Annotated in this window: 87 protein-coding genes (2 of these 87 running past the window's edge); 42 read left to right on the plus strand and 45 right to left on the minus strand. The window is 69.7% G+C overall.

Annotated elements, in window-relative coordinates; translation table 11 throughout:
• Both WME97_RS36945 and WME97_RS36950 read left to right on the plus strand, forming a co-directional pair.
• Positions 1–1,065 carry the 3' portion of an acyl-CoA dehydrogenase family protein gene (locus WME97_RS36945; RefSeq protein ID WP_437544777.1) on the plus strand. The gene continues 75 nt to the left of window position 1, outside the view, so only the last 1,065 of its 1,140 coding nucleotides appear in the window; its start codon lies beyond the left edge, outside the window; it ends in the stop codon at positions 1,063–1,065.
• Between the two features lie 225 nt (positions 1,066–1,290).
• The gene (locus WME97_RS36950; RefSeq protein ID WP_437544778.1) at positions 1,291–3,345 is read left to right on the plus strand and encodes a M3 family metallopeptidase; all 2,055 of its coding nucleotides are present in this window, start codon (positions 1,291–1,293) and stop codon (positions 3,343–3,345) included.
• 300 nt (positions 3,346–3,645) lie between these two features.
• Here the strand turns inward: WME97_RS36950 and WME97_RS36955 are convergent, their stop codons facing one another.
• Positions 3,646–5,556, minus strand: a complete 1,911-nt coding sequence (locus WME97_RS36955; RefSeq protein ID WP_437544779.1) for a hypothetical protein — start codon at positions 5,554–5,556, stop codon at positions 3,646–3,648.
• 574 nt (positions 5,557–6,130) lie between these two features.
• On the opposite strand from WME97_RS36955, the gene WME97_RS36960 reads away from it, so the two are divergent.
• A complete protein-coding gene (locus WME97_RS36960; protein WP_437544780.1) occupies positions 6,131–6,319 on the plus strand; it encodes a hypothetical protein in 189 nt (62 codons plus the stop codon).
• On the opposite strand, the gene WME97_RS36965 is transcribed toward WME97_RS36960, so the two are convergent.
• A complete protein-coding gene (locus WME97_RS36965; protein ID WP_157907138.1) occupies positions 6,303–6,479 on the minus strand; it encodes a hypothetical protein in 177 nt (58 codons plus the stop codon). The two genes, WME97_RS36960 and WME97_RS36965, sit on opposite strands and share 17 nt — an antisense overlap.
• Before the next feature lie 202 nt (positions 6,480–6,681).
• Here WME97_RS36965 and WME97_RS36970 point away from each other — a divergent pair, with 202 nt between their 5' ends.
• Complete coding sequence (locus WME97_RS36970; RefSeq protein WP_437544781.1) at positions 6,682–7,011, plus strand: PilZ domain-containing protein; 330 nt, start codon at positions 6,682–6,684, stop codon at positions 7,009–7,011.
• 437 nt (positions 7,012–7,448) lie between these two features.
• On the opposite strand, the gene WME97_RS36975 is transcribed toward WME97_RS36970, so the two are convergent.
• A complete protein-coding gene (locus WME97_RS36975) occupies positions 7,449–9,953 on the minus strand; it encodes a hypothetical protein (protein ID WP_437544782.1) in 2,505 nt (834 codons plus the stop codon).
• A gap of 16 nt (positions 9,954–9,969) precedes the next feature.
• On the minus strand, positions 9,970–10,575 hold the full coding sequence (locus tag WME97_RS36980; RefSeq protein WP_437544784.1) for a 5-formyltetrahydrofolate cyclo-ligase: 606 nt from the start codon (positions 10,573–10,575) through the stop codon (positions 9,970–9,972).
• A gap of 382 nt (positions 10,576–10,957) precedes the next feature.
• Here WME97_RS36980 and mscL point away from each other — a divergent pair, with 382 nt between their 5' ends.
• Positions 10,958–11,407: a large conductance mechanosensitive channel protein MscL gene (gene mscL / locus WME97_RS36985; RefSeq protein ID WP_437544785.1), complete on the plus strand. Its 450-nt coding sequence runs from the start codon at positions 10,958–10,960 to the stop codon at positions 11,405–11,407.
• A 136-nt stretch (positions 11,408–11,543) separates the two neighbouring features.
• Here mscL and WME97_RS36990 read toward each other — a convergent pair whose 3' ends face one another.
• A complete protein-coding gene (locus WME97_RS36990; RefSeq protein ID WP_437544786.1) occupies positions 11,544–12,773 on the minus strand; it encodes a phospholipase C in 1,230 nt (409 codons plus the stop codon).
• A 346-nt stretch (positions 12,774–13,119) separates the two neighbouring features.
• Between WME97_RS36990 and WME97_RS36995 the strand changes: the two genes are divergently transcribed.
• From WME97_RS36995 to WME97_RS37005, 3 genes are all read left to right on the plus strand, one after another.
• Positions 13,120–15,024: a DUF885 domain-containing protein gene (locus WME97_RS36995; protein ID WP_437544788.1), complete on the plus strand. Its 1,905-nt coding sequence runs from the start codon at positions 13,120–13,122 to the stop codon at positions 15,022–15,024.
• Between the two features lie 244 nt (positions 15,025–15,268).
• Positions 15,269–15,478, plus strand: coding sequence for a hypothetical protein (locus tag WME97_RS37000; RefSeq protein WP_437544789.1), 210 nt, complete (start codon positions 15,269–15,271; stop codon positions 15,476–15,478).
• Positions 15,479–15,700: 222 nt separating this feature from the next.
• Entirely contained in the window at positions 15,701–16,039 is a 339-nt protein-coding gene (locus tag WME97_RS37005; protein WP_437544790.1) for an IS66 family insertion sequence element accessory protein TnpA, read from the plus strand.
• 144 nt (positions 16,040–16,183) lie between these two features.
• Here the strand turns inward: WME97_RS37005 and WME97_RS37010 are convergent, their stop codons facing one another.
• A complete protein-coding gene (locus WME97_RS37010) occupies positions 16,184–16,570 on the minus strand; it encodes a hypothetical protein (protein WP_437544791.1) in 387 nt (128 codons plus the stop codon).
• A gap of 13 nt (positions 16,571–16,583) precedes the next feature.
• Positions 16,584–17,825: an RHS repeat domain-containing protein gene (locus WME97_RS37015; protein ID WP_437544792.1), complete on the minus strand. Its 1,242-nt coding sequence runs from the start codon at positions 17,823–17,825 to the stop codon at positions 16,584–16,586.
• Positions 17,826–17,919: 94 nt separating this feature from the next.
• Here WME97_RS37015 and tnpA point away from each other — a divergent pair, with 94 nt between their 5' ends.
• From tnpA to tnpC, 3 genes are read left to right on the plus strand one after another with little or no spacing between them, the layout of a single operon-like run.
• Entirely contained in the window at positions 17,920–18,258 is a 339-nt protein-coding gene (tnpA, locus tag WME97_RS37020) for an IS66 family insertion sequence element accessory protein TnpA (protein ID WP_437544793.1), read from the plus strand.
• Positions 18,252–18,674 (plus strand): IS66 family insertion sequence element accessory protein TnpB, encoded by a 423-nt coding sequence (tnpB, locus tag WME97_RS37025; protein ID WP_437544794.1) that lies wholly within the window; start codon positions 18,252–18,254, stop codon positions 18,672–18,674. The genes tnpA and tnpB overlap by 7 nt, the downstream gene beginning before the upstream one ends.
• Positions 18,671–20,296: an IS66 family transposase gene (tnpC, locus tag WME97_RS37030; RefSeq protein WP_437544796.1), complete on the plus strand. Its 1,626-nt coding sequence runs from the start codon at positions 18,671–18,673 to the stop codon at positions 20,294–20,296. Before tnpB ends, tnpC begins: the two co-directional genes overlap by 4 nt.
• 24 nt (positions 20,297–20,320) lie before the next feature.
• On the opposite strand, the gene WME97_RS37035 is transcribed toward tnpC, so the two are convergent.
• The 5 genes from WME97_RS37035 to WME97_RS37055 all read right to left on the minus strand — a co-directional run bounded on the left by WME97_RS37035 (position 20,321) and on the right by WME97_RS37055 (position 34,720).
• A complete protein-coding gene (locus WME97_RS37035) occupies positions 20,321–21,508 on the minus strand; it encodes a hypothetical protein (RefSeq protein ID WP_437544797.1) in 1,188 nt (395 codons plus the stop codon).
• Between the two features lie 296 nt (positions 21,509–21,804).
• Positions 21,805–22,284: a hypothetical protein gene (locus tag WME97_RS37040; RefSeq protein ID WP_437544798.1), complete on the minus strand. Its 480-nt coding sequence runs from the start codon at positions 22,282–22,284 to the stop codon at positions 21,805–21,807.
• Entirely contained in the window at positions 22,281–23,627 is a 1,347-nt protein-coding gene (locus WME97_RS37045; protein ID WP_437544800.1) for an RHS repeat domain-containing protein, read from the minus strand. Before WME97_RS37045 ends, WME97_RS37040 begins: the two co-directional genes overlap by 4 nt.
• A 146-nt stretch (positions 23,628–23,773) precedes the next feature.
• Positions 23,774–24,130 carry a hypothetical protein gene (locus WME97_RS37050; RefSeq protein ID WP_437544801.1) on the minus strand — a complete coding sequence of 119 codons (357 nt, stop codon included), beginning with the start codon at positions 24,128–24,130 and terminating at the stop codon, positions 23,774–23,776.
• A 12-nt stretch (positions 24,131–24,142) separates the two neighbouring features.
• The gene (locus tag WME97_RS37055; protein ID WP_437544802.1) at positions 24,143–34,720 is read right to left on the minus strand and encodes a SpvB/TcaC N-terminal domain-containing protein; all 10,578 of its coding nucleotides are present in this window, start codon (positions 34,718–34,720) and stop codon (positions 24,143–24,145) included.
• 602 nt (positions 34,721–35,322) lie between these two features.
• On the opposite strand from WME97_RS37055, the gene WME97_RS37060 reads away from it, so the two are divergent.
• The 3 genes from WME97_RS37060 to WME97_RS37070 all read left to right on the plus strand — a co-directional run bounded on the left by WME97_RS37060 (position 35,323) and on the right by WME97_RS37070 (position 37,749).
• Entirely contained in the window at positions 35,323–35,511 is a 189-nt protein-coding gene (locus WME97_RS37060; protein WP_437544803.1) for a hypothetical protein, read from the plus strand.
• Positions 35,508–35,897, plus strand: coding sequence for a hypothetical protein (locus WME97_RS37065; protein WP_437544804.1), 390 nt, complete (start codon positions 35,508–35,510; stop codon positions 35,895–35,897). The genes WME97_RS37060 and WME97_RS37065 overlap by 4 nt, the downstream gene beginning before the upstream one ends.
• Positions 35,898–36,042: 145 nt before the next feature.
• Positions 36,043–37,749 carry an adenylate/guanylate cyclase domain-containing protein gene (locus WME97_RS37070; RefSeq protein ID WP_437544805.1) on the plus strand — a complete coding sequence of 569 codons (1,707 nt, stop codon included), beginning with the start codon at positions 36,043–36,045 and terminating at the stop codon, positions 37,747–37,749.
• Positions 37,750–38,223: 474 nt separating this feature from the next.
• Here WME97_RS37070 and WME97_RS37075 read toward each other — a convergent pair whose 3' ends face one another.
• Positions 38,224–39,207, minus strand: coding sequence for a phosphotransferase enzyme family protein (locus WME97_RS37075; RefSeq protein ID WP_437544806.1), 984 nt, complete (start codon positions 39,205–39,207; stop codon positions 38,224–38,226).
• Positions 39,208–39,219: 12 nt separating this feature from the next.
• Positions 39,220–40,566: an MFS transporter gene (locus tag WME97_RS37080; protein ID WP_437544808.1), complete on the minus strand. Its 1,347-nt coding sequence runs from the start codon at positions 40,564–40,566 to the stop codon at positions 39,220–39,222.
• A 12-nt stretch (positions 40,567–40,578) separates the two neighbouring features.
• Here WME97_RS37080 and WME97_RS37085 point away from each other — a divergent pair, with 12 nt between their 5' ends.
• From WME97_RS37085 to WME97_RS37120, 8 genes are all read left to right on the plus strand, one after another.
• Positions 40,579–41,403, plus strand: a complete 825-nt coding sequence (locus WME97_RS37085) for a glycosyltransferase family 2 protein (RefSeq protein ID WP_437544809.1) — start codon at positions 40,579–40,581, stop codon at positions 41,401–41,403.
• Between the two features lies 1 nt (position 41,404).
• Positions 41,405–42,865: a C45 family autoproteolytic acyltransferase/hydolase gene (locus tag WME97_RS37090; RefSeq protein ID WP_437544810.1), complete on the plus strand. Its 1,461-nt coding sequence runs from the start codon at positions 41,405–41,407 to the stop codon at positions 42,863–42,865.
• 409 nt (positions 42,866–43,274) lie between these two features.
• On the plus strand, positions 43,275–45,803 hold the full coding sequence (locus tag WME97_RS37095) for a cytochrome c peroxidase (RefSeq protein WP_437544811.1): 2,529 nt from the start codon (positions 43,275–43,277) through the stop codon (positions 45,801–45,803).
• A 47-nt stretch (positions 45,804–45,850) separates the two neighbouring features.
• On the plus strand, positions 45,851–46,501 hold the full coding sequence (locus WME97_RS37100; RefSeq protein WP_437544812.1) for a LolA family protein: 651 nt from the start codon (positions 45,851–45,853) through the stop codon (positions 46,499–46,501).
• A gap of 291 nt (positions 46,502–46,792) precedes the next feature.
• A complete protein-coding gene (locus WME97_RS37105) occupies positions 46,793–48,364 on the plus strand; it encodes an FG-GAP-like repeat-containing protein (RefSeq protein ID WP_437544813.1) in 1,572 nt (523 codons plus the stop codon).
• A gap of 544 nt (positions 48,365–48,908) precedes the next feature.
• The gene (locus WME97_RS37110; RefSeq protein ID WP_437544814.1) at positions 48,909–50,480 is read left to right on the plus strand and encodes an FG-GAP-like repeat-containing protein; all 1,572 of its coding nucleotides are present in this window, start codon (positions 48,909–48,911) and stop codon (positions 50,478–50,480) included.
• A 53-nt stretch (positions 50,481–50,533) separates the two neighbouring features.
• On the plus strand, positions 50,534–50,734 hold the full coding sequence (locus WME97_RS37115; protein ID WP_437544815.1) for a hypothetical protein: 201 nt from the start codon (positions 50,534–50,536) through the stop codon (positions 50,732–50,734).
• A gap of 288 nt (positions 50,735–51,022) precedes the next feature.
• Positions 51,023–52,594, plus strand: coding sequence for an FG-GAP-like repeat-containing protein (locus WME97_RS37120; RefSeq protein WP_437544816.1), 1,572 nt, complete (start codon positions 51,023–51,025; stop codon positions 52,592–52,594).
• 323 nt (positions 52,595–52,917) lie between these two features.
• Here the strand turns inward: WME97_RS37120 and WME97_RS37125 are convergent, their stop codons facing one another.
• The gene (locus tag WME97_RS37125) at positions 52,918–53,787 is read right to left on the minus strand and encodes a LysR family transcriptional regulator (protein ID WP_437544817.1); all 870 of its coding nucleotides are present in this window, start codon (positions 53,785–53,787) and stop codon (positions 52,918–52,920) included.
• Positions 53,788–53,870: 83 nt separating this feature from the next.
• Here WME97_RS37125 and WME97_RS37130 point away from each other — a divergent pair, with 83 nt between their 5' ends.
• Positions 53,871–54,896: an FAD-dependent oxidoreductase gene (locus tag WME97_RS37130; RefSeq protein WP_437544818.1), complete on the plus strand. Its 1,026-nt coding sequence runs from the start codon at positions 53,871–53,873 to the stop codon at positions 54,894–54,896.
• Between the two features lie 58 nt (positions 54,897–54,954).
• Complete coding sequence (locus tag WME97_RS37135; RefSeq protein ID WP_437544820.1) at positions 54,955–55,941, plus strand: hypothetical protein; 987 nt, start codon at positions 54,955–54,957, stop codon at positions 55,939–55,941.
• 165 nt (positions 55,942–56,106) lie between these two features.
• Here the strand turns inward: WME97_RS37135 and WME97_RS37140 are convergent, their stop codons facing one another.
• The gene (locus WME97_RS37140) at positions 56,107–56,637 is read right to left on the minus strand and encodes a hypothetical protein (protein ID WP_437544821.1); all 531 of its coding nucleotides are present in this window, start codon (positions 56,635–56,637) and stop codon (positions 56,107–56,109) included.
• Positions 56,638–57,130: 493 nt separating this feature from the next.
• On the opposite strand from WME97_RS37140, the gene WME97_RS37145 reads away from it, so the two are divergent.
• Positions 57,131–58,126, plus strand: a complete 996-nt coding sequence (locus WME97_RS37145) for an amidohydrolase family protein (protein ID WP_437544822.1) — start codon at positions 57,131–57,133, stop codon at positions 58,124–58,126.
• Between the two features lie 30 nt (positions 58,127–58,156).
• On the opposite strand, the gene WME97_RS37150 is transcribed toward WME97_RS37145, so the two are convergent.
• From WME97_RS37150 to WME97_RS37165, 4 genes are all read right to left on the minus strand, one after another.
• Positions 58,157–59,749, minus strand: coding sequence for a hypothetical protein (locus tag WME97_RS37150; RefSeq protein WP_437544823.1), 1,593 nt, complete (start codon positions 59,747–59,749; stop codon positions 58,157–58,159).
• A gap of 75 nt (positions 59,750–59,824) precedes the next feature.
• Positions 59,825–60,877, minus strand: coding sequence for a hypothetical protein (locus tag WME97_RS37155; RefSeq protein WP_437544824.1), 1,053 nt, complete (start codon positions 60,875–60,877; stop codon positions 59,825–59,827).
• Between the two features lie 98 nt (positions 60,878–60,975).
• Positions 60,976–62,277, minus strand: coding sequence for a FecR domain-containing protein (locus WME97_RS37160; protein WP_437544825.1), 1,302 nt, complete (start codon positions 62,275–62,277; stop codon positions 60,976–60,978).
• Positions 62,268–62,900 (minus strand): RNA polymerase sigma factor, encoded by a 633-nt coding sequence (locus WME97_RS37165; RefSeq protein WP_437544827.1) that lies wholly within the window; start codon positions 62,898–62,900, stop codon positions 62,268–62,270. The genes WME97_RS37160 and WME97_RS37165 overlap by 10 nt, the downstream gene beginning before the upstream one ends.
• 239 nt (positions 62,901–63,139) lie before the next feature.
• Here WME97_RS37165 and WME97_RS37170 point away from each other — a divergent pair, with 239 nt between their 5' ends.
• Positions 63,140–64,132, plus strand: coding sequence for an alpha/beta hydrolase family esterase (locus WME97_RS37170; protein ID WP_437544828.1), 993 nt, complete (start codon positions 63,140–63,142; stop codon positions 64,130–64,132).
• Positions 64,133–64,196: 64 nt separating this feature from the next.
• On the opposite strand, the gene WME97_RS37175 is transcribed toward WME97_RS37170, so the two are convergent.
• Positions 64,197–65,996 carry an ABC transporter ATP-binding protein gene (locus tag WME97_RS37175; RefSeq protein ID WP_437544829.1) on the minus strand — a complete coding sequence of 600 codons (1,800 nt, stop codon included), beginning with the start codon at positions 65,994–65,996 and terminating at the stop codon, positions 64,197–64,199.
• Positions 65,997–66,253: 257 nt separating this feature from the next.
• Positions 66,254–68,752, minus strand: a complete 2,499-nt coding sequence (locus WME97_RS37180) for a penicillin acylase family protein (protein ID WP_437544830.1) — start codon at positions 68,750–68,752, stop codon at positions 66,254–66,256.
• Positions 68,753–69,218: 466 nt separating this feature from the next.
• On the opposite strand from WME97_RS37180, the gene WME97_RS37185 reads away from it, so the two are divergent.
• Entirely contained in the window at positions 69,219–70,394 is a 1,176-nt protein-coding gene (locus WME97_RS37185; protein ID WP_437544831.1) for an SUMF1/EgtB/PvdO family nonheme iron enzyme, read from the plus strand.
• Between the two features lie 73 nt (positions 70,395–70,467).
• Here WME97_RS37185 and WME97_RS37190 read toward each other — a convergent pair whose 3' ends face one another.
• The 6 genes from WME97_RS37190 to WME97_RS37215 all read right to left on the minus strand — a co-directional run bounded on the left by WME97_RS37190 (position 70,468) and on the right by WME97_RS37215 (position 77,170).
• Positions 70,468–71,466, minus strand: coding sequence for a HupE/UreJ family protein (locus WME97_RS37190; RefSeq protein WP_437544833.1), 999 nt, complete (start codon positions 71,464–71,466; stop codon positions 70,468–70,470).
• Positions 71,463–72,257 (minus strand): hypothetical protein, encoded by a 795-nt coding sequence (locus WME97_RS37195; RefSeq protein WP_437544834.1) that lies wholly within the window; start codon positions 72,255–72,257, stop codon positions 71,463–71,465. Before WME97_RS37195 ends, WME97_RS37190 begins: the two co-directional genes overlap by 4 nt.
• A 161-nt stretch (positions 72,258–72,418) precedes the next feature.
• The gene (locus tag WME97_RS37200; protein ID WP_437544835.1) at positions 72,419–73,720 is read right to left on the minus strand and encodes a polysaccharide deacetylase family protein; all 1,302 of its coding nucleotides are present in this window, start codon (positions 73,718–73,720) and stop codon (positions 72,419–72,421) included.
• A gap of 369 nt (positions 73,721–74,089) precedes the next feature.
• Positions 74,090–74,977, minus strand: a complete 888-nt coding sequence (locus WME97_RS37205) for a phosphotransferase family protein (RefSeq protein WP_437544836.1) — start codon at positions 74,975–74,977, stop codon at positions 74,090–74,092.
• Positions 74,978–75,039: 62 nt separating this feature from the next.
• Complete coding sequence (locus tag WME97_RS37210; protein WP_437544837.1) at positions 75,040–76,083, minus strand: NAD-dependent epimerase/dehydratase family protein; 1,044 nt, start codon at positions 76,081–76,083, stop codon at positions 75,040–75,042.
• A 49-nt stretch (positions 76,084–76,132) separates the two neighbouring features.
• Positions 76,133–77,170 (minus strand): deoxyhypusine synthase family protein, encoded by a 1,038-nt coding sequence (locus tag WME97_RS37215; RefSeq protein ID WP_437544838.1) that lies wholly within the window; start codon positions 77,168–77,170, stop codon positions 76,133–76,135.
• 421 nt (positions 77,171–77,591) lie between these two features.
• Between WME97_RS37215 and WME97_RS37220 the strand changes: the two genes are divergently transcribed.
• The 4 genes from WME97_RS37220 to WME97_RS37235 all read left to right on the plus strand — a co-directional run bounded on the left by WME97_RS37220 (position 77,592) and on the right by WME97_RS37235 (position 79,853).
• On the plus strand, positions 77,592–78,131 hold the full coding sequence (locus tag WME97_RS37220; protein WP_437544839.1) for a hypothetical protein: 540 nt from the start codon (positions 77,592–77,594) through the stop codon (positions 78,129–78,131).
• Positions 78,128–78,898 (plus strand): hypothetical protein, encoded by a 771-nt coding sequence (locus WME97_RS37225; RefSeq protein WP_437544840.1) that lies wholly within the window; start codon positions 78,128–78,130, stop codon positions 78,896–78,898. The genes WME97_RS37220 and WME97_RS37225 overlap by 4 nt, the downstream gene beginning before the upstream one ends.
• Positions 78,895–79,443, plus strand: coding sequence for a hypothetical protein (locus WME97_RS37230; protein ID WP_437544841.1), 549 nt, complete (start codon positions 78,895–78,897; stop codon positions 79,441–79,443). The genes WME97_RS37225 and WME97_RS37230 overlap by 4 nt, the downstream gene beginning before the upstream one ends.
• Positions 79,444–79,703: 260 nt before the next feature.
• Positions 79,704–79,853, plus strand: coding sequence for a hypothetical protein (locus WME97_RS37235; RefSeq protein WP_437544842.1), 150 nt, complete (start codon positions 79,704–79,706; stop codon positions 79,851–79,853).
• Positions 79,854–80,107: 254 nt separating this feature from the next.
• On the opposite strand, the gene WME97_RS37240 is transcribed toward WME97_RS37235, so the two are convergent.
• Genes WME97_RS37240 through WME97_RS37250 form a run of 3 tightly spaced genes read right to left on the minus strand, consistent with a single transcriptional unit; the run spans position 80,108 to position 84,169 of the window.
• Positions 80,108–81,646, minus strand: coding sequence for a hypothetical protein (locus WME97_RS37240; protein WP_437544844.1), 1,539 nt, complete (start codon positions 81,644–81,646; stop codon positions 80,108–80,110).
• A gap of 36 nt (positions 81,647–81,682) precedes the next feature.
• Complete coding sequence (locus tag WME97_RS37245) at positions 81,683–83,323, minus strand: hypothetical protein (RefSeq protein ID WP_437544845.1); 1,641 nt, start codon at positions 83,321–83,323, stop codon at positions 81,683–81,685.
• Between the two features lie 15 nt (positions 83,324–83,338).
• Positions 83,339–84,169, minus strand: a complete 831-nt coding sequence (locus WME97_RS37250; RefSeq protein WP_437544846.1) for a hypothetical protein — start codon at positions 84,167–84,169, stop codon at positions 83,339–83,341.
• Between the two features lie 512 nt (positions 84,170–84,681).
• Here WME97_RS37250 and WME97_RS37255 point away from each other — a divergent pair.
• Positions 84,682–85,767 carry an RNA polymerase sigma factor gene (locus WME97_RS37255; protein ID WP_437544847.1) on the plus strand — a complete coding sequence of 362 codons (1,086 nt, stop codon included), beginning with the start codon at positions 84,682–84,684 and terminating at the stop codon, positions 85,765–85,767.
• 189 nt (positions 85,768–85,956) lie between these two features.
• Entirely contained in the window at positions 85,957–86,520 is a 564-nt protein-coding gene (locus tag WME97_RS37260) for a sigma-70 family RNA polymerase sigma factor (protein ID WP_437544848.1), read from the plus strand.
• Positions 86,521–86,538: 18 nt separating this feature from the next.
• Here WME97_RS37260 and WME97_RS37265 read toward each other — a convergent pair whose 3' ends face one another.
• On the minus strand, positions 86,539–87,225 hold the full coding sequence (locus tag WME97_RS37265) for a TetR/AcrR family transcriptional regulator (protein ID WP_437544849.1): 687 nt from the start codon (positions 87,223–87,225) through the stop codon (positions 86,539–86,541).
• A gap of 121 nt (positions 87,226–87,346) precedes the next feature.
• Here WME97_RS37265 and WME97_RS37270 point away from each other — a divergent pair, with 121 nt between their 5' ends.
• Positions 87,347–88,117 carry an SDR family NAD(P)-dependent oxidoreductase gene (locus WME97_RS37270; RefSeq protein ID WP_437544850.1) on the plus strand — a complete coding sequence of 257 codons (771 nt, stop codon included), beginning with the start codon at positions 87,347–87,349 and terminating at the stop codon, positions 88,115–88,117.
• Positions 88,118–88,140: 23 nt separating this feature from the next.
• Here WME97_RS37270 and WME97_RS37275 read toward each other — a convergent pair whose 3' ends face one another.
• The 4 genes from WME97_RS37275 to WME97_RS37290 form a co-directional block, all read right to left on the minus strand.
• On the minus strand, positions 88,141–89,280 hold the full coding sequence (locus tag WME97_RS37275) for an MbnH family di-heme enzyme (protein WP_437544851.1): 1,140 nt from the start codon (positions 89,278–89,280) through the stop codon (positions 88,141–88,143).
• The gene (locus WME97_RS37280) at positions 89,277–89,810 is read right to left on the minus strand and encodes a hypothetical protein (RefSeq protein WP_437544852.1); all 534 of its coding nucleotides are present in this window, start codon (positions 89,808–89,810) and stop codon (positions 89,277–89,279) included. Before WME97_RS37280 ends, WME97_RS37275 begins: the two co-directional genes overlap by 4 nt.
• A gap of 1 nt (position 89,811) precedes the next feature.
• Positions 89,812–90,660 carry an MbnP family copper-binding protein gene (locus WME97_RS37285; protein WP_437544853.1) on the minus strand — a complete coding sequence of 283 codons (849 nt, stop codon included), beginning with the start codon at positions 90,658–90,660 and terminating at the stop codon, positions 89,812–89,814.
• 249 nt (positions 90,661–90,909) lie between these two features.
• On the minus strand, positions 90,910–91,440 hold the full coding sequence (locus WME97_RS37290; protein WP_437544854.1) for a cytochrome c-type biogenesis protein: 531 nt from the start codon (positions 91,438–91,440) through the stop codon (positions 90,910–90,912).
• A 473-nt stretch (positions 91,441–91,913) separates the two neighbouring features.
• Here WME97_RS37290 and WME97_RS37295 point away from each other — a divergent pair, with 473 nt between their 5' ends.
• Positions 91,914–92,153 carry an addiction module protein gene (locus tag WME97_RS37295; RefSeq protein ID WP_437544855.1) on the plus strand — a complete coding sequence of 80 codons (240 nt, stop codon included), beginning with the start codon at positions 91,914–91,916 and terminating at the stop codon, positions 92,151–92,153.
• Positions 92,154–92,209: 56 nt separating this feature from the next.
• Here WME97_RS37295 and WME97_RS37300 read toward each other — a convergent pair whose 3' ends face one another.
• The gene (locus tag WME97_RS37300) at positions 92,210–92,863 is read right to left on the minus strand and encodes a peptide chain release factor-like protein (protein WP_437544856.1); all 654 of its coding nucleotides are present in this window, start codon (positions 92,861–92,863) and stop codon (positions 92,210–92,212) included.
• Positions 92,860–94,095, minus strand: a complete 1,236-nt coding sequence (locus WME97_RS37305) for an RtcB family protein (RefSeq protein WP_437544857.1) — start codon at positions 94,093–94,095, stop codon at positions 92,860–92,862. Before WME97_RS37305 ends, WME97_RS37300 begins: the two co-directional genes overlap by 4 nt.
• A gap of 197 nt (positions 94,096–94,292) precedes the next feature.
• On the opposite strand from WME97_RS37305, the gene WME97_RS37310 reads away from it, so the two are divergent.
• The 5 genes from WME97_RS37310 to WME97_RS37330 all read left to right on the plus strand — a co-directional run bounded on the left by WME97_RS37310 (position 94,293) and on the right by WME97_RS37330 (position 100,049).
• Positions 94,293–95,864 carry a sigma-54 interaction domain-containing protein gene (locus tag WME97_RS37310; RefSeq protein ID WP_437544858.1) on the plus strand — a complete coding sequence of 524 codons (1,572 nt, stop codon included), beginning with the start codon at positions 94,293–94,295 and terminating at the stop codon, positions 95,862–95,864.
• A 229-nt stretch (positions 95,865–96,093) separates the two neighbouring features.
• Positions 96,094–97,245, plus strand: a complete 1,152-nt coding sequence (locus tag WME97_RS37315) for a zinc-dependent alcohol dehydrogenase (protein WP_437544859.1) — start codon at positions 96,094–96,096, stop codon at positions 97,243–97,245.
• 26 nt (positions 97,246–97,271) lie between these two features.
• Entirely contained in the window at positions 97,272–97,664 is a 393-nt protein-coding gene (locus tag WME97_RS37320) for a hypothetical protein (RefSeq protein WP_437544860.1), read from the plus strand.
• A 178-nt stretch (positions 97,665–97,842) separates the two neighbouring features.
• Positions 97,843–99,237, plus strand: a complete 1,395-nt coding sequence (zwf, locus tag WME97_RS37325) for a glucose-6-phosphate dehydrogenase (RefSeq protein ID WP_437544861.1) — start codon at positions 97,843–97,845, stop codon at positions 99,235–99,237.
• Complete coding sequence (locus WME97_RS37330; protein WP_437544862.1) at positions 99,234–100,049, plus strand: HAD hydrolase family protein; 816 nt, start codon at positions 99,234–99,236, stop codon at positions 100,047–100,049. Before zwf ends, WME97_RS37330 begins: the two co-directional genes overlap by 4 nt.
• Positions 100,050–100,089: 40 nt before the next feature.
• On the opposite strand, the gene WME97_RS37335 is transcribed toward WME97_RS37330, so the two are convergent.
• Together WME97_RS37335 and WME97_RS37340 are read right to left on the minus strand one after the other, a co-directional pair.
• Positions 100,090–100,689, minus strand: coding sequence for an HdeD family acid-resistance protein (locus tag WME97_RS37335; RefSeq protein WP_437544863.1), 600 nt, complete (start codon positions 100,687–100,689; stop codon positions 100,090–100,092).
• A 350-nt stretch (positions 100,690–101,039) separates the two neighbouring features.
• A complete protein-coding gene (locus WME97_RS37340; RefSeq protein ID WP_437544864.1) occupies positions 101,040–101,468 on the minus strand; it encodes a hypothetical protein in 429 nt (142 codons plus the stop codon).
• A 178-nt stretch (positions 101,469–101,646) separates the two neighbouring features.
• On the opposite strand from WME97_RS37340, the gene WME97_RS37345 reads away from it, so the two are divergent.
• Together WME97_RS37345 and WME97_RS37350 are read left to right on the plus strand one after the other, a co-directional pair.
• The gene (locus tag WME97_RS37345; RefSeq protein ID WP_437544865.1) at positions 101,647–103,323 is read left to right on the plus strand and encodes a right-handed parallel beta-helix repeat-containing protein; all 1,677 of its coding nucleotides are present in this window, start codon (positions 101,647–101,649) and stop codon (positions 103,321–103,323) included.
• A gap of 703 nt (positions 103,324–104,026) precedes the next feature.
• Positions 104,027–105,112 carry a right-handed parallel beta-helix repeat-containing protein gene (locus WME97_RS37350; protein ID WP_437544866.1) on the plus strand — a complete coding sequence of 362 codons (1,086 nt, stop codon included), beginning with the start codon at positions 104,027–104,029 and terminating at the stop codon, positions 105,110–105,112.
• Between the two features lie 49 nt (positions 105,113–105,161).
• Here WME97_RS37350 and WME97_RS37355 read toward each other — a convergent pair whose 3' ends face one another.
• The 5 genes from WME97_RS37355 to ltrA all read right to left on the minus strand — a co-directional run.
• Positions 105,162–105,563 carry a hypothetical protein gene (locus tag WME97_RS37355; RefSeq protein ID WP_437544867.1) on the minus strand — a complete coding sequence of 134 codons (402 nt, stop codon included), beginning with the start codon at positions 105,561–105,563 and terminating at the stop codon, positions 105,162–105,164.
• 473 nt (positions 105,564–106,036) lie between these two features.
• Positions 106,037–107,458, minus strand: a complete 1,422-nt coding sequence (locus tag WME97_RS37360; protein WP_437544868.1) for an IS701 family transposase — start codon at positions 107,456–107,458, stop codon at positions 106,037–106,039.
• A 180-nt stretch (positions 107,459–107,638) separates the two neighbouring features.
• On the minus strand, positions 107,639–108,955 hold the full coding sequence (locus tag WME97_RS37365; RefSeq protein ID WP_437544869.1) for a phosphatidylserine decarboxylase family protein: 1,317 nt from the start codon (positions 108,953–108,955) through the stop codon (positions 107,639–107,641).
• A 726-nt stretch (positions 108,956–109,681) separates the two neighbouring features.
• Positions 109,682–113,680, minus strand: a complete 3,999-nt coding sequence (locus tag WME97_RS37370) for a serine/threonine-protein kinase (protein ID WP_437544870.1) — start codon at positions 113,678–113,680, stop codon at positions 109,682–109,684.
• Positions 113,681–114,492: 812 nt separating this feature from the next.
• Positions 114,493–115,343, minus strand: the 3' portion of a protein-coding gene (gene ltrA, locus WME97_RS37375) for a group II intron reverse transcriptase/maturase (RefSeq protein WP_437544871.1). The gene runs 469 nt beyond the window's last position; only the last 851 of its 1,320 coding nucleotides appear in the window; its start codon lies off the right edge, out of view — the gene reads right to left on this strand; its stop codon occupies positions 114,493–114,495.

Below are 115,343 nucleotides of genomic sequence, written 5' to 3' on the forward strand. Positions count from 1 at the left end.
GCGGCCCCGGACGATCGCATGCGCGTCCTCGCCCGGGGCGGCGCCCTCGGCCTGCCGATCGCCCGCGATCTCGGCGGCGAGGGCCTCGACCTCGTCACGACGGCGCTCGCCTACGAGGGCCTCGGCGCGACGCTGCGCGACGGCGGCGTCCTGCTCGCCGCGGGGGCGCACCTCTTCGGCGTGGCGCTCCTGCTCGCGCGGGTGGGCACGCCCGCGCAGCAGCGCGCGTGGCTGCCGCGGATGGCGAGCGGCGCGAGCATGGCGACGGTCGCCGCGACCGAGGCGGGCGCGGGCTCGGACGTCGCGTCGGTGCAAGCAAGGGCCGACCGCACGGACGCCGGCTACCGGCTCACCGGCGACAAGCGGTACGTGACCTGGGCCGACCGGGCCGACGTGTACCTCGCGATCGCGCGCGACGGCGGCGGCGGCGCCGGAGGGACGCCGGCGCGCGGCCTCACCGCGCTGCTCGTCCCCCGCGCCGCGGGCGAGGGCGCCGCGCGCATCCTCCCCGGCGCGCCGCTCGCGACCGCGGGCCTCCGGGGCGCGCGGCTCGCGCCCGTCTCGTTCGCCGGCTGCGAGGTCGGCCACGACGCGCTCCTCGGCCGCGCCGGCGCCGGCCTCGCCGTCTTCCAGATCGCGATGACCTTCGAGCGCGCGCTCATCCTCGCCTTCCGCCTCGGCGCCATGGAGCGCGCCCTCGGCGAGGCCGTCCGTTTCGCCCGCGAGCGCGAGATCGGCGGCCAGGCGATCGCCCGCCACCAGGCCGTCGCGCACCGCCTCGCGCAGATGAAGCTGCGGCTGGAGACGTCGCGGCTGCTCATCTACCGCGCCGCGTGGGCGCTGGACCAGGGCGAGCGCGGCCAGGCCGAGGCCGCGCTCGCGAAGTGGCACACGGCGGACTCGGCCGTGGCGTCCGCGATCGACGACCTCCGGCTCCGCGGCGGCGCTGGCTACCTCGAGGAGAGCGGCCTCCCCTCCGCCATCGATGACGCCCTGGGCGGCAGCATCCATTCGGGGACGTCCGACGTGCTCGCCACGATCGTCGCGCGGTGGCTGGGCGTCTAGCCGCTCGCCCGCGCTTCACCTCGTCTCACCGAGCTCCTCCCTCGCCGTGACGTCAGGCCGCCGGGGAGGGTGCTCGGCCCCCTCCCATCCAACATGGAAGAACTTGGACGACGAACTACTGGCCAACCCTCGCCGGCGCCTTTACCAAGGTAGGGCTGCGCGGGCCGGCCCAGGGTCGCCGGCCCGCGCCCGTCCGCCGGCCCTTCAAGCCCAACCAGGAACGATATGACCGAAGCGACCGACAATCCCCTGCTCACTCTCGGCTTCGAGATCCCGTTCGATCGCATCCGGAGCGAGCACGTGGAGCCCGCGGTGCGCGCGCTGCTCCAGGACGCCCGCGCCCGGCTCGACGCGCTCGTCGCGGCGCCCGGCCCCCGCACTTACGACAACACCCTCGCCGCGCTCGAGGCCGTCACCGAGCGGCTCGACCGCGCCATGAACGTCGTCTCCCACCTCGAATCGACGTCCACCACCCCCGCGCTGCGCGCCGCGTACAACGCCGTCCAGCCGGAGGTCAGCGAGTTCCTGAGCGGCATCGCCCTCAACGAGGGCGTCTACGGCGCGCTCAAGGCGTACGCGGCCACGCCCGAGGCGGCGGCGCTGACGGGCCCGCGGCACCGCTTCCTGAAGAAGACCCTCGACGATTTCCGGAGGAGCGGCGCCGAGCTCGACCCGGCCGGCAAGAAGCGCCTCTCCGAGATCGACGTCGAGCTCGCCACGCTGACCCTGCGCTTCTCCCAGAACGTGCTCGACGCGACGAACGCCTTCGAGTTCGTGGTCGAGGACGCCGCCCGCCTCGCCGGCCTGCCGCCGAGCGCGGTCGAGGCGGCCCGTCAGGGCGCGAAGGACAGGGGCATCGAGGGGTACCGCTTCACGCTGCAGGCGCCGAGCTACATCCCCGTGCTCACGCACCTCGACGACGGCTCTATCCGCGAGCGCTTCTACCGCGCCTTCAACACGCGGGCGACCGAGGGCGACCACGACAACCGGCCGCTCATCCGCCGCATCCTCGAGCTCCGCGGCGAGAAGGCGAGGCTGCTCGGCTACGCGAGCTTCGCCGATCTCGTGCTCGAGGACCGGATGGCGAAGACGGGCGCCGCGGCGCGGCGCTTCGTCGACACGCTGCGGGCGCGCACCGAGCCGGTCTTCGCCCGCGAGAAGGAGGAGCTCGCCGCCTTCCGCCGCGAGATCGAGGGCCCGGACGCGCCGCCGCTCGCGCCGTGGGACGTCGCCTACTACGCCGAGAAGCTCCGCCGCGCCCGCTACGATTTCGACGACGAGGCGCTCCGCCCGTATTTCCCGCTGGATCGCGTCGTCTCCGGCCTGTTCGAGATCGCCCACCGCCTTTACGGCGTGCGCATCGCGCCCTGGCAGTCCGCCCCCACGTGGCACCCGAGCGTCCGCGCCTACCAGCTCGTCGAGCCGGACGGCGCCCAGAGCGCCGCTTTCTACCTCGATTTCGTGCCGCGCGAGCAGAAGCGCGACGGCGCCTGGATGCACGGGCTCGTCACGGGCGCGCCGAGCGAGAATGGGCGCGCGGCCGGGGAGGACGCGCGCCACCTCGAGGTCCTCGCGGGCAGCTTCACCCCGCCGGTCGGCGGCCGCCCCGCGCTGCTCAACCACCGCGAGGTCGAGACGCTGTTCCACGAGTTCGGCCACATGATGCACCACGCCTCGAGCCGGGTGCCGATCCGGAGCCTCGCCGGCACCAACGTCGCCTGGGACTTCGTCGAGCTCCCCTCGCAGATCATGGAGAACTGGTGCTGGGAGCGGGACGCGCTCGACCTCTTCGCGCGCCACCACGAGACGGGCGTGCCGGTCCCGGACGACCTGCTCCAGCGCATGCGCGCGGCCCGCACGTTCCGCGCGGGCGCTGCGACGATGCGGCAGCTCGGCTTCGCCGAGATCGACCTCGCGCTCCACATGGACTGGACCGGAGAGCAGGGCGATGTCGTCGAGTTCGCGCGCGAGGTCCTCGGGCGTTACTCGCCTGTCCCGCTGCCCGAGGGCTACGCCATGATTGCCGGCTTCTCGCACCTCTTCTCGAGCCCGGTTGGCTACGCAGCGGGCTATTACTCGTACAAATGGGCCGAGGTGCTGGACGCCGACGCCTTCTCCCGCTTCCAGGAAGAGGGCCTGTTCAGCCGGAAGGTGGGCGACGCGTTCCGGAGCCAGATCCTCGCGCTCGGCGACACGCAGGACCCGATGGATCTCTACAGGAGCTTCCGCGGCCGCGAGCCCACCCTCGACGCCCTGCTCCAGCGCAGCGGACTCGCCTGAGCCTCCGGGGCGGCCCGGCGCCGCATCCATCACGGCGACACCCCAGACTCCCTCTCTGGCCATGTGACAGTGCGGCGCTTTCGTGAGGCGTTGAGCAGGCTCGTTCGGTCACGCTCAGGGCGCGAAGCTTGGTTAGGGCCTACTCCCCATCGACCTCCGTGGGCGCGGGGAGGGCCGATATCTGAGCCCAAATGACAAAGCTCCTCCGGCGAAGCCGGAGGAGCTTTGTCTCAGGTGAGTCCGGCGGGTTCCCCGCGCCGCGCGAAGAACACGGTCTGCTCGCGCCGGGCCCCCGTGGGATCACTGTATCTTGAAGTTGCAGGCCGACAGCGTGGCCGTTCCGATCGTCTGCGTCATCGCCCAGTTCGCGAGCGAAGCGACGCTGGCCTGCTCGGACCTGAACGCGTAGTTGCTCGCGAGCTGCACCTCGGTGCCGTTCTTCGGCCGGATGTACACCGAGTACCGCTTCGCCGCCACGTCGACCACCATCCGGACGGTATAGGTCGTCCCGCCGGTGTACGGGAACACCCGGAGCGCCTGGTACCTCGAGGCGTTCCGGACGCGGACATTGCCTTCCTCGTCGAAGATGACGATCGCGGCGAGCTGGGTCCACTGGCTCGCGGAGCCGCTCGAGAGGCCGACCACAGCGTCGATCTTCGACGCGCTCGGCGTCACGTCCCAGGTCGCCGTGAAGGTGCCCCGCTGGGTCGAAGGCAGCTGCGAATTGAACCACTTGCCAGCGTTGACGACCGAGCACACCGGCGCCGTCGGCGTGGGCGTGGTCGGCGTGGGCGTCGGCGTGGTCGGCGTGGGCGTCGGTGTCGTCGGCGTGGGCGTCGGCGTCGTGGTCGTCGTCCCGAACTCGAACGCGCCGATGTCGACCGCGCCCACGGCCGTCCGCCGCTGCGCGGAGCCGACGGCCGCGACCGCCGCCTTCGGCGGGTGGTACAGCGGCATCGCGAGCGGCGACGGGAACGTGCGCCCCGAGATCCCCGTCGTCGAGCTGACGCCCGCGTTCCGCAGCGCGCTCGTCGAGAGCAGCGTCACGTCGCGGTTGCCGATGCTCGTGAAGCCGGGATCACTCACGATCAGCGTCCCCGTGAAGCCGGAAGGCACCGTCGTGCCCGTGGGCACGGCGTTGTTGACACCCTTGATGAGCGGGCTGCCGGTCGTCCAGCTCGCGTCGTCACGGAAGACCTGAACGCTCCCGCCCCCGACGCGATGGAAGATGTTGTTGTGCAGCTCGATGCTCTCGATGCCATCGAACAGGTGAATCGCCGCGCTCGACCCCGCCATCAGCAGGAACGTGTTGTTCACGAACCGATACCGCCCGTTGGTGTCGCCCGTGCCGTCGCCGCCGACGCGGATCACGTACTGCGTGTGCGTCTTGCGGAAGACGTTGCCGACCACATCGGAGTCCTCCCGCGCGAGCCCCGGATCCTGCCCGTCGGGGCCGATGAGCTCGAGGTCCTTGTAGAGCCCGCCCTCGATCCAGTTGTAATAGATCTCGTTCCGCTCCGCGCGGGTCTTCACCGCGTTGCCGCCGGTTGCATCGTGGACATAGCTGTGCTGCATCCGGAACACGGAGCCCGGGTAGGCGGACTCATCCGTCGCGATGTAGATCGGGTGCTTCTGCGTACCGTTACCGCAGTTATAGACCTCCACGTATTCCACCAACAGCGAACCCGAATCGCTGTCGGCGCCCAGGATCCCGTGCGCTGGGCAATCGTGGATCACGGAGTCACGGATCGTGACATCGTGCCCGTGCTGGAAGATGCACCTCGAGGTGCCGCCCGTCACATCGAACCCCTCGAAGACGATGTGGTTCGCGTTGATCTCGATCGTGTTGGTGCCGCCCTTCAGGACGGGGCGCTTCCCGCCGACGCGCACGCCGCGGATCGTGATCTTCGAGGTGGGCGTGCCCCATTTCGTGAGCCTGATGTTGCCCGAATACGTGGCGTTGCCGTCGACCTCCACCACGTCGCCCGCCTGCAGTCTGCTGGCTACCTCACCGATGGTCTTGTAGGTGCGCGTGGGACCGACTTGATAGGTCGTGCCGGCCGCCTGCTCCTCCGCGTCCAGCTCCTCTGCAGTCACGTCCTCGTCGAGCGGCGCGCAGCCGAAGCCGACGATCGACATCGCCACGAGCGAGGCGATGAACTTACCGGCGGCAAACGACCGCGACCCAAAGCCTTGAGAAATCGAATGCATGGCTTTTTCTCCCCCGGCGTCGTCGAACCCCTGTGGTGAACAGGACCGTAACGGGCGAAAGCATCAGGGGGCAGAAGAGGAGCCTCCCGCTGCGTGCCTTCGCGCCGCGAACCATCGGTGCAGACCATTCAGCACCAGAGGGGCGGATACCGGCGCTCTCGTGAAACAACTTATTCCCGGATTAACACGACGGGTCAAGACGAAATGCTTTCGAAAACGAAACGAACACCCAATTAGGTCGCACACCTCGGCCGCTTTTCACATCACTGTTGCAAATTTTCGATGCAAAACTGCAATGCGCAGTCCGTCCGCTGATGTAAGGAAGGTATAGAGAAGTGGTCGCTCGCTCGCTTGAATGCAGACGAAATCCCCCGAAAATGTGGGTAAACCTCCAATGCGACAGGGTTCTCCATGTCGGTCAACGACCTTCACCTACCTTACCCCCGCATTCGCTATCTCAGCCGCGGCGCCTGTGACCCGAGGGAGGTCGCGTTCTTCCTCGGCGACACCGCTGCACCGCAAGCAAGAAAACAGCTCGCGGCCCTGTTCGATCGCTTGGCGGGGAGGATCCGCTATGCGCGTCGCGGCTGGCCTGCCCGCGGTCGACGCGCGCGACACGGGCTCGCGGGAGATCGTGGAGAAGGGCGACGGGCCGGCGTTCGACGGGGAGATCGGCGGCGTCCGCGCGGCGTCGCGCTGCTCGCCGCGCGGGGGAGATCGGCGGGAATCGGCAGGTGCGCGAGCTGTCAGCGCCTCCCCTTGAAGCCCATCATCTGCTGCACCACCGCCTCGCTCTCCTCGGCGATCGCGCCCTCCTGCGCCGCGCGGTCGGCGCAGTCCTCACAGACCTTCTTCTTCTTGCTTCCGACCTTGATCGTCTTGAGCTCGTCAACCTCGTTATCGCATTCCCGGCACGTGGGCATCGCCACACCTTCCTTTCGCCGGGCCAGCATATCGCACCGATCCCGCGCGCGCCGAGATCGCGCCCCGGCGCCGCGAGCGGACTGCGCGGAGAGCGCGCCCCGGCGCCGCGAGCGGACCGCGCGGCTCGCCCGCCCGATGTTTGGCCCGGACGAGCCCCGCGACCTAGGCTCGCCGCGTCACGAGGACACCAAGGAGGCTCGCATGGATCGGAGGCAGGGCGCGCGCGCGCAGGTCGACTTCCCCGTCTCGGCGCTCGTCGATGGCCACCGGCACCGGTGTCGCGCGATCGATCTCTCCCCCACGGGGATGGTCGTCGAGCGCGCGCCCGCGCTGGCAGGCCGGGCGCTGCCCGCCGTGACCCCGTTCGAGCTCGACCTCGGGGTCGGGCGCCCCATCCGGCTGCGCGCCCGCCCGGTCTGGGACCGCGACAACCTGCTCGCCGTCCGCTTCGTGGTCATGAGCGACGCCGACCGGCTCACCATCGCCGAGCACCTCGACCAGCGCGTCCACCACCGCTCTCCCCTCCATTAGAGCGACGGTCACCCGCTTCGGATACGGGCCCACCTCGACGTTTTCGGTGCTCAGCGCACCGGAGTGCGCTTGCGCGCCGAAAACGCCGATCTGGGCCCGTCTCCTGTGCGGGAGACCGCCGCTCTGCCGGGGCTGCGCAGAGGGGGGCGGAAACCGGTGGAGATGGGGCAGACGGGCGGGGGGAACGGCTTGAGACGGATGGGTGGGGGACGTCCTCGACATGATGCTCGCCTGCAAGGATGAAATCGCAGGATTGCAACGCGGGGAGGATGTGACCGGGACATCTATGCGAATTTTAAATCTATTTCCGTCTTCTCGCGGTGGCATGTGAGCTGCTAATTCACGGACGAGCGTTGCTGGTGCGGCCTCTCCCCCCCTAGGCCCCGGCGACGCTTTTTTTTTGTCGCTCGCTGGAGCGACGAGCGGTGGGCCACGCGCTACGTGCGGGGCTCTCGTCGCCGGCGCGCAGCGGAGATCGACGCCCGCGGAATGCTGGCGGCAGAGCGGCGAAGCTCGTCGAGCGCGTGCTCGGGCAGGCGCGGCGCGCGCGGCTCGGCGGCGCTTGGCTCGGGAGGGGCGGGCGCGCGGGCGCCCAGGTACGGCCAGAGGCTCTCGCGGATGGGCGCCGGCAGGACGTTCTCCAGGTACTCGAGCGCAGTCCCGCGGAGGTGGGCGTCGTCGGCGTGGAGCGCCCTGTAGGCGATCTCGAGCGGCTCGCGCTCCAGGCAGAGCGAGAGGACGCGGAACACGTGCTCCAGGCTGCGGCTCGTCCGCTCGACGAGCAATCGCTCGGCCAGCGGCGCCTCGACCGGGGGCGCGACGTTGGGGGGCTGGGCGTCCCACACCCGGCGACCGATCGCGATCTCCCGCATCGCCGCCTCGATCACGTCGTCGTGCCGGAGGTGGATCGGCGCGCGCTGCTGGAGGAGCCGCGCGAGCGCGACGCCACACTGAAAACGCACCTCGAAGCGCTCGTCGGCAAGGCCCAGGATCAGGCCGTCGGCGGCGCGCTGGGTGGGACAGGCCTGGAGCACCCGCGGAATGCGGCGCCGGAGGGCGACGCTCACGGACGGATCGAGGAGCGCGTCGGTGAGCTGGCCGGTCGCGCGGGGGGCGACGGCGCGGAGCGCCCGGATCGCCTCGGAGGTGAGCCCCTCGCGCTCGAGGAGCGGGAGGAGGTGCGGCACGAGCGCAGGGTCCGGCTCCCGGACGAGCGCCCGGCGGATCCGCTCGGGATCGCCGGAGCGCAGGTCGGCCGTGGCGGCAAGCACCGGATCGGACGCCAGCGCGGCCGACGCGGCGCGCGCGGACAGCGGCCCGTCGACGCCCCTGCGATCACCCGCCGGAGGCCGCGGCGAGTCCCCAGGGGCGGGGGCGGAGAGCGGTGAACGGCCGGAGAGCGGCGGGCCGGGGTGCGACGTGCGCTCGCCGTCGGCGGAGGCGCGCCCGGCGTGGTGCCGCGCCGCCGCGGCGTTCCGGAGCGCGGCGAGCTCGGCGAGGACCCTGTCGCGGCTGAGCGCATCGACGGTGCCGCTCAGGGTGCGGCGGGTGGTCGCGTCGACGACGTTCGTCGGGTCGAGCGAGACGGCGCCGGAGCGCAGGCTGCCCTCGAGCGCGGCGACATAGCCCCGGTGCAGCCGAGGCGTGAAGAGCAACGTGACGCCCGCGGCCGCCGCGCCGAGGCCGAGCAGCAGCGGGAGCGACCCGCCCGGGGCGAGCACGAGCAGGGCCATCGCGAGGCCGCTGCCCGCCGCGGTGCCGATGCGGTCGAAGCCGACGTCGATGAGCGTCTTGATCGACCGCTTCTGGTCCGGGGGCAGGGGCGTGTAGAGCAGCTCGTAGCCCGACCGGAACAGCGAGTTCCGGAGCACCGCCTCGGTCGCGCGGACGATGGAGGCGGCCCAGAGCCGCGGCGCGACCACGAGGGAGAGGGTGCTCGCGACGACCGCGGCCGGGAGGATGCCAATGGTGGCGGCGAGCCCGAGCCGGTCGAGCGAGAAGGTGGCGGCGAGCGACTGCACGAGGAACGAGAGCACGCTCACCGAGAGATGGAAGAGCGCGAAGAACGAGAGCAGCGCGTTGCGGTCGGTCATCGCGGCGGCCGCCTCGGCGCTGAGAGCCACGTCGAACAACGCGCCGCTCACGGCGCCGAGCCCGACGAGCAGTCCGAGGTCGCGCAGGTGGCTGTTGTCGCGCAACGCGGCGAGCCCCGACCCGCCGGCGCCAACCTCGGTGCGTGCCGCCTCAACCTCGGTGCGTGCCGCCTCAACCTCGGTGCGTGCCGCCTCAACCTCGGTGCGTGCCGCCTCAACCTCGGTGCCCCCCGCCTCAACCTCGGTGCGCCCCGCCCCGCCGGCGGCGCCGGCCGCGCGCGCGAGGCCGGCGCCCAGGTGGTGGGTGGCCCAGGCGGTGAGCGCGCTCACCGCGGAGAGGGCGAGGAGCATCGTCGGGGCGTCGATGAGGCGGCTGGCGCGCCAGGCGAACAGGCCGCCGATCACGCCGCCGACGGTCCCGCCGCCCGCGATGCGCCCGATGGAGTGGCGGGCGGTGTGGGGGTCGAAGCGCTCGTTGACGAGCGACCAGAAGGCGGAGATGAGCGTCGCGCCGAAGACGGCGATGTGCAGGTAGAAGACGAGGGCGGCGGCGCCGGGCGCGCGCCGGGCGAGGTCCCACTCCAGGGCGAGCAGCACGGAGCTCGCAGCGAACGTGGCCGGGACGACGCGCGCGGGGGAGAGCTGGAGGAGCGCGCGCGAGAGCAGGACGACGGCGGCGAACGACAGGACCGCGCCGGCGGCCATGACCTTGGGGACGTCGGCCGCGCCGAAGCTGGCGAGGAAGAGGGCGTCCCGGGTCGCCCGGCCGGCGACCTGCTGGGCGATCATCGCGCCCGAGGCGATGGCCGCGAGGAGGACGGGCCTGTCGCTCGCGCTGTCCTCTCCCACCTGCGCCCTGGGCATCCTAGGCGGGTTCGGCGGCGAGCACGCGGGCGTCGGTGACGATGGTCCCGAGCGGGACGTCGCCCGGCGTTGCCGGCACCTCGGCGACGAGCTGGAAGTCGAACACGACGCCCACCGCATGCGCCGGGGGGCAGAAGCGCGGCAGGGTGCTGTCGTAGTAGCCGGCGCCATAGCCGATCCGGTGCCCTCGGGCGTCGATCTGCAGCGCGGGCACGACGATGACGTCGAGCGCGGCGGCCTCCTCGTCGGTCGCGTCGGGCTCGCGGAAGCCGAGGCCGCGCTCCTCCATGGCCTCGGGGTCCTCGACGAAGCGGAAGGTCATGGCGCGCGACTCGGGGTCGATGGAGGGGTACGCGACCCGGGCGCCGCGGGCGCGCAGCAGCGGATCGAGCTCCCGGAGGTCGACCTCGTTGCGCCCCTCGATCGGGTAGAAGAGCGCGACCCGCCGGGCCGCGGCGAGGGCCGGTAGCTCCGCGAGCGCGCGCTGGATCCGGCGCGATCGCTCGAGGATGGCGTCGTGGGGGATGGAGCTGCGGACGGCCCGAGCGCGCTTCCGCAGCTCGGCTTTGGCGCGGTAGCGCAGGGCGGCCTCGGCGTCGGGGTCCATGGCTCGGTGGTTCCTCCGGCGCGCATCCTAGAGAGCCGCCCCGGGCCGGGGAACCGCCATGTGCGAAATCGGTGTGAGGTGGCGCAGTTGGCCCCAGGTGTGGCGCCCTTGCACGGAGGGCGGGGCAGCGGCCGCGCTGCGAGCGCGGGGGAGCGGGACGGGCGGGAGCGACCGCGCCGAGGCCGCAGCTGCGAGCGACTGGCCACGATGAGCCCACGGACGAGCCCGGTGGCACCGTTCGTGCTGCTGCCGGCGGCCGCGCGGATGGCGGCGCCGCCGCCGCGCGGTCCCGCGCAGGCAGCTGGTAGCATCCTGATCGCGGAGAGACGATACCGGAGCGGTGCGATCGCGGGGGCAGGAGCCCCCGACGCCGGAGGAAGCGATGTTCTGGGAGGATTTCAAGAAGTTCGCGGTTCGTGGCAATGTCGTCGACATGGCCGTGGGCGTCGTGATCGGCGCGGCGTTCGGCAACATCGTCAAGACACTGGTAGATCACCTGATCATGCCGCCGATAGGCCTCCTGACGGGCGGCATCGATTTCAGCCGGCACTACATCGTCCTGAAGTCGCCGAGCGGGCCCGGTCCGTACGCGACCCCCGAGGAGATGGTGAAGGCCGGCGCGGTGCTCCTCCAGTACGGGGTCGTCATCAACAGCCTGGTGAGCTTCTTCATCGTCGCGCTCAGCGTCTTCCTCCTGGTGCGGCTCATGGGGAAGCTTCAGAGGCAACACGCGGAGGAGGTGACGACGAAGGAGTGCCCCGAGTGCGCGATGAGCATCCCCATCAAGGCGGTGCGCTGCGGGCACTGCACGGCGGCGCTGAAGGGCGCGTAACGCGAAACGGAGAGGTCACCGCGCGGGAGGCGCAGCTGGCGCCGCTCACCGGCGAGCGGGCGCCCCATCGAGGCAGGGCGCGTCGACGCCGGCTTCGCTCGAAGGGGCGCGCGGCCGCGGATCGCCGCGCTCCGGCTCAATGGTTCTCGACGGGCACGCCGGCCTCGAGCACGGCCTTCTTCAGCGTCAGAATTTCCTGCTGGGCGTCGGTGAGCTCCATCGAGTGAAAGCCGGACGGCGCGGTCGAGCCCATGTGGATCGGGGCGACCGCGGTCTCCAGGATCGGGATACCATCGAGCCTGCGCTGGTCGGTGCGTGGCCTCGGCTCGCTGAGCAAGGAGAGCAGGCTCGGAGACGCGGTGACCCGAGGGCTCAGCGCGTTCACGCGATCGGGCGCGAACAGCTCGAGCGCGGTGCGCGCGATGCACGTATGGTCGAGTGTTCCGTGGAACGGCACGCCGCGCGGAGCCCACGGCGAGACGACGAGGGCCGGCACGCGAACGCCGAGCGTATCGAACGGCGCCGCCTCGCTCGCGGGCGACGGCGGCGGGCGCACGTGGTCGTAGAACCCGCCATGCTCGTCGTAGGTCACGACCAGCGCCACGTGCGGCCAGGACGGGCTCGCGATCAGGTGGTTGTAGATGCGCGCGATCAGGTTCTGACCGCGCGCCACGTCGGCCGGGGGATGGTCGTCGTTCGCCCAGTTCAGGAGCGCGTCCACGTCGACCAGCGTGAAGTTCGGGTCGATCCACGAGACGCTGGGCAGCGTGCCTTCACGGCAGGCCCTGTAGAACGAGGAGATCTTCGCGATCGGCAGCCCCCGGTGGCCCTTGTATTTCTCGACGGTCCGCAAGAACGCGATGTCGTGCGAGTAGTAGCGCCACGAGTCGACCGGCAACAAGTCGAAGAACGTCGCGTGGTCGATCCATTGCAAGTTCCCCGTGCGCCCGCCGCTGGTCCCGCAGAGCGCGAAGAACCGGTTCGGCCACGTCGGGCCCGCGACCGAAGCGAACCACCGGTCGCAAACGACGTACTGTCGCGCCAGGCTATCGTACGTCAGCAGATCACGCTGGTCGTACCAGCCCATGATCTCGGCGACGTGGCTGTTCGTGCTGTAGCCTTTCACGAAGCCGTCCATCGCGCCGCCGTTGATCTGCCTCACGACCTCCTTCCGGTGGTGATGCGGGCGGATCCGGACTCTCGTGCTCTCGAGATGATATCCAGTGATCGGCGTGCCGTTATCGTCCGAGTTCGTCGCGCCGATCACCCCATCGACGTCCATGCCCGTGCCGCGCAGGTAACCCAGCATGTGATCGAAGGAGCGGTTCTCGAGCATCACGATGACCAGATGACGAATGTCTGCCATGTTCCACCGCTCGCTTTCCCATGCGGCTCAGCGCTGTGCCGGTCGACGCGGCCGCGCAGGGCCAGTTTCACCATCGTGAATTCATCTACCGAAACCTGCCAGCGGAGAAGGAGATCCAAGGTCTCCGAAGACGTCAAGCCCCAGCTGCGGGGACCTGACCCGGCTTGACTGAAACTTTTCCATGCGCTCCGACGTCCCCTGAAAAGCGGTGCCAATTCAACAACTTGTCCATGCGCCGGAGAGGCCGCGTTCACGCCGCGGGCCGCGGGAGGCATCCTCGGTGCGCGGGGACGTTGCTCCTCGGCTTCCGGTTGGCGCTCCAGGGCGCCTGTGCGAGAGGTGCCTCATGACCTTGCGCCCGCTCCGCGCCCTCGCGCCCCTGCTCGTCGCCGCGTGCACCGTCAGGGCGCCGCCGCCCGCCGCGCCGGCTCCCCTTCCCTCGCCCTCCGCCGCGCCGGGCCAGAGCGCGGCCGCCGCGCCGGGCCAGAGCGCGGCCGCCGCGCCGGGCCAGAGCGCGGCCGCCGCGCCGGGCCAGAGCGCGGCCGCCGCGGCGCCGCGACGGCCAGCGTGGGTGGAGCGCAGCAACGAGCATGCGAAGATCCTCCTCGACGTGCTCGCCAGGTTCTCGCCGGAGCGCGCCAGCGCGCTGGGGGTCGAGCGCGCCGACCAGGAGGTCTCCGATCTGTCGCCCGGCGTCGAGGGGCGGCTGCGCGCCGCGTACCGCGAGGCCATCGCGGAGCTGGAGAAGCGCCGAGCGGCCGAGAAGGACCCGGCGGTCGCCGAGGATCTTCAGATCTTGCTGGACGCCGCGGACCGGGCCGTCCGCGGGTCCGAGCTCGAGGAGAGGACCCGGGTCACCTACGTTCACGCCACGGGGCTCGTGTTCGAGGGCATCTCGACCCTGCTCGACGACCGCATCCCGCCGCCGCGCCGAGCCACGGCCCTCGCGCGGCTCCGGCGGTACGCCGGGCTGGAGGCGGGCCACGCGCCCATCGCCGAGCAGGCGAGGAAGAGGCTCGACCAGGAGCTCGGGAAGCCCGGCCTGCTGGCGCCCTCCAGGATGGAGATCGAGCGGCACCTCGCCACCAACGCGCGCGTGCGGGAGGGTATCGGCGAGCTCTTCCGGAAATACGGCATCAGCGGCCACGAAGAGCCGCTGGCAGCGCTGAATCGTCAGCTCGAGGCGTACGACGCGGCGCTGCGCAAGGACGTCCTCCCGAAGGCGCGTACCGACTTCGCGCTGCCGCCGCCGCTCTATGCGTACATGCTCGAGCTGCATGGCGTCGACATCCCGCCCGCCGAGCTCGCCCGGCTGGCCCACGCCGCCTTCGACGATCTGAAGGCGCAGATGCAGAAGCTCTCGCTGCCCATCGCGAAAGCACGCAACTTGCCGAGCGCGGACTACCGGGACGTGATCCGCGCCCTCAAGAAAGAGCAGCTCGTGGGCGAGGCGATCGTGCCGCATTACAAGGAGCGGCTCGCCCAGATCGAAGAGATCATCCGGAAGGAGCGCCTCGTCACGCTGCCGGAGCGGCCGGCGCGCATCCGGCTCGGCACCGCCGCCGAGAGCGCCGAGATGCCTGCGCCGCGCATGCGGCCGCCGCGGCTGCTCGACAACCAGGGAGAAGCGGGGGAGTTCGTGCTTCCGCTCAGCCTGCCTGGGCCCTCTGACCAGCTGCGGAGGATCGACGATTTCACCTATGCCGCGGCGTCATGGACGCTCACCGCCCACGAGGCGCGCCCCGGGCACGAGCTCCAGTTCGCCTCGCTCGTCGAGCGGGGCGTCTCGCTCGCCCGGGCCGTCTTCGCGGAGAACAGCGCCAACATGGAGGGGTGGGCGCTTTACTCGGAGGCCATCCTGCTCCCGTTCATGCCGCCCGAGGGCCAGCTCGTCTCCCTGCAACACCGCCTGGTCCGGGCCGCCCGCGGCTTCCTGGACCCGGAGCTCCAGGCGGGCAAGATCACGCCGGCCGCCGCGCGGACCTTCCTCGAGAAAGAGGTGGTCCTCTCGCCGCCCCTCTCGCAATCGGAGGTCGAGCGTTACACCTTCCGCGCACCGGGGCAGGCGACCTCGTATTTCTACGGGTTCACCCGGCTGATGGAGCTGCGGCGAGAGACCGAGTCCATGATGGGCCCGCGCTTCGACGCGCAGCGATTCCACGACTTCGTGCTCGCCCAGGGCATCCTGCCGCCGAAGCTGCTTCGCAAGGCGGTCATCGAGCGCTTCGTGCCGGCACAGCCGTCGCCCTGAGCGGCGGAGAGCCCGCGGCGCGCCCTCGTCATACCGGAGCTCCCGCAGCCACGGGCGCGACTCCGCCACGAGGTGCTCCTCGATGCGTTTCGGCGCGTGCGGCTGCGGGCCCGCGTACCGGTACTCCGACCGGTACGTCTGCTCCCGGATCACGTGGTTCTCGCGCCATCCGTCGCACCCACCCGGAACCGGCGTGGGACACGCCTGCGGCACGTACCGGTAGCTCGCCTGGTCCTTGGTCAGGATGTTGCCAATCTCGTCGTACGAGAACGACAGCCGGTACCGGTACTGCCAGTCTCTACGGTCCTGGTACGTCCCGCGCGCCGAGAGCAGCTGGTACAGATCGTCGTACCCGTACTCCTGCGTCGTCGGCTCCACCAGCACCGAGCCCGGCATCGACTGGTCGTACGGCACCTCGTTCCGCACGCGCTCCAGGTTGCCCGCCACGTCGTAAGCATACCGCATCCGCTGGAACGCCCTCGCCGGCCGGCCGCGCTCCACGAGGTAGCGGTCGCGGTGGTCCGCGTTGATCTCCTGAAGCCGCCGCGACTTCTCGTAATACCGATACGACGTCGCGATCCCGTTGCCGTGCACCACCCTCACCCGCTGCTCGAGCTCGTCGTACCCGATGTGCTGCAGGTACTGCGTCACCGGCGGCTCGTCCGGGTGCTGCGGGTTGATCTGCGTATTCGTTCCCACCGCCGACCGGACCAGGGCGCGCAGCGGACTGAGCGCTGCGAAGTTCGACCGACGCGAAAGGTACAAGCCGAAGCAGCCATACTGGTGGCGCTGGAGGCTGCGCGCTGACCAGCCATCAGCAGCCCTCGCCGTCGTCTTTGACCGAAGTACCGCGTTTTTTGGCGGTCCACGCGGTGACGGACGCATCGGCCGTCGTGCCGGGGAGCCGATCGAGATCGCGCTGCCCAACGGGCGGGCAGTGCGGGTCCGGCCGGGCTTCGACCCGGCCACGCTCAAGCGGGACCTGGCGTTCGCCACCGAGGAGACGTGGTGCTGACGCTGCTGCCACCCGAGCCATACCCGTCTTCACCTCGGTCCCGCCAGCAAGTGAACTTCGCCCCAAGCCCGATCCACACGAAATGCATAAGATGTCCCGGAACGCCCCCTCTCAACACACATCGTCACGATATCGATCTTCTCCTCATCCCCCTGGGACATAGGTGACCCAGTTTAAAACAGGAGCTCTCAGCGGGATCCCTGCGGACATGAGCGCCTCACTGCTCAGTTCTCGAATGCGCTTCCATTCCTGGCTCTCCTGGAGCGCACTCAGTGAATAGAGCTCAGGTCGACCCATCATAATTTCGAATATTTTCTTGATTTCGTCAACAAGCGTTGCCCCAGCATTTCCAAGCCCACGCTTCAGCTCGTCATCGTCGAGTGCGTCGCACTGCTCACCAAATAGAAGAGTCAACTCATCAGAAGCATCCACGAATGGAGGCAGCGCGGAAATTTGTCCCTCAGGACTCATTGCCAACAGCATGAGCACCTCAATCAGCTGCGACGTTTTCACAGAAACATCGGACTCCACGCATCGCCTCCATTTAAAATTGAGGTCCCACTCGAACCGGACTGTGACCAGCATTAACCTTCCAATATGGCTGTGGCCCATGATGACCACCACCAGGGTGCCACTGAATCATTCGACCGGTCGGTTTCCCGCCTGAGTTGTACTGACGCAACATAAATCCCTGCCCCGCGTGCTTTCCGTGCGCCAACTTCTCTACTCGCCAGTTTCCAGGTGGCTTTCCCCCCAGCCGAAGCATGAGATCCTGGGGTTTCATACCGTCCAACAGGTTAGGGTTGGCCATCACATCATCAACAGTATCAAGCACCTCGCCGACCCGACGCATGGAAGCCGCTGCTCGTTTTGCGGACGACGACGAACCCGCTCCTCCTCCTTTACTACTGGTAGCAGACGGCTGCGCGGGCGGCACCGCCTGTGACGGATTCGCCGCCTCCGCCCCCTGGGGCGGCTTCGCCGCCGGCGCCGGCTGCGCCGCTTTCGCCGGCGGTGCGGCCTGCGGCGGTTGCGCCGGCGCGGCTGCTGGCTGTGCCGGCGGCCGAGCAGCCTGCTGCTGCATGACCGCCCTGAACAGCACCCGGCGCATGGTGTCGCCGATACCGCGCGAGGTACGACCAGCTGCCGCCGCAGCGGATCCAGCGTTCATCCGCTGCAGCATCTGCTCCTGGTGGAACTTGCCGCCCTCCGGCCCGTTGAAGCAGCTCGGGTGCCTGCACCCATTGGCCCCAGGCGGGAAGTTCCGGTGTCCCCCTTGCGCCTGCCGCCCATCCGGGTCGACCAGGTTCACCGGGTTGTTCAGCGTGTAGCTGTACAGCCCGAGGTTCCCCGGGTTGAACACCCCTCCGCTCGTCCCTCCCCCCATGTACTCGTCCAGGATCGGATCCGGGCTCAGCCACACACTGCTCCTCGGGTCGTAGTACCGCGCCCCGAAGTAGTACAGCCCCGTCGCCTGGTCGAGCTCCTTCCCTGTGAACACGTACGCTCGCCTCAGCTCGTACCGCGAGTCCGACGCGTCTATCCACAGCTCCCCGCTCGGGAAGTACTCGTCCCGCTGCGTCAGCGTCTGCTCGTTGTTCGACGCGAAGCTCGTGCTGCCCAGGTGGTCCGGGTGGTAGTACAGCGTCGGCGGGTCACGGAACCAGTCCGGATCCATCTTGCTCGCTATCCGCGTCTGCCCCGCATAGATGTGCTTGGTGACGAACCGCCCGTCCCGCAGCGTCAGGTGCTGGTCGTGGTACGCCGTCTCCTCCTCGCCGCTCACGTGGTGCAGGTGCACCGTAAGCGCCCGGCCAACGCCATCGTGACCACCCCGTCGAGGCCGGTTACCAGTCCCCATCGCGACGAAGGAGGAAGCGATGGCGACGAAGGCGGAGTGGGCCGAGCGGGTGGAGCGATGGGAGCGCAGCGGGCTGAGCGCCGAGAAGTTCGCGCGGCGCGAAGGGTACATGCCGAAGCAGCTGTACTGGTGGCGCTGGAAGCTGCGCGCTGACCGGCCCTCGCAACCCTCGCCGTCGTCGTTGACCGAGGCACCGCGTTTTCTGCCGGTCCACGTGGTGACGGACGCATCGGCCGTCGCGCCAGAGCCGATCGAGATCGCGCTGCCCAACGGGCGGGTCGTGCGGGTCCGGCCGGGCTTCGACCCGGCCACGCTCGAGCGGGTACTGGCGCTCGCGGCCGAGGAGACGCCGTGCTGACGCTGCCGCCGTCGGTGCGCGTGTACGTCGCAGCCGAGCCCACGGATCTGCGCAAGAGCTTCGATGGGCTGTCGGCCTTGGTCTCTCAGCGCTTCGGAGCCGACCCGCTCTGCGGGCATCTGTTCGTGTTCAGGAATCGGCGAGGCGACCAGATGCGCGTCTTGTTCTGGGACCGCACGGGGTACATGATCGTGGCGAAGAAATTGGCTCGCGGGCGATTCCATCTCTCCTGCGACCTGCCCAAGGGGGCCACGCACGTCGAGGTCGAGGCGGCCGAGCTGTCGCTGATGCTCGAAGGGTTCGACCTGTCCCAGGCCGTGCGGCGCAAGCGCTGGAGGCCCGGCGTGAGAAAAATTGCTCCGTCGAAGCAAAGCTTGATGGATGCGCGCGGGATAGCTATCCCGCGCGCCACGTGACCAGTCCTCTTCAGTCCCAGGCACAATTGCCCGCCGATCTGGCGGACGTGCGGCACAAGCTCGAGCAGCTGGCGGCCGCCGGGCAGCTTCCAGAGCTCATCGAGCTGGTGCTCGGGCTGCTGGTCCAGCTGCGCGACAAGAATACGGCGCTCTCGGCGAAGCTCGCGAGCGCGCTGCGGGAGCTGTACGGCCGCAAGAGCCAGCAGATCTCGACCGAGCAGCTGATGCTGATGTTCGCCGAGCTCGGGGCGGAAGCTCCGCCGCAACCGGAGCAGGGGCTGGTGCCGCAACCTCCTGAGCCGCCGAAGCCGCCGCGAGGACGGGGCGGGCGCGCGCCGCTTCCCGAGCACCTGCCGCGTGAGACGCGCGTGGTGCCCGTCCCCGAGGCGGAGCGGACGTGCCCCCAGTGCGGCGCGGACAAGAAGTGCATTGGCCATCGTACGAGCGAAGTGCTCGAGTTCGTTCCGGCGCAGTTCAAGATCATCGAGGAGCGGCGGGAGAAGCTCGCCTGCCCGCGCTGCCCGGAGCAAGGCGTAACGACGGCGGACAGCGAGAAGGTGATGGACCGGGGGCGTCCGGGACCGGGGCTGCTCGCCAGCATCCTTGTCGAGAAGTTCGAGGATTCGATGCCGCTGTACCGGCAGTCGCAGCAGTACGCGCGCTTCGGCGTGTCGCTGTCCCCGTCGACCCTGGGCGACTGGTCGGCCTTCGCGCTCGATGTGCTCGCTCCGGTGGCTGAGAGGATCGAGGAGCGGGTACTGGACTCGTTCTACCTGCGCGCCGACGACACGGGGATGCGGGTCCTGGATCGAGATCATCCGACGGGGGTGAAGCGTGGCCACATCTGGGCCTTCGTCGGGGCAGATCTCGTGGCGTTCCTGTACGCACCGGACTGGAAGGCGAAGCATCCTGCCGCGCTGCTGCAGGGCTTCACCGGCTACTTGCAGGGCGATGGGTACGCGGGTTATGGCGCGATGCTCCGCGGAGGTGAAGGCGGCGAGATGATCGTGCCCGAGGAGCGTCGGCTTGGCTGCGGGATGCACATCCGCGCCAAGCTCGAGAAGGCGGCAAAGGGCGGCGACACGCGGGCCGCGGTGGCGCTCTCGTACTTCAAGGCCATCTACCGGATCGAGGCGGCCTGCAAGGAGGAGGCGCTGCCCACGGAGACGCGCCTGGCGCGCCGGCAGGAGCGGTCGCTCCCCGTTGTGGATGAGCTGTATCAGTGGATTCACGAGCTGCACCTGCGGCTCGTACCAGGCACGCCGCTCTGCATCGCCACCCAGTACGCCATCAATCAGGAGGCGGCATGGCGGCGCTGCTTCACGGATGGACGCTTCGAGATAGACAACGGCGAGGTCGAGCGGCAGCTAAGACGTGTCGCGCTCGGAAGAAAGAACTACCTATTCGCGGGCTCCGACAAGGGCGCTCAGCGCCTGGCCATCGGCTACACGATCTTCGGCTCGTGTCGAATGCACGGAGTCAACCCGCTCGCCTGGGCGACAGACATCATCGGCAAGTTGCAGGCGGGCTGGCCGCGCGACCGGCTGGACGAGTTGCTGCCCGACGCCTGGACGAAGTCGTCGCACGCTGCTCCGAGCACCGGCGACGCCGACGCGACCTGAACAACGCGAGCCTCGGCCGGCGACCTAGGCGGATGCCGCCTTGCCGGGCCCTTTCTCAGGACCGCCTGTGCCCGCGCCGAGTCGTGGGCCGACGCCGCCCCGCGTCCAGCCTCCTCGACCCCGCCGAGAGCTGCAAGGGGCCGTGCCCATGGCGATCGCCGGGTGGTTACGGTGCACCCGCCGCTCCCCGTCGCCGTCGTACAGCATCCGCGACTTCAACTGCTGGTTCTGGCTCACCCGGCTGACGCGGTTCTCCTCGTTCCACTCCGTCGCACGCGTGCCCGAGCCAGGGTAAGTCCAGCCCGTCTGGTTGCCGCTCGCGTCGTAGCTGATCACCCGCGACCACGGGGCCGACTCCGCCACGAGCTGCTCCTCAATGCGTTTCGGCGCGTGCGGCTGCGGGCCCGTGTACTGGTACTCCGACCGGTACGTCTGCTCCCGGATCGGGTGGCCCTCCTTCCATGGGTCGCACTCCTCCTCCTCCGGGGGGCACGTTCGCGGCTCGTACCGGTAGCTCGCCTGGTCCTTCGTCAGGATGTTGCCAATCTCGTCGTACGCGAACGACAGCCGGTACCGGTACTGCCAGTCTCTCCGGTCCTGGTACGTCCCGCGCGCCAAGATCAGCTGGTACAGATCGTCGTACCCGTACTCCTGCGTCGTCGGCCCCACCAGCACCGAGCCCGGCATGTCCTGCTCGTACGGCACCTCGTTCCGCACGCGCTCCAGGTTGCCCGCAGCGTCGTACTCGTACCGCATCCGCTGGAACGCCCTTGCCGGCCGCCCGCGCTCCACGAGGTACCTGTCGCGGTGGTCCGCGTTGATCTCCTGAAGCCGCCGCGACTTCTCGTAATACCGATACGACGTCGCGATCCCGTTGCCGTGCACCACCCTCACCCGCTGCTCGAACTCGTCGTACCCGATGTGCTGCAGATACTGCGTCACCGGCGGCTCGTCCGGGTGCTGCGGGTTGATCTGCGTATTCGTTCCCACCGCCGACCGGACCAGGCCCCCTCGGTCGTAGCCGTACGTCACCACCTCTGCCCCGGAGCCAGGGAACTTCAGCGACAGCAGCCGCCCGAACGCGTCGAAGTCGTACTCCATCGTCGCCTGGTACGGCCCCCGGTGCGGCTCCCGCAGCCGGGGGAACTCCGTCGCCAGCTTCGCCACGTTCCCCTGCCGGTCATAGGAGAACGTCCTCTTATTTCCGTTCAAGAGAAACTTGCGGCAGTCATCGAACAACGCAGGACCGAGCTGCTGCTCGATACTTTCAACGTCGCTTCCGACAATAGACTTAGCCGCTTCATGCAGTACGTGCCATCGTCACTCCTTTTTAGCTGAAACAAACCCACCCGTGCACCCGGTCTTCTGGTGGATTGCGGAAAGCGGCTCGTTTCACTCATAACCGGCGATGAAAGGCTCTCGGTGAGCACGTTATAACCCATGGAATTATTGGGACTATCTGAGGGATGCGTCAGGCGGTTCCTCATCGGCACCCAACCCCTGCCGGGTTAGGGAACGGATTTCGAAAGCGCGTCTACCCGCTCCTCTTCACCGAGCAATCTAAGAACATCTCGAGCGGCCTCTCTCTCACGGTGTATGGCTTCGTCGATGAGAATCCATAGCCCCTCCCGTGCCGCGCGATGGCATCGCTCAACAATGTCACCCGGAGTGAAGCTCGAGGATGATGCGTACCCCCCGAGTATCTGAAACAGAAGATCGAGCACCGCTATCCTCACGAATCGTGGGCGCGGATCTACTAGACAGGCAACCAGCACGGACGTACACGCCTCCGCGATCTCATACAACTCGCCCTGAACGACCACGTGATTCTCTATCCCCCAGTAAGCCTTCGTAGACTCCTCAGGGTCCTTTGCGTTCAGTAGGCCAAGCAACGAATCTCTCACCCTTTCTCCGGTCCCCTCCGCCTCATGAACGCTAGCCCAGTCAATGGACCCAATGAGACGCTCCGCGACGTTCATATTTTTCATTTGGAACCCGACGTACCGCCAGGAGCTCGCAGCGTCCCCGGAACGAATCTCTCAGACGGAAACTTCTGTTGACACGGAATACACACAGGGATCTCGGTCCACTCTAGCTTCCCTGTCGATTGATTCCTTCGCCAGCCATTCACCTCGGTCATTGTTCCCCCTGGGAGCTTCCGGTCGGCATCAACCTCCGCATGAACACGTGGACCTGATCGTCCTACCTCCACTTTCCCGTCACGTGCAATTCCCACGTATGCGGCGCTGCTTCGATCAGGTCTTCCGTCTGGGAGTCGCCCAGCCGCATCGCGCGCGGCACGCGCCTGGTCGATCCCTGCAGCTTCTTTAGATGGTGCTGCCTGCTTCACAGGCGCCTTCGCCGCCTCCGCCCCCTGCGGCGGCTTCGCCGCCGGCGCCGGCTGCGGACCTTTCGCCGGCTGCGCGGCGGGCGGCGGCTGCGCCGGCACGGCTGCTGGCTGCGCCGGCGGCCGAGCAGCCTGTTGCTGCTGCATGACGAACCTGAACAGCAGCCGGCGCATTCCGTCCCCGATACCGCGAGACGTGCGACCCGCCGCCGCAGCGCCAGCGTTCATCCGCTGCAGCATCTGCTCCTGGTGGAACTTTTGCCCCGCCGGCCCGTTGAAGCAGCTCGGGTGCCTGCACCCATTGGCCCCGGGAGGGAAGTTCCGATGCGCCCCCTGCGCGCTCCGCCCATCCGGGTCGACCAGGTTCACCGGGTTGTTCAGCGTGTAGCTGTACAGCCCCAGGTTCCCCGGGTTGAACACCCCTCCGCTCGTCCCTCCGTCCATGTACTCGTCCAGGATCGGGTCCGGGCTCAGCCACACACTGCTCCTCGGGTCGTAGTACCGCGCCCCGAAGTAGTACAGCCCCGTCGCCTGCTCGAGCTCCTTCCCCGTGAACACGTACGCTCGCCTCAGCTCGTACCGCGAGTCCGACGCGTCGATCCACAGCTCCCCGCTCGGGAAGTACTCGTCCCGCTGCGTCAGCGTCTGCTCGTTGTTCGACGCGAAGCTCGTGCTGCCCAGCTGGTCCGGGTGGTAGTACAGCGTCGGCGGGTCACGGAACCAGTCCGGATCCATCTTGCTCGCTATCCGCGTCTGCCCCGCATAGATGTGCTTCGTCACGAACCGCCCGTCCCGCAGCGTCAGGTGCTGGTCGTGGTACGCCGTCTCCTCCTCGCCGCTCACGTGGTGCAGGTGCACCCGCCGCTCCCCGTCGCCGTCGTACAGCATCCGCGACTTCAACTGCTGGTTCTGGCTCACCCGGCTGACGCGGTTCTCCTCGTTCCACTCCGTCACCCAGGTGACCGGCTTCGAGTATGTCTCCAATCCAGGCAGAACGCCTCTCGCTGGTAACTGAGCGAAACAATTCAGCGCCAACCGTCAGAATCTTATTTTCATCCGCAGAACCATCCAATCCTGACACTGCCCTCATCAATCTGCCACTCTACGACGTCACCCATCTGGCCAACACCTCAGTCCGACGGCCCCTGGATAGCCAGTACACCCAGAGCCTTCTGTGCCTCGGCACAAAGCCGCCTCCACGCATCTGTCTGCGTGAATTCTTCCAGCGGAGGAAGCACCTGAGGGGTCTCTTCGGCGATGGCATCGATGATCTTCGAGAACTCTCCGAGCGCACGAATCTCATCAACAGTGAACAGAGCACCAAATTGTGGATTATCTGGCCTGTACCAATCATCCCATTGATTAAACAGCTCTTCTGCCACGTTCACAGCAGGAGCCCGCGTTTGGTATGCACGCTGCAGCTGCAAGCTCGACAGCAGCACCAATACCTCCCGAACACGCTCCCGCACATACTTTCCGTCACTCATTGACACCACCGATCAAGGTGCATTCCAGCTTTTCCACTTCAACCAGTCCGACAGTGGAATATGAGCGTTAGGATGCTCGCTCAAAGGACCAGGAATTGATTTCCCGTCGGGCCCAACAATCCGCCCATTCGAATTAACAACGACATGATCCACCTGCTGCAGCGATTGGCTATTGTTCGGGTTACCGCGATCGATCCGGACTCCGTTCCCCTGGTTCTTCGGATCTTGCCATCTCACGCCTACCCCCTTCTTTGTCGGATTCCCCGCCCCCCACGAGCTTGGGATCTTAGCTGAGGCCTCGGCCGGCGGAGCCCATCCTCCCCCCTTTGGTGCCGCCTGTGGCGGTTTCGCCGCCTCCGCCCCCTGGGGCGGCTTCGCCGCCGGCGCAGGCTGCGCCGCTTTCGCCGGCTGTGCGGCCGGCGGCGGTTGCGCGGGCGCTGCTGCTGGCTGCGCCGGCGGCCGAGCAGCCTGTTGCTGCTGCATGACGAACCTGAACAGCAGCCGGCGCATGCCGTCCCCGAGACCGCGAGACGTGCGACCCGCCGCCGCAGCGCCAGCGTTCATCCGCTGCAGCATCTGCTCCTGGTGGAACTTTTGCCCCGCCGGCCCGTTGAAGCAGCTCGGGTGCCTGCACCCATTGGCTCCTGGCGGGAAGTTCCGGTGCGCCCCTTGCGCGCTCCTCCCATCCGGGTCGACCAGGTTCACCGGGTTGTTCAGCGTGTAGCTGTACAGCCCGAGGTTCCCCGGGTTGAACACCCCTCCGCTCGTCCCTCCCCCCATGTACTCGTCCAGGATCGGATCCGGGCTCAGCCACACACTGCTCCTCGGGTCGTAGTACCGCGCCCCGAAGTAGTACAGCCCCGTCGCCTGGTCGAGCTCCTTCCCTGTGAACACGTACGCTCGCCTCAGCTCGTACCGCGAGTCCGACGCGTCTATCCACAGCTCCCCGCTCGGGAAGTACTCGTCCCGCTGCGTCAGCGTCTGCTCGTTGTTCGACGCGAAGCTCGTGCTGCCCAGGTGGTCCGGGTGGTAGTACAGCGTCGGCGGGTCACGGAACCAGTCAGGATCCATCTTGCTCGCGATCCGCGTCTGCCCCGCATAGATGTGCTTCGTCACGAACCGCCCGTCCCGCAGCGTCAGGTGCTGGTCGTGGTACGCCGTCTCCTCCTCGCCGCTCACGTGGTGCAGGTGCACCCGCCGCTCCCCGTCGCCGTCGTACAGCATCCGCGACTTCAACTGCTGGTTCTGGCTCACCCGGCTGACGCGGTTCTCCTCGTTCCACTCCGTCGCACGCGTGCCCGAGCCAGGGTAAGTCCAGCCGGTCTGGTTGCCGCTCGCGTCGTAGCTGATCACCCGCGACCACGGGGCCGACTCCGCCACGCGCTGCTCCTCGATGCGTTTCGGCGCGTGCGGCTGCGGGCCCGTGTACTGGTACTCCGACCGGTACGTCTGCTCCTGGATCGGGTGGCCCTCCTTCCATGGATCGCACCCAGCCGGAACCGGCGTGGGGCACGCCTGCGGCACGTACCGGTAGCTCGCCTGGTCCTTCGTCAGGATGTTGCCAATCTCGTCGTACGCGAACGACAGCCGGTACCGGTACTGCCAGTCTCTCCGGTCCTGGTACGTCCCGCGCGCCGAGAGCAGCTGGTACAGATCGTCGTACCCGTACTCCTGCGTCGTCGGCCCCACCAGCACCGACCCCGGCATGTCCTGCTCGTACGGCGCCTCGTTCCTCACGCGCTCCAGGTTGCCCGCTGCGTCGTACTCGTACCGCATCCGCTGGAACGCCCTCGCCGGCCGCCCGCGCTCCACGAGGTACCTGTCGCGGTGGTCCGCGTTGATCTCCTGAAGCCGCCGCGACTTCTCGTAATACCGATACGACGTCGCGATCCCGTTGCCATGCACCACCCTCACCCGCTGCTCGAACTCGTCGTACCCGATGTGCTGCAGGTACTGCGTCACCGGCGGCTCGTCCGGGTGCTGCGGGTTGATCTGCGTATTCGTTCCCACCGCCGACCGGACAAGGCCCCCTCGGTCGTAGCCGTACGTCACCACCTCCGCCCCGGAGCCAGGAAACTTCAGCGACAGCAGCCGCCCGAACGCGTCGAAGTCGTACTCCATCGTCGCCTGGTACGGCCCCCGGTGCGGCTCCCTCAGCCGGGGGAACTCCGTCGTCAGCTTCGCCACGTTCCCTAGCCGGTCATAGGAGAACGTCCGCTTCCCCGCCTCGCTCTGCTCCTCCACCAGCCGCCCGGCCCGGTTGCCGTGCTCGTCGCCCGCCTCGCCCGGCTCGCCGTACACATACGTCACGTCCGTCGAGTCCGGGTAGTTCACCCGCCTGAGCCGGTTGAAGTCGTACTCGTACCGGATCAGCTTGCTCGCGCCTTCCGCCAAGAGCTTCGCCGTCTGCCGCGCCCCGACGTTGCCCGACCGGTCGTAACGCCACTCCGTACGCCCCATGTCCGGGCTCGTCAGCGTCACCATCCGCCCCAGCGTGTCGTACGCAGCGGTCGTCATGTTCCCGCGCGTGTCCGTCACCCGCACGAGCTCGTCGACCGCGCTGTACCCGTACCGCGTCATCAGCGCCGTCCACGCATCCGAACCGTGCAGCCGATTGCGCTCCTCGACCGCCACGATCGCGTTGTCCACGTCCTGGTACGCCTTGCGCACCTTCCCCTTCGGGTCGACCTCCGTCGCCACGAACATCGCCACGCCATCGAGCTCGTCGATATCATAGCTCGTCGTCGTCACCGCCTCGCCGGCCTCGGCCTCCTCGTCCGGCTCCCTCCGCTCGACGATGCGCGAGAGCACGTCGTACTCGAACGTCGTCGGGTGCTTCAGCGCCACGTCCACGAACGCCGTCGCCTCGCCCGTCGCGAACACCGGCTGCCCCTGCTGCCAGACCCGCCCCCGCTCGTCCAGCACCACCCGGCCGCTCACGCTCATGCCCACGGTCGGCGCGGCCCCCGTCCCTGGATCCTTCTCCAGGTCCTTCTTCGTCTGGATCACCCGGTCCAGCCCGTCGATGAACGTCACCGTGTCGATCGGATCCCCCGGGTGCTGCACGTCCTTGTGCCGCGTCCGCGCCCACGCCGGCAGGGCGACGCTCTCCCCCGGCTGGAGCGCATACTCGAACGCGATCGTCGCCTCCGCCGCCGTCAGCGGGTCGTCCGGACCGAACACGGCCCGCAGCCGCCCGAACGCGTCGAAGTCGTAGTGGACCTCATGGCCGTTGACGTCCCGCACCGCGCTGACCGCGCCGTAACGGTAGTCCGACGACGTCTCCGAGAAGTAACCGAACGAGTCGTCCACCCGGGAGAGGTACGTCTCCGCCACATCGTCGTACTCGTACGTCAGCGTGAAGGCCCGCGGCTCGATCACCTGCTCCAGGTTTCCGTACGCGTCGTGGGTGAACTCCCATGTTGGATTCGTCGACGCCTCTCCCGTGTACGGCGCGCCCGTCGCCGGATCCTTGCCGCCGATCACCGTGTTCGTGATCCACTCCACCGCTCCGGTCACCTCGTTGTACCCGGCGGTGCGCTCACGCAGCAGCGTCCCCGCGCTATCGCGCACCTCGACGCTGTCCGCCCGCACGATGTGCGGCCCGTCGTACGTCACGTGATGGATCGTGGTCGTGACGTCATCCTCCAGCGTACCTGGCTCGCCGTGCTCGATCACCCCGATGAGGTTGCCGCGGTCGTCCCAGTCCCGCTCCTCGCTCGTCTGCTTGCCAGGCGCGCTCGGGTCCGTCGTCTTGCCCTCGTACCACGACATCGTCCGCAGCTCTTCCCTGGGGAAGAACGAGCCCGTCAGCGTCGGCTGCGCCCCGGGTACGCGATAGGCCGCCTGCTGCCGGCTGAACAGCCGCCCCTCGGCGTCCTGCTCCATCACCTCGGTCACGAGCCCGCGCCGGTAATAGTCCTGGTTGTGGTAACGGGTCACGATCTGCGAGCCGTCCTCGCGCGTCGCCGTGACCTGCGCGAAGCCGTAGTCCTCGCGCTCCGCCCGGTCGTAGAACCCGCTCTGGTGGTAATCGAACGTGTGCACGTAGGCGGGCGTGCCCATGCCGTCGTCCACCTCGACCCGCGACAGCACCCACTTGCTGCCGGGCATGTCCACGCTCAGCTCGTCCGGGCTGCTCGCATACGCCACCTTGTTGCCCTCACGCGCATAGTCCAGCCGGATGCTGCCGCCAAGCGGACGGACAACGCGCGACAGCCGGTTGGTCTTGCCCGTCAGGTTCAGCCGCGCCCGCAGCGCCGGGTCGCTCTCGCGCAGCATCCCCTCGCTCAGCTTCAGCACGTGATCCGCCGTCCCGTCGCCGTCCAGGTCCTCCCATCCGAGCTCGCTCCGTCCGTCGCTCAACCCGAGCTGCGCCGCGATCTCGAGCACGATGCACACGTACGGCGTCGGGATCTTGATCGGCACGCCATACCCCGCGTTGAACGCCGTCGTCTCCGAGAACGACAGCGCGTCGTTGCTGCCGTTGATCTCCTTGGTGAACTCCTTCTCGAGCACGACCCCCCACGGCAGCCCGCCGCTCACCGCCGGCGCGCTCCACCTCTCCTCGGGCCCGAAGCGGTCGCCGAGGTTGAGCCGGACCCGGTAATAGCCCTGTCCAGGCTGCTTGATCACCCGGTCGGGCAGCCTGTCGCCGTTCAGGTCCACGAAGTCGACGAGCGTCCGGCTCACCGTGTGCGCGATGCCGCCGCCGATCCCCGCATAACCCACCTGCAGGCTGTTCGTCGTGTTGTCCTGCACCCGCACCGACGTGAGCTGCACCGGGGACCAGACCCGGCTCAGCGCGGTCAGCGGATCCCCGTCGACCTCCGGCAGCGGCTCGAACGGATCGCCGCTCGGATCGATCGCCGCCCAGGTGCGCTCTTCCCTGAAGCGGTAGCCGAGGTTCAGCGCCACACGGAGCACGCCGCCCGCGCTCCTCACCTTGTCCGGAAGCCCGTCGCCGTTCACGTCGAGCAGGTCGTTCGTCGTCTGCGACGTGCCCCAGCTCTTGCCGAGCGAGGGCAGCACGCTGAGCACCTCCTTGGTCTCGGCGCTCGCCTCGATCTTCTCCGCGATCGCGGACGCCGCGGATCCGAAGCCGAACCCGAACCGCGCGCTCATGGTCTCGATGATCCGGATGTCCCCCAGCCCACCGACGGTCGGGGCGTCATAATGCCCCGGCTGCTGGCCGTCGCACCGGCCCCCGCTGCCGCACGTCTGGATGCGCACGCCGCCCTGCGTGACGGCATCGGGCCGCCCATCGCCGTTGAGGTCGACGAGCTCCAGCTTCGACTCGGTGGTCCCGGTCGTCACCTGGAACGACCCGATGAGCGCGAGGTCCGCCGAGGCCGAGCCGTTGTGGCTCTTCCTCAGCCCGGGGACGTTGGCCACGTCCTCCGGCCGGACGCCGCCGACACGCGACGGCTTGAGCTCCCCGGCCCGGATGTACATGTCCGCGCCCGAGCCCCGGAACACCGGGCCGCTGACGCTGCCCACGAGAGGAAACCCGGCGTCGCCCGGCGACCAGCCCGCGTGGTACCCCTCCCAGTGCGGCTCGACGCGCGTGAAGTAAGGCGGCCTGTTCTCCTCCGGCCTCCGGCGGAGCTGGTTCTCGTCGAACGGGTACTCCGTCGTCCACTCGCCATAGCTGAAGCCGCGGAACCCGCCCACCATGCGGGCTTCCAGCTTCCCATCCGGGATCACTCGAGCGTTCACGGCGGGCACGTCCAGCACCGTCCCCGTCTCGTTGAACACGAGCTGCGGCAGCCACGACACCGACGCTCCTGGATCCGACAGCGATGTGTCCATGTCCGCTGCGCTCTCGAAGAACTTCGTGAAGGCGAGCTCCTCTCCCTCCGTCACCGGGAACACCACCGGATCGCTCGGGCCAGGCACGCTCCTGGCCGGGGAGATCGCCTCCACGCCGAGCAGCTCCCGGAACAGCCGCTCGCTCCCGCGATCCACCCGCAGGGTCACCGGCGCTTGCGTCGCTTGCTTCGAGGCGGAGCCGAGCAGGCTGACCGGCCCGCTCTCGGGCATGGCCAGCCGGGACAGCGAAAGCTCCGTCCCGCCGGTCCTGCTGTCGCTCAGCTGCACGGGCGCGACGATCGACTCCTCGGGCACCGAGATCGGCCCGCCGTCGCCGGGCGACGCTTCGAGCCCGCACACCCTCTTTCCGGACGGAGCACCGGACCTGGGCGCGCACTCCCCCACGGCGCGGCAGCTCCCCGGATCCGCGTCGTGGCCGCACACCTCGGTGTACCGGGCAAACCCCTGGTACTGCACGCGCGACGGGTGGACCACGTTCGCGCCGAGCTCGGCGTACAGGAACAGGAGGTCGCCCTGGAGCACGGACACCGGCCACGCGATCTCGGTGCTGAGCTGCGCGCCCGACACCCTGGTCCGATGGAGCTCGACGCTCTGCCCCGAGTCGACGTCCTGGCGCACGAGCCGCACATCGAACGCATCGAGCACGTCGGTCCGGACGAAGCGCGCCTGCACCGTGACCTGCCCGTCCGCCCCCGCGGCCCAGCCCGGCACGCTCCGGTCGAGCACGGAGAAGTCGTCCGCGAAGGTATAGGTATACATCGGACGCCCGAGCGCGTCGGGGCGCCTCATTTCGCGCGGCAGCATCGGCACGCAGGAGTCCGACAGGCAGAGCTCCGTATAGCGAATGCGCGGGTTCCAGCGCGTGATGTCGCCCTCGATGTCCTCCTTCGGGTCCACGCGGAAAAAGAGCGCATCCGTCGGACGGACGCGGACGCGGACGCCGCTCCCGCACCCCCCGTCGCCCTCGGGGACACACGCAGCGTCGCTCGGCCCGATGTCCCTCTGCCAGAGCGGCTGGTGGTCGCGGTGGAACTTGTCATTCGACCGCGGCACCGGCGTCGTCTTCGTGATCGACGCCATCACCCCGTCTCCCGCGCCGCCCCCGGCCAGCGACACGCCGCCGTCGATGACGACGATACCGTCGATCGGCGGCGTCCATTTCACCAGCGCGCTGGTCCGGTAGAACGCGTTGCGAAGCGCCTCGACCTGCTCGCCATCGCTGAAATCGTCGTCGATCGTGAACCCGGCGCCGCGGGCGCCCGGCCCCAGCCGCGCGTTGTTCGGGTTCAGCGTCGCCCCGCTCCCATCGAGCAGCTCCGGGAAGCCATCCCCGTTGATGTCGAGCAGCAGGCTCTGCGCGGTCGCGGTGCTCCAGGCGCGGTTGAGACCAAGACCTCCGAGCTCCTGGAACAGGTGCATCGCCCCCTGCAGGCCCGCCGTGATCTGGTGCGTGCTGCCCACGCTCTCCGGCGAGAACGCGTTTCCGCTCGACCGATCCGGGAGCGAGTTCAGCCAGACGCCGTTGCTGCCCACGAAATCCGGGAGCCCGTCGCCGTTGATGTCCGTGAAGGCGACGTCCTCGTCGTCCGCCCCGAACGAGACGGAGACCCCCACCCCGGCGTGCGGATCACACACCGTCGGCCCCACGCCGACGAACGCGCTGAGCCCCCCTTCGATGGAGCTCGTGGCCCCGAGGCCATCGCGCCCTTCCGCCGGGCGGCTCCACTCGGTCGGCGCCGAGAACACCTGGAGTTCGCCGTCCTCCTGCTCCAGGCCGAAGTACTCGAAGCTGTGCTCGTAGAGCGGCTCCTCACCGCCGTTTCCGTGGACAGCGATGCTCTTCAGCAACGACTTGTGATGGTGCCGCGCGTCCGGCGTGTCGTACGCGAAGAGATAGCTCCGGATGATCTCCTCGGCGCCGGGCGCCTGGCCCATGGTCACGTCGACGCGCGTGAGCCTCCGCGTCGTCCGCACCTCGAAGCCAGCGCGCGCCGAGCTCACGACGTCTCTCCGCTGCGCTCCGTCGTCCACGGAGAAGACCACGTGATAGTGCGCTCCAGGGAAGCCGCTCTCGTGCTCCGTGTAATCGATCCGTTGCGGATAGAGCTGCACCCAGTCCTCGCCCTCGGGCGCATCCTTGAAGTACGAGATCCGCATGCGGTTGCCGAACGTGTCTTCCACCAGCTCCAGGTTCCAGCGGAAGATCCCGACCTCGCCGGACCGGTCCGTAAGGCGCGCGCCCGCGCTCTGCCCGTAGGTATACCGGGTGCCGTCCTTGTCGGTGACCACCCAGTGAAAGCTCTTGGGATCGGCCCCGAGGCGCTCGATGCGATCGAAGGCGCCCTCGACGCGCCGCTCGTACCTGCCCGGTTGACCGGGGATGGCCCGCAGCATCTGGCCGTCGAGCGTGTAGAGCTCGTCGCCCGTGTACCGCCACACGCCGAACCGCGTGTCGATCTCGATCGCCGAGACGCGCAGATCCCACCCCACGCCGAGCCAGCCATTGCTCAGCTCGCTCTCGTACGTGACCGCCAGATCCGGCGCGATGCCGTGCCGGCCCGGCGGCACCTCGATCGGGAACGACAGCTGCGCCGTGCCCCGGCCGTTCGCCTCCGGCGGCTCGATGAACGACACGCCTGCAGACGGGCTCGCGAGCTGGATCCCCTTCATCGCGTTGGGATCGAACGACTGCGCGCCCGGCTGATCCGGCATGGAGATCGCCGCGTTGACGAAATCGGTGAAGTGATCCGTCAAGCTCGTGAGCTCCCGGCCCCCGCCCTCCTCGACGCGCCCGAGCTTCGTCCATCGCTGGACCGTCTCGTCGAAGTAGAAACCGAAGATCTCCCTGGCCCTGGCGCCGCTCGGGATCGCCGCGGCGTCGACAGGCAACGTCAGCTTCACCGGCTTCTTGAACTTGAGCCCGTGCGGGCCGAAGCGGAACGCGCGCCCCTCGGGCGTGACATTGCGCATCGCGCGCCCCATCGGCTGCACCTGGACGGGCATCAGCGGGCGGATCGTGATGCGCGTCGTCTCTTCCAGCGCGTCAGGCGGGATATCGAGCGTGGCGCCCGCGAACGAGAGCACCGCGCCCTTGTCCGGGCTCACCACCGCGCCATAGGGCGCGCCGTGGTCCACGACGAGCCCGCTCGGCGCGCCGCCCGCGGCGCACGGACCGAGCCGGAGCTCGCGACCGAGGCGCGTGCCGTCCTCGAGCCGCGCCTCGAGGCGCGCCGTCCACGTCCGGTGACTCGCCCCCTCGGGCTCCGGGAGCGTGAGCTCGAAGCTGCCGTCGTCGCCCAGCGCCACCGGCTCCGGGCCGGCGAACAGCCGTGCTCGCGACGCGTCTTCGCCGGCCAGATCGAGGAACCCGCGCACAAGGGCTCTCCCCTCGGCGCACTCACCATGCAGCGGCGTGCTCAGCGCGATCCGCCGCGCGCGGGACGGGACAGGGCTCGCCACCACGGCGACGTCCGACACCTCGGCGTGGCTCCCCTTCGCCCGCGCGATCTGCACGGAGGCCGCCCCCGGCCATGTCGCTGACTCCGGGAGATCGAACCGGTGCCAGCCCGGCGGCAGGTCCTTCAGGTCGAAGCGAAGCCCCTCCGCTCCTTCGCTGGGCGCGATCCGGAGCTCCCCGGCGCCCACGCTGGTCAGCTGGAAGAGGAGCGCGTGCGGCGCCACGCGCGCGCCGAAATCGAGGCTCAGCGCCTCCGTGCGAGGCGCGCGCTCGCCGCCGGCCGGCCGGGCGCGCGCCTCGGCAGCGGGACGCGCCTCGACCACACCGGCGTGCGGGATCCCGACCACCCGCAGCGCGCTCACGGTGAATCCGTGCTCCTGCTCCGCGGAGGGCCGGAACCGCACCACGTTCTCGCCGCGCCTCAGCCACGCGGGCGCGATCTCCTCGACTTGCAGACCTCCGGTCGCGGGCGCTGCCGCCAGGGAGCCGCCGCGCGGCGCTGTGCCGTTGATCTGCCGGCTCACGCTCGACCAGTGCCCGCGGCCCTCCAGCTGGTAGACGAGGAACGCGCGCGCGAGCGCCCGTGGATCGGTGTCCACGTGGAGCGACAGCGATTGCTCGCCGCCCGTGCCCGTCACGGTGGCCCGCTCGGACGTCGCAGCGAACTGGTAAGCCCCGGCGAGCCGCCCCGCGAGCACGCGATCGGCGAGCTCCACCTCCGAGAGGCCGCGCGTGGGCGCGCCGGCGGTCCAGAACAGGATCTCCTGCGGCCCGCGCTCGCCCGAAGGAAGCCACTCGATGACGACGTGCTGGGCCGTGACCGCCATGGGAAGGCGCGTCCAGCGCTCGCCCGTGTCGTGGAGCGGCACGTCGGCGAGGCCGGAGACGGCCTGAAGCTCGGCGCCGTCCTCCGCACGGACCGTGAGCGCGCCCTCGCTGCGCCCGTACAGCGCGAGCGCCTCGAGCGCGGTGGGCTGCGGAAACGAGACCCGGATCCGCACCTTCTCCCCGGTCTCGCTGCGAAGCCCCGTATCGCCGCGGCCATCGAACAGGACCCACGGGTCCGCCCCCGGGCCGGCGCCATCGGCGCGAACGTCCGCTGGCAAAGCCACCATCGGGACCACGGCGAGGCCGTCGGGGCCGCCTGCGGGGTCTCCCGCGCTCGCGAGCACGGCGGCGTCCCCGGCGAGCGCCGCCGCGAGCTCGGCGCCGCCGCGAGCGCCGGTGAGCCGCGCGCGCAAGGGATCGCCTATCCGGCGCAGCGTCAACGCTTGAGCCCACGCGCCGAGGGGCGCGCTCACCACCATGAGCAAGAGAACGCAACCCGCGCACCGCCGCCACACCCGTCTCATCCACCCGGACGTCATCGCTTGCCTCCGCGGCCGCGAAGGGAGCAAACGGCATCGTAAATAGCAATTACAAGCGATAACAGATGGGGCGGTCTCGCCACGAAAGGCGCCAAATTCGGCCGGTTCCCCGCACGATTTCAGCGCACCCGAAGGCGGTCCGCCTCCGAGCCATCGAATTCGGACCACCGGGTGCGGAGAAGTTCATTATCCTGTGACGCTCAAGCAACACTCCTTAGCTCGCCCTCTCGGCCGCCCGTGCGGCCGTGGGGGTGGCCGATCACGCCGTTCACGGAGATGACCTTGCGCAATCTCACGATCGGGGACCTGAAGCTCGCGCTGCGCGATCTCTTGACCGACAAGGCCGATGAGCTGCGCCTGTCGGCGACAGGCAAGCTGTATGAGCCGCGGCTCAGGGCGAAGCAGAGGGAGATCGACGCGATCCCCGACGCCGCGGGCACGCAGGCGCCGCTCGCCAGGGAGCTCGCCGAGGCCCGGCATGACGGCCTCGGGCGGCCGTCTTCTTCCTGTGCAAGGCCGTCGAGGCGCACCCCGCCTTGCCGGCGGCGCTCAAGGAAGCGGCGGCGACCGCGCAGCAGGCGTTCGTCCCGAAGCTCGACGTGCTCCGAGCCCCGTACGCGGACGAGGCGTCGGCGGCGCTCGACAACCGGCCCGAGCTGACCCGGCTCAAGGCGGAGCTGAAGGCCGCCGCGACCCCCGGCGGAGGGACGCTGCACGACTGGTGAAGGCGTTCGTCGCCGCCGGAGACGACATCGATGGCCTGCTGCGCAGGCGCGCCACGCTCCTCGCGACGGGCGAGAACGCCGCGGCTAGCGGCCCGCTCCGCGGCGCCGCCGTCGGGCTGCTCGGGCGGTTCCGGAAGGCGCTCCGGGACGAGATCCAGGAAGAGGGCAGCAAGCTGCCGGCCGACCACGAGGCGCGGCTGTTCACCTACGTCGACAAGCTCAACAGCGATCGCGAGCGGGTCGGGCGCGGGCGCGCGGCGCCCGAGCAGGCCCCGCCCACGCCCCCCAGCCCGCCGACGGTGCCGGAAGGCCCAGCAGCGCCCGCGCCGCCTCGCTCACCCCCCACCAACAGCCGCGCGCGCGCAGCGCGTTCACAGATGTGCTGACGCGCACCGCCACGTTCATCACCAATGCCCGCTACGTCTTGGCCGTCGAAACCGAGGCCCTTCTGGTCTCCTTCAAGGAGCGCTCGAACTTCGACGTCAGGTCGACATGTCGACGCGCTGTCCACCGGAAGCCGACTTTGCTTTGATGAAGGTCTTCATGTTCCGCCTCAGCACCGTGCGCGCCAAGCTCACCGTCCTCGTCGCGCTCTCTTCGCTCGCGACCCTCGCGGCCCTCCCCGTGTTGTCCTGGGTGATGCACCGGCAGCTCCTCGCGCAGATCAGCGAGCGCGTCCCGCAGGCGATCCGCAACTTCCGGCTGGAGCTCAGGCAGCAGCAGCGCGCCATCTCGGCGACCTCACGCCAGGCGTCTCGAACGCGCGAGCTGGTCGAGGGGCTCCGGCTGCGGAACGAGACGGCCGTGGAGACGGCGCTCGAGGCCGTCACCACCGCCCATCCCAACGTCGCCATCGTCGCCTTCGATGAGCTCGGCAATCGGGTCGCGGCGAGGGGGCTCGATGCGCCGCCGCCGAGCACGGACGAGGTCCCCGGGCTCACCGAGGGCCTCTCGGGCCTCGCCGAGATGGACGACCTGCGGGACGTGCTCGTCCATGGGTGCGATGGACAGCCAGGCTCGCCGCCCGCGTACATGATCGCCCAGCATGCGAGGAGCGACGCCGGATCGCTGCTCGCCTGCATCCCCATCGATCACACCTACTTCGACGAGGTGGCGACGAAGCTCGGCGTGGAGATCGCGCTCGTCGATCCGTCGGGCAAGAGGGTCACGGGCACGGCGCGCTTCCCGACCGAGCTGCTCCAGGACGCCGTCATCGGCGACGAGACCCACCCGACAATCGTCGAGGACGCGAGCTCGCTGTGGGCCCTCTCCCGCTTCGCGCCCCGATCGCTCCGGGGCAAGGCCGGCGATTTTTCGATCGTCATGGCGCTCGACGTGAGCGACGTCCGGAACATCGTGCGCCAGAACCTGATGTTCGCGGCCGGCGTGCTCACCGTCGCGGCGCTCTTCTCGCTGGTCCTCGGCGCGCGCCTCGCAAGCACGATGTCGCGCGCGCTCTCCCGCGTGAACGTCGCCCTCAAGCACCTCGAGCAACAGCAGTACGTCCATGTGGAGGCGGTGAAGACCGGCGACGAGCTGGAGGATCTCGCGACCGGCTTCAACTCGATGGTCGACGGCCTCAAGGAGCGCGACAAACTCCGCAGCACCTTCGGCAAGTACATGACCGAATCCGTGCTCGAGCACCTGCTCGCCGGCAAGGTGCAGCTCGGCGGCGAGACGCTCACCGTCTCGATCCTCTTCTGCGATATCCGGAGCTTCACGACCATCAGCGAGAGGATGAACGCCCATGAGCTCGTGGGGCTCCTCAACGAGTATTTCACCGAGATGGTGGCCATCATCCTCGACGAGGGTGGGGTCGTCGACAAGTACATCGGCGACGCGATCATGGCCGTGTTCGGCGCGCCCGTCCCCAGGCCGAACGACGCCGTGCGCGCCGTGCGCGCGGCCGTCCGCATGCGCGCCGCGCTCGAGCGCTTCAACGAGCGACTCGCGAAACGGGGGATCCCGGCGCTGAAGACCGGCGTCGGGATCCACACCGGCGAGGTCGTCGCAGGCAATATCGGCAGTGAAGCGCGGATGGAGTACACCGTCATCGGCGACGCCGTGAACCTCGCCTCGCGCCTGGAGAGCGCGACCAAGGAGCTCGGCGTGAGCGTGCTCCTCAGCGAGGACACGCACCTCCTCGTGAAGGACGTCTTCAACACACGTCCCGTCAGCGAGATCACGGTCAAAGGCCGCGTGCAGCCGGTGATGACCTACGCGGTGGCGGATCTCTGACGAGCGCCTGGGGCGATAGCGCATCAAGGCGCTCGGCGCGGCGTGGGTGCGCGTGACCGCGGGCTAGCACCAAACACCTCCGAGCCCTTCGGAGCGTTCAGCGACGACTTCCGCCTCAATGCATGTTGGGCGAAAAGGAAGAAGGAAAGATTCACAGGGAGGCGGGGAGGCGGGGAGACGAGAGATGGGGATCAGTCGTTCGAACCGTCAGGCTCACCTCTCCTCCACCTTGGTCTGTATATATCTCTCTCCTCCCCGTCTCCCTGTGAACTCTCTCTTTCTCTGTCTCCCGCCCAACGAACCGCTGGTGCTGACCGCGCTTCGCGCGGTGGCTCGTCGACCATCCACGATGCACTCAGCCCGAGGTGGTCGCGTTCATCGAGCGCGGGTTCGGTCCGGCGGTGGCTCAGGCACATTCGGCCAGGCACGGCCCATCTCCCGACATGCCCGCCCGCTCCCGCGCAGCGGCGCTCGTCACCCCCCCGCGAGCAACCGAGCAATCTCCCCGCGCTGGCGCCGCGCCGAGCGCGCCAGGGAGAGCTGCCCCGCCGCCCGGTACAGGTTGTGCGCGACCCGCGTCGGGAAGCGCGACGGGTCCCAGCCGAAGTACCGGTCCTCGAACGCATCCCGGCAGAACCTCGCCGCGAGCTCCAGCGCGATCCGCTCCGCCGCGTCGACGAGCGCCTCCTGCTCCTCCGCGCCGAACGGCCTCGCCTCGCGGTAGCCCGCCACGGCGGCGGCGAAGACCTCCAGATCGAAGTGCGTCTCGGTCGAGTCCTCCCCGACCGGGTTGCACCAGGACCTCCACGCGTCGCCGAGCTCCACGTCGATCGACTGCAGCGCCAGCGTGTCGAGATCGAGCAGGCAGATCCCCTCCCCCGCCTCGGAGAAGCGCAGGTTCGAGATCTTGAGGTCGCCGTGGCAGTGCCGGACCGGCAGGTCGAGCCGCCCCCGCCACGTGCGAAACGCGTCGAGGATGGCGTCCGCCAGCCGCCGCCCCTCACCCCCCGTGGCCGCGCCGTCCAGCCGCTCCATGTGGAGCGCCGTGTCGTGCGCGCCGGCGCGCACGTGGCGGTACACATGCTCGAGATCGTCCACCGCCCGGTGGAACCGAGCCGCGAGCTCCCCGGCGGCGCGCGCCAGCACAGGAGAGCCGACCCGGTGGTGCGTCCGGCCAGGGACGAAGTCCATCACCCGCCACACCGCCCCGTCAGCATCGCGCGCGCACAGGGCGCCGTCGCCGGTGCGCAGCAACCGCGGCGTCGCGAGGCCGCGGGCCGCCAGGTGCGCCGTCACCGCCTCGATGTCGTCGTGGACCTCCGGGGCGAAGATGGGGCTCACCCGCTGGACCACGTACCGCGGAGGGTCGCCGGCCAGCCAGGTGCCGTTGATGAGGCCCTCGTCCTCGCAGCGGCGCACGGAGAGGCCGCTCAGGGGCGCCCACACGTCCGGGATCATCGGGGCGGGAGGCTAGCTGCGCTCGGTCTCGGGGGGCAAGGGAGGCGGCTCCGGGACCGCCGAGACCGCCGAAGCCGCCGAGACCGCCGGCACCGCCGGGACCGCCGCGGCCCGCCGGCGCAGCATCCACTGCGCCCCGAGCCACGTGACGACGCCGGCGCCGAGGCCGAGCCAGGCGGAAGCCGCGGGTGCGCCGGCGCGCTCCACCAGGAACGCCCCGCCGAGCAACGTCCCGCACAGGCCCACCGTGAGGGCCAGGTTGTCGGCGGCCGAGAGCCGGCCGACGAAACGATCCGGCGAGAGCCGCTGGATCTCCGTGCTCGACAGCACCCAGTTCGCCCCGCTGCCCAGGCCCCACACGAGCACGACCGCGAGCAGCGCCGCCGGGTGGCGGGTCACCGCGAACACCGTGATCGCCCCGAACGTGACCCAGACGGCCCCGGTCGCCGCGAGCTCGCCCCGCAGGCCGCGGCGGACCAGCGCGACGCCGACCAGCGGGCCAACCCCGGTGCCCGCGCCGCGCACGCACTGGAGGACGCCCAGCGTGAGCGCGCCCGTGCCCGCGAAGGGGAGCTGCGTCGCGACCAGGTTGAGCAAGAGGAGCGCCCCGCCGTTCGCCATGTGGACCGGCGTCTTCGCGAGCACCGCGGCGAGCAGCGGAGGCCGCTCCCACGCGTGCCGCCACGCGTGGACCATGTCGCGGCGCACCGACGCGAGCGCCGACAGCATGCCGCCCTCCACCGGCCGCCCCTCCGCCACCATCGGGGGGAGCCCCCGGAGGAACAGCGCCGCCAGGCCGAACGACGCCGCGTCCAGGGCGAGCGCCGCCGCAGGGCCGAGCCCCGCGATCAGGCCGCCGACCGCCATCCCGACCGCGAACATGACGCTCCACGTCGCCGACGTGATCGCGTTCGCCTCGAGCAGCTCGTCCTCCTCGACCACATGGCGCAGCACCGCGCTCTGCGCCGGCAAGCGCAGCGCGCCCACCGACGCGCGCACGAAGACGAGGACCTGCACCCCGACCACGCTGCCGGCGACCGCGGCCCCCAGCATCCCGACCGTGAGCGCGCTCTGCGCCACGCTCGTCGCGACGAGCAGCCACCGCCGATCCAGCCGGTCCGCGAGCACCCCCGCCACCGGCGCGAACAGCGCGATCGGGAGGTGATGCCCCACCATCACCAGCGCGAGCGCCACGACCCCGCCCCCCTCGCCCCCCAGCGCGAGCAGGCTCACAGCGACGAAGCTCATCCAGTCGCCCAGCAGCGAGACGACCTCGCTCATCCAGACGCGACGGAACGCAGGACGGCAACGGAGCAGGAACAGGCCAGGACGGCGCTCCGGGCGCCTGCCGCTGTTCATCCAGGGCACACCATGCTAATCGCGCTATGTCTCATGCGGATCTGCGCCATCATTCCCGCCTACCAGGCCGAGCGCAACGTGGGGGACGTCACACGGGAGGCGCTCCGGGTCCACGGCCTGGCCGGCACCGTCATCGTGGTGGACGACGGGTCGAGCGACAGGACGGCCGAGCGGGCGCGCGCGGCGGGCGCCACGGTGCTGAGCCACCCGGAGAACCTGGGCAAGGGCGCCGCCCTGCGCACCGGGATGGAGTTCGCCCTCGCCGCAGGCTTCGACGTCGCGGTCACGATCGACGCGGACGGACAGCACCCGCCGGAGGAGGCGCGGCGCCTCATCGAGGCCGACGCCGACCCCGAGGCGCTGGTGCTCGGCATCCGGGATCTCGCGGGCGCGGGCGCGCCGCGCGCGAACCAGATGTCGAACCGGATCTCGAACTTCTTCCTCTCCCTCTTCGCCGGCCGCCCCTTCGCGGACACCCAGTGCGGCCTGCGCCGCTACCCGCTCCGGACGACGCTGTCGCTCGGCGCCCGCGACGAGGGGTACGCCTTCGAGGCGGAGATCCTCCTGCGCGCGGTGGCCGCCGGCGTCCGCCTTGTCGAGGCGCCGATCCGGGTCATCTACCCGCCCGAGGGCGAGCGGCTCACCCACTTCGACAGCGTGCGCGATCCGGCGCGGATCATCCGCCGGGTGGTGGCGACGCTCGCGCTCACGCGCGGGCTCCGCCACGTGCCGGCCGAGCCGGTGCTGGCCCCCGACCCGGTCCGCCCGGCCGCGGCGAGCGCGCTCGCCACGGAGCTCGACCCCCACCCGCGGCAGCCGGCGACGGCGCCTCCCTGATTTGCGGCCGCCGCGCCTCGCACGCCATCGCCGCAAGCTCCTCGCGGCCGCCGCGCTCCTCGCCGCGCCGATCCTCGCGCACCTCGGCATCGCCGCCGCGACGCGGATCGAGCCGCCCGCGATCCGCGCGGCCGCCGGCGAGCCCGAGGCGAGGCCGGGAGGGCTGCGCGTGCTCGGCCCGGCCTACGTGCGTCGCCGCGGGCGGATCCTCGAGGCGCGCCTCTCCGGGTCGCCGGAGGAGATCGGGCACCAGCACGGGCGGCTCTTCTACCCGGAGATGGTCCACAACGAGGGGACCCTCTACGAGCAGTTCCACCACTACGTGCCGGTCGCCCCGCTCCGGTGGCTCATCATGGACCTGTCGCGCCTCGAGTTCCGCGGCGTCGACGAGGGCATGACCGACGGCGTCCGGCGCGAGATCGCCGCGCAGGCCCTCGCCTTCTCGCCCGACCCGTTCGACGGCGTCCTCCCCACGTACCACCGCTTCGTCTTCCTCCAGTCGCTCTACGACATCGCGCTCTCGTTCGAGCACTCGCCGCTCATCGGCTGCACGAGCTTCGCGCTCACCGGGACGGCGTCGGCGGACGGGCACGCGGTGCTCGCCCGCAACTTCGACTTCGAGGCCGGGCCCGTCTTCGACGAGGGCAAGGCGGTGTTCCTCGTCCACGAGCAGGGGAAGATCCCGTACGCCTCGGTGTCCTGGCCCGGCCTGATCGGCGCGGTGACGGGGATGAACGCCGCGGGCCTCGCGCTCGTCGTCCACGGCGGGCGGGCCGGCGAGCCGCGGGCGGCGGGCGAGCCGGTCGTCCACACGATGCGCGAGGTGCTCGGCCGCGCGCGGAGCGTCGACGAGGCGCTCGCGATCCTCGAGGCGCGCGCGCCGATGGTCTCCCACCTCGTGATGCTCGTCGACGCGGGCGGCGAGACGGCGATCGCCGAGCGGGCGCCCGGCGCGCCGCTGCACGCGCGCCGGGGCCGCGGCAAGGTCCCGCTCACCAACCACTTCGAGGGGCCGCTCGCGGGCGATCCGCGCAACCTCCGCGTCCAGGCCGAGACCTCGACCCGCCCGCGGCGCGAGCGCCTCGACGAGCGGCTCGCGGCGCTGCCCGAGGGCGCGACGATCGAGGCGGCGATCGACGTCCTGCGCGACCGGCGCGGGCGCGGCGGCGCGCCCCTGCCGCTCGGCGACCGGCGCGCGATCGACGCGCTCATCGCCACCCACGGGGTCGTCATGGACGCCACGGCGCGCGTCCTCTGGGTCAGCGAAGGCCCCCACCTCGCGGGCCGCTTCCTTCGCTTCGACCTCACCCGGCTGCTCAGCCCCACGTTCGACCCGGCGCTCGACACGGCCGAACCCGACGCCATGCCCGAGGATCCGCTGCTCACGAGCGGCGACTACGCCGCCTGGGAGCGCGCGGGCTCACCCCACGAAGGCGGGGAGCGCGGCAACGACAATCCTTAAATAAGCAACGACAATCCTTAAATAAACAGACGCAACCAAATAACCGCTCCGTCCCTCGCGCAAGCGCGGCGGCGCCGTCTCCATGCCGTGACGCGGAGGTGGCGAGCGTGACGAGCATGGCGAGCGAGCGCGACAGCCCCGCGCCCGGGATGCGCCTCATCCCACGGCGAGCACGAAAGCGCCGCGCCCGCGAGGATCCTCCCCGCAGCGGCGACACACCCGGCGCGAAATCGCAAGTTTTCGGCGCGGTTTCGGGGTGCCCTCTCTCCCACGCCCATACACCGGAGGTGGGACACCTCTCGTCCGGCGTGGCCTTACCGCAAGATTGCCTAGCGCGACCTTCCGTCCGACAATGCGATTCGGGGCGCCAAGGTCGCGGCATCGGAGCGGCGACCGGGTCGACCAGACCATGACGGACATCAACCTGATCAACACGACCCTCGATCAACGGTACGTCATCCTCGGGCTGCTCGGGGAAGGCGGGATGGGGGCGGTCTACGAGGCACGGCACCTGGGCACCGGCCGCCGCGTCGCCGTCAAGGTGATCACGAGCAAGCTCGCGCAGGACGAGGCGGTGATGGCCCGCTTCGAGCGCGAGGCCAGGGCGGCCGGCGCGATCGACAGCGAGCACATCGCGAGCGTGCTCGACAGCGGCAGGGACCGCGCGACCGGCCTGCCCTTCCTCGTGATGGAGCTGCTCAACGGCGAGGACGTCGACCAGATGCTCCGGCGGCTCGGCCCCCTGCCGCCCGAGCTCGCGCTCTGCATCGTGGCCCAGGCGTGCATGGGCCTCATCAAGGCGCACGACGCGCGCGTCCTCCACCGCGACATCAAGCCCGCCAACCTGTTCCTGGCGCGGCGCGACGGGGGCGAGTACGCGGTCAAGCTCCTCGACTTCGGCGTCGCCAAGATCCAGGACGACACCTTCGAGCAGCAGAAGGAGCTCACGGCCACGAGCAACCTGATCGGCTCGCCCATCTACATGTCGCCCGAGCAGGCGCGCAACATGCGGGACGTCGACGGCCGGACCGACGTCTGGTCGCTCGGCATCGTCCTCTTCAAGATGCTCGCCGGGCGCACCCCCTACAGGAACTCGCGGGGGCTCGGCGAGCTCATCGTCGCGATCTGCTCGACCCCGGCGCCGCCCATCCAGACGCTGGCGCCCTGGGTGCCCTACGAGGTCTCCGAGATCGTCCAGCGCGCGCTCCAGATCGACAGGAACCTGCGCTTCCAGAGCGCGGCGGAGATGCTCGACGAGTGCCGGATGCTCCTGCAGCACGGGATCTCGATCCACGAGAGCATGCTGCGGCCCCTCCCCGACTCAGTGCAGGCCGACATCCCGCCGCCCTCGCAGGGGCCGCCGAACACTGACATGCCGACGCGGCGCCCGCCCACGCCCGTGGGAACGCCCCGCAGCCGCACGCCGACGCCCGGGAGCACGTCCCGCAGCTGGCCGGACCCCGGCGACTTCTCGACGCGGCGCCCGCCCACGCCCGTGGGGACGCCCCGCAGCTGGCCCGAGCACGTCACGCACAGCGGGGCCCTCGGCCAGAGCGGTCACCACTCGACCCAGAGCGGCCACCACCACACGACCCAGGGCGGTCACCACCACGCGACCCAGAGCGGCCACCACGTGACCCCGCACGGCCTCCTGATCCGCGGGCTCCCGGACGGCCCGCCGCCATCGAGGACGGTCTCGGGCACCTCCGTGCCCTTCCACAAGACGATCATCGTGGCGGGCGACCAGCCCACCGCCCACGTGCGCCCCCGCAGCAGGGCGGCCCCGCTCGTTGTGGCGGCGGCGCTGGTCGCGGCGACGGGCGCCGGCGTCGGCGCCTGGCTGGTGCAGAAGACGACGGCGTCCGCGTCCGCCCCGGCGACGGGCGGGACGCAGCCCGCGCCGGCGGCCGCCGCGGCCCCGGGCGCGGCCACCGCGGCGCCGGGCGCGGCCGCCGCGGCCCCGGCCGAGCCGGCGGTGCAGATCGATCCGGAGCGGCTCGGGAGCTTCAACCCGCTGCCGGCGGTCATCACGTCCTCGAGCAACCCGCTCACGGACGAGAAGATCAACCTCGGCCGGATGCTCTACTACGAGACGCGGATCTCGAAGAACCACGACCTCTCGTGCAACTCGTGCCACCCGCTCGACCGCTACGGCGCGGACGGCGCCAAGGTGTCGATCGGGCACGCGCACCAGAGCGGCCGCCGCAACACGCCGAGCGTGTACAACTCCGCGGGGTTCTTCTCGCTCATGTGGGACGGGCGCTTCGACAACGTCGAGGCCCAGGCCAACGGGCCGATGATGAACCCGAGCGAGATGGCGATGACGCCGGTGCGGCTGGAGGCGACGCTGCGCTCGATCCCGGAGTACGTGAAGGCGTTCGGCAGGGCGTTCCCGAGCGATCCGTGGCCCGTCAACGCCAACAACACCGCGAAGGCGCTCGGCGCGTTCGAGCGCAAGCTGATCACGCGCGGGCGGTGGGACCTGTTCCTGGAGGGGGAGCCCGAGGCCCTGACCAACGCGGAGAAGGAAGGGTTCAACACGTTCGTCGAGGTCGGCTGCGTGACGTGCCACTTCGGCCCGCACGTCGGGGCGACGATGTTCCAGAAGCTCGGCCTCGTGCGGTCGTGGCCCGACACGATGGACCGCGGCGTCTTCGAGATCACGAAGAAGCAAGCTGATTTCATGGTCTTCCGGGTGCCGACGCTCCGCAACGTGGCCATGACGGCGCCGTACTTCCACGACGGGTCCGTCTCGTCGCTGCAGGAGGCGGTGCGGCTCATGGGCAAGCACCAGCTCGGCAAGGACCTGTCCCATGCGCAGGTCGAGCAGATCGTCGTGTGGCTCAAGTCCCTGACGGGCGATCTCCCGAAGGAATACATCGCGAAGCCGGACCTGCCGGAGAGCGGGCCCAACACGCCGAAGCCCATTGCGGATTGAGCGCGGCCCGCTCGTCTGACATGACCATGTCAGAGGACGAGGCGAGGATGCAGCGACGATCTTTCATGATGGGGCTCGCGGCGTGCGGCGGGGCGCTGTCGATCGGCAGCCACGCGCGCCGCGCGCGCGCGGACGAGGTGGGCGACGCGCTCGCCGAGATCACGCGGGCGCGCGCGTCGGTGAAGACGCTGGTCGCGCCGTTCACGCAGGAGCGGAGCATCGGCCTGCTGGCGACGGCGGTGAAGAGCGACGGCGAGATGACGCTGGTGCTGCCCGACCGGCTCCGGTGGGAGCTGAAGCCGCCGGACGCGATCACCTACTGGATCACGCCCGAGGGGTTCGGCTTCGCGACGCCGAAGGGCGCGGCGGGCGCGGGGCGCGGCGCGGCGGGGCGCTTCGGGGCGGTGCTGTCGGACCTGCTGGTGCTGCTCGGCGGCGATCTCGGGAAGCTGCGTGCGCGCTACGATCTGTCGATCCCGAGCCGCGCGGACGGGATCACGCTGGCGGCGCGGCCGCGGGCCGAGGAGGTCGCGAAGCACGTGCGCAGCCTCGAGATGACCTCGGGGCCGGAGCTGTGGTCGGTGCGGCGCGTGGTCATCGAGGAGCGGAACGGCGACCGGAGCGTCATCGCGTTCGGCAAGGTGGCGCGGGACGTGAGCGTGGATCCGGCGCGGATGAAGGCGCCGAAGCAGGGCTGAACCGAGGCGATTCCGTCGCGCACGAGCCCTGTTCTGCGCTCGGCTCTTCGTTTCTGCCTCGTATTGCCGCATTCGGGCGCGGTGCTACTTCATGCCGAGCCGCGACGAGGCGCGGCCCCAGGGGAAGGCGTTCGCCTGGCGAGACGCGGCGGGACGGATCGCTCGATCGACAGCGCCTCATGATGTGTCCACCGACCGCTCTCCTCGAACCGGGGTGGTCGTGCCGGACGGCGGCGCGCGCGCCCTGTCGCGGCGTCATGGGTCCGGAGTGCCAAAGGGGGGAAGATGCCGATGTTACGAACATGGGGTGCCACGGCGCTCCTCGCGGGGGGAGCCTGGGTCGGAGCGGCGAGTGGCTGCGACGTCACCGAGCAGGGCGCTGCAGCTGGCGAGTTCGCGGCGGAGGGCGTGGGCGAGGCGGCGGACGAGCACAGGTGGAGCGCGTGCACGTGCGATGCGCAATGCGATGACGACAACCCGTGCACCCGCGACCGGTGCACCTGGGGAAAGTGCAAGCACACGGCGCGGCCGAACCACACCGAGTGCGACGATGGCAATTCGTGCACGTTCGATGTCTGCATCTGGGGCATCTGCAAGAGCCAGAAGAAGCCCAACGGCACCTCGTGCGACGATGGCAACGCGTGCACCGAGACCGATACCTGCCGGCGGGGGGTCTGCGTCGGCAAGGACCCGGTCGAGTGCACCGCGCAGGACGAGTGTCACGAAGCGGGCGTGTGCGATCCGGCCACCGGCGCGTGCTCGAACCCCACGAGCCCGGACGGCACGCCCTGCACGGGCGGGTTCTGCGAGGGGGGCGTCTGCCAGCCCAGGGTCCTGTTCGGCCCGAGCGTGGAGTACGAAGCCGGCGCTAACCCCAGCTCTGTCGCGATGGGGGACTTCAACGACGATGGCGCGCTCGACCTCGCCACCGCGAACCAGCTCAGCGACAACGTGAGCGTGCTCTTGGGCAACGGCGACGGGACCTTCCAGGCCGCTCAGAACTTCGCGGCCGGCGACGCTCCCACCTCCGTGGCAGTGGGGGACTTCAACGGCGACGGCGATCTCGACCTCGTCATCGCGAACTTCAACAGCGACAACGTGAGCGTGCTCTTGGGCAACGGTGACGGGACCTTCCAGGCCGCTCAGAACTTCGCAGCCGGCGATGGTCCCCGCGCCGTGGCGGTGGGGGACCTCAACGGCGATGACGATCTCGACCTTGCCACCGCGAACGTCATCAGCGCCAACGTGAGCGTGCTCCTGGGCAACGGCGACGGGACCTTCCAGGCCGCTCAGAACTTCGCAGCCGGTGCTGGTCCCGCCTCTGTGGCGGTGGGGGACTTCAACGGCGATGGCGATCTCGACCTCGCTACCGCGAACTCCAACAGCGACAACGTGAGCGTGCTCTTGGGCAACGGCGATGGGACCTTCCAGGCCGCTCAGAACTTCGCAACCGGCGCTGGTCCCGTCTCCGTGGCGGTGGGGGACCTCAACGGCGATGGCGATCTCGACCTCGCCACCGCGAACGCCAACAGCGACAACGTGAGCGTGCTCTTGGGCAACGGCGACGGGACCTTCCAGGCCGCTCAGAACTTCGCAGCCGGCGATATTCCCCGCTCCGTGGTGGTGGGGGACCTCAACCTAGATCTCGCGCTCGACCTCGCCACCGCGAACCTCGGCAGCGACAACGTGAGCGTGCTCCTGGGCAACGGCGACGGGTCCTTCCAGGCCGCCCAGAACTTCGGCGTCGGCGATGGTCCCACCTCCATGGCCGAGGGGGATCTCGACGGCGATGGCGATCTCGACCTCGCCACCGCGAACTTTTTCAGCAACGACGTGAGCGTGCTCCTCAATCAGACGCCGTGACGCCCTCCCGCCGCTGCGGTGCTCTGCCGCCGCTCGGGCACCACACCGGCCGCATGGGCACCCTTGCCCGAGCGTATCCACCCCCTTCATCCAAGGTGCGGGAGCTGCACCGCACCGACGGCCGGAGCTATGGTCGGTGCGGCGGGCGGTCATCGAGGAGCGGAACGGCGACCGGAGCGTCATCGCGTTCGGCAAGGTGGCGCGGGACGTGGGCGTGGATCCGGCGCGGATGAAGGCGCCGAAGCAGGGCTGAGCCGAGGCGATTCCGTCGCGCACGAGCCCTGTTCTGCGCTCGGCTCTTCGCTTCTGCCTCGTATTGCCGCATTCGTATGCGGTGCTATTTCATGCCGAGCCGCGAGGAGGTGCAGACGCACGAGGAGGCGTTCGCCTGGCGAGACGCGGCGGGACGGATCGCTCGATCGACAGCGGCTCGCGACGTGTCCACCGGCCGCTCTCCTCGCACCGGGGTGGTCGTGCCGGACGGCGGCGCGCGCGCCCTGTCGCGGCGTCATGGGTCCGGAGTGCCAAAGGGGGGAAGATGCCGATGTTACGAACATGGGGTGCCACGGCGCTCCTCGCGGGGGGAGCCTGGGTCGGAGCGGCGAGTGGCTGCGACGTCACCGAGCAGGGCGCTGCAGCTGGCGAGTTCGCGGCGGAGGGCGTGGGCGAGGCGGCGGACGAGCACAGGTGGAGCGCGTGCACGTGCGATGCGCAATGCGATGACGACAACCCGTGCACCCGCGACCGGTGCACCTGGGGAAAGTGCAAGCACACGGCGCGGCCGAACCACACCGAGTGCGACGATGGCAATTCGTGCACGTTCGATGTCTGCATCTGGGGCATCTGCAAGAGCCAGAAGAAGCCCAACGGCACCTCGTGCGACGATGGCAACGCGTGCACCGAGACCGATACCTGCCGGCGGGGGGTCTGCGTCGGCAAGGACCCGGTCGAGTGCACCGCGCAGGACGAGTGTCACGAAGCGGGCGTGTGCGATCCGGCCACCGGCGCGTGCTCGAATCCCACGAGTCCGGACGGCACGCCCTGCACGGGCGGGTTCTGCGAGGGGGGCGTCTGTCAGCCCAGGAGCCTGTTCGGCCCGAGCGTGGAGTATGCCGCCGGGGGGCAACCCAGATCTGTCGCGATGGGGGACTTCAACGGCGATGGCGCGCTCGACCTCGCCGTCGCGAACCAAGGCAGCGACAACGTGAGCGTGCTCTTGGGCAACGGCGATGGGACCTTCCAGGCCGCTCAGAACTTCGCAGCCGGCACTGAGCCCACCTCTGTGGCGGTGGGGGACTTCAACGGCGATGGCGATCTCGACCTCGCCACCGCGAACACCAGCAGCGACAACGTGAACGTGCTCTTGGGCAACGGCGACGGGACCTTCCAGGCCGCTCAGAACTTCGCAGCCGGCGATGCTCCCGCCTCCGTGGCGGTGGGGGACTTCAACAGCGATGGCGATCTCGACCTCGCCACCGCGAACCTCAACAGCGACAACGTAAGCGTGCTCCTGGGCAACGGCGACGGGACCTTCCAGGCCGCTCAGAACTTCGCAGCCGGCGATGCTCCCGCCTCTGTGGCGGTGGGGGACTTCAACAGCGATGGCGATCTCGACCTCGCCACCGCGAACCTCAACAGCGACAACGTAAGCGTGCTCTTGGGCAACGGCGACGGGACCTTCCAGGCCGCTCAGAACTTTGCAACCGGCGATGCTCCCATCTCCGTGGCGGTGGGGGACCTCAACGGCGATGGCGATCTCGACATCGCCACCGCGAACACCAACAGCAACAGTGTGAGCGTGCTCTTGGGCAACGGCGACGGGACCTTCCAGGCCGCTCAGAACTTTGCCGTCGGCAATCAGCCCTTCTCCGTGGCGGTGGGGGACCTCAACCTAGATCTCGCGCTCGACCTCGCCACCGCGAACCTCGGCAGCAACAGCGTGAGCGTGCTCCTGGGCAACGGCGATGGGACCTTCCAGGCCGCTCAGAACTTCGGCGCCGGCATTGGTCCCTCCTCCGTGGCGGAGGGGGACCTCGACGGCGATGGCGATCTCGACATCGCCACCGCGAACCTCTTCAGCAACGACGTGAGCGTGCTCCTCAATCAGACGCTGTGACGCCCTCCCGCCGCTGCGGTGCTCCGCCGCGGCTCGGGAACTACACCGGCCGCATGGGTACCCTTGCCCGAGCGTATCCTCCCCCCCTCCATCCGAGGTGCGTCATCTCACCGCGCCGGCGGCCGGAGCTGTGGTCGGTGCGGCGGGTGGTCACCGAGGAGAGGAACCGCGACCGCAGCGTCATCGCGTTCGGCAAGGTGGCGCGGGACGTGAGCGTGGATCCGGCGCGGATGAGGGCGCCTAAGCAGGGCTGAGCCGAGGCGATTCCGTCGCGCACGAGCCCTGACCCGCGCTCGGCTCTTCGTTTCTGCCTCGTATTGCCGCATTCGTGCGCGGTGCTACTTCATGCCGAACCGCGACGAGGCGCGGACTCACGGGAAGGCGTTCGCCTGGCGAGACGCGGCGGGACGGATCGCTCGATCGACAGTGGTTCGTGACGTTGTCCACCGGCCGCTCTCCTCGCGCCGAGGTGGTTGTGCCGGACGGCGGCACGCGCCCTGTCGCGGCTTCATCGTCCGGAGTGCAAAGGGGGGAAGATGCCTATGTTACGAACCTGGGGGGCCACGGCGCTCGTCGCGGGGGGAGCCTGGCTCGGAGCGGCGAGCGGCTGCGACGTCGCCGAGCAGGGCGCTGCGGCTGGCGAATTCGACGCGGAGGGCGTGGGCGAGGCGGCGGACGAGCACAGGTGGAGCGCGTGCACGTGCGACGCGCAATGCGACGACGACAACCCGTGCACCCGCGACCGGTGCACCTGGGGAAAGTGCAAGCACACGGCGCGGCCGAACTACACCGAGTGCGACGATGGCAATTCGTGCACGTTCGATGTCTGCATCTGGGGCATCTGCAAGAGCCAGAAGAAGCCCAACGGCACCTCGTGCGACGATGGCAACGCGTGCACCGAGACCGATACCTGCCGGCGGGGGGTCTGCGTCGGCAAGGACCCGGTCGAGTGCACCGCGCAGGACGAGTGTCACGAAGCGGGCGTGTGCGATCCGGCCACCGGCGCGTGCTCGAATCCCACGAGTCCGGACGGCACGCCCTGCACGGGCGGGTTCTGCGAGGGGGGCGTCTGTCAGCCCAGGAGCCTGTTCGGCCCGAGCGTGGAGTATGCCGCCGGGGGGCAACCCAGATCTGTCGCGATGGGGGACTTCAACGGCGATGGCGCGCTGGACCTCGCCGTCGCGAACGAAGGCAGCGACGACGTGAGCGTGCTCCTGGGCAACGGCGACGGCACCTTCCAGGCCGCTCAGAACTTCGCAGCTGGCCTGAATCCCTTCTCTGTGGCGGTGGGGGACTTCAACGGCGATGGCGATCTCGACCTCGCCGTCGCGAACGAGTTCAGCGACAACGTGAGCGTGCTCCTGGGCAACGGCGACGGCACCTTCCAGACCGCTCAGAACTTCGCAGCCGGCGATGCTGCCTTCTCTGTCACGGTGGCGGACCTCAATGGCGATGGCGACCTCGACCTCGCCACCGCAAACTTCAGCAGCGACAATGTGAGCGTGCTCCTGGGCAACGGCGACGGCACCTTCCAGACCGCTCAGAACTTCGCAGCCGGCGATGGTCCCACCTCCGTGGCGGTGGGGGACTTCAACGGCGATGGCGACCTCGACCTCGCCACCGCGAACACCAACAGCGACAGCGTGGGCGTGCTCCTGGGCAACGGCGACGGCACCTTCCAGATCGCTCAGAACTTCGCAGCCGGCGATGGTTCCATCTCCGTGGCGGTGGGGGACCTTAACGGCGATGGCGACCTCGACCTCGCCACCGCGAACGCCAACGGCGACAACGTGAGCGTGCTCCTGGGCAACGGCGACGGCACCTTCCAGACCGCTCAGAACTTTACAGCGAGCGATGGTCCCTTCTCCGTGGCGGTGAGGGACCTCAACGGCGATGGCGATCTCGACCTCGCCACCGCGAACTTGTTCTCCAGCGACGTGAGCGTGCTCTTGGGCAATGGTGACGGGACCTTCCAGGCCGCCCAGAACTTCGGCGTCGGCCCGGGTCCCATCGCCGTGGCGGTGGGGGACCTCGACGGCGATGGCGATCTCGACCTCGCCACCGCGAACTTCGGCAGCAACAGCGTGAGCGTGCTCCTCAATCAGACGCTTTGACGCCCTCCCGCCGCTGCGGTGCGCCGCCGCAGTTCGGGAACTACACCGGCCGCATGGGCACCCGCGCCCGGGCGCATTCTCAGCCGCCATCCGAGGTGCGTCATCTTCACCGCGCCGGCGCCCCGGAGCTGTGGTCGGTGCGGCGCGTGGTCATCGAGGAGCGGAACGGCGACCGGAGCGCCATGCGTTCGGCAAGGTGGCGCGGGACGTGAGCGTGGATCCGGCGCGGATGAAGGCGCCGAAGCAGGGCTGAGCGGGCGCGCTGGGGGGCCTTCCGGCATCGGCGTCGAGAGGGTCGGCCCCCCCGAGCTGGCCGGCGCGCGCTACTCGAGCAGGGCGAGCAGGCGCATGACGGCCGGATTGTCGGCCTGCGCGGGGTAGGCCAGCGCGATGTCCACGGTGGGCACCGGCGCGGTGAAGCGGCGCAGCCGCACGCGGGGCACCCGCAGGGCGCGGGCGCGGCCCGCGGGCACGGCGGCCACGACGGCGCCGCCGGCCACGGCGCGCAGGAGTTGCTCGTCGTCGGGCTCGTGCCGCACGAGGTTGAACCCGCCGCGAGGCCAGACCTGACCGACGATGCGGTCGTACATGCCGGGACCGTTCTCTCGGGGCCACATCACCGCCGGCTCGCCGGCGGCCAGCTCGCGGGGGATCGCCCGGCGCCGCGCCAGCGGGTGATCCGCGGGGACGGCGAGCAACAGCTCTTCGGTGTCGACGAAGCGGCAGCGAAGGCCGGGTTCGGTCACCGGGGGACGGACGAAGGCGACGTCGAGCCGACCGGCGAGCAGCCCGGCGACGTTGGGCGCGGTCCAGCCGGTCTCGGCCAGCACCTCGACGTACGGGTTCTCGGCGCGGAAGCGGGCGACGAGGGCGTCGACCCGGCCGCCCCGGGCCGAGCGGGTATATGCCAGCCGGATCCGGCCGCCCTGCCCGCGCACCGCCGCGTCGATCCGCTCCCGCGCCGCCGCGGCCTGCGCGAGCAGTGCCGAGGCCTCGTCGGCGACCAGCCTGCCGATCGGGGTGAGCGCGCACCCCCGGCCGCCGCGGTCGATGAGCGCGGCGCCGAGCTCCTGCTCCAGGGCCCTGATCTGCTGGCTGAGGGCGGGCTGCGCGATGCGCAGCCGGCCGGCTGCCCGGGTGAAATGCAGCTCCTCGGCGAGGACGGCGAAGTAGCGCAGCCGGCGCAGGTCCATGGGCTTCGGGTGATAAGCGCTCCTTATGATACGGTAAGGAGCTGGTCTTGGACAGCCGAGCTCGCTCGCCGTTTGCTTGGCGCATGAACCATGACGTGGTGGTGGTCGGCGCAGGCATCGTCGGTCTTACGTGCGCGGCGCGATTGCAGGAGGCGGGGGCGAGGGTGGCCGTGGTGACGGCCGACGAGCCGGCGCGGACGGTCTCACGGGTCGCCGCGGCGGTCTGGTATCCAACCCACACGGCCGGCGATCCCTCGGTGCTCGGCTGGGCGCGGCGGACCTTCGACGAGCTGGCAGCGCAGGCGGTCCACGGCGTGCCCGGCGTGGTGATGCGGCGTACCCGGATGCTGCTGCGGGGGCCTGTCGCGCGGGAGCCGTGGTGGGCGGCTGCGGTCCGCGACTTTCGGGTGGTCCGGCGCGCCGACGTGCCGGCGCCGTTCGCCGGCGAGTGGCGGTTCACCGTGCCGACCGCGGAGATGGGGCCGTACCTCGACTGGCTGGTGCAGCGCGTGACCGGCGGCGGGGGCGTGCTGCTGCGGCGGCGTATCGCGCGGCTCGCCGACGTGGCCGATCTCGCCCCGGTCGTCGTCAACGCGGCAGGCCTGGGCGCCAGAGCGCTCGCCGGCGACCCGGAGGTCCACCCGGTGCGCGGGCAGGTCGTCCTGGTGAGCAATCCTGGCCTGCATACGTCGGTGCGCGACGAGGACAACCCGGCCGGCGCGACCTACGTGCACCCGCGCAGCCGTGATGTCGTGCTCGGCGGGACCTTCGAGCCGGGCGCGTCGGAACTCGCGCCGAGCGTCGCGACCGGGCAGGCGATCCTTGCGCGGTGTACCGCCCTCGTCCCGGAGCTCGCCGGTGCGCGGGTGATCGAGCACGCCGTCGGCCTGCGCCCGGGCCGGCACGGTGGCGCCAGGGTGGCGGTCGACCCGGCAGGCCTGCCCGGTGGGGTCCGGCTCATCCACGCCTACGGCCACGGCGGCGCGGGCGTGACGCTCGGCTGGGGCTGCGCCGAGGAGGTGGTGAGCCTGGCGCGCCGGGCGAGTTCGCCGCGCGCGGGCGCGGCGGTGCCAGCAAGAAGGTCGGTTGCGCCGGGCCAGACGCGATGAGCGGCGCTCGCCTGCCAAGAGCGAGTGTCGTACCCCCGAAAGAAGAAGAAGAGGCCCCATGGACGATGCGCCGATCCGATCCGTAGGCATCGACGCGCACGGACTGTTCGTGGATGACGCGCTCGTCGCGCGCCGCGAAGAGATCCGCTCAGCCCTCCTTCTGGAGCACGGCCAGCCTGGCCCGACGCTCTGGATCCACCGACGCTTCCGCTCGCCGCTCACGGTGCGTGTCATGAGCTCGCAGCGGGGACACCAGCTCCTGAAGCGCCTCGGGTTCGACGCATCGCAGAGCGTGGCGAGGTTCCCGACCCCCTCGGGCGGATGGAGGTTCGAGGTCCTGGTGTGGCTCATCATCATCGCCGCAGGCGCCTCGTGCGGCGCATGGTTCGCGTTGTCGGCCTTGCTGCTTTTCCTCGGGCTGGTCACGCTCCTCATCCGCTTCACCGGAAGGACCAGGGTTGTGGTGGGCTCGGATGGAGTGCTGGTCGACAAAACGTTCGTCCACTACGAGGACATCATGTCGGCCTCGACCTGGGACAACATCGACGATGAGGGACATGGGAACCACTTCGTCGGTGTGGCGACAAGGAGAGGTGGATTTCTCACCCTCTGGCAGTCCGGGGGCCGCTTCGACTCATCGGCGATCGTGGATCGGATTCATCAAGCCCTGGAGGGATACCGCCAGAGCGACCCGGTCGAGCGGCAGGACGAGCTCTCCCGCAACGGCTTGACCGTGCCAGCGTGGATCGCGCGCGCGCGATCGCTCAACCTCGCCAAAGAAGGTACCTACCGGACGGCGCATCGCGATGAGACCCGATGGCTGTGGAGGGCGGTGGAGGACGTCAGCGCAAAGCCCGAGGCCAGGGCGACCGCGGCGATGGCGCTCGCCGTGAGGCTCGACGACGCTGGGCGGCAGCGGCTCCGCGCCGTGGTGCAAGCGGTCGCGTGGCCGCCGCTCCGACGCGCCCTCCTGGCGATCGACGCCAGACATGACGCCGCGCTCGCCGCGGCGCTTGCGAGCTTCACGGCCCCTCCCCGGCCATAGCGCTGGGCAAGGCAGCGCTTGGGCGCGGGTGCCGATAAAGGCCCCGAAGCAGGGCTGAGCGGGCGTCGAGCTCGTTCCTGGCGGCGCGCGAGGCAGCGCCGGGCCGCCCGGCCCCCGGGACACGGAAGCAGAGAGGAGCGCGGGCGCCGCGGCGCTAGGCGAAGATCAGCACTCGCACTCGTCCTCCCCTTCGTAGGACTTGGCGACGAAGCTCATGTCGTACGGGTAGTTCGCCTCGGGCGGCCCATAGACGCGGAGCAGCAGATCGTTCGCCGAATCCGCGCCCCCTCCGTCGAGCCATACCCGTCCATGATCGCTCTCCTCGGCCCCGAGGAGCTCCATCGTGGCAGCGCTGTAGACCTCCACGATCAACGTGTTCTCTGGACCGGGGGGCGGAGTGTACTGCTCACAACCGGAGCCGCACAGCCCTGCTCCAGAGGCCAGGACCCGAAGGCTCCAGTTGACCTCCTCGATCCCGAGAGAGGTGGTGTCGAGCATGTACCAGTCCTCGTTGCCCTGGCAGAGGACGAAGTCGATCTTCGAAAACCACGCGCTGGGACCGAGGCTGTCGTCGGTATGGTCATAGACGAGCGGAGCCGCAGAGGCGGACGCGTCGTTCGCCTCATAAGCGTCGTCTGCGCAAATAGACGCTCCGCCGCCCCCGGTCGCAGCCCCGCCTGCACCAGCCCCACCCATACCGCTGCCACTGATGGCGCTACCGCTGCCGCCGCTACCACCGCTACCGCTGATGGCGCTGCCGCTGACGCCGGTGCCGGCACTTCCGCTGCTGCCGCTGGCATCGCTGCCACCGCCTCCTTCGGCGCCTGAGCCCGCGCCATCGTCGAGCCAGCGCGAGCAAGATGTCGTTCCGAACAAAGACGCGCAGAGCGCCGCGAATCCCATGAGACGAACCGAGCTAGGAATGAGCGACATAGATAACTCCACTGGGCACAAATGAACAACCACCTCCAGGGCGAAGCTTCGCCCTCGAGGCGCGAACATCGACCGTTCGCACAAAGCAGGCTCAGAAGCGAATCATCAGCTCACATCATTTTTCATATCTTCACGACTCCCTCCTTTCTCATGGCGCCATCCCTGCCGCGGCGTATCCTTGTCGGCGATGGATCCGCATCGCTCAATCGCCTCTCATCGCTCTCGTGGTCGCCGCCGCCCTCATCGCCCTCCTTCGATGAGCTCGCGCGCCGATCGCGGTGCTCGCTTCCGGAGCATCGCGTGGGGCGCTGCGCTCGCCGCCGTCCTGGGGTGCCGTTCGTCGCCGCCTCCGCCGGCCCGCCAGGAGGTCATCGATATCCATGTGCACCTGACGGAGGCCAGCGCGGTGGCACCATTGCTCGCGCACATGGCCAAGCATCACGTCGATCGCGCCGTCATCCTGGCGAGCCCGGACCTGACCAGCGGCCGCGGCGGCGCTGGCCTCTCCGGCTACCGCGCGGGCAACGACATCGTCCTCGACGCCGCAGCGGCTCACCGTGGAAAGCTCATTCCCTTCGTCACTCTGGATCTGGGTCACGACGATCTCGCGTACCTCGCCGAGCTGCGCAGCCGAGGCGCCTGCGGCGTGAAGCTTTATCAGGGGCACAACCTCTTCCACGAGCGTCCGCTCGACGACGCCTCGCACCAGGCGATGTGGCAAGCGCTCGCGGATCAGGCGGTTCCGGTTCTGCTTCATGCCAACACCGTCCGTTACAGGGGCGAGCTCGAGGCGGTCCTGCGCGCCTTCCCCGACCTGCAGCTCGTGTGCGCGCACCTCTGCGGCAGCCGCACCGACCTCGCGCGCATGGAGTCCCTGATGGAGGCGTTTCCGCGCCTCCTCGTCGATACGAGCCATGGCTCCGCCGGCCCGGCGACAGAGGGGTTCGCGAGCCTCGAGCGGGAACGCGCACAGCTCCTCAGGCTGTTCTCTCGCTGGCCCGAGCGCTTCCTGTTCGGGACCGATCTCGTGACCAGCGGGCTGGACCCCATGTCCATGGAGCTGTGGGACCTGCAGGTGGAGTCGAACATGGGTCTCTTGAAAGAGGACAAGTTTCGCTTCTTTCGTCAAACCGCCGATCATCAATCGGCCCGCACGATCGGCACCTATCAGGGCCTTCACCTGCCCCCCGAGCTCCTCGGCCCCGCCCTCGGACAGAACGCCGCGCGATGGCTCGGCGCCTGCCTGCGCTGAGAGCCGCCTCGCGGGCCGCCGGCCGCGGCCTCAGGGGCCGAACTTCGCGAGGAAGATCGCCCGGGTAGACGTCGGAGCCACCAGCGGCCCCGTGCCAAAGTCGATGGTGCCGAGGAAGGGCCCGGCGGCGTACACGTCGCCGGTCGCGTCCATGGCCGTGGAATAGCCGTACTGTTGCTCCCTGCCGCCGGTGTGCTTCACCCAGCGGACCGTGCCCGCCGCATCGAGCTTCGCGACGAAGGCATCGCCGTAGGTGCAGTCCATCAGGCCCGTGCCGAAGTCGACGTCGCCGTAGATCAAGCCGGTGATCGCGAGCTCGCCGTCCGCGGTCGCCGCGACGTCCAGCGCCGTCTGCGGCCCATATTGCCCGAGGCGCTTCGCCCAGAGGAGCTCGCCCGCCGGGTTCAGCTTGGTCACGAAGGCATTGCCGCCCCACGTGACAGAGCCGGGCTCGAGAGGACCGTACCCTCCTTCGCTCACCAGCGGACCTGCGCCGAAATCCACGCTCCCGAGGAACGTCCCGCTGATGACGACGTTTCCAGCGCCGTCGACCGCGACGCCGTACGCCCTCTGGAGCGCCTCGTCGCCGAACCGCTTGCTCCAGACGTGCTCACCGTCAGCGTCGAGCTTCGCCACGAAGATATCCTCGCTGCCCGCGGTGGTCAGCGGCCCGCCGCCGAGGTCGATCGCCTCGGCGAAATAGTCGCCGAAGCTGCCGGCGAGGACGACGCTGCCCGACGCGTCGAGCGCGACGTTGTGGATCTCCGTGTAGCCGAGCTGCTTGCTCCAGAGGCAATTCCCCGCAGGGTCGAACTTCGCGATGAACGAGTCCATGTCACCGACGCTGGTCAGCGAGGCGCCGCAGACGCTGATCTGGCCCATGAACGTCCCTGCCACGACGACGTTCCCGGCTGCATCCATGGCGAGGCTATCCGCCCACTGATCACCATCGACGCCGACCCGAGCCGACCAGACGTGATCTCCGTCTGCCGTGAAGACGGCCACGAAGGCGTCGCCCCCCGACTCCTGCCCCACGAGCAAACCACCTCCGAAGTCGACGCCGGTCCCGTAAACCACCCCCGTCGCGGCAATGAGCCCCGCCTGGTTGACCGCGACGTCATGCGGGTAGACGGAACCGGTGAATTCCTTGTGCCAGAGGGGTTCTCCTTCGCCGTCGAATTTCGCGAGGGAGAAGGCCAGGGCGCCCCCGGTCGAGAGCGGACCGTCGCCGAAGTCGACGCCATCGGCAACCGTCGTCGCGACGACGAGGTTGCCGGGTTCGTCCACGGCGATGCGGCTGCCCACCCAGACGTGGGGTTGGCGTGGGTTCGCGGCGAAGTGCCGGCTCCACAGAGGATCGCCATTGCCGACGGCGCCGCCGGCGCCTGCGCCGCCGCTGCCGCCTGCGCCGCTGCCGTCTGCGCCGCCGCTGCCGCCTGCGCCACCGCTGCCGACGGCGGCGTCGCTGCCGCCTGCGCCGCCTGCGCCGCCGCTGCCGGCCCCGCCCGCTCCGGTCGCGCCACCTCCGGCGCCCTCATCGCGTATGGGATCGAGTGGAATTCTGTCGCATGCGGCGACAAGCGTCATGAGCGCGGTGCATCCAGGTACGAGGAGCTGTTTCAAGGAGGTCTCTCCGATCTCGATTGAAGAAGTGCGCGTGGCTTGCTCCTATGAATGGCCGCCTGTCGTTGCGGCGGCTCACCGCTGGACGACGACACCGAGCGAGAACGACGCGAGCGGGCTGAATGTCGAGATCACCCGTCCTGCAAACCGGATGTCGACAGGCGGGATCGCCGCGCCGCCGAGCGCGCCCGCCGTGAGAACCACGGAGTCGACGAGCCGGAAACGCGCCTCGCCTCGCCCGTACACCAAGGCGGTGAACGTGGACTCGTCGCTGTCGATATAGGGCGGTCTCGCATCGCCGGACGCGCTCACGTAACCGAGACCCACGCCGGGGGAGAGGACGAGTCCGAACCGACGGCTCCTCTCGATGGGCGCGAGGGTGAGCTCGGCGCCGAAGAGCGAGCGGCGAAAGCGAACCTTGCCTTCCGCCGCCTCGATGTCCGGACCGACGATCGACAGGTCCGCCAGGAGCCCGACACCGATCCGGGCCGAGGGCCAGATCCGGAGCGAGGCATCGAGCGCCAGCGAGGCGCCAGGCGCCTGCCATCCCGCGGCGATCGCGACGCCGACCTCGACGAGCGGGGCCCTGGGCGCCGCAGGCACCGCGAACGGCGGCGAGGGCGGCGCCCAGGCGCGGAGCGGCGGGCTCCGCCATGCCTCACCGGGCGACGCGGCGGGAGGCGCGGCGGGAGAGGGCTGGACCGGGGCCGGCGCGACGGCCGCCGGCTCCGGTGCGACGGCTCCGGCGGGGGCCCCCGCCGTCGACGCCGTCGACCGGAGCGCCCGCACCAGCTCGGCCGCGCGGAGCACCCGGGTGTCGAGCGGGCCGTCGGGCGCCACGCTCGCGACCAGGTCCGCGCGCCCGCTCGAGTCCGACCAGATCTCGATGGCCCCCTCCTCGCCTTCGGGGATGACGATGAGCAGCCCGCCGGCACCAGCCGCCGCCGGGCCCGCCTGGACGTGCACCTGCAGGCCCGCCGCTTCGAGCTCCTGCGAGAGCCGGTACGCCAGCGCCCCGCGCGCGCCCGCGACGACCGTGATCGGCGCTGCCTCGTCGGCGGAGCACGGCGCTGCGAACACCACGAACGCCAGCAAAGCGACGAGCGCGCAGCCGATCGAGCTCGCCACGGCGCGCGCCCCCGGCGAGCGCAGGCGGCGCCGGCGCGGCGGCCGCGACCTCCGCGGGAGGAGGCTCGATCCAGCGTTCAGGGTGCCGAGCGGAACCCTCAATCGGCCCCATGGGCGAGCGTCGCCGCGAGCCCGGCGTGGGCGCCGTTCGGGTACGCCGCGAGGTAGCGCGCGGCGAGCTCGCGGGCGCGCGCGCGGAGCTGGAGGTTCCTCGCGCACTCTATCGAGCGGCCGAGCGCCTCCGGCGCGAGCGCGCCCCGCGGCCTCTCCGCGAGGTACACGGCGAACCAGCGCTCGGCCTCCGCCCACGCGCCGCGCCCGTCGAACGCCATGCGGCCGAGGTGGTACGCTGCGGCGGCCGCGGCGTCGCTCCCGGCAAACCGCTGCCGCGCCGCCTCGTAGAACCTGGCCGCGACGTCCGGCTTGCGCGAGAGCCGCGCCGCGGAGCCGAGATCGACGAGCTCCGCGCCGCCGGCACGCCCGAGCACCGTGTCGATGCCCAGGAGCTCCACGTCCGCGAGCGCCTCGCCGAGCTTGCCCGCGGCGAGGTGCGCGCGCCAGCGCTCGGCGGGGGCGTCGGCCAGAGGCTCACCCGCGCGGGGCCGCGGCGCGCCAAGGGTGGGTGGCGCGGGCGCGGGCGCGGGCGCGGATGCGGCGGCGCTCGCGCCCGGGAGGGGCGCGGGAGGCTGCGCGGAGGGGGTGGCCTCCGGATCAGGCGCCGGCGACGACGCCCGCGGCGCGGCGGATCGCGGAGCCGCGCACGCCAGCCGCGTCGCTTCGGGGGCGGCGAGGGCGTGCCCCGAGGGGTCGACGCAGGGGCCGAGGATGCGCACGCGGCCGGTGATCATCGAGACCGTGAGCTCCTCGGCTTCCGTGTTCCACGTGATGTCGAACTCGGTGCCGATCACGTGGACCTCGAAAGGGCCCCCGGCCACCACCCATCGGGTGTCGTCGCGATGCACGACACGCACGCGCAGCGAGCCGCGCTCCAGGAGGACGCTCGCGCCCCGGGGGCCGACCTCGGTCACGCGGGCGCGCGTCCCGGGCGCGAGGTCCACGCGCGACCCGTCCGAGAAATCGAGCCCGACCTGCGACACGTCCGCCGCCACCCACCGGCCGACGGCGCCCGGCGCCCCCGCGACCTGATAGGTCAACGGATCGCCCGGCCGGAAGAGCACGAACCAGAGGACCGAAGCGGCGACGCACGCCGCAGCGAGCGCGACGCCGAGCCGCCGCGAGCGGGGAGCGGCCCTGGCGCTCAGCGAGAGCGCGGCCTCCTTGCGGTAGATCGCCTCGAGTCGATCCGTGGTCGACGGCCGCACCCGCCGCTCGAGCGCGGCATCCTGGTGCGCGGCGACCCGGCGCCCCACGGCCGCGACGTCTTTGGTCCTCAGGTCCATCGGTCGCCCTCCGCGAGCCAGGAAGACAGCACTTCATCCTTCTTGCAGCGCTCGACGAACGCGAGCTCCGCGCGCTGGATCCGGCGCTTGACGGTGGCGAGCGACACCTTGCACGCAGCGGCCACCTCCGCGAGCTCCTGGCCCTCGACGATGCGCAGCGTGAAGGCCAGCCGATCGTCGGCGTCGAGCGTCTCCAGGGCGCGGTAGAAGGCACGCACGCCCTGCCGGGCCTCCGGATCGGCGCTGGCCGCGACCTCCGGCAGCTCGTCGCTCGCGAAGAACGCGAGCCAGCGGTGCCTGCGCCTCTTGCGGAGCGCCTCGCGCGCGACGAACACCGTGACGCTTGTGATGAAGGGCTTCAGCGCCTCGGGCTCGCGCACGTCGTCGATGCGGGAGAACACCCGGGCGAACACGTCCTGGACCAGATCCTCGAGGCTCCGGACGTCGCCCAGGATGCGAAACAGCATCCGCTCGACGAGGCCCGCATAGGTGTCGAGCAGGCGGCGCTCCGCCGCGGGGTTCCGAGCGTGCAGGCCACGCAGGATGTCGGGTGAGGTGAGCTGCGCGCCGGCAGGGCGGTCCGGCGGACGGGGCTTTCCAACGACGCGGAGGTGCACGGACATGGGGCAGCCTCTAAGATGGCCGGCCCCCGCCGCGACGGCTCAGAGCGGGCGTGCGGCGACGCCCTGCGCCCCCGCCCGGCGAGCTGATGCGTGAGCGCTGGCGCGCGAGGCGAGGCCGGGCTTTGCAGGCCGGGACCGAGCCCGCCGAGGCAGGATTGATCGGGTTTCGAGCGTTTTGATTCGGCTATCTTCGGAGCGCTCGCCGCCGGTCCGGGGCGACGGGGAAGGAGCCGAGCTCGATGATCAGCCGAAGCACGTGGGGGGCGCTCTTCGCCGTGGCGCTCGCCACGGCCTGTCAGAGTGAAGACTCGCCGAGCGGGGTGTCTGGAGCAGGCGGCGGCGCCGGCAGCGGGGGTTCTTCGGCCAGCGGCTCGGGCAGCGCCGGTGTGACGAGCGGCGGCGGAGCTGCCAGCGCCGGCTCGTCGGGCGTGACGGCTGCCAGCTCCGGCGCTGGCGGCGACGGAGGCGCTGGCGGCGGCGGAGGCATGAGCGCGACGCCGAGCGCGGGCTGCGAAAAGGCACCGAGCCAGGCGCTCAACGAATGGGTCGAGCAGCCCGCGAAGACCATCGCGTCGGTCGAGCGGCATTGGTGGGTGCGGCTGCCCGAAAACTATGAGCCGACGCGCGCCTATCCCGTCGTCTTCATGTTCCACGGCTGCTCGAGCGCGACGAACAACGTCCCGATGCAGAACGTGACCGGCGACGACGCGATCCTGGTGCGCGGCGCCGGCGTCTCCGACGGCGTTTGCTGGGACGCCTCGTCGAACGGACCGGATCTGACCTTCTTCGATGAGATGCTGGCGGACGTGCTCGCGAACACCTGCGCGGACACGTCGCGCGTGTTCGCGGCGGGCTACAGCAGCGGCTCCTGGCTCATCAACATGCTCGAGTGCAAGCGCGGCGACAAACTCCGCGCGACCGGCACGGTCTCGGGCGGCACGCCGGGCACGCCGCGCGATTGCGTCGGGCGGGTGGCGCGCATCTTCATCCATGACGCGGACGACGAGGACAACCCGATCGACCGCAATCACGCCGAGCGCGATCGCCTCCTCGAGCTGAACCATTGCGACGCCGAGGCCGCGCCGGTGCCGGAGGACCCCGCGCCGTGCGCTCGCTATCAGGGCTGCGACGCGGGCTATCCGGTGATCTGGTGCGAGACGAGCGGCAAGGGCCACGACCGGCAAGACGCGCTCGCGCCCGGCGCCTTCTGGGGCCTGTTCTCGGAGCTCTGACGGGCGCGCCCGGCGCGCGGAGGCGAACTCCGGATCATGCTTTGACCGGCGCCTCGGGATCCGCTCACGCGCCGGGCACCGCCGCGGCCTCGATCAGCGCTGGCTCCAGCACACCCGCTCGGTGGCCGAGGCCCCTCGCCCCGGAGGGCTCGTGCGCCCGCCAGAGATCCATCATCCGGCGATACGCCCCGCCGCGGCGGAGGAGCGCCGCGGGCGGGCCCTGCTCGACGACGCGCCCGCCCTCGATGACGACGACGCGGTCGGCGCGCAGGGTGGTGGAGAGCCGGTGCGCGATGAGCAGCGTTGTGCGGCCCCGCGAGAGCCCCTCGATGGCCCGCTGCACCGCGGTCTCGCTCTCGATATCGAGGCTGCTCGTGGGCTCGTCGAGGATCACGACCGACGGGTCCTTGAGCAGCGTGCGCGCGATCGCCAGGCGCTGCCGCTCTCCGCCGGAGAGCGCCACGCCGCCGCGGCCGACGAGGGTCTGGTACCCGAGGGGGAGCCGCTCGATGAACTCCTCCGCGCAGGCGGCGCGCGCCGCGGCGTGGAGCGCCTCGCTCGTCGCGTCGGGCGAGCCATAGCGGAGGTTCGCCTCGATGGTGTCCTCGAAGAGGAACGGCTCCTGCGTGACGATGCCGAGCTTCCGCCGGAGCGCGCGCTGCGACAGCGCCCGGAGGTCGAGCCCGTCGATGCGGATCGCCCCGGAGGTCGGATCGTGCAGCCGCAGGAGCAGATCGGCGAGCGTGCTCTTCCCGGCGCCGCTCGGGCCCACGACCGCCACGAACTCGCCGGCCCGGATCGAGAGCGAGACCCCGTCGATGACCGCCCGCCCGGCGGCGTGCTGGTAGCGGAAGCTCACCTGATCGAGCTCGAGGTCGCCGCGGATGTGCTCCGGGCTCACGGCGCGCTCCGGATCGGCGACCGCGACCTCGGCGTCGAGCACGCCGAAGATCGCCGCCAGGCCGACCTCGGCGCGGCGCGCCGTCTCGTAGACGCCGAGGAGCGTCTGCGCAGGGCCATAGAGGCCGCCGACATAGCCGAGGAACGCGACGAGCGTTCCCACGCCGAGCTCCCCGCGGAGGACAAGGAGGCCCCCCACGCCGAGCAGCGCCACACGGCCGATGTTGACGCAGACGCTCCGGCCCGCGGAGAGCCGCGTCTGGAGGCGGATGCTCTGGAGCACCTCGCCCTGCGCCTCCTCGACGGAGCGGATGAACCGGGCGTGCTCGTCCGCCTCGCGCGCGAACGCCTTGACCGTCTTGATGCCCGAGAGCACCTGCTGAAAGCGGTTGTAGATCCCGCACCAGCGGTCGAGCACCTCGCGCTCGCGCTCCACGAGGCGCGCGGTCGTCGCCCTGCCCAGAAGGAGCGGAGGCACGATGAACCCGACCGCGACCAGCGCGAGCAGCGGGCTCAGCCGGAGCATGATCCCGAGCGAGACCACGAGGTAGACGAGCGCGGGGAAGAGCTGGAACGCGACCGAAGCAAGGCAGTCCATGAGCGACGTGATGCCGCGATCGACCCGCGTCATCGTCTCTCCGACGCCCCTCTCCTGATGGTACGAGAGGGGCAGCGCGTGCAGCCGCGCGGTGGTCTCGTCGAGCAGGTCGCGGTTGATGCGGAGCCGCACCCGCCACACGGCGAGCGCCCCCAGGCCCTCCGCGATCTGCCGGAGGACGACGAGCGCGCACAGGGCGAGCGTCAGCCAGGCGAGGGCCCGGGCGCTCTGCTCCACGGGCGCGGCCGGCCCGCTCCCGGGGCCGAAGACACCGGCGCTCGCCGAGATCTGGTCGAAGATCGCGCGGTGCGCGAGCGGCTCGAGCGCGGGCAGGCCGCCCGAGAGGAGCGTGAGCGCGAGGCACACGGAAAGTCTCGCGCGATGGGGGGATAGGTAATTCAGACTCCGGCGCAGGTCACGAATCAGGGATCGCTTCACGGCCAATGCTCATTCTCGCCTCATCGCAGCGCAGGAGAAGGCGCCAGGCGCGGCCGGATACGAGCAGGGGATAACCCTAGACGCAACGGTCTTCTCTGCGCGTTCGAATGGAATCATCGGTGTCCCAGGAGCCCACGGAGCCGAGGGATCCTGGGAGTCTGGATCACGCGCCGGCGCGAGCGGGGTCAGCGCGCCGGAGAGACGTTGACCACGCTCGCCGGATCCGTCACCGCGCCCGGCCCGAAGTGGAACTCGAGCGGCTCGTTGTCGAGCCATTGCGGAAGGAGGTTGTTGTAGAACGCGCTCTCGCGGTGGAGGTCCGACCCGCCGGGGAGCCCGAAGCGCATCTTCGGGCCCGCCGGATCGGCGTCGATGACGAGGCGGATCGACGGCCCGTTGGCGAAGGCGAAGCTGGGCTTCTTGCCGTCCGCCGGGAGCGCGCGCGATCTCGGGTTGGCGACGTTGACGGTGAAGAGCCCGCCCGGCGCGGCATAAGGCCCGTCGTTGTACACGGCGAGGCCGAAGTTATCGAAGATGCTGCGGAGCGTGAGCGTGTGGACGCGGCCCCAGCGCCAGTCGTCCGCCGGGCCGATGACCGCGAGCGAAGCGGCCGCCTTCGCGAGCGCCCGGAGCACGATGTCGTCCTGCGTCTCCGCCACGCCGTCGGTGGTCACGTCGTCCCAGAGCAGAGGGCCCGAGCTCAGGCGCGCCGGATCGCGCAGCGCGCGCGCCACGACGGTCAGCCCGAACCCGGGCTCATCGAGGCCCGCGGCCGCCGCCTCGTCGCCCAGCGCCTCGCTCACGATCGCATAGAACGTCGCGTGGAACGCCGTGCAGCCGATCGACTCGGCGGCGAGCGTCGCGTCGTCCACCTTGCCCGCGTCCACCGGATCGTGCCCGTCGAGCCCTGTCGGACACGTGTAATCCCAGGCGGCGAGCGCGTCGACGACCGCCTGCTCCTCGTCCGTCAACGTCGCCAGCTCCGCCGCCGAGAGCACGGCAGGCACGACGAAGCTGCCATAGAGCGAGTACGTGTCGCCTTGCATCGCCGCCATGGTGTCGGGCGAATGCGCGTCGCCGCCTTCGTCGAGCAGATCGAGGATCCGCTGCTGGCGCGTCCCGTCGGCCTTGCCCCACGCCTGGAGCGCGCCTTGCCCGTCGTTCGTGGGATCGCCGTCGGCGGTCGCGCCCGTCATGTCGCCGTTCGCCGTCGCGATCGCGGCCCGAGGCGGGTTGAGGAGCTGCGGCAGCTCGGCGAACGGGATCGGGTCCCCCCACTCTGCGCTTCCGTCACCCGGGAGCGGCAGCCACGCGGGCACCTCGGGCGACGCCCAGGGCCGCGCCGGCACCTTGCTGTACGGGAACCAGCCGATGTTGCCCTCGGTGTCGACGACGACGAAATTCTGGCTGACGAAGCTGGCCGCCTCGAGCCCCCTCCTGGCTTCGGCGACGCTTCCGGCGCGCCCGAGGGCGAAGAGCGCGTCGAGGTCCGTCCCGCCGTCGTGCCCGCGCCACCGGATGGTCACGGCGGTGCCGGCGTCCGCGTCCTCGCTCACGATGGGCCCGTGGTGCGGGACCCAGCGGAAGGTCTTCTCGATCGTCTCGCCGGAAGCCGCGTCCTTGAACGAGAACTTCTTCTCGACGATCGCCACGTCTTCCCCCTTGAAAGCGACCGACGCGCCGTCCCCGGTGAGCGTCTCCAGGTAGACGTCGGCCAGGTCGTAGTACGCGGTGGTCACGCCCCAGCCGATGGACTCGTTCTGTCCGATGATCACGCTCGGCAGGCCCGGAATCGTGGCGCCGGCGACGTGGTATTCGCCGTCGCCCCGGCTCCTGGCGTCGATCTCGACGGGGAACCAGGTGCTGGGATTGCCGAGCAACAGGTGCGGATCGTTCGCCAGGATGGCGTGGCCGCTCTCGGTGCGGCCCGGACCGACAACCCAGTTGTTCGACCCGGCGTCGCCCGCCATCTTGCGCCGGCCGTCGCCGACCTTCGCCGCGCGCTCCGCCGCGCCCGTGAGGAGCGCCCGGTGCGGCGAGAGCCGCGACACGGCCACCGGGGCGAAGGGCCGCACGAGGTCCGCCGTCTGCGCGGCGGGCACGGTGGACGCGTCGAACACCGGCGCGGGCGAGAACAGATCGGCGGCGAGCGCCGCGTCGAACAGCGGTATCTGCGCGGCGAGCTCGAGCTCTCCCCCGCTGTTGTTCGAGAGGTCGTTGAGCACGTAGAGGCCGACGGCGGTGCTGTCTTCCGGCGTCCAGTCGCGGATCGCGTCCTTCACCATGAGCGCGAGGTTGTACTCGACGGTCAGCGTCGCGCCGTTCCTCTTGCTCCGCATGTCGGCGAGCCAGGCGTTCACGCCGCGCGCATACGCGACCAGATGCCCTTTCACCTCCGGGCTCGCCTGCTCGTAGAGCACCCTCTCGAGCGGCTCGCCGTCGCGCGTCGTGAAGAAATGGCGGTTCCGATAGTCCTGCTCGAGCACCTGCGCGCCCGCCTTCACAAGCCCGCCGAGCGACCCCTCGACGAGGTTGCGGATGAAATCCATGAAGAAGAAGCGGTTCTGAGCGTGGAAGTAACCGAGCGCGGCGAAGCAGTCGTCGTCGGACGCGCACTCGAGATGAAGGACCCCGAGCTCGTCGGTCACCGCCCGGACATCCCCGTCGAGATCGGGAATCGCCACGCCGCCAGGGTCCGCTCCCCCTGCGCCGCCGCCCGCTGCTCCCCCGCCCCCCGCTGCTCCCCCGCCGCCTTCACCGCCATTGCCACTTGCCGCGCTGGACGGGGCTTCGCCGTCGTCGCCGCACGAAACGGCGGCCGCCGAAGCGGCAAAGACGAACGCAAGGACCAGCGAACCGAAACGAGCCGTACGCATCATCAGCGATACTCCTCCTGCCTTCGGGCGCACGATATCACGCGCCTCCGGCGGGAACGGCGAACAGTGCGCGTCGATGGCCTGCCGGAGCAGAGGGGGAGATCCGCAGCGCCACATCGTGGAGCCGGGGCTCCCGGAGAGCGCCCGGCGCGCCGCCGCCCGGAGCGAGCACGGCCCCCGCCGGACCGCCTCCGGCCCGGCCAGGGCGCGCGGCGTCGATCCGGGGGCGCGACGCCTGGTTCCCCTCGCCGCGATCTCGACTATGACGCCGGGCATGCGACGCCTCCTGCTCCCGCTCTCCCTCCCCGCCCTGACGCTCGCCGCCGCCTGCTCCGGCGCGCCCCCGGAGCCCGCCCAGCCGTTGCCCTCCCCGCGCGCGCACGACGGCCGCCCGCCCGCGGCCGCGGCGTCCCCCGCCGAGGCCGGAGCCGCGGCGCCCGCCGCCCCGGAGGCCGGCGCGCCCGCCGCCCAGGCGGGGACGGCCGGCGGGGAGACCGCCGCCGCCGAGGAGCAGGCGTGCCCGGCCGACATGAAGCTCGTCGAGGGCGAGTACTGCAGCGAGGTCGAGCACAGCTGCCTCCGCAGCTGGTACGACAAGTCGAACAAGAAGACGATCTGCGAGGAGTTCGCCCCCGCCCCGGCCCGCTGCACAGGCGACAAGACGAAGAAGCGCTATTGCATCGACACGTACGAGTGGCCGAACAAGAAGGGGGAGCGGCCCGAGGTGATGAACCGCTTCCACCAGGCGCAGGTCAAGTGCGCCGCCGTCGGCAAGCGCCTCTGCACCGAGTCGGAGTGGACGCTCGCCTGCGAGGGCCCCGAGATGAAGCCGTTCCCTTACGGGTACTCGCGCGACGCGACGAAGTGCAACGGCGACCACCTCTGGGACGATCCCGACATGAAGAAGGTCGCGAAGCGCGATCCAGGCGAGCTGGCCCGCCTCTGGAAGGGGGTGCCGAGCGGGTCGCAGCCCGAATGCATCAGCGACTATGGCGTCGCCGACCTGCCCGCGAACACCGACGAGGTGGTGGCGAGCGAGACGAGCGGCGGCTGGCGCGGCAAGTTCGACAGCGTCCACACCGGCGGCCCCTGGTACAAGGGCGTGCGCAACCAGTGCCGGCCGAAGATCTACACCCATGACGAGGGGTTCTATTATTACTTCCTGAGCTTCCGCTGCTGCGCCGAGCCCGACGGCAAGGCCACCGAGCCGCGGACGCCCCGGCAGGTCCAGGAGGGGTGGGACATGGCTCGCGTCGAGCGGATGGCGCAGTTCACGGTCGAGGAGATGCGCGGGAAGCTCGAGCTCAAGCAGCAGGGCAAGTGCGAGTGCAGGCCGACCGACATCCTGTGCAAGACGATGTGCGGCACGCTGCTCGGGCCGGGCGCGGTGGACGCGACACCGGGGGGCGGCGCGCCCGCTGCGCCAGCGGGCGGCGAGAAGAAGCGGTGAGCGGCGAGGCGCCTGCCGGGCCTGCGGCGCAGCGCGAAGGGGGCCGCCTCCACGCCGCTGCCTGCGGGCCCCGCTACATGCTGGCTTCCGTCAGCATCGCCACGACGCGCTCGATCGACCAGTAGCCTGCCATTGCGCCCATCGCATACACCACGCCGCGCCTCACGGTCGCTGGTTGCGTGGGGACGCGCGCGGCAAGGAGGCGCAGCGCGACCACCAGCGCGATCACGCCGAGCTGACCGAGCTCCACGCCCACGTTGAAGAACAGGAGCGCAATCGGCACATGCCTCTCCGGCAGCCCGATGTCGAGCAGCGACGACGCGAACCCGAGCCCGTGAAGCAGCCCGAAGGCGAACGTGACGGCCCATGGGGCCCGGCGGGTGAGCGAGTCGGTCGGCCGTATGCACTCGCCGCAGATCAGCACGATCGAGAGCGCGATGGCCGCTTCGACCGGCGGGGCCGGCAGCGTCAACCAGCCGAACACGGCGCAGGCCAGCGTCAGGCTGTGCGCGACCGTGAAGGCCGTGACGGCGCCGAGCAGCTTCCGGCCGCCGCTCACGAGCAGCGTGAGCGCGATGACGAAGAGGAGATGGTCGAACCCGGTCAGGATGTGCTCGACGCCGAGCCACGTGTAATCGACCATGATCGGCCGGAGCGCGCCGAGCCCGGCGGACGCCGGAATACCGTAGACCACCAGGCTCGGGTCGTTGCCGGTCAACACCCGGACAAGCCGGCTTCCATTCCGCCACTCGACAACCACCATCACGTTGGTCTCGGTCCCCTCGAGCCAGGGGAGCTCGATGGTGCCGACCAGGCCGTCGTGACCGCAGTCGAGAGCTGCTCCGTCGAGCTTGCAGGCCGCGGGGAACACGGCGGGCGTCGCGAGGTCGGCCGCCAGCGCGGACGAGCTCGCCTGCCAGCGCACAAGGAACCGCCCGTCGTGACCTTCGACCTCCGTCAGCGAAAGAAGCGCCGAGTTGAGCGCGTGGCCGGCCGCGGGGGCAGGCGCCAGAAGCAGAACCAGCAAGAACGGCAGGAAACGAGCCAGCCGGAGCAGACGCGAACGATTCAAGGGCTCTCCTTGAACCTGTACTGCGCGAGGAGGCTTTTGACGAACTCGTCGACGGCTTCCTTCTTCCGTGCGGCGGTCCAGTCGAGGGTGAGGGTCGCGCGGATCGCCTCGCGGCTGGGCAGCCCCCCGCTTGTCTGGTTGACCCGCACGAGCAGCAGGCTGTCCTGGGTCTCCAGGGCCTGCCACGTGGCGAGCGGCGAGCTGCCAATGCTCTCGGCGACCGCGGGTCCGAACTTGGCTGCGAGTGAATCGCGGGTGAGGTTGCCACCCTCGATGGGACGACCGAGCGTTCGTGGGTCCGCGCCGTCGGCCAGCGCACGTCGATAGGTCGACCGCTGCTCCTCTGCGGCCGGATCGCTCCTGGAGAAGGCCACGACCTCGAAATCGTACCGGAGCGGCGTTTCGTACTGGCTCCGGTGAGAAGCCAGCCACGCGTCCAGCTCCGCATCCGTCGGCTCCCGCGCCGCCATCGGCTGAGCCGCCCGTGTCCGCAGCCTCTCGGCCAGCGCGACGCGCACCGTCGCATCCTGCCGATCGAGGCCCTCCCGCAGCGCCTCGCGGTAGAGCACCTCGTCCCGCTTCCACCCGTCGAGCGCCTCCGCCAGCTCAGCCGCCGTCGGCGCCCGCCCCATGGTGTCGCGGAACTGCCGTTCCAGGTCCGCCTTCAGCCCCGTGCTGACGACGATCTCCCTGGGATCGCCGGCGACGAGCCGGTGGCCGAGGAACAACAGCGCGCCGATGAAGAGGAAATGAAGGACCGGCTCGCGGAGCAACCGAGCGAAGCTCCCCATGGTTCTACCGCTGATGTCAGGCATGAGACGCGCTCTGGCTGGGGGAGAGGAGACCCAAACGCTCCGGAGACGTCAAGCCCCAGCTGCGGGGCCTGCCCCGGGTGAGATCGGCTCCGCCCGGAGCCGCGCCGGTGAACGGCGCGGGCTTCGGGCGGCTCGCGTCACGGCGAGAGCGTGACGGACTTCGCGTCGAGCGCCACTTCGTAGTAGCCCTGCGGATGCCACTTGAGCGCGGTGCCGTTCTGCTTGAGCGTGCCGCCGGTGACCGTCACGCGCACGTACTTGCCCGGCGGGAAGTTCTGGGGGAGCGTCCAGTTGTAGGTCGTGTCGTTCCCGTTCTTGGTGTTGGAGCCGTCGGTGATCGCCTTCTGGCCGCGCCAGTAGGCGCCGATGGTCTCCATGGTGCCGATCCACACGTCGCCGTACGCCTTGACAGCCTTGACGTGATCGACCCAGGCCTGGAACGGGATGGGCTGATAGGCGCCGTCGTTGCCGCCGGTGAAGCCGTGGATGCAGAAGGTGCGCCACTTCTTGCCGCTTCGCGCGCTCGCGACCTCCGAGTCCATCTGCGCCTTGGAAGCGTTGGTCGGGGGAATGTAGGTGGGCAGAACGAACGGATTGCTGTTGTCGTTCGGGCCGATCAGGGCGTTGGACACGCCGCGGTTGATCATGAAGCGCGTCCGGGCGATGCCCTCGTATACACCCGCGCCGTTCGGGGCTGCCATCGTGTACGGCGTGACGCCGTACTTGTCCTTCATGTCCTTCGTCGCGGCGTCCGTATCGGAGCCGCTGTCGTTGCTCGAGTGGCTCCTCGTGTGGTTGGCGAGCTCGTGCCCGCGCATCAGAGCCTGTTTCCAGACCGCGTTGTTCGCTTCCTGCTTACCGGTCCAGACGAAGAAGGTGAACGGCACGTCGAGCGCCATCATCTCATCGAAGTGCTGGATCTGGGTCTGGTTCACGTCGTCGAAGCTGTACGTCACGGCGCCCGCGAAGCCGGCCCAGTCGATTACCTTGAACCCGCCGGCCGCGCCGGCCGGCTTCGGCACGTTGCCAGCGCCGGGCCCCGGCGGAAGGCCGGATTCGGGCGCCTCTCCTCCATCACCGCTACCGCCCGTTCCTGCTCCACCCGCTCCGCCCGTGCCGCCGGCGGGGTCCGAGCCGCCGCCACCGGCAGGGTCCGCGCCGCCCGTGCCGGCGGGGTTCGAGCCGCCGTCGCCCCCCCCGGCCGACGCCGAGGTCGCGCCGGGATCCCCGCCGCTGGAGGAGGAGCTTCCCGGCGTGCCGCCGCTGCTGCTGCTGCTCGTCGTCTGCTGGCCACCGGTGGTGCCGCCGCTGGTGGTGTCCTCCCCGTCATCGCCGCAGCCGCTGACGTGCAGCGTGCCCAGCAACAACATCGCACCGAGCGCCAAGGATGATGACGCAGGAAAATTCTCGAAGTGGAAGAATCGCGATGATTTGAGCATGGGGTGAGGATACAAAACCCCCGGAAGGCGCTCAAAGGATTATGCACGACGCACGCGCATCGACGCATCGCACGAATGGCTAACATGTTACCAAAAGTAGCGAGTGGCTCACACGTTACCAAAAGTAGCGAGCGGCTCACACGTTACCAAAAGTAGCGAGCGCCGCGTCAGCGAAGCGCTCCGCCGTATCTTTCTAGCGGCGCGGCGACCGCCGGAGCGTACCGGGCTTCGCGTCGGCCTCATGCGCAGCGCCGTCACCCTGACTCGCCGGGTGGTTTCCACCCCCGCCTGGGCGATCGGCAAAGCAGGCGGGCGACCCCGAGTGGACGGCCGGAGCAACCGCCCGCCGCGTCGGTCCAAGAATCCGCTTCACGGATCCCCCTGGTGTCCGAGCAGCACGCGTCGACACCATCGATGCAAGCGCACGTCGTCGGTCGCGAACGACCAGCGGGCGGCGAGCCATCGCTCTGCAGGCTCGAACAGCGCGTCCAGGTGCTGGGCCAGCAGCCACTCCCGGGCGAGGCGTCGATCGCGATCCGTGGCGGTCGTGGTGATGAACGGCGTGAGGTAGATGACGGCAGAGAGCGGATCGAGCCGAGCATCTCCCACGATGGGTAGGCCCCCGAAGTCGATCACGGCGCTGACCTCCTGGCCTTCGACCAGCACATTGCCTGGATAGAAGTCCATGTGCACGAAGCTCGGTCGCTCCGGCTCGGGCAGCGCGGCGGCCAGAGGCGCCGGATCGATGCCGTCGAACGCGCTCCCGGCGCAGGTCAGGCTCTTCCTTGCGCGCAGCTCGAGGTAAGAGCGGTAAGAGGGCGTCCGGATCGGCTCGGCTTCGCAGAGGTCGCCGTACCAGGCAGCGCTCACGGGCAGGGCTCGCAGGCGCGTCGAGGCCTCGAGGAAGCGAATGATGAGCTGTTCCCGCTCGGCGCCGGCCGCCTCGCCGAGCACCTGCAAGAGGGGCCGCCCGGGCAACCGCGGCTCGAAGGTGATGAGGCGGCCGTGCAGCTCGGTCATCTCCAGGACACGCGGGATCGCGAATGGCACCGCGCTCGCGCCCTCGTGGAAGCCCTCGAGCAGCTGGGCTCGTCGAACGACCGTCTCCCGGACGGTCCCGGGATGGTGGACGCGCACGACCCGCTCGCCGCCCAGCGCGAACACGCAGGCTTCACCGCCGATGCCGAGCAGCGCATCCCGGGTCAGGCCGAGATGGCTCATCACCTGCAGCAGGGGGGCGTCGTCGTCGATGCTCATTCCGGGGTCCGCTGCGGGTGACTCGTGAGGATGATCTCGCTCTCCCCGGGGCCGCGCGCCCCTCAGAAGAAGGCTTTCAACAGGCCGATCGCGCCCTGCTTCCAGGGCACGCGATGGGTCACGCCCGAACGGCTCTCGAACTCGCTCCTGTGCGCCCGGTACCACTCGAGGTTGCGCACCAGCGCGTCCTTGTTCGAGTACCTCGGCGTGAAGCCGAGCACCCGCTCGGCCTTCTCGATCGACACGAACGAGTCCTTCGATGCCGTCTCGTAGACCCACTTGTAGAGCGGCGACACGCCCATCGCCTCGAGCGCGCGCAGGCCGAGCACCGCCGGCGCCGCCGGGAAGGGCACGATCTTCTTGCCCTTGCCCACCGCGTCGAGCACCGCCTGGTAGTCCTCACCCATGGTGGTGAAGTCCTTCGCGCCGATGTTGAAGGTGTCGTTGGCGATCGACGCGTCCTTCGTCATGCACAGATAGATCGCCTCGCAGAGATCGGCCACGTCGAGGAGCTGGTAGCGGTTCTTGCCGTCGCCGATCATGGGGAAGCCCTTGCCGTCGAGCGCCCAGTCATAGAGCAGGGCGAAGACCCCGAGCCGCTCCGGTCCGATGAAGGACTTGGGCCGGATGATGGGCACCACGAGCCCCCGGCCACGCTCCTCGAGGCACACGACCTCGGCCTGGATCTTGGCCTGCCCGTACGGGCCCACGCCGTCGAGCCGGTCGTCCTCGCAGAGCGGGTGGTGGTCGGGGATGCCATACACGGCCGTGGAGGAGATATGAACCGCGCGCTCGACGCCGTGGCGGCGCGCGGCGCTCATGACCACGCGCGTGCCGATCACGTCGGTCGTGTAGATCTCCTCCGCCGTGTACAGGGGCAGCGCGGCCGCCGTGTGCACGACGAAGTCCTGCCCCTTCACCGCCTCGTCGACGACCGCAGCGTCACGGATGTCCCCGCGCACCTCGCGGATGCTCGACCGCTCGGGATAGTCGAAGTCCAGGAGATCGAGCGACGTGACTTCATAACCGCGCTCGAGCAGGTGCCGCACCAGATTGATCCCGAGGAAGCCCGCGCCGCCCGTGATCAGGACCTTCTTCTTGCTCATCGTCTCACAACCTCGCTTCTGGGACAGGAATAAGGAGAGCCGTCGATGCTCACGCGCCGCGCGCCTCGATGATGGCCCGAGCCTCGGCCGGGTAGCGCTTGCACTCGAGCAGCGCCCCGAGCAGGAGCGGCGCCACGATGGTCGCGTCCGACTCGATCACGAACATGGGCGTGTCCTCGGTCAGCTTGTCCCAGGTGATCTTCTCGTTGGGCGTGGCGCCGGAGTACGAGCCGTAAGACGTCGTCGAGTCGGAGATCTGGCAGAAGTAGGCCCAGGGCCGGGCCGGCTCTTCGAGATCGTACTTGAGCGACGGCACCACGCAGATGGGGAAGTCCCCCGCGATGCCCCCGCCGATCTGGAAGAACCCCACGCCCGCGCCTGCGCTGAGCTCACGGTACTGGTCGTAGAGCGCGGCCATGTACTCGATGCCCGACTTCACGATGCTCGCGCTGCACTCGCCCCGCTTCACGTAGGACGCGAAGATGTTGCCGAAGGTCGAGTCCTCGTGGCCCGGGACGACCAGCGGCAGCCCGGCCTCCGCGGCGGCGAGCAGCCAGCACTCCTCGGGCGGTCCGCGGTGGAGCGCGGGCTCGACCGCCCGGACCAGCTTGTAGAAGTACTCGTGCCAGAAATGGCGCTCGCCGCTCGCCGTCGCCCGCTCCCACATGGGGACGATGTGCTTTTCCACCGCGCGGAAGGCCTCGTCCTCGGGGATGCTCGTGTCGGTCACGCGCCGCATCCGGTTCTCGAGGATGCGCGTGTCGTCCTGCTTGGTGAAGTAACGGTAGTCGGGGAAGTCACGGTAGCCGTCGTGCGCCACGAGGCGAAACAGCGACTCCTCCAGGTTGGCGCCGGTCACGGACATGCCGTGGATCAGGCCGGCGCGGATGGCCGGCGCCAGCGTGATGCCGAGCTGGGCCGAGGACATCGCTCCGGCCACGGCCCAGAACATCTTCCCACCGCGCTCGATGTGCTCCCAGTAGGCGAGGAGCGCGTCGCGCGTCGCGCGGGCGTTGAAATTCTTGTAGTTGCGGAGGACAAACGTGAGGAGGGGCAGCGTCGTGGCCCCCGACTTCGTCTCAACCATGTTTCGCCGAGCCTCAGCGACCACGAAGGTCGTCCCGGTGGTCTCGGGTCGCGCAGGCCACCAGGGACGCGCTACGGACCGGCGCAGGCCGGGCCGCCATCGCAACGTCGGGTGGCTTCGGGGGCACCGTAGCATGAATCGCGCGGATCGTGTCAAGCCCGTCTCGGCGGGCGGCCGACCTTGTCGAGCCCGGGCCCTCGACGGCGAGCTGCGTGAGCGAGGTCTCGGCGCTGCGCCAGCAGGTGGACGAGCACTCGGGGCCGCGCCGTAAGCTGCGCAGTGCTGCACGCTCTGGACGGAGCGATCCACGTCCATTGTGGTCCTCTCGTCTGGATTCCGTTTGACGCCGGATCCCTGTTATCAGAAGAATCGCCCGCGTCGCTACGTTGCTCGTCCGTTGCGGAGAGGGGAGAAGGGGACGGTGGGCACAGGAAGCCGGCGGATCCCATGGGCGGTTCTGGTCGTCCCCCCGCTGGTCGTCGTACCCACGCAAGGAGAGGCGTCCGAGCTCAGCGCCGGAGTGAGCCTCGGATGGCTCCAGGCCGGTACCATTCCGCGCCTCGCGGTGGGGCCGCATGCGGGCATATCGTGGCCCATCCAGCGAGACATCCTGTTCACGGTGCACGACCTCTGCACGATCCTACCCCCGATCGAGGACGATGGGCTCGGGATCTACAACCAGACCTCGGTTGACATCGGGGTTGCGTGGAAGGATGGCAATGTCAGCGCGGGGCCGTCTATCGCGTTCTACCTCATGCCGGCGTGCGGCGCCACCTTGTGCGGCCGCGTCGGTGGCCTGGCCGTGGGCGGCCACGCGCAGACCAACGCGTACGTCGCCGGACCGCTGGGGGTGTCGGTGAGCGTCAACGTGGATTGGGTCGGCCGGGGCAGCCTGGTGCTCCCGGGCTATATGTCCGTCGTGTTCGTTGCTGGTCCTGTGCTTCGATGGAGTGAGAAATGAACACGAGAAAATTTCTATTATTGATCTCGGTCATCGCGGTTTGGGCGCTGGCGGCGTGCAACCGGACGTTCGGTGACTGCTATCCTGTCGAGGAAAGGACCTCGGGGGCAGGGGCCGGTCCAGGCTCGGAGCCCCGCCCCATCTTCACCTCCGCCGCATCCGGTGACTTCGGGGCCGACCCGCAGGGGGGCGAGCGCAAGATCGCGTGCAACGAGTCGGACCTCGAAGACGAAGAGGAAAGAGAGGAAAGCCCGAGCGACACCTCGGAGAGGCCGACAGATAGCCCGGAGAACCCGCCAGACCCGTGCCCCGGATTCGGCGATATAACCGGAGACGGCGCGACCTTCTTGAGCTGTAGCGATGCGTGTAGCTCGAAGTGTCCGTCGCCTGGAATGGCCCCATGGATATACGCAGATTTCGATCCTTCGGTATTCAAGTTTGTCACCATTGTCAAGGACGACGGTGAGGGTAAAGGCGGAGGGTGGCAAGAGGCCAGGGCCAAACTGAACTTCAAGAGACTAACGATCCCGCATAAGATCAAGGAGTGGTCCTGCGCTTTTACCATCGGCATGCCGCTCCGGACTGAGATTTATGGACAAATCGATCCAGACCGTGCGGCCAACCTCAGCGAGGAGATCACGGAGGAGGTCGCAAACCGCATAGATTACCATCTCCCGCAGGAGACGTTCTGCGACACGTTTCGCGAAGAGGCGGACGCTGCGTTCAAGTCGAAGTATAAGCGACTCGGCGCCAGGGTGACGAAATGATGGTGACAACTCGCTCCGAGCTGCTCGACGTCGTCTATCACTTCTACCCGCGGGGCGTGCGTTGCACGGATCGCATCTACGTGCCTCCCAACGAGCCCTTCTACGACGACACGGAGGAGCACCGCCGCCTGGTGGAAGCCGCAAACCGAGGGCGAGCTGAGTACCCAACGTGGAAAGCGATGATCCGCCGCCTGGGAGATCGATACGGCCTTCAAAACGAGTCGCTCCACCTGTTGGCGGGAGGGGGCGACCCGGCGTACTCGGCCCGCATCTGGCTCACCGACGAAACGGCGCTCGGCTTCCACGTGTCCCTGCTCGGGCCATACTACGGCATCCACCTCCCCGGCATCATCCCAGAGGAGGAGCCGGTGGCGCACGAGATCGCTCGGGAGATCGAGGCCACGTACCCCGGCTACCGACCGATCCCGCCGGAGCTCGGGAACGAGGTGGTTCCGGACGTGGCGATGGACACGGTGTCGATGGGCAAGGCGACGATATACATGTGCCTCTTCTCGGTCGTGTGGACTTGGGTGGATCCCGTGTAGCCCTTTCCCCTGGGCGTCCGCCGTCGACCTGGCCGAGCTCGTGCCGCACCGCCGGCGAGGAGATCGAGGCGAGCTCGGGGCTATGGCCGTCGACCTGGGCGAGCTCGGCCAAGTCGCGGCGGACGCCGGCGACCTCCCGATCGCGCTAACGTCCACGGCGCCCAGCAGATAGCGTCGCAGCAGCGTCGAGGAGCACCGCGTCGGAGTCCGCACCTTCCAATGGACCGGCCGGAGCGGTTCATGAGAGGATGGGCTGCCTGATGAAAAGAAGAGCGTGGTCTCCCGGGTGCGGCGCAGTGGCCGTCTCTTTTAGCTCGGATCCCTGGGATTGGGCGTGGGTCGGCGTGGCCCTGCTCGTGCTCGTCGGCATGGGCGCCGCGGTCGTTCTGGGCATCCGGCGCCGTCGCTGACGTGATAGGGCGGCTGTACCCCGCGAGGGGGCGGCGCGTGGCGGGGAGGCGACCGCGGGGTAGAGGTGGATGCCGGCGAGCTCGGCGACGTCGATGTCCACCTGGTCGACGGCGGAGCGCCGCAGTCGACCAGGGCGCAAACCGCATGGACTACGATCTCCCGTAGGGGATCTTCTGTCATAAGCTCGGCGACGCGGCGGACGCTGCGTTCAAGTCCAGGTACCCGCGACTCGGCGCCTCGGTGGTGACTTCGGCTATTCGGGAAAGCGAAGCGTCTTGTGGGCCTCGCCGCTCTCTCCCACCGTCGTACGGCCATCGTAGTCCCAGCTGATGCCCCCCTTGCCCGGCTGTCCGATCTCGATGGTGACGCCCTCGAGCGTGAGCTGGTCCTCGTCGAGGTAGGCGACGCCGATCGAGTCGCCGCCGCGCCCGGGGCCGCCGTAGCCGCCAGGCCCTCCTTGGCCGCCCCGGCCGCCGAAACAGGCGACGAGTTCATCCCCCGGCATTCCACCCGGTGCGCCTCGGCCGCCTCGGCCGCCGTCCTGAGGTTCCCCGCCGTCGCCACCCTTGCCGCCATATTTCGCCGTGATCTTGGTGTCGCGCACGGTCACCCGGGCGTGAAGCGCGAGGATGCCGATGGACGGCTGACCGTTCGCTCCCCCGCGGCCTCCGCGGCCTCCGCAACCGCCGGCTCCCCCCGAGCCTCCTCCTGGGCCACCCTTCGAGGCCGCGCCGCACCGGGCGAGCCCGCCCCGACGACCGCCGCCGCCGCCGCCGCCCTGGCCCGGCGTGCCCCAGGTCCCCTCGCCGCCCGTGTCGCCCTCCCATCCTGTCTCGGTGAGACGCCCGATGCCCTTGCCGGGCGCGCCCTGCGTCCCCGGAGCCCCGTGGTCCCCGTCGGACCCGTCGTAGCAGTCGCGATTGTCCTGCTCCGCGGTACCACCGATGCCCGAGGACGACGGTTGTCGCTCTGAGGCGGGCTCCCCGTCGCCTCCATCCTCGGCGCTGTCGGGCAGCCCGTCCCCTCCCTTGCCGCCAACGCTCGTGAGCCCGCTCTCGCACTGGTTCACGGTCGCAGGCCCGCCGGGGACGACGGCCGCCAGGCACGCGTCCCCACCGAACATGCCATCCGGTCCGTCCGGTTGCCTGGTCGGCCACTGCTCGCCAGCACGGCCTGCATTCCCCTGGCTGGAGGAGATCTCGCTCCGCAGGATCTCTACGGCCGTGTTGGACTGAGCGAGCAAGCCGATCGGGCCCCACGAGGTGTAGTGGAGGTCGGCGAGCGTCGAGACCCCGTCCGCGGCCCCGCTGTCCTCGGGGCCCGCGGGCTCGACGATCCCCATGGGGCCGTCGAACCGATCGGCATTCAACAGGGTCCATGGGCGCAGGGGATCGCGCACCCATTTCAGGCAGTGGAAGCCCCCAAGAAGATCCACGCCGGAGGGCACCCTGAACTGACTCACGATGAATCCCTCGTTGCAGAGGAACACGCGCCCTCGTCCGACGCGCGCGAGCTCGATGGCGCGCTCGATGGTGTACACCGGCTTCGCCTTCGTGCCGGGGTTCCTGTCGTCTCCGCCACCGACGTTTCCGGCGAGGAATACGCCGCAGCCGTCGTCGAGGATGTCGGCGGCGACGTGCTCCGCGCAGACCGACTCCGGGGGCGGCTCGTCCGAGCACGAGGTGCCTTCACAAGGCGCCAAGCCAGGGTCGTTCACGTTGGGCACAGTTCCGCAGCCGGTCGCCCACGGGGACAGCAGAAGAACCAAGGCAGCCGCGGTGCTCTTTCTCATGTGCGTCTCCTGACAGGGGTTGCCAGCACGGGCGGCTCATTGAGGCGGGTCCGGATCTGGTGCATCGAACCGGTACCAGAACAGCGCAGTCCCATTCGCCCCGTTGCCGAACGTGGTTTCCGTGGATGCATTGCCGCCGAGCCCCCCGGTGCCGGCCTGTCCGGGCGAGACCGTCGCGTTCTCCAGGATGGCCACGGAGGCGCCCACGGAACCGATGCCGAACGAGTGGCCCCCGAGACCGCCGCCGGCGTCGCCCCCGCGACCGCCTTCGCCGCCAAAGCCGCCGTCGCACCCTCGCGACGTGGCGGTCGCAGAGCCGGTTCCACGTGCGCCGCCGTCGGCGCCAAAGCCTCCCCACTGGCCCGTTCCGCCGACCCCGCCGTTGCCGCCCGTGGCCCCGAGGACCGTGCTGGCGTCGACCGTGAGGAAGCTCCCCTGCAACGCCACGATCCCGATGCTCGCGCCGCCGTAGTCGCCCCCCTGGCCCCCCTTGCCCCCGCAGCCGCCGCTGCCGCCCGATCCGCCGGCCGCACCGCGCTGGGGCCGACCCGCCGGACACGCGTTGATGTCGTCGCGCCCCTTGCCGCCGCCACCCCCGCCGCCGCCCTGACCGACGCCGCCCGGCTTCCCGTCCTCCCCGCGGACGCCGATCCATCCATCGACGCCCAGGAGACCATGATCCACCGCTCCGGCAGCGCGCTTCGCATCGGCGCCCTTTGCCCCCTGCTCGCCTGGGTTGCACGCCATGCTGGACGCGCCACTACCACCCAGGCCGATGTTGTCCGGAGTCCCGACCGGTTCCGGCAGTCCTCGCGTCCCGTCGCTACCCGTCTCGAGGCTTCCACGACCCCCCTCACCACCCGTCGACTCGATCCCGTCGTCGCACACGGTCACGACCGGAAGGGCGCCCCGCGCGGCGTCCGCGGTGCAGGCGTCCGCGCCGTCGGTCCCAACCACGCCGGCCTTCGCGCGGAAGCTCGGCGCGTCCTCGCCCGGGTCTCCATCCTTGCCGTCGCCTGCGAGGATCACGCTCCCCTGCACGATCGCCCTGGCCCCATGCTCCAGGATCATCGCGATCGACGACTTGCCGTCGCTCGCGGAGGCGTCAGCCGCCACGACACGCACGCCGAAGATCACCGACGTCGCATCCTCCTCCGGAATGACCGCATCGTCTCCCCCGAGGACCCGCACCGGGATCCCCACGGGCGGCGCGATGACGGTCAACGCGCTCTGCTCGTCGAGCGGCCCTCCATAGGACCAGTCGCCGCCGGCACACAGACGGCCGCCCCAGATATCGACACCCTGGGGGAGCGATACGGCCTCCTCGAACGACCCGCCGCACGCGTACACGCGCCGGGTCGCCTTCTCGCCGTGGCTTCGCCCGTGCGCGGCGAGGCCGATCGCGTGCTGCAACGTCCTCACCGGCGCGTCCTTCGTGCCGTGGCTATTGTCGTCGCCCTGCTCGCTGACGAACACGCCGCACATGTCGAGCGCCGCCGCCGTCTTCGGATCCCCGTCACAAGGAGACGGCTCCGGCGGCGGAATCTCGCACCAGTAGCTGTCCGCGCAGCTGTCCGAGTAGCACCCTGTATTGGTGGCCGCTCCAGCCAGACCGAGCGCGACCGACGCCAGCGAACGGAGGACCTCTCGACGGGGACCCATCGATCTAGAACGCATGACCTCGCCTCCCCCTCACCAGGCTCCTTCGACGAGCACACCCGCCTGGTCGCTCGTCGCCAGCGGCACGAGGCGGACGCCAGCGGCTTTGGGCGCACCACCGAAAAGGGCAACCTCCGTGAAGAACGAGGCCGCCGTCGCCACGCCGAACACGGCGCTCGTCGCCAGCGACACCGTGCCGAGCGTCGCGAACAGATCCCGCTCGTTCACCTGGTCACGAATGCCGGCGCACGACGCCGGTGCGTTGGCATCCCGGCACGTATGGGACGTCCACCCCAACGCGCGACGCGTGACGTCTCGCTCGCGCAGATCGCCATGGATGACGTGAGCGCGCAGGAGAAAGACCGCGCCGGCCGCTGCCGTTGCCGTCGTCACCACGATGCCGCCTATCCGCGCCGTCCCCGGCCAGGAAGCCCATGGGCTCGCAGGTCGCGTCTGCGCAGCCGCCAGGGAGCTCAGGGCGCAAGGCGTTTCGCTCGGTGGACCCGGCGCGTTCTCTCTGGCGCTGCTCACCGCCGCGCGCGGACAATGAAGCGAGATGTCGTGCTCCGCCTTCGCCACGGTGCGCAAGGTCTGGAACGCATCTTCGCGGCCCGGTGCTCGGGCCCGCACCGTATGCAGGCCGGGCTCGACGAACAGCGTGTAGACGCGCGCGACGCGGCCGATGGGCTTGGTGTCGACGATCACCTCGGCGTCCGGCGGGTCGACGGAGACACGGAGCTTCGCGACATGCGGTATTGCCTTGCGCTGCCCTTCCTCGAATCGCTTCTGCAGCGCGGACGGCAGCGCCTCGCGCTGTTCGAGGCTCCAGGCGAGGTGTTCGGCCGCATCGCGGTATTTGCCCAACGCGACCTCGCAAAGGCCGAGCTCCCCGGCAATCTCCGCGCGCTCACGCTCCGTGCTCGACGCTGGGTCAGCGGCCTCGAAGGCCGCCTTGTAGGCGGCGTGTGCCTCGGACCATTGCCCCGCCGCGCGCGCCCTCTGGCCGCGGCGAACATGGTCCTTCACCGTCGAGCGCTCTCCCGACCTTGTCGTCGATGAGCCGCCCTGGGCGCGCGCCGCGCTCGTGAGGCATGTCGATGCCCCGACCGCAAGGAGAATCGAGAGGAACTGTGGAGCGCAACGCATCTCACGACGGTAGTTGCATCAACTGCTCGGCGTCAATGACGGGTGAAATCGCCCTGCGCGCGCATTTACCGCGAGAAATTGCAGCGCGAACCAGCAATGTCGTCATCTCTTTTAGGCATCGAATACTGCGCCAACGCGCAGGTGGCACATTGGGACGCATTGTCCCACCAAAATGGACCGGGCCGTTCACTTTTCTGACCCCGGGAGGGCCGCTCAGACGTGCTACCGGCATGGGCAAGCCAGCGGGCACCTTCAGCAGCTTCGGGCTCTTCCGGCGCCTGGCGACGCGCTTCGGGGTCCCGGCGCGCGATGCAGAGGACGTCGCACAGGACGCGCTGCTCCGGGGGCTGGACGCGGAGGGACGGATCGAGGCAGGCGGGGACCCGGCGCCGTACCGCGTCGCGATCGCGGCCAATCAGGCGCGCGACCATGTTCGAAGCGCGCGCCGCCGGCGAGAGGTGCTGACGCCGTCTCACGACCCCGAGCTTCACGACGAGCGCCCCACGCCGGAAGAGCTGCTCAGGTGGCGCGAGCGGGAAGCCGTGTTGTGGGAGCTCATCGACGGTGTCGAGCCGAAGTACCGGGACATCTTGATCAAGCATGACCTCGAGGAGATCCCGCTGACCCAGATCGCCGCGGAGCTCGGGCTTCACCCTGACGCCGTGAAGACGCTGCACCGTCGAGCCCGCGAGCAGCTGGAGGAGGCGGCGCAACGCCGGAGGGCGAAGCAACGCTCGCGCGGATGGGACGAGACCCCCTGCGTCGTTCCGCTCGGGCTCACTCCACGCAAGGGGTGGGTCGGCTCCCTGCTCCGCTGGACTTGGAGGCTCCTGGCGCAGGGGGCGAGCGTCGTGCTCATGAGCGCCATGGTCGCTGCCGTGACCTCCTCGTCCACGCTGCAGGCGTGGCTCCGAGCGGCTCTCGATGACGGTTGGCCCGCGCTGTCGGGGCAGGCCTTCGCGCCGCTCCCCGCGGAGCGCCGCGCCGGGCAGGCGGGGACGTCCTCCGTATCACCCGCAGCGCAGGCCGCTGCGCTCCCCGTGGAGCGCGGCGCCGGACAGGATGGAGCCGGTGCGACCAAGACGCCTCCTCCGTCGGTAACGGCTGCTCCGCGTGCGTCGTCCTCGACGACGCACGCGAAGCAGGCGATCAGCGCGCGCGAGAGGAGCCTGCTCAGCCAGGCCCGGACGGCCATCGAGGCACGCAGCCCAGAGGCGGATCTCGAGGCGTACCGGTTGCTCGAGGCACACGCGGAGGAGTTCCCGCGCGGTCGACTCGCCGTGGAGCGCGAAGAGATGCTCAGGCAGCTTCGCTGACGGGTCGGCCGTCCATCCACAGCCAAGCAAGCGAGGTCGGTGCTGTCGTCGAGCAGCACGAGGCCGCGCTCCGCCATGCGTCGGACACGAATGCTCACGGTTCAGGAGGGAACATGGAGGACATGCTGGGTGCGATGTGGCTCGTCTCGCCGCTCGGGCTCTCGATCGCCGTCGGGGGAGGGTGAAACCATGGGTCGTCCGTCGAATGACGACGAGCGAGCCGCCGCGCACGCGCGCCTGTTTTGCCCGGCGCTCGTCCGTGCCGTGCTGAGCTTGCTGGGGAGGCTGGGCGTCCCACGGTGCCATCGTACCGACGTGGCCGGGCAGGTCTGGCTCACCGCCTGGGAGAGCTGGCCCAGGTTCGATCCGAAGCGGGGCAGGCCGGAACGCTGGTTGAACGGGATCACCGTACACGTTGCCTCGCACTATCACGAGCGTAGGAAGCACCGCAGGGAGGAGCTCGTCGATCTGATCGAACTTGCCGATCCCGCGCCGGATGCCGCCGCTACGCTGGAATCCGACAGCATCAGAACGGGCACGATCGACGCGGTGAACGAACTCGATCCGAAGCTGCGCTTCGTTCTCGTGGCACACGATCTGGATGGGATCCCGATGGCCCAGGTGGCGGAAGACGCGGGGCTGCCTCTCTCTACGCTCTACAAGCGACGCACGAAGGCCATCGATGCGCTGCGCGACATCATCGGGCTTCGGGTACCCATGGAGGACTTCGCCCGGAGAGCGGGGTCGCGATGAGCATCAGCGGACACCTCCTCAACCTGGTTTGCCTTTCCTTCTCCCGCCGGCCTGCTGGCGCGGCTCCACGCCAGCGGCAGGCCGCCCTGTCCGCGCCGCGCGTTTCGCCGGGTCGACCTTGCCCATCGCTGCGCATGCGAGCTCGGGCAGGGTCGCCTTCATCCACGCGGGGTCCACGGCGCCGGACGCGGAGAGATAGGCGCGGCAGGCCTGGTGCGCCGGCCCGAGCAGCACGACGTCGACCATCACCTCGGACGAGCACTCCCCCGAGAAGACGCCGAGCTCCGAGAGGTGCGCGATCGTCTCCGCCTTGAGCCGCGCCTTGGTCTCGCGGAGCGCGGCGCGGTGATGCCCGTCGAGCTCCAGCGCGAGCGCCTGGTACATGAAGCGCGCCTCGCCCTCGTGGTCGAACACCCAGGTCAAGTGCGCCTCCACCAGCGCCCGCACCGCCGAGCGCGCCGTCCTCGCGGCGAGCACACTCGCGGTCACGTGCCCCACCAGCCGCTCGAAGGTCCGCTCCAGCAGCGCGGCCACGAGCGCCGGGAAGTCCTCGAAGAGGTGGTACACGCTCGAAGGGCTCGCGCCCGCCTCCTTGCGGACGTCCTCGATGCCCGTGCGCAAGAGGCCCCGCTGCTCGAAGCAGCGGAGCGCCGCGTCCAGGAGCGCCTCCCGGCGGGCCACGCCGTTCTGTCGAGCCACGGCCATGGCCCCTCCCCTACCCCAGCTGCGCACCGCTGGCCAGCAGGCCCAACTGGAGGATTCTTCCAATTTCATCTTGGAAGTTTCTTCCATTTTGTTTACCTTCCTGTCGAAAGCGAGGTGTCGCATGGAGCTGGGGCTGGAGAAGAGGGCCGCGCTGGTGACCGGTGGCTCGCAGGGGATCGGCAAGGAGGTGGCGTTGCAGCTCGCGGCCGAGGGGGCCCGCGTGGCGCTCACGTACCGGAGCGAGCGGGAGAAGGCCCGAGAGGTCGTCCGGGAGATCGAGAGGCGAGGCGGCGAGGCGGTCGCGCTGGAGCTCGACCTCGGGTCGGTCGAGTCCGTCAAGGCAGCGGTCGCGGCCACCGTGGCGCGCTTCGGGCAGATCGATGTGCTCGTCAACAACGCGGTCCGCTGGAGCGAGCGCTTGCCCTGGGACGCGCCGCGCTTCGAGGACATCCCGCTCGCGGAGTGGCAGGGCGTCATCCACGACAACATCGACGGTGCCTTTGCCGCCATCCAGGCCGCGGTGCCCTCGATGCGGGCCCGCGGATGGGGGCGGATCGTCAACATCTCCTCGGGCGTGGCGCTCGACGGGGTGGTGGGCGCAGGGCCGTATGCCGCCGCCAAGGCAGCGCTCCACGGGCTCACCGCGGTGCTCGCGCGCGAGCTCGGGCCGCACGGGATCCTGACCAACGTCGTGGTGCCGGGCTTCACGCTGACCGACAAGGTGAGCGCGCATGTATCGCCGGAGCTCGTCGCGCAGCGCGGAAAGGCGTATCCCGTGGGGCGGCTGCTGCGGCCCGAGGAGGTGGCGCCGACGATCGTGTTCCTGTGCTCGGCGGCGAACACCGCGGTCACGGGGGAGATCGTCCGCGCGAGCGGGGGCCGGCCGATGTAACCGAGGGAACTGACACCCACCGGTCACGGCGCCTGCGCGCCGTCCACCACGGCCGCGAACTCCGGATCGGTCAAGCTCTTCATGAAGGCCACGACATCCGCCTTCTCCTCCGGCGTGATGGTGAACGCCCTGACGAGCGTGCTCTTGTTCGGGTTCTCGCTGCCCACGCCCGCGAACGGCCCGTCGTCGATGGTCCTGCCTCCCGCGGCGTAGTGGTCGACGACCTCCTCCAGGGTGGCCACGCTCCCGTCGTGCATATAGGGCGCCGTCAGCTCGACGTTGCGCAGCGAAGGAACGCGGAACTTCCCCTTGTCGGCCGGGTCGCCGGTGAACTCGAACAGCCCCTCTCCGCCGGAGGGATAGTCCCCGTGCGAGCCGAGGTTGTAGAGGCCGGTGTTGTGGAAATCCATCTCCGCCTGCTTCGTCTCGGCGCTCCGGAAGGCGGTCGTGAAGTTGATCCCGCTGTGGCAGTGATAACACTCGAGCCGCTCGGAGAAGAAGAGGTCCATGCCGCGCACCGCCGCATCGGACATCGCGCCCGCCTCTCCGCCGTAGGTGTACCGATCGTACGCGGAGCGCCCGGAGATAAGCGTCCTCTCGAACGTCGCGATCGCCTTCACGACGGTATCGAACGTGATCGGCTCGCTCTCACCGGGGAACGCGGCGACGAACGCGGCCTTGTACGCCTCGTCGCCGCGCAGCCGGCCGAGAACGACGTCCTCGGCGCCGGTGATCCCGAGCTCGACCGGGTTCTCGCCGAACATCGGGACGAGCGCCTGCTCCTCGAGCGACGACAGCGTGGGGTTGCCCCACGTGAGCAGCGGGAAGTAGGCGACATTGGCCAGCCCCATTGCGTTGCGCGGGATCGCGTCCCCTGTCGAGCCGGTCGGGGTCGGCTTGCCGTCGGCAAACCCCCTGTCGCGCTCGTGACACGAGGCGCACGCCATGGTGCCGTTGCCCGACAGGCGCTCGTCGAAGAACAGGGCGCGCCCGAGCGCGACCTTCGCCTCGGTCATCGGGTTGTCGGGCGGCACCCATGGCTTCGGGAAGCCGACGGGCAGGGCGAGCTCGTAGCCGTCGACCGGCGAGGTCGCTTCCGTCTCGCCCCCGCACGACGCCGCCGCGAGCGCGACGAGCGCCGCCGACGCGATTGCGCGGATCACTCCAGCAGGATGCGGCGCTGTTCGTTGTGACACAGGTTACACGCTCCAGAGATGGATGGAAACGGCATCTCGTTCGTCCCCTCGCCGTCCTGGGACCGCACGAAGAAGAACAGCGCCTGGTCCGGGAAGGGCAGCGGCTCGGTCGTGAAGAAGTTCCCGTTCCCGTCGATGGCAACGGAGAGCACGAGATCTCCCTCGCCTCCGCCGGCCGTGCGGAGCTCGACCGTTCCGCCCGTCACCGGCGTGCCCGACGGCGCGTACACCGTCCCGGCCGTGGTGAAGAGCCCTTTGCCAGGCCCGTGCGGCTGATGGCAGCCGATGCAGTTCTGCCCCATGTTGTGGCTGCGCTTCTCCGCAGCGGCGCTGATGTTCTCCACGTCGAGCTCTGGATCGCGCTCGAAGCGAGGGTCGCCCGGGAGGATCTCCGCGTCGCTCGGCTCGTCCATGTCCTCGTCGGAGGCACCGCAGCCGGCAAGCGCACAGACCCATAGCGACGCGAGCAGGCAGGTCGCTGTTCTGAGGATGTACATCTCACTCCACCCGGAAGGCGGTCTGCGCAGCGGACGGGTTCACGCCGTCGAAGCCCATGCCAAGCGCGTTGAAGACGGGCGGGCACTCTGGATCGCCCTCGAAGGACATGCAACCGGAGGTGCGATCCGTCTCGCCGTCGACCTGGTGGTTCAGGTCGGACGCAGCATAGAACCTGGCGATATCGAAGACGATGGTGCTTGACTCCGGGTCGACCCCGTCGATGCGTATATCGGCGAGGTTGTCAGCGGCGCACGAGTACCCATCGCTCACGGTACCCTCGCACTTCGTACTCCCGAGGTGGAAGAAATACGTCGGGTTCATCGTCGAGACGAGGTCGAGGCGCACGAACTTGTAGCCGCCCTTCCACGACCACCACATACCGGGAATGTTCAGGGGCGCCGGGGCCGTCGCCGCATCCAGGTGGTTCATCTCCGGGGGCAACCCCACGTTGAACCTGACACCGGCGTAATCGCCGGCGGGCGCGGTGCCCACAACCTCGGTCCTCGTCTCCGGGCTGCCTGTCTCACAGGAGCCCGTGCCGTCCTCGAAGTCGAGGAACGCGATCTTGTCGCGCTGCCATTGGCCATCCTGCTCGAGCGAGAGGGGCTCCTCGGACCCGTCGCCGTGAACGAGCCGCACGTCGTAGACGTACATGCGAAAATCGAGCGCATTGACCGACGATCCGGTCGTGCCGACTCCATCGAATGTGTCAGTGCAGGAGAACGGCCTGTCGCCGACCTTGGCGGCGAAGCTCAGCGCGAACGTCTTCGAGATGACGTCCTCATCGCTCCCGCCGCATCCGCTCAGAGCCGCGAGACAGGCCACGCCGAGGCACGTGACACGAGCCATTAAACAAAACATCAGGCAACCTTTCAAGCGACGAGGTCACAATGGCGTGACCTCCGCAATGGATCGGAGCGGAGCCTACTCGAAGCTCGGCTCTCCTGGGTGCAGCAAGTTGTCGCACCCTGCGGCCATCCTTCAAGGAGAGTCGACGGCATCCGAGCGAAGAGTTTTCCGCCGCGGCCACTGCGCCGCGGTCATAACGAGATGTCCCTGCTGAGCCTCCTCTCCAATCAACCGGGAAGACGGGTGCGCTCATGCGTCGCGCTCCCGGAGCTCGTCGTCGAGGCGCTCGTCGTACTCGTCGCGAGCAGCCACGAGGGTGCCTCCGGACGGAGCGGCCTGCGCAGCGTTGCTCCGCCACGAGCGCAGCAGGGCGAGGATCCCGAGGAAGGTCGCTGCGATGCCCAGCATCAATCCCAGCGCGACCTTGCCGAGCGCGCCTGACGAGGGCGCCGCGCGGAGGCGTTCGCCGTATCGCGCCACGAGGTCCTGCTCGATGGCGTCGGCCACCTCGCCCCGACGGAGACGCGCATGGATCTCGCGACGAAGATCGCGCGCCACCTCCGATTCATGGACATCGAGCGTCTGATCCCAGCAACAAGGCGCGAGCAGACGCGCCGCGAGCGCCCTCTCGCCGGGCGCCGGGGTCGAGTCGACGAGCTCGGAGGTGGCCTGGCTGGGCGGCGCGGGCTCGGCCCTGCGGGTGAGCGCCACGCCAGCGAGGGCGACGGCCAGCGCTGCCACGCGGCGCCAGCGCGAGCTCTGCAGCGACCGGAGACCCACCGGTCCGCTTCCCTTTTGCGCGCCGTGAGGGAAGCGGGCCGGGTCATTGGCAGGCCCGTCCTGGTCTCGCTGGATCATAGCGAAACAGGCTAGCGTCACCCGCGGCCGCGGTCCTGCGACACGATGTCGCGCTTGTCGACGGCGCGTCCTGCCCCGGTCTGCTGCAACTTCCGGAACTTGCTCTGCATAGCTTCGTCTTCGGCAATGGCGACGGTCCGCCCTCGCCCCGAGGCAGCTTGGGTGCATTGGGCTCGGAGAGGGCACGGGCGGCGCGGTTCCGCAACCGAGGTGACTCTCTTGTTTGGAGCCGGTCGCATGATACAGCGCACGTGGGTAATGCTCGACAATCTGCGCCGGCGCATGGCTTCCTGGCTGCCATTGCACGGCACATCCCGTAGATGCCACCAGCAGGCATGGTGCCCAGTCCGGTCGTCGGGGAGGCCCGTGGGCAAAAGTCCTGCTATAATCTCGACATGTCGTCCAGGAATGCCGTGCTTGCCGAGGCTCTGCAACTTCCGCCGGAGGAGCGAGCAGACGTCGCGAAGCGCTTGATCGCGAGCCTCGACGGACCCGCAGACGAGGACGTCGAGGCGGCCTGGCTCGCCGAGGTCGAGCGACGTCTACAGGACGTCGACCGTGGCACGGCTAACGGCGAGCCCTGGAACGTTGTTCGGGAACGGCTCGCCACACGTCTCCGCACGAACCGCAAATGACGGTTGTCTGAGCGGGAGAGACTACGCCTGTCTAACAAGACGCGAGGCGGCTCCCCTCACCGCCCCTCCGCCACCACAAGCGCGCTCTTCCGCCCCACCCGGTACGTCCTCACCGGCTCTCCCCGGACGATCCGGTCGTGCTCGCTCCAGCGCGCGGCCTCCCCCTCCGCGACGCGCCGGGCTGCGCGCTCGGCGAGCCGCTCGGCGATGCGCTCCACCCCGCGGCGGACGTTCGCGCGCTGCGAGCGCTCGTCGGCGACACGCACCGTGATCCCGCTCGGCCGGTGGTGGATCCGGACCGCCGACAGGGTCTTGTTCACGTGCTGCCCTCCCGGCCCGCTCGCGCGGCAGGCCGAGATCTCGAGCTCGCCCAAGTTGACGCCCTCGCCCGCCCCCGCCACGGCGTCCGCCCCCGCAGCGTGGACCGCCACTCCCGCGAACCACCGCTTGCGCGCCGCCTTCCCCCGCGCCGCGCTCCGCTCGACAAGCGCGTGTGTCCCGAGCTCGCCCTCCAGGCAGCGCCGCGCGTCGCCCTCAACCAGGATCTCGACCGAGGCCGGCGCGTCCTCGTCGCCGTGCAGCGTGACGTCGACCACCGCGAGCCCGCGCTCCTCGCAGAGCGCCTCCATGCGCTCGGCGAGCCGCGCCACGAAGCGCCTCACCTCGACCGGCCCCCGCCCCGCGCTGATCTGCACCCACGACCGGCTCATCGCTTCACCGTGAGCACCGGCACGAGCGGCGCGACCGCCGTCGCCAGGCCGGCCTCGACAAGGCTCTCGATCACCGGCTCGATCGGTTTGTACGCGTCCGGGTGCTCCTCGAGCAGCAGCGCCGGGTCGTCGCACACGACGCGGCCGCCGAGCTCCGTGCGGGTGAGCTCGCGCCGCCGGTACCTGGCCGCGATCTTCTCGCGCGCCTCGCTCCGCCCCATCTTGCGGCCGGCGCCGTGCGCGACGGAGCGCAGCCCCGCCTCCGCGTCGCACGAGCGCATCACCCACGACGGCGCGCCGCGCGATCCGAGCACCACGGTGAAGTCGCTTCCCCGGGCGGGCGCCGCGCCCTTGCGGTGCACCCAGGCCAGCTCGCCGCCCACGGCCTCGCGCGCGACGTCGTTGTGGGTGAGGTCGAGCCCGCCCGTGATCGTCGACGCCCGCGAGGCGCCGAGCGCGCGCAGCATCCGGTACGCGAGCAGGAGCCGGTTCGCCCGCGCGAAGCGGCACGCGCCGACGAGCTCGCCGAGGTACGGCTCGGCCGCGTCCCCCTCGAGCACCGCGCCGCCCCAGCGCTGGCCGAGCGCGCCGCCGAGCCCGCGCGAGCCGGAGTGCGCCAGGACGACGAGCTCCCCCGCGGAGAGGCCGAGGGCCTTCGCCGCCGCAGGGTCCCGCAGCGCGCCGACCCGGGCGACCTCGAGGAAGTGGTTCCCCCCGCCGACCGAGCCGAGCGCGCCCTCGTAGCCCGCGCGGTACGGCGACGCGTCCCCGCTCGGGCGAAGGCCGTCCTCCGGCTCCGCCGCCGCGAGCCGCGCGAGGGCCTCGGGCACGCCGTCGACCTCGGCAAAGCCGCGCGCGCCGTGCTCCCAGACCCGCTCGAACACCGCCCGCGGGTCGCACTCGGCGAGCGGCTCGTCATCCATCGCCTGCCGGGCGCGCCGCTCGAGGACGTCCGGCGCCATGCGGCCGATCGACGTCGCGACGAGCCGCACACCGCAGCCGGCGTCGCCGCCGATGAGCTCCGGGACGACCCGGTCCGCGAAGGCGAAGGCCGCGCCGATGGGGATGCCCCGCCCGGCGTGCAGGTCCGGCATGCCCACGGCGCGGACGCAGCCCGGCAGCGCGGCGACGCGCGCGAGCTGCTGGACGGCGTTGCCCTCGAGCCAGACGTCGTCGCGGGCGACCAGGCGGGCGTGGGCGGGAAGGACTGCGCTGTCGGCGGGGGCTTTCATCGAGATCTCCGGGGCAGGCGGCAAAGGCAGGCGCAAACGCGGATGGGAACGGGAATGCCCATGGGAATGCGGAGGAGACTTGCGGCTTCCGTGCCAGCGCGCGGCCCGCGGCGGCGCCGGCAGAACGCCTCAACGTGGTGCGCAACGCACCAGATAACGTGGTACATCGTGCACCACACATGGTGTACGGTGCACCAGTGAATCGCCTCCTCCTCACCTGGTCGGACGCGGGCACGCTCGGGCCGGCGCCGGCGCACCACAGCCGCCGGCCCGAGGGCGATCGCGGGCCGGTGCTGCGGCTCCTCGACCAGGAAGAGAGCCGCTACGACGCGATCGTGGTCCTCACCATCCCGGCGGGCGAGGCGCCGTCGCGGGCGCTCGTCGAGCAGGCGCGGGCCCGCGCGCCGCGGATCGAGCTCCGGGTCGTGGACGTCGACGATCCGTCGGACCACGCGAAGCTCTTCCGGGCGCTCGGCAAGCTCTCGGCGCAGCTCAAGCGCGCCTTCCCGCCGGCGGCGTGGGCGACGGACGTCCTGCTCTCGGCCGGCACGCCGCAGGCGCAGACGCTCTGGGTCATCCTGGTGCAGGCGGGGATCCTGCCGGCGCGCATGCTCCAGGTGATCCCGGCGGCGTTCGTGCCGCACCCGCACCCGCGGCCGGTGCGCGAGGTCCGGCTCGATATCGAGGGTTTTCCGGAGATCCGCGCGCTGCGCGAGGAGGTCGTGCGCCTGCGGGCCGAGGCGCGCACGCGCGACACGGTGCTCGTCGGCGAGAGCGAGCCGATGCGCTTCCTCCGCGCCCGCATCGCCCGGGTCGCCGCGACCGACGTGCCTGTGCTGATCGTCGGCGAGACCGGGACAGGAAAAGAGCTCGCGGCCAGGGCGATCCACGAGCACAGCCCGCGCTCGAAAGGGCCGTTCATCGCGGAGAACTGCAGCGTCTTCGCCGAGGGCGTGCTCGCGAGCGAGCTGTTCGGCCACGAGGCGGGGGCCTTCACCGGGGCCGCGGGGCGGCGGCGCGGCGTCTTCGAGCAGGCGCACGGCGGGACGCTGTTCCTCGACGAGATCGGCGAGCTGTCGCCGCGGGTGCAGGCGTCGCTGCTGCGCGTGCTCCAGGACGGGACGCTGCGGCGGGTGGGCGGCGAGGCGAAGATCGAGCTGGATGTCCGCGTCCTCGCCGCCACCCACCGCGACCTCGCGGCGATGGTCGAGGAAGGGACGTTCCGCGAGGATCTGTATTACCGGCTCCGCGGCGCGATCATCGAGGTTCCCCCGCTCCGTGCGCGGGGTGGCGACATCGAGGTGCTCGTCGGCGCGTTCCTCGACGAGGTGCAGTCGCGGCGCAAGGGGCGCGGGCTCGAGGTGACGCGCGAGGCGCTGAGGAGCCTTTACCAGCACGCCTGGCCGGGCAACGTGCGCGAGCTGCGCGCGGAGGTGCAGCGGTGGGGCGTGTTCTGCGAGCACACGGTCGACGTGGGCGATCTCGCGCCGGAGATCGCATCGCCGGCGGCGCGGCCGGCGAGCGGCGGCGCAGGCGGGATCGCGCGAGCGACGGCGTCGGAGGCAGGCGGCGAGGAGGTCGCGCCGCTCGCGGAGGCCGTGGCGTCGGCCGAGCGCGCCGCGATCGGGCGCGCGCTCGAGGTGCACGAGGGCAACCTCTCGCGCGCGGCGCGGGCGCTCGGCATCGACAGGAACACCCTGAAGCGCAAGATGGCGGCCTATCACCTCGGCAAGGGCGCGCCTGCGCGCTCGACGATCCGAAGAAGCTGAAGCTGCCGCCGCTGCCGAAGAAAGAGAAGAAGAAGACGAACGATCACTGATAGCGCGAACGGCGCCCGGGCCGCCGGCGCCAGCAGCGATGTCCTCGATATCCCGAGGCTGGGCGCCCGAAGGCGCTCGAAGCCCGGAGAGCCGATGCCTACGCCAGGTGCACCCACGAGCGCGCGCGCCTGGTTCACCGCTTGCATTGCTCCGTCGAGCAAGCTGGGAGGTCGTGCGAATGCTGGCGCTCACATACCATGGGCCGAAGAACGTCCGCGTCGAGGAAAACCCGGAGCCTCGGGTTCAACATCCGAACGACGTGGTCCTGCGCGTGAGTCGCGCCACGATCTGCGGCTCGGATCTGCACCTCTATCATGGCTACGTGCCTGACACGCGCGTTGGGACCATCTTCGGCCATGAGTTCACCGGCGTCGTGGAGGAGCTCGGGGCCTCCGTGCAGACGCTGAAGCGCGGCGACCGCGTCGTTGTGCCGTTCAACATCGCCTGCGGGACGTGCTTCTTCTGCCAGCGAGAGCGCACCTCCGCCTGCGAGAACACGAACCCGCTCACCACGCTCGCCAGCGGGATCTTCGGTTATTCACACACCACCGGCGGCTACCAGGGCGGCCAGGCCGAGCGCGTCCGCGTCCCCTTCGCCGACGTCGGCCCCATGAAGATCCCCGACGACCTCTCGGACGAGGACGCGCTCTTTCTCTCGGATATCCTCCCCACGGGGTACCAGGCCGCGGAGATGGGGGACATCAGCCCCGCGGACACCGTGGCCGTCTTCGGCTGCGGGCCCGTGGGCCTCGTGGCCCAGCGGTGCGCATGGATCCTCGGCGCGCGCCGGGTCATCGCCGTCGATTCGGTCGGTTACCGACTCGATTTCGCGCGCCGGCACAACAAGGCAGAGACGCTCGATTTCAGCGAGACCCCGGATGTCGTGTCCGCGCTCCGGGATATGACCGACGGCCGCGGGCCGGACGTCTGCATCGAGGCGGTCGGCCTCGAGGCGAACGGCTCGGCGCTGCACGACGTGCTGGGCAAGGCGCTCAAGCTCGAGGCCGGGTCGCCCGTCGCCCTCAACTGGGCGATCCAGTCGGTCCGCCGCGGCGGGAGGGTCTCGATCGTCGGCGTCTACGGGCCGCCGTGGAACCTCCTCGACGTGGGCGCGGCCATGAACAAGGGCCTGACGATCAAGACAGGGCAGTGCGACGTGAAGCGGTACATGCCCCGCCTTCTCGAGCACATCCGCAGCGGGAACATCGACCCGAGGGCGCTCATCACCCACCGCGCCCCGCTCGAGGCGGCCGCGGAGATGTACCGGGTGTTCGCGGCGAGGACCGACGGGATCCTCAAATGCGTGCTCGTTCCGCGGGGGGCCAAGTGAGCTCCGTCATCGAGGAGGAGGCGATCATGGAAGCCGAGATCGTGCTGCCGAGGGAGCTGCCGTACTGGGGAGTCGACATTTGCCTCGAGGACAGGCCAGGCGTCCCGAGGGAGGTGCCGCCGCGCCTCCTGGAGAGCGCGCACTGGATCGAGCCCGAGCAGCAGCCGATCGAGGGGCCGCTGCTCAGGCACCCCGGGCGCGCCCGCCCGACACCGGTGTTCAGCACGGCATTGCCGCCGCGAGGAGCGAGCGGCGCGCTGCGCCGCATCGCCTACAAGGTCCCGGATCACCGGCTCTCCCACTGGGTCGCGCTGTTCATCGCGGATCGGGTCGACGTGATCGAGAGCCTCCCTCTCCTGTTGAAGAGGCGGGCCGTCAGGGCAGTCAAGCCCAGGCGCACGGCGTCACAGCGCGCGTGACGAAAGGCGTGCTCGCGCCGATCCAGCGTGGCACACGCGATGCCGGATCGGGACCAGGGCCCCCGGGCCATGGCGAGACGCGAGGAGCCGAGCGCATGCGCACTGGATGGATGGAAGCTGAAGGCCAGGAGAGCTCGGGCATGCGGCGCGTGATGTCCGGCGCCGCCGAGCAGGCGGCATGAACGCCGCCGACGCGCTCGTGCTCTTCGGAGCGACAGGCGACCTGGCCTTCAAGAAGATCTTCCCGGCGCTGGCCGGGCTGATCCGCCGCCGCAAGCTGGAGGTGCCGATCGTCGGCGTGGCCAAGAGCCCGTGGAGCCTCGATCAGCTCTGCGCCCGCGTCCGCGAGAGCCTCGAGCGGGCGGGCGCGTTCGAGGCGGGCGTGTACCGCGAGCTGTGCGCGCGGCTCTCGTACGTGAGCGGGGATTACGCCGATCCGGCGACGTTCCACCGCCTGCGCGAGCGGCTCGGTACCTCCCAGCGGCCGCTCCATTACATGGCCGTGCCGCCCGACCTGTTCGAAGAGGTCGTCAAGGCGCTCGACCGCTCCGGGTGCGTGCGGCGAGGGCGGCTCGTCGTCGAGAAGCCGTTCGGCCACGATCTGGAGTCCGCTCGGGCGCTCTACCGCACGCTCGCGAGCGTCTTTCCGGAAGAGGAGATCTTCCGGATCGACCACTTCCTCGGCAAAGAGCCTGTCCAGAACATCGTTTACTTCCGCTTCGCGAACGCGCTGCTCGAGCCGGTCTGGAACTCCCACCATGTCGAGAGCGTCCAGATCACCATGGCCGAGCGGTTCGGCATCGAGGGCCGCGGCCGGTTCTACGACGCCACCGGGTGCATCCGCGACGTCCTGCAAAACCATCTCCTGCAGGTGCTCGCGTGCCTTGCCATGGATCCACCCCCGTCCGGGGACGCCGACGCCGTGCGCGCGGAGCGCGTCCGGCTGCTGCGAGCCATCACGCCGCTCGATCCGGCGCACGTCGTCCGCGGTCAATACGACGGGTACCGCGGCGAGCCGGGGGTCGCGCCGGGGTCGCAGGTCGAGACGTTCTGCGCCGCGCGGCTCCGCATCCACACCTGGCGCTGGGCGGGCGTGCCGTTCTGCATCCGCGCCGGCAAGCGCCTCGCCGTCACGGCGACCGAGGTGCTCGTCCTGCTGCGGCGGCCTCCGCACGCCGTGTTCGAGGATGTCGGGCGCGGGGCTCCAGACTACGTGCGCATCCGGCTCGCCCCGGCGCCGGCGCTCGCCGTCGGCGTGCGGATCAAGGCGCCCGGCGAGCTGATGGCCGGACAGCCGACCGAGCTGCTCGTGGCGAGCGACCTGTCCGAGGCGCTGGGGCCCTACGAGCGGCTCCTCGGCGATGCGCTCGCCGGCGATCCGACCCTGTTCGCGAGCCAGGCCGAGGTGGAGGCGCAATGGGCCGTTGTCGATCCGGTGCTGGACCAGGCGACTCTGCTCTCGCCCTATGAGCCGGGCAGCTGGGGCCCAGCCGAAGCCGACCGCCTCGCCGCCGACCTCGGCGGGTGGCGTACGCCCGCCCTGGCCCCCCCGCTGGCGAGGAGAGCCGCATGACCAGGATTCGCGTGCTGCTCGCCGACGTGGACGGCGCGCTCCTCACGCCCGACGGCGTGCTCACCCCCAGGGCGGAGCAGGCCGTGAGTCGGCTCCGCGACGCGGGGATCGACCTCGCGCTGATGAGCAGGCGCTCGCCGCGCGGCCTGCGCGTCCTGCTCGGGCGTCTGAGGATCACGACGCCGGTCGCCGCGTTCGGCGGCGCCATGCTGGTGCGGCCGGATCTCTCGATGATCGAGCACCACCCGCTGGACAACGGCGCGGCCGCGGTCGTCATCGCGACCCTGGAGCGGCACGGCGCCGCGGTCTGGGTCTACCAGGGCGACGACTGGCTGGTGCGCCGCGCCGACGCGCCGCACGTCGCGCGCGAGCAGGCGCTCGTGCAGTGTGTCCCCAGGGTCGTGGAGCGCTGGGAAGGCGTCGTGGACAGCGCGGTCAAGATCGTCGGTGTCAGCGATGACGCCGAGGTGCTGGAGCGCGGCGAGTCGGACCTCCGGGGGGCCTGCGCGTTCTTCTCGGCGTCACGCCCTGTGCCCCATTGCATCGAGGTGATGCACCCGCGGGCCAACTCCGGAGAGGTCGCGAGGGCCCTCTCGGCGCGCCTCGGCCTCTCCGGCGCGGCCATGGCCGCGATCGGCGAGCTGCCCGATCATGTGCTCATGTTCCGGGAGAGCGGGCTCAGCATCGCCATGGGGCAGGCGCGCGCCGTCGTGCAGCGGCAAGCCCACTTCATCACGCTGTCGAACGCCGACGAGGGCTTCGCGCACGCCGTGGAGACCTTGCTGCTCGCCACGAGCGGTGGCGGCCAGTGAGGGACGAGCGCTGAGCGCGGTCTCCGGCCCGGGGCGCCTGTCACATGCTGGCCACCGGCCGCTGTCGCGCGCTGGTCCCGATCAGCAACATCGACGTGCCGCTGACGAGGACGTTGACGCCGACGAGCAGCCCGATCGCCCACGCCGCGGTGCTCGGCCAGCGCCACCAGATCAGGACCCCGAGCGCCAGCGCGAGCACCCCGTCGAACAGGAGCCAGCCCCAGGCGGGCATCTCGCGATGCTGGAGCGCGCGGACGATCTTGAGGAAGCCTTCCGCGAAGAAGAAGGCCGCGAGGATCAAGGTCAGCGTGACCGTGCCCGTCAGCGGGAAGGCCACGATCAGGACACCCGCGGCGATCTGGAGCAGGGCGCTCGCGAGCGACCAGCCGGAGTTGGCCCATTGCCGGTGCTGGATGGCGTGGAGTCCCTGGAAGAGGCCGCTCGCCACCAGCACGGCCCCGATGGCGACCGCCGTGACCAGCGAGGCGATCACGGGCATGAGGATCGCGAGAGCCCCAAGCACCAGAAGGGCGATGCCGAGCCCGATGAACGAGCCGCGGTTCTCCCGCAAGGTATGAGGCTCGACCAGTTGCAATCCGAAGCTCGTCGTATGAACAGGGTCCTCCCAGCGATCAGCCATGTGTGCACCCTCCTCTTCCCGGAGCTGGAGTTTCGCCGTAACCGCAACCGCTATTCGAAGCCCAGCGCCTCACCGGCGTGCCCGCTCGCCGCAACGAGCGCCACGCGCTCCGCCGAGAGCGCATGAGCCGGGCGGGGCACGGCAGGGGTCGGGCCACGGCGAACAAGGTGCCGCCCCCGGGCGGTGTCAAGTGACTCCCGGGCGGCCGGCCTCGCGCGTCCGTGACCGGGTTGCTCACCCCCTCACGCCCGGTGGATGGCGGGCGGCCCTCTCCGAGGCGCGGTTCTACCAGCGATCCGCGCGGCCGGGCCGCTCAGCCGGCGAGCCAGCGCAGGAGCGCCCGCCCGCGCTCACTCGTACCACGTCGGCACGATCTCCCGCACCTCGGGCAGCGCGGCGATACGACAGACCTGGTCCCATGCCGCGTCCTCGAGCGCGCCATGGCGCGCCGTGCACTCGGCGTCTCCCGTGGGGAAGAAGTACAGGGTCTCTGCTGGCACATCGCACCTGGCGCGCCCCCTCGACGAGCCGGCCCGGATCGCGGGCGCGATGCCCCGCGCGCGCGCGAGGAGCGCCGCGTCGTCCGACGGCAGGCAGAACTCCAGGGATCCATCGTTCACGCACCCCGTTTCCCGGGTGAACGCGAGCTTCTGGGTCGGGCACGACGGCGCAGGGGGCGGAGGCCCCTCGACGACCCCGTCCCCCGGCGTGGACGGCGGCGCCGACGTACAGCTCGCCAAGCACGCTATCAGCCAATGAGAGATCGCGAATCGTCGCATGGATCCACTCCCCGTGTGCTCCGGCGGCGCACCTGCAGCCGATATCGCAGAGGCGCTGGGCCTGTCAACCCGGGGGCCCTGCAATTTGGGCTTGACGTCTCCAGGACGCTTGGGTGTGCTTTCCCCCGGCCTCGGCGGACTTCAACCTCGACGACCTCGGGCTGGTGCAAAAATGAACGTGCGACTCCTTCTCTCGCTGTCCGCGCTGGGCGCGCCGCTGCTCGTCGCGACGAGCGGCTGGGCCAAGGACTACTACGTGGCCCCGGCCCCCGCCGGCAACGACGACAACGCCGGAACCGAAGGCGCGCCGTTCGCGTCGATGGCCAAAGCGCAAAGCGTGGCCCAGGCCGGCGACGTCGTCTACTTCAGAGGCGGCACGTACACGTACACAAAGGGCACCACCACCTGCTCGAGCGGGACGGCGATCATCAGCGGCGTGGTGCTGAACAAGAGCGGGAGCGCCGGCAATCCGATCAAGTACTGGGCCGCGCCCGGCGAGAAGCCCGTCTTTGATTTCGACGGCATCAGGGATTCTTGCCGTATCAAGGGCATCCTCGTCTCCGGGAATTACATTCACCTCAAGGGACTCGAGATCAAGGGCGTTCGCCAGAACAACAACCTGAACCACGAGTCCTGGGGAGTGTGGAATCAGGGCAGCAACAACATCTTCGAAGCGCTCGACGTCCACCACATCATGGGGGCCGGCATCTTCATCCAGCGCGGCAGCAACAACCTCGTGCTCAACTGCGACTCGCACGACAACTTCGACGAGCTCACGTCGAACGGCGCAGGCGAGAGCGCGGACGGCTTCGGCTGTCACGTCGGCGCCCGGGAGACCGGCAATGTCTTCCGAGGCTGCCGCGCCTGGTGGAACGCGGACGACGGCTACGATTTCATCAACTCCGGCGCCGCCTGCCTCGTCGAGCGCTCGTGGGCCTGGTACAACGGCTACAAGCCGGGGACGCAGACCGGCATCGGCAACGGCAACGGCTTCAAGGGCGGCGGCTATGGCGCCGATCCGGCGAGATTTCCGGCCGAGCCCGCCGCGCACACGGTGCAGAGCTGCCTCGCCGCCTTCAACAGGGCGGCGGGGTTTTACGCGAACCACCACCCGAGCACGCTCTACTTCTACAACAACACGTCGTACGGCAATCGCCCCGACTTCAACATGCTCGGGATGGATTCGAACGGAAACGACATCACCGTCGGGGTTTACCGGAACAACCTGGCGTTCGGCGGGACGCTGTTCTCGAACCGCAACGGCGCCGACGACGCGAACAACTCCTGGACGGCGGGGGGTGTCACGGTCTCGGACGCGGACTTTCAGAATCCGTCCGAAATGGGGCTGGACGCTCCGCGACAGGCGGACGGCAGCTTGCCCGTGATCACGAATTTCCGCCTCGCGGCGGACAGCGACGCCATCGACAAGGGCGTTGACGTGGGGCTGCCCTACGCGGGCTCCGCACCGGATTTTGGCTGCTTCGAGGCGGGGTTGGCCGAGACCGAGACCGCCGGGGCTTCCGGCACCGGCGGAGCGGGGAGCGCTGGCTCGGGCGGCGGCGGTACCGCGGATACGGGGTCGGGCGGCGCCAGCGCAAGCGGAGGAGCGGCAAGCGGAGGAGAGGCAAGCGGCGGCGCAACCAGCGGCGGCACGACGAGCGTCGGTAGCGGTGGACCCGTGGGCACGGGCGGCGATGGCGCCGATCCGAGCACGAGCAGCGCCGACGACTCGGCCGGCTGCGCGTGCAGCACGCCTGGCGGCCACCGGCCGGATGCAGCGGGCCTCGCGCTCCTCAACCTGGTGCTCTGGTGCTTCAGGGCGCGCCGAAAGCGCCGAGTCCCGGCCAGCGCATGAGCGCTGCCGCGGCTCGCGTGTCGCAGCCGTTCGCCCCGTTCTCTCATTTCGTACGAAGCGCGCTGGAGCGACAAACGGGTTGAAACCCCGAAAAAAAAAGCAGGAATTTCACAGGGAGACGGGGAGGCGGGGAGCGAGAGACGGCAAGAGGGAGAAATTCATTTTCTTCTTCCTCCGCGCCTCCTCGCCTCCCTGTGAAAATTCTCCGGGTTTCAACATGATTGGTGTTCTAGACGGCCGATTGCCGGCGTGGCAATGCTTCCATCGCATGAACCCGAGCTTCAAGCCTCAGCTCCAGACCCGACGCGGCCGTCTGTGGCGCCTCCTGTTGGCCTCGAGCGTGTTGTTGGCGAGTGCGGCCTGCTCTGACGGCGGCGCGGCTGACACTGACAATCCAGGAAGCGGCGGTGCTCCGACGAGCGGCGGCAGCTCGAGCGCAGGCGGCACCTTCGCGACGGGTGGCACGACGACGTCCGGCGGGGGCGCCACCACGGGGACGGGCGGCGACGGAGCTGGCGGCGCCGGCGGGGGCGCCACCACGGGGACGGGCGGCGACGGAGCTGGCGGCGCCGGCGGGAGCGCCACCACGGGGACGGGCGGCGGATCGGGAAGCGGCGGAGCGCCCACGATCGATCTCGATGCGCTCTTCGCGGCTCCGGATGGCGCGGCGAACGCGTCGGGAACGATGAATGATCCCTTGACCTTGGCCGCCGCCCTCCTTCGGGCGAATGCGGGTGACACCATTTACCTGCGCGGGGGCGCCTACGCGCTCAACACGACCCTCAGCCTTAGCAAGGACGGCAGGAGCGGCTCGACCATCGAGCTGCGCGCCTACCCCCTGGACAGCGAGCACCCCTTACTCGACTTTTCCGCCATGGCGGAGAGCTCCAGCAATCGCGGGCTCGTCTTGTCCGGCGACTACTGGCACATCTACGGCATCGATGTTCTCCGAGCCGGCGACAACGGCATGTTCGTCAGCGGTTCGCACAACGTGATCGAACACTCCACGTTCGTCGAATGCGCCGACACCGGACTCCAGCTGGGCGGAGGGGCGGCCGACAACCTGGTGCTCAACTGCGACTCGTATTTCAACGCCGATTCCAGCCTGGAGAACGCCGACGGCTTCGCGGCCAAGCTCGACGTCGGCACGGGCAACAAGTTCGTGGGCTGCCGCGCCTGGAACAACCTGGATGATGGCTGGGACGGCTACCTGCGCCCTGCAAACAACGTCACCACGACCTACGACGACTGCTGGGCCATCGACAACGGGAAGCTCAAGAATGGCTCGGTCGGCGCAGGCGACGGCAACGGCTTCAAGTCCGGCGGCAGCGACGACAAAGATCTGAGCCACAACGCCATCTACACGCGGTGCATCGCCGCGGGGAACGTCAACCACGGCTTCGACCACAACAGCAACCGCGGCAGCGTCACCATCCTGAACAGCGCGGCGCACGCCAATGGCAGCAATATCAACTTCGGCACCTCGAACATCGCGGCCTCGTTGACCATCAGAAACACGATCTCCCTGGGGACGAACGGGTCACTGTCGGCGACGACCACGAACATCACGAACAACAGCTGGCAAGGTGGGCTGTCGGCCACGAGCGGCGACTTCGTGAGCGTCGACACCAGCCTGCTCAAGGGCCACCGCAAGGCCGATGGCAGCTTGCCGGACATCGACTATCTGACGCTTGTGCCAGGCAGCGATCTCCGCGATGCGGGCGTCGACCTGGGCGTGGAGTACAACGGATCCGCGCCGGATCTCGGCCCCTTCGAGAGCGACGAGTAGCCCCGCCGGCACAGGCGCGTGGGCCAATGTGCCTGGTGCCCTGAATCCATCAAGCCGGTTTGTTGCGGAGCGCGAGCCCGATCCCGACCGCGGCCGCGCCGATCACGAGCGGCAGGGCGCCCAGCGAGGCGCCGATGTTCACGCACTGATTGGCCTCCTCCGTGCCGACGCGCCGGATCATCTCGCGCTGCGTGGCGTCGATCTCGACGCCGGGATAACCAAGCGCCTCTTCCACGCGGGCGAGTCCCATCGAGCGGCCGAGCAGGCCCACCGAGACGGCGCTAAGCCCCAGCAGCACGGCGACGGCGCCCGGGATCCAGGCCATGCCCCGCGCCTTCGTCGCCAGCATCCCCGCCCCCGCAAGGCCGATCCCGATGCCGGCCGTCCCGGCCAGGAGGGCGAGCCACGCCGCCCACCCGCACGCCTTGAACGCTTCCAACACGCCGAGCATGCTGCCTCATTACCGCAGCGCCGGCGCAGAGGGAAGCGTCGGGTCCGCCGCATGGGGCTCCTCGCTCACCCCTAGAGCACCGATCACGTTGGAGTCCCGAGGAAATCAACAGAAGGGAAGAGAAACCGCAAGGGCGCGAGGGGCGCAAGGGGCGGGCAAGAGAATATCTCGTCTCTGGTCCCTTGCGCCCCTCGTGCCCTTGCGGTTTCTCTCTTCTCCGCATTCGTTGCCCTTGGAGCTTGCCTCCCGGCAGATCGGTCGGACCTCGCAACCCACCGAATACATGCAACTTTCAACCTGTTCGGTGCCCTAGTACTACAGCCGCGGTTAGGGAGCCCGGGCGCGGGCGCTCGGCCGGTTGCGGCGGCGCCGGTAGCAGCAGGCGCGAGCCTGAGCGCGCTTTCGGCGTCGCCACCATGACCATGCCCATCGGAACTCGGGCGAATGGGCGGGCAACGGAAGCACCAGCTCCATTAGGCGACGGACTTCGGGAATGCTCCAGGGCGCCAGCGTCGGCGGAGCGTCGCTTTCTTCGGGCGTGGCGCGCTTTTTTTCCCCGACGTGTCAAGCGCCGCCTTCTGCATGCGCTCGGCGTTCTTTCCCGGCCCCGGGCGCGCCGCTTTGGGCACGAACTCGGGGCTCATCGCCGGGGCGTACGGGAACGCGCCCTCCGCGGGAAGCTTCGCGCGCACGAAAGCCAACCACGCCAGGGCCATCATCCCGAGCGTGATGTACCGATGCCAGCTCGGCCACGTGCGGACCTCGTAGTGGTCGAGGCCGACGTCATCCTTCGCCTCCTCGAAGCACTGCTCGATCGTGTAACGCGTGGAGGCCACGTGCGCGAGCGTTGCCAGCGGCGTGGCGGCTCCAGCGTTGGACAGGTAGTAGGCCACTTCAGACGGATTCGAGACCGAGCGGCGAGCCAGGAGCCAGATCTCGTCGGTCGGTAAGCGCCGACGACTGTCGACGACGCGCGCGCGGGCCCAGTCGTACTCGATGGGTCCCTTCTCGCCTTGATGGACGGCAAGGCGATGCCATTGCTTCGGCGACCACTGCGCGACCACCTTCGCCACAGTGGAGGCGTGCGGCGCGCCCGGTGCAAGACGAGTGCGCGTGCGGAGCGGACCACGAGGGTGTTCGCGTTCGGTAGGGGGCTCCGCAACCTCCGGTCGCTCGGGCCACACCGGCGTGCTCGAGACGACCGCGAGAACATACCGATGGCCCTGCGCGGCGATGCCATCGCGAAGCACGGGGTCGTCCCCGTAGACTTCATCGCCGGCGACCCACGCCATCGGTACACCTCGCTGCCAGGCGCCATGCAGCATCTGCATCGCCAGCTGCGGCTTGGTCCGGAACGCGACATCCTCCGGAACGTGAGCGTCCTGCCTCCGCTCCGGATCGCTGCACCACGATCCTGGCAAGTAAAGACGACGGTCAAGGATCACATGTCCACGTGGGCCGTTGTAGCTGAGGAACACACCGATCTGGCAGTTCTCGATCTTGCCTGCCGTCCCACTGTATTGCCGCGCAACGCCGACGGACTTGGTGCCTTTCTTAAGGAAGCCCGTTTCGTCCAGTACGCCGATGCCCTGCGGATCGCCGAACTGCTCGATCGTGAAGTCCATCAGCAGATCGCGCGCCGCGTCCGCGCTCCAGTCCGCACTGTACATCAGCCGCTGCACGCGATCGGGCGTCGGATCCCCGATGGCCTCGGCCAGCTGCCAACCGTTCCGGCGCGCCACCGGCCCCATCAGCGAGCGCACGTACTTGATCGCCTGTTCGCGCGGCTCGCTGCGCGCGAACAGCCCCGCGAATCGCGCGTGAAATGCCTCAAAATCTGCTGCCAGCGCGTCCCACGCGGCCGCTGCTGGCAGCCCGCTTGCCCCCGGATCCATGGGCGGATCCTGGGTCCAACTAGATCGATGTCGAGGTGCGGCTGTAGTACTAGTACTACAGCCGCACGTCGGCGCCCACCGAACGAGCTGGGCGCCCCCGGTGTGCGGACGAGCCAGGCGTCAGCATCGTCCGCCCGCGCATCGAAATCCGCGGAGGTTTCGCGATGTGCGGCTGTAGTACTAGGCCTTCTGCTTCACCCGCGCGATCGGGGCGTTCACGTTGATTGATGGCGGCTCCTTCCCGTACCCGTACGGCGGCTCCTTCCCGTACAGCGGCTCCTGCACCAGGTAGCGCTCGATCGCCCCCGGCTGGAACACGACCGCGAGCGTGGAGCCGCCGAAGCTGAACCAGCCGAGCGGGTCGCCCTTTCGCACCACCTGCCCCGGCTCCACGAACCACGTGACCGAGGAGATCTCCGTGATACCGATCGGGATGACGCACACCGTACCGAGCGTCGGGCTACCGCTGTCGATGAACAGGAGCCCGCGCGTGTTGACCGTCGCGTCGTAGCCGAGGGAGAGCACGCCGGCATCGGGATCCCACCCTGAGGTCTCGCTGAAGGTCAGCCCGCTGATCACCTCGGCGCTGATCACGCGGCCGTCGATCGGCGACCTGAAACGGTGATAATTCGCGCCGCTGAGGAACGACTGAAACACGTCGCCGCCGACGAACCGCCCCACCTCTTTGCCGTTCAGCATGTCCGCCAGCGAGTACGGCTGTCCCTTCATCCAGAACTTGTCGACCGCCTGAACACTGCGGGCGATGTTGTACATCGTTCCGTCATTCGGCGACACGACCACGCTCGGGTCGCCCTGGCCGCCGAGCGGCCGCTTCTCCGGCTTGATCTCGCGGTGGAAGAAATCGTTGTACGATGACCATCCCCAGGCCGGCGCGGACCTGTCTGGAATCACGAACTCGTCGAGCCTCATCAGCCCCTGCGCCGGCATCGACAGCCACCCGTTCGGCGCCTCGTTGAGCACCGAACGGCTTTTTGGGCTGTCGAGATACGCGCACCATTGCTTCAGGATCGCGGTGAGCGCGGCGTTGATCGATGGATTCCTGAAGGCAGCCGACCCCGCCGGTGTGGCCATCATGTAGACGAACAGCGTCGACATCGGGAAGAAGTTCCGGCGCCTCGGGTCGGGCTCGAACTCGGGTGCGAGCGTGACGATGTGATCGAGCGCTGAGAGCAGTTGGTCGATGCTCTGGATCGTGTTCGGCTTGCCCTCGCTGATCGGCGGGATCGACTTCGCCTGCTCGATCGCATCGGTCAGGTACATGCGCACGATCCCATTGCGGTTGATAAGATCCGACAGCGCCTGCACCGCTGGGTCGTGGTAGCGCTCGGCGGCTCCGGCTCGCGCCGACTCGAGCCACGTCACGAGGTTGCTGTGCCACCTGTGGACCACCGCTGGCTCCTCTGGCAGGTAGCCGGCCACCACCCCGAACATTCGGCTGTACCGCCTGTGAAACTCCGTCATTGCTTGCTCGCTCATGAATCGCACCTTCTTTGAAGGAGGAACCCCGAACAAGCAGGCTATACCACGGCGACATCTGGGACAACGATCCTGTGCCCGCGTGACGCCGCTGAACGAAAGGCCGCGTGCCGCCCCGAGCGTACGTCCAGATCACAAGAAAGGCGCGAGGCAGCCGGACTTCAGCGCGTAGGCAAATCAAGCCGGAGCGCAGCGCGAGGAGGTGTGGCGCAACAAACCGAAAGGGTGGGACCGCGAGCGCGTGATGGCTCGATCCTGGGTCGAAAGAACGTGGTCCGGGCGGCGCCGAGCGCGCTACGTGGCGCATCGGCGTGCCGTGGGCACACGTGTCCCTCCGGGCGTTGGTCTGGCCCGGGAGGCGCGTCGCGAGACCCTATTCGGCGTCACCGAGCACCTTGCGGCGCACAACGGTGCTTTTCCAGTACGGTGGCCCCCGGTTGTTCAGGCGGACGTCAAGGTACGACGAGAGCTCGCACGAGTAATCGAGCTTCTAATTGGTCTAGTAGCCTAGGAAGTTCGCCTTCTGGCGGTCCACGTATTCCTTCAACGCAGAGAGCGCATCCGCTCGCCTTGCGGGGTCGAGCCCCTTGGGATCTAGGCGGAAGATGTCATCGGGCGGGGAAGGCTTCTCTTTCGACCGGCGAGGGGATCGCTCATCGAGATCTCCGGAAGCTTAATGTTCAGTATTTTCGATCGATGTTCGGCTGTGACATCAGCACGTCCTTTTCACCGGGGTGATGACGCGAGCGCCCGGTGCACAACGCGTGCCGGTGATGAGTTCAGGAACGTGGCACGGAGCCGTTCGTCGCCGATGTTCCTGGCGATGTCCTCGATCGTGCGAGCGGCCTCCGCGAATGCCTCCCGCGCGGCGTCCTCGTCCCCCGCTGCCGCACATACGTGCCCCAGCGCCGCAAGGATCTTCCAGACGATGAGGGGGACCGGATATGCGCGGAGCACATCGACCCCGACCACGAGCTCCGCGCGCGCTGCCGCGAGGTCGCCGCGCCGCGCGGCCGCCTCCGCGAGGAGCCAGCGTGCAGTCGCCACGTACTTGCGCGCCAGGCAGCGGGATGCCGCGGCCAGCGCCCGCCGCGCGTGAGCTTCCGCGCGGTCGAGGTCCCCGCGCCCGAGCCAGTGCTCGGCAGCGGCGGCCTCGATCCGGATGGAGTATCGCCAGCTCATCCACGGCTCGGTCTCCGCGAGCCGCCGGGCCTCATCGAGCGCCTCCACGGGCGTTATGCCCACCGGACAGTGCAAGGAATCGAGGGCCAGGTTCACGAGCGAGTTCGCCTGTGCCTCTCCGATGCCATGCACCTTCCCCTCTGCGAAGCCCCGATTGTCTTGCTCGGCGGCATGGGTGAAGTCCTGCATCTCGCGGTGGATCCAGCCGATGCAGTTCGGCACGCGTGCGACCCAGAACGTATCGCCGTTGCGGCCCCCAATCTTCACGATCTCATCGAGCGCAGCGAGGGCTGCCGTGACCTTGCCGAGGTTGCCCGTCGCCAGCGCGAGCATGAAGCGACCGTAGAGCGACGCGAAGCCATCCCCGATCTCCTCGGCAAGGGCGATGCCGCGCGTTGCGAGCGCCTCCGCGCGCGCGTACTCGGCCTGATGACAGTAGATCTCGGACCGCTCGATGAGCGGAGTGACGAGCGCCCGCACGTCGCCCATCTCTTCGGCCGTGGCGATCACCTCGTCGAGGAACGAGCTCGCCCGCACAAGGTCGCCGGTGTAGATGTCGAGGTTCGCGAGCGCGGTGAGCGTCTCGAGCCTGAGCGCGCGATGGCTGGTCCGCCCGGCGAGCGCCAGCGCCTCCTGCGCCGCCGCATCGAGCCCCTTGAGGTGGTGCGCCTGGATCATCGCATTCACGAGACCATTGCACGCGGCGAGCTCCTCGTAGGGATTGCCCGCGGCCTTTGCCGCCTCTAGGGCGCGGCGATATAACGAGATCGCCTCGGCAAAGCGACTCATGATGATGGCGACGGCTCCACGCAAGCGCAGTAACTCGGATAGGACGGCCGCGCGCTCGGCGATCGCCAGCCGCTCGGTCAAACGCAGCGCGCGTTCGGTCCATGACAGGGCCGCCCCGAAGTCCTTGGCAGCGATGGCCTGATCCGTCGCCCTCCGGTAAAAGTCGATCGCGCGCTTCGGCTCGCCCGCACGGTCGAAGTGCTCCGCGATCACCGCTGCCGACGTCTCGGCGGCGCGGTCCAGCCACGCGCCGGCGAGTCGGTGCCCAAGCGCGCGATCGTACTCGGTGAGCATGCCGTAGGCCGCCTCGCGCACGAGATCGTGCCGGAAGCAGAGCTCTCTCTCCCCCTGGAATCTGGATTCGGCGCGCGTGACGATCCACTCCTGCTCCTCCAGCCTGCCGAGGTGCTCATCGATCGACGGAGCGTCGGCCCCGCCGACGAGCGCGTCGAGCGCGCCCCGCCAGAACGCGTCCCCGAACACGCTCGCGGCGCGCAGCAGCCGGCGCTGCGGCTCGTCCAGGCCCTCGAGCCTGGATTGCACCATAGCCAGCACCGTCTCAGGAAATGCGTCCGTTCGCCCTGCGGCGGCCGCCCGGATCAACTCTTCGAGATAAAAAGCGTTCCCGTTGGCCTGGGCCACTAGGCGCTCCAGCGTCTCCGAGTCAAAGGCCACGCCGAGCGCTTGCCTGACCAGCCTCGCGCTCGCCTTCGCGCTGAGCGAGTTGAGCCGAAGCTCCTGGATGTCCCGGCCCGACCAGAGCCCCGGGAAGCGCTTGTGCACCTCCGGCCTGGCCAGCGCCAGCACCATCCACGGCCTGTGCTCGAGGGCCCGGAGCGCCTCGTCGATGTACTGTACGGTCGGCAGGTCGCCCCAGTGAAGATCCTCGAGCACGAGGAGCACCGGCTTCGACGCGCAGACCGCGCCGAGGAAGTCCACCCAGGCCCTGCGCATCTGGTCGCCCATGATCCGGGCGTCGCCTCGCGCCGCGCGGAGCTGGACGTTGCTCTCGTCGGGGAACGGCGTGCCCACGACCTCACCCAGGAACGCCGCGACGCGGTGCGCGTCCGGGCCGCTGATGCAGTTGCCGACCCGCTCGCGGAGCTTGTCGATGCTCAGCTCCGGCGAATCGCCGTCCCGGATGCCGACCGCGCCTCGAAGCGCCTGATGGAGCATCCCGAGCGGGGCGCCCGCGCGCAGTGGGTCGCCCCGTCCGATCCACACTTCGACACCTTGGCCGCGCTGCCCAATGCGGCGCAGGAGTTCGGCACCGACCCGGGTCTTGCCCATCCCCGGCAGCCCCGTCATGAGCACCGCCCGCGCGCGTGATTCGTCCATGCATTCGGCCAGCAACGCGTCGAGGGACGATATCTCCCAGTCCCGCCCGACGCACGCGGTGGGCTTGCCAAGCAGCGTTCGCGCGTCCGCGGCGATCACGTGCTCGCCGCGGAGCCACAGCCCCTCGGAGATCTCGGCGACATCGAAGCGCGCGTCGAGCAGCCCCGCCGTGACCTCGTCGAGCGCGATCGCGTGGCGCCTCCAGTCGGGGTCGCAAACGGCCGGCGCAGCCCGATCGAGCGCCCCGATGGCCCGCTCGATCAGGTCGCTCGCGGGCCGCCTATCGCCCAGCTCGGCCCTGCCCGTCGCGAGGGCCATGGGCCGCCCCCCGACCAGTCCGCGCAGCGAGAGCGCGCACAGCGCCGCCTGCGCGGCCTGATCCGTCGCCAGGCCCGCGCCAGCGAAGGTGGCCATGATCGACCCGTCCGCCAGCAGGTCGAGGCCGGCCCCGCGCGCCACGGCTATCGCCCGCATCCTCTCCGGCACCGCCGCGATGGCCGTCGTTGCGTCGTGGGCTGGCCGCGGATCCTGCCCTATCAGCACGATCGACTGCACCCGCCGCTCGTTTCGGGTGAGCGACCGGCGCTCCGGCTCGTCCGCCCCATGGATCATCACCCCTTGCCCCGACGAGCGAATCGCCGCCAGCACCGCGGCGCCGTCGCTCGGCCGTGCGTCCGGATGCTTGGCGAGCATTCGCGCGCAGAGATCGTCGAGCCAGCGCGGCACCTCGGGCGAGATCTCGCGCACCCGAGGGACGTCCTCGAGCACGATCTTCACCAGTACATCCATTAGATGCACGCCGCTGAATGCCATACTCCCGGTCAGGCACTCGAACAAGACGCACCCGAGCGCGAACACGTCGGCGCGCGCGTCGATGGCGTGTCCGCTCCGGGCCTGCTCCGGCGCCATGTACGCGGGGGTCCCCAGGATCGTCCCCGAGCGCGTCATCCGCGTCGTCTCAGGAAGCCGCGCGATCCCAAAGTCGAGCAGCTTGACCATCCCGAGGTCTCCATTGACCAGGAACAGGTTGGTCGGTTTGAGATCGCGATGGACGATTCCTGAGGAGTGCACCCCCGCGAGCGCCTCGGAGACGCCCTCCATGAGCGTGAGTGTTTCCTCCACGGTGAGCGGCCCTCGCTGGAGCCTGGCGCCGAGATCCTCGCCCGCCAGCCACTCCATCACGAGGTAGGGCGCGCCCGAGGGGGATAGCCCCTGGGCCATGTACCGGACCACGCGCGGGTGAGAGATTTGAGCGAGTATCCCGCCCTCCCGCCTGAAGCGTGCCGTGTCCTGGGCGTAAACGTCGTGTAGGATCTTGACCGCGACCACCTCGCCGAGGATGCGATCCCACGCTCGGAATACCTCTCCCATCCCGCCCGCACCTGCGCGTTCCACGAGCTCGAAACGATCGTCCAAGACGTTTCCAGACTTCACGTCTCTAATGTACTTGGTTTCTGAGTTTTTTACAATCGTTCCCTCGGCGAATTCAGTCGACGCTGTCGTGGCCGGACACAGCCGTTGGGTGGCCGCGAGCGGTCACGCCGAGCAAACCCATCCGACGGGTGAGCGCCGCAGGGCCTCCACTCTCTTTATTACCCAGCAACCATGCTCAACGAGCACTGTTGAGAGCCCCCGCAGGCTGTCGAGTGAACGCAGCCCTTTTGATCTACAGATAAATTTTTGATACAGCATCACTTTCCAGGAGGGAGGTGGGCCGCGTAAGGCGTTCTATGTCAACCAGCGCGTGCAGCCTGGCTGTACGATGGGACGGCCGCTGTAAGGATCTTGACTTCCGGATCGCGTTTGAATCGCGAAACCTCCAAAGGGGATCCCCAGCAAGGGACCGCAGGGATAGCGCAGTCCTGCGGCCTGAGGAGCGACGGCACGCTGGCATCCTGGGGAGGTGATGCGCTCGAACACCTCTGGGGAGGGTGTCGGTGATCATGCGCGCGCGCGACAGCGAGCGCCTTGGCCGCCGCGAGTGTCGTCGCGATGCTCTCGTTGATGGATGTCCCTCCGCGACCGAGCCGGGCCGCTCTAGAACACCGATCACGTTGAAACCCGGAGAATTTTCACAGGGAGGCGGGGAGGAAGAAAAAAAATGAATTTCTCCCTCTTGCCGTCTCTCGCTCCCCGGTAGAGTAGCCCCCCGGACCGACGGGTCCGGTGGGCCCTCGCCAGATCCGGACAAGGAGATTTCCACCATCCGGCTCTTCCGCCGAGAGGACTCAGGGGGACGCCCAGAACTGGACGCGGGTCCTCGGCCTGGGCAGCGGGAAATCCCGCAGCAGGGCCTTGAATCGCTCCCAGTTCAGGTACGCACGCTGGCTCCGCCGGCATAGCCACTTGTGCCATGCCCGTTCGGCCTCACGGATCAAGAGCGCGAGGCTCCGGATGTTTCCGTTTACGCCGAAGTAATTGCAGTGCCCAACGATGCGTCGTGTGATCGCGGCGTGCTGCTCCTTGACCGGCAAGTGCCGATGGCGTCGGCAAAAGTCGGCGACGGCCGTGATGGCCCGTCGGAGGCGCGCCTTGCGTGTCTTCATGCCCGGCATCCATCGCCCCGATCGGCTTCGCCGCCAATAGTACGTGAAGCCGAGGAAGTCGAAGGTCGCCGGACCCTCGCCCCCGGAATCCCGGTTGTCCGGGCGCCCAAAGGGCAGAAGGCGGGTCTTGTCCGGGTGCAGCTTCAGTCCGTACCGCTCGAAGCGTCGCGGCAACACCTCCATCATCCGCTTCGCGTCGTCCTCCCTTTCGAAGCCGATGACGAAGTCGTCGGCGTAGCGGATCAGGGTGGCCTTACCCATGAGCCGCGGTTGGACGTCGCGCTCGATCCACAGATCGAGCACGTGGTGAAGGTAGACGTTGCCCAGCAGCGGCGACAGGACCGAGCCCTGCACCGTCCCATCCTCCGGCGCGGAGAACTCCGCACCGTCGAGGACCCCTACATGCAAGCACTTGCCGACCAGCCGCAGCAGCGACTTGTCGGCGACCCGGGCCTGGAGCATCTCCATCAGCTTCGTGCGGTCGATGCTGTCAAAGAAGGACTCGATGTCGGCCTCCAGGATCCACTCCACCC

It is taken from the genome of Sorangium sp. So ce367 (assembly GCF_051520455.1).
Classification (GTDB): Bacteria; Myxococcota_A; Polyangia; order Polyangiales; family Polyangiaceae; genus Sorangium; species Sorangium cellulosum_B.

Coding starts and splice junctions, on each gene's coding strand:
- WME97_RS36955 (WP_437544779.1), bottom strand. CDS start 5,556: ATGCATTCGATTTCTCAAGGCTTTGGGTCGCGGTCGTTTGCCGCCGGT.
- WME97_RS37105 (WP_437544813.1), top strand. CDS start 46,793: ATGTTACGAACATGGGGTGCCACGGCGCTCCTCGCGGGGGGAGCCTGG.
- WME97_RS37255 (WP_437544847.1), top strand. CDS start 84,682: ATGGGCAAGCCAGCGGGCACCTTCAGCAGCTTCGGGCTCTTCCGGCGC.
- WME97_RS37185 (WP_437544831.1), top strand. CDS start 69,219: ATGCGACGCCTCCTGCTCCCGCTCTCCCTCCCCGCCCTGACGCTCGCC.
- WME97_RS37285 (WP_437544853.1), bottom strand. CDS start 90,660: ATGGCTCGTGTCACGTGCCTCGGCGTGGCCTGTCTCGCGGCTCTGAGC.
- WME97_RS37270 (WP_437544850.1), top strand. CDS start 87,347: ATGGAGCTGGGGCTGGAGAAGAGGGCCGCGCTGGTGACCGGTGGCTCG.
- WME97_RS37100 (WP_437544812.1), top strand. CDS start 45,851: ATGCAGCGACGATCTTTCATGATGGGGCTCGCGGCGTGCGGCGGGGCG.
- WME97_RS37145 (WP_437544822.1), top strand. CDS start 57,131: ATGAGCTCGCGCGCCGATCGCGGTGCTCGCTTCCGGAGCATCGCGTGG.
- WME97_RS37295 (WP_437544855.1), top strand. CDS start 91,914: ATGTCGTCCAGGAATGCCGTGCTTGCCGAGGCTCTGCAACTTCCGCCG.
- WME97_RS37075 (WP_437544806.1), bottom strand. CDS start 39,207: ATGATCCCGGACGTGTGGGCGCCCCTGAGCGGCCTCTCCGTGCGCCGC.
- WME97_RS37300 (WP_437544856.1), bottom strand. CDS start 92,863: ATGAGCCGGTCGTGGGTGCAGATCAGCGCGGGGCGGGGGCCGGTCGAG.
- WME97_RS37215 (WP_437544838.1), bottom strand. CDS start 77,170: ATGGTTGAGACGAAGTCGGGGGCCACGACGCTGCCCCTCCTCACGTTT.
- WME97_RS37040 (WP_437544798.1), bottom strand. CDS start 22,284: ATGAAAAATATGAACGTCGCGGAGCGTCTCATTGGGTCCATTGACTGG.
- WME97_RS36995 (WP_437544788.1), top strand. CDS start 13,120: ATGACCTTGCGCCCGCTCCGCGCCCTCGCGCCCCTGCTCGTCGCCGCG.
- tnpA (WP_437544793.1), top strand. CDS start 17,920: ATGGCGACGAAGGCGGAGTGGGCCGAGCGGGTGGAGCGATGGGAGCGC.
- WME97_RS37205 (WP_437544836.1), bottom strand. CDS start 74,977: ATGAGCATCGACGACGACGCCCCCCTGCTGCAGGTGATGAGCCATCTC.
- WME97_RS37280 (WP_437544852.1), bottom strand. CDS start 89,810: ATGTACATCCTCAGAACAGCGACCTGCCTGCTCGCGTCGCTATGGGTC.
- WME97_RS37070 (WP_437544805.1), top strand. CDS start 36,043: ATGAAGGTCTTCATGTTCCGCCTCAGCACCGTGCGCGCCAAGCTCACC.
- WME97_RS37210 (WP_437544837.1), bottom strand. CDS start 76,083: ATGAGCAAGAAGAAGGTCCTGATCACGGGCGGCGCGGGCTTCCTCGGG.
- WME97_RS37140 (WP_437544821.1), bottom strand. CDS start 56,637: ATGGGTGGGGCTGGTGCAGGCGGGGCTGCGACCGGGGGCGGCGGAGCG.
- mscL (WP_437544785.1), top strand. CDS start 10,958: ATGTTCTGGGAGGATTTCAAGAAGTTCGCGGTTCGTGGCAATGTCGTC.
- WME97_RS37050 (WP_437544801.1), bottom strand. CDS start 24,130: ATGAGTGACGGAAAGTATGTGCGGGAGCGTGTTCGGGAGGTATTGGTG.
- WME97_RS37195 (WP_437544834.1), bottom strand. CDS start 72,257: ATGGGGAGCTTCGCTCGGTTGCTCCGCGAGCCGGTCCTTCATTTCCTC.
- WME97_RS36965 (WP_157907138.1), bottom strand. CDS start 6,479: ATGCCCACGTGCCGGGAATGCGATAACGAGGTTGACGAGCTCAAGACG.
- WME97_RS37340 (WP_437544864.1), bottom strand. CDS start 101,468: ATGCGACGATTCGCGATCTCTCATTGGCTGATAGCGTGCTTGGCGAGC.
- zwf (WP_437544861.1), top strand. CDS start 97,843: ATGAACGCCGCCGACGCGCTCGTGCTCTTCGGAGCGACAGGCGACCTG.
- WME97_RS37230 (WP_437544841.1), top strand. CDS start 78,895: ATGATGGTGACAACTCGCTCCGAGCTGCTCGACGTCGTCTATCACTTC.
- WME97_RS37120 (WP_437544816.1), top strand. CDS start 51,023: ATGTTACGAACCTGGGGGGCCACGGCGCTCGTCGCGGGGGGAGCCTGG.
- WME97_RS37355 (WP_437544867.1), bottom strand. CDS start 105,563: ATGCTCGGCGTGTTGGAAGCGTTCAAGGCGTGCGGGTGGGCGGCGTGG.
- WME97_RS37365 (WP_437544869.1), bottom strand. CDS start 108,955: ATGAGCGAGCAAGCAATGACGGAGTTTCACAGGCGGTACAGCCGAATG.
- WME97_RS36980 (WP_437544784.1), bottom strand. CDS start 10,575: ATGGACCCCGACGCCGAGGCCGCCCTGCGCTACCGCGCCAAAGCCGAG.
- WME97_RS37125 (WP_437544817.1), bottom strand. CDS start 53,787: ATGGACCTGCGCCGGCTGCGCTACTTCGCCGTCCTCGCCGAGGAGCTG.
- WME97_RS37245 (WP_437544845.1), bottom strand. CDS start 83,323: ATGCGTTCTAGATCGATGGGTCCCCGTCGAGAGGTCCTCCGTTCGCTG.
- WME97_RS37110 (WP_437544814.1), top strand. CDS start 48,909: ATGTTACGAACATGGGGTGCCACGGCGCTCCTCGCGGGGGGAGCCTGG.
- WME97_RS37225 (WP_437544840.1), top strand. CDS start 78,128: ATGAACACGAGAAAATTTCTATTATTGATCTCGGTCATCGCGGTTTGG.
- WME97_RS37235 (WP_437544842.1), top strand. CDS start 79,704: ATGAAAAGAAGAGCGTGGTCTCCCGGGTGCGGCGCAGTGGCCGTCTCT.
- WME97_RS37335 (WP_437544863.1), bottom strand. CDS start 100,689: ATGGCTGATCGCTGGGAGGACCCTGTTCATACGACGAGCTTCGGATTG.
- WME97_RS37170 (WP_437544828.1), top strand. CDS start 63,140: ATGATCAGCCGAAGCACGTGGGGGGCGCTCTTCGCCGTGGCGCTCGCC.
- WME97_RS37305 (WP_437544857.1), bottom strand. CDS start 94,095: ATGAAAGCCCCCGCCGACAGCGCAGTCCTTCCCGCCCACGCCCGCCTG.
- WME97_RS37240 (WP_437544844.1), bottom strand. CDS start 81,646: ATGAGAAAGAGCACCGCGGCTGCCTTGGTTCTTCTGCTGTCCCCGTGG.
- WME97_RS37115 (WP_437544815.1), top strand. CDS start 50,534: ATGGGTACCCTTGCCCGAGCGTATCCTCCCCCCCTCCATCCGAGGTGC.
- WME97_RS37085 (WP_437544809.1), top strand. CDS start 40,579: ATGCTAATCGCGCTATGTCTCATGCGGATCTGCGCCATCATTCCCGCC.
- WME97_RS37095 (WP_437544811.1), top strand. CDS start 43,275: ATGACGGACATCAACCTGATCAACACGACCCTCGATCAACGGTACGTC.
- WME97_RS37320 (WP_437544860.1), top strand. CDS start 97,272: ATGGAAGCCGAGATCGTGCTGCCGAGGGAGCTGCCGTACTGGGGAGTC.
- WME97_RS36960 (WP_437544780.1), top strand. CDS start 6,131: ATGCGCGTCGCGGCTGGCCTGCCCGCGGTCGACGCGCGCGACACGGGC.
- WME97_RS37200 (WP_437544835.1), bottom strand. CDS start 73,720: ATGCTCAAATCATCGCGATTCTTCCACTTCGAGAATTTTCCTGCGTCA.
- WME97_RS36990 (WP_437544786.1), bottom strand. CDS start 12,773: ATGGCAGACATTCGTCATCTGGTCATCGTGATGCTCGAGAACCGCTCC.
- WME97_RS37265 (WP_437544849.1), bottom strand. CDS start 87,225: ATGGCCGTGGCTCGACAGAACGGCGTGGCCCGCCGGGAGGCGCTCCTG.
- WME97_RS37330 (WP_437544862.1), top strand. CDS start 99,234: ATGACCAGGATTCGCGTGCTGCTCGCCGACGTGGACGGCGCGCTCCTC.
- WME97_RS37260 (WP_437544848.1), top strand. CDS start 85,957: ATGGGTCGTCCGTCGAATGACGACGAGCGAGCCGCCGCGCACGCGCGC.
- WME97_RS37130 (WP_437544818.1), top strand. CDS start 53,871: ATGAACCATGACGTGGTGGTGGTCGGCGCAGGCATCGTCGGTCTTACG.
- WME97_RS37080 (WP_437544808.1), bottom strand. CDS start 40,566: ATGAACAGCGGCAGGCGCCCGGAGCGCCGTCCTGGCCTGTTCCTGCTC.
- WME97_RS37315 (WP_437544859.1), top strand. CDS start 96,094: ATGCTGGCGCTCACATACCATGGGCCGAAGAACGTCCGCGTCGAGGAA.
- WME97_RS36950 (WP_437544778.1), top strand. CDS start 1,291: ATGACCGAAGCGACCGACAATCCCCTGCTCACTCTCGGCTTCGAGATC.
- WME97_RS37360 (WP_437544868.1), bottom strand. CDS start 107,458: ATGGATCCGGGGGCAAGCGGGCTGCCAGCAGCGGCCGCGTGGGACGCG.
- WME97_RS37160 (WP_437544825.1), bottom strand. CDS start 62,277: ATGGACCTGAGGACCAAAGACGTCGCGGCCGTGGGGCGCCGGGTCGCC.
- WME97_RS37165 (WP_437544827.1), bottom strand. CDS start 62,900: ATGTCCGTGCACCTCCGCGTCGTTGGAAAGCCCCGTCCGCCGGACCGC.
- WME97_RS37135 (WP_437544820.1), top strand. CDS start 54,955: ATGGACGATGCGCCGATCCGATCCGTAGGCATCGACGCGCACGGACTG.
- WME97_RS36970 (WP_437544781.1), top strand. CDS start 6,682: ATGGATCGGAGGCAGGGCGCGCGCGCGCAGGTCGACTTCCCCGTCTCG.
- WME97_RS37000 (WP_437544789.1), top strand. CDS start 15,269: ATGTTGCCAATCTCGTCGTACGAGAACGACAGCCGGTACCGGTACTGC.